This is a genomic window from Sphingomonas sp. PEI4, from assembly GCF_056679955.1.
Genome location: NZ_JBWXPI010000003.1, coordinates 112,196 through 227,538, shown reverse-complemented (window position 1 = coordinate 227,538; position 115,343 = coordinate 112,196). Strand labels below are relative to the sequence as shown.

Sequence of the window (115,343 nt, the reverse complement as noted above, 5' to 3'; positions counted from 1 at the left end):
GCGTGTTGTCAGTCGGTGCCTCTACCGCTCGGGGCAATCTGAACACGAGCATGGCACGTGATTGAGAAAGTGGACCGGATGTACGTCGCGGTAATGGGCAGAGATCAGCAATTAGTGGTCGTGACTGGCCTGCATCGCGACAGGTGAGCGAGACGGCGCCATGCCAATGAGTGGAGTCGAGTGTCATCATCGCAAATGCGCGCGCCAGCTCAACCTCCGCGCGATGGCACGTTGGAACAAGGCGGCCACGGATCATGCGCAGGTGACCGCCGCCACGGAGCAAGGTCTCCATAACCGCTTACAAGGCAACGATTCCCATGTCCGCCCCAAGCATCACAGCCGCCCCCACAAGGTTTTCGGCGGTCACCAAGCTCGCTTGGTCGATAGTTGATCCGAGCACGATGGAAGCCTTGACGACTGCGCTTATCGCGGGCGCGAGCGCAGTGATGAAGCGCATCTCGACAGGATCGACAGACCGCGCACAGCAGGCCGATGAATGCTTAGGGTTGCACACAAATCATCGGTAGTATCGAGCCGCAGCATGGCGCATATCGGCACGTCGTATTCTCGGAAAAGTCCCGTGTAAATGCTGATCTTCCCAGCATCTCGGGCGAGATAAAGTCGTTGTCGGTAATGCAGTGAAGAGGCCGCGCATTGGTAAGCGCACGGGTACGAGGATTCTGTGCGGGATCAGGCCCACCGGCCTTGTAATAGGCGACCTGCTCATCCTCGCTGCAGTCAACTACCATGTTGAACAACAGGTCGCCGCTGGCATTGAGAGCGGCGAGTTGCCCGATACGGCCCTTCGTGATCGACCTCACAGCGGTCAACGCGTCCGACCACTCTAACATACCCATTGCCGCCGAGCGAAATCGCTCGATGACGTCATTCCCATCATCGTCGGTCATCTTGTCCGCCCCCCCCCCCAAAGAATGCTTGCCTAATTTATCACTAAAGAAATGCCTTAATGCAAGGGTATCACCTGTTTGGGGGATGCGAACGCCCGGGCACTTAGGCATCTATTTCGGCGTCCAAAAGGGAAAACGGTAACGCTTGAACTGATCCGTCACGCGATAGCGCTGCCGTTGATTAAACGGGGGATTTCTATGTTAATCTTGAAGTTTGCATGCACGATGCCGCTAGCGTTCGCTATGATGTTCCCGGAGGCGGCAGCTGCTCAGGATGCATCTCAAGATGATGAACGCTCGGGAATCTCGGTCGGCTTAACGGCAGGTACGCTAGGCATAGGTCCCGAGGTGGGCTTCCGCATTTCCGATCATGTTGGTTTTCGCGGCAGTGCAACCTTCATTGGCATTAATGGCCACTACGACTCAGATGACATTGAATATGACGGAAAGATCAAGCTGAAGTCGTTTGGCGCGATGTTTGATGTCTATCCGATGGGAGGGCATTTTCGTATCTCCGGCGGCGCTCGCATCAACAAGAGCTATGTCCGGCTCGACGCGATGCCGACGCAGGATGTGGAGGTCGGAGATAGCCTTTACACACCAACCCAAATTGGGACGTTGAAAGGGCGAGCCGAGGTAAAGAATTTTGCTCCCGCCCTTACGTTAGGTTGGAGCGGTAGCAATCGTAAGGGCTTCACCCTCGGCTTCGACGCGGGTGTTTTATTCCAGGGTGCGGTCAAAGTGCGACAGTTCACCGCGACAGGCGGACTGGCAGTCGATGCCGCGTTCCGAGACGATCTGGAGCGAGAGCGGCTCAGTCTGCAAGATGACGTAAACGACTATAAGGTTTACCCGATTGTTCAACTGTCCGCTGGCTACCGTTTTTGAGTTCTCAGGTTTATGCCTGATGAATAGACATTAGCTATATCAAGTAAGTAACTAGAATACTACTCAACCAGAGAGAAGTGCTTCCGCTACCCTTATAAGGAGTATTTAGTCATGTCTTTGTCAACAAACTATACATTTGTAGGTAAGGGTAACTGGTCGCTTGACGGGGTTGGGGGGCAGGCAACAGGTGGCGGCGTCATCTCGACGATTGTGCCCGAAGGATCGCGAGTAGAAGCTGCGTTTCTTTATAGCACAAGTTACGGCAACGGAAACGTGTCGTCCGTCAACTTAGCTGGTGGTGGCGGCGACATCACGGTTGGTGGTTTTGTAGCTCTTGGTGTGACGGCTGGCGGTGAAGGGCTTCAGGCATTGCGGGCCGACATCACCACGTTCGTTCGGGAAGCGGTCGGAGACGGCGATGAAACGCCGTTCGACTTCAGTCTCTCCGGCATTGTCGGATCTGGTGTGGACGGCTTTACGCTAGTCGTGGTCTATTCCAATCCAGACGAGAGCACCCGCACGATCAGCCTGCTTGACGGGTTTAGTAATCCCAGCGGAGACGCATTTACTCTCGATTTTGCTGATCCGGTTGATACTACGCAGTCTGGATTTCAAGCGCTCATGTCGCTCGGTATCGGCTTTGGCTTTCAAGGCACCGCTCAGTTTTCAACCGTCACTGTCGGCGGGCGTCAACTGACGACATCGGCAGGCGGGGCGGATGACGGTGCCGAGGCGAATGGCGGTTTGGTGACGATCGGCGGCATTGGCGATAGCGCAGCCAACCCCAACCCGACCGCTCTCCCAGACGGCGACGACCGGATCGATGACGAACTTTATGATCTGGCACAGGGCAACTCGGCGGATGCGGCACCGTTCTTGGCCAACGGCGCGAGCGGACTTAACGTAACAACGGCAAATCCGTCCAATAACGACAATATCTTTTTCGCCGGACTCAACATCACGGCGATCGTAGCAGTAGGCACAGACGGAAATGATGCTCCTGTAGCAGTTGGCGATGATGTGAGGGTCGACGAGAACGCTGTGATATCATTCAACGTGCTCGGTAATGATTTCGATCCCGACGATGACGATGCCTTCACGATTACCGCCGTAAATACCGCGGGTCTGAAAGGTACGCTAACCGATAACGGCAAGGGAAACTTCTCGTATAATCCAGAAGGCGCCTTCGGTAGTGACTTAGGCGAGGGGGATAACGAGACAACGTCCTTCACATATACCATTTTTGATGGAGAAGAGACTGCGTCTGCAACCGTGACCATTACCGTTGATGGCGTCGATGAAGACGGGCCTCCAGACCTCGATCCACAGATTCCCGACTGCTACACGCTTACTCGGTTCGGCACGCAGAATGGCGCACTTGAACCTGATCAATTTTTAACCGGACCTGTAGGAGCGAATACCTTTTATTTTGCCCCCTCGGCAGACACAGGTGATGATAGGGTAACTAATTTTGAAAGTGCAGACATCCTCGTCACAGACTCGTTGTTGCGTGACGGCAACGGTGACGGGATCATTGCGTTCGGGGCAAACGGCGTGCTTGATCTCGATGCGTTGGCAAGAAATAATACAGTTTCCATTGACGGCGTGTCGGCCCTCCGGTTCCTCGGCGAAGCCTGTGAAGGTGTCTTCGTCTATGCTGATGCAATGGTTAGACCTCTCGGTGCCATCGAGAGTAAGCTGAGCAATGACGTCTTGGTTGGCTTAATTCAGAACACGAAAAGCGAGATATTTTTCTTCGACACGGCGCTGGGGCTGAACCTCGGCAATGATACTATTACAGGTTTTGGGACGGCCGATGTTCTAGTGACTACGACGAAGATCCGAGACGGCAACGGCGACGATATTATCGGTTTTGGAAGCGACCTAGCGCTCGATCTGCCGGGTACCGAGGGTGGCGACGTCGCGTTAAAAAATGACACGGGTGCTAATATCCGTTCCCTTGAATATGACGGGGCGGTCGAGCGGGATGGAGTAACATACTACGTTTACAGCGGCGTGGGATCGTCCGCAGGTGTCGACGTCTTTGGCTGACCTCAATAGTTCTGAAGAGTTTGAGATACAGTGGCAGCCAGCTTCAGTGCGAGATAGAGGAGGGGCCGGAGGAGGCCGACATTTACCAGTCCGGGAAACCCACGATCGAGATGGACGTAAAGGGTTGCGTTTACCTGCGGGACTGGGCCAGTCCGCAGGTATGGCGCAGGTCGGCTTCTCGGCTTTTCCCAAGCCAAAGCGCTTTCGCAAGGAAACGGCTGATCGGCGATCTCACCACAAACTGGGAAGCGGCTGGGTGCCGCCGCCGTGAAGTAGGCTACTGGCCTATAAGTATATGTAAACGCCCGGCTAATCCCCGTGCGTCACTAGCCTTCGTAATGCGGGGGTCACAGGTTCGAGTCCTGTAAGCGGCATCACCCTTCAAAAATCGTCGGTAAATCAATCGTTTAAATCACGGTCCCGAGCGGATCGTCGCACAACGGTGTCGCACACACCTGCCCCCGAACCGTAACTGCTCACCGGGTTGGCAGGAAAGGGTTGCGGAGTGCGCGTGTATCTGATTCATCCTGCCATGCCGCTTCCACCTCGCTTCAGGCTGAGTGACGCTGACAAGGATGCGCTGCTGGCGCAGCAGCAGGATATGATCGAGCGGCTGGTCGCTCGGATCACAGAGCTCGAAGCACTCGTAGGCAAGCCTCGCAAGACGTCGGTCAACTCGCATATTCCGCCGTCGAAGGACGGAATTGGCCGTGACAGGAAGAGGCGCAAGCTATCTGGTGGGCCGCGGCCGGCTCGAGAAGGCAAGGCGCGGCCGCTGACGGAGACGCCGGACAAGACCGAGCGCCGGATTACAGATGCCTGCGGTCATTGCGGGACGGATGTGTCGAGCACCTCCCAGCGCTGCCGGCATCGCTACGGTCATATCGACCTGCCCCCCGATCCGACCGGTCGTGACGCGGGTAGAGCTGTTCGGTGGTCGCTGCGGGGGCTGTGGCCGACGCTATCGCGCCGAGGCTGCGGCGGGCATGCAGCCGGGTACGCCGTTTGGACCCGGCATCCGCTCGCTGCTCGCCTACCTGCACCACAGCCATCATGTCGGGTTCCAGCGTCTGTCGCGGCTTGCGGCCGAGATGTTCGGCCTGACCATCTCCGAAGGCGCTATCGCCAACATCTTCAGGCGCATGGGTCAGGACATGGCCACCGCGACGAGCGCAATCGGTGAGAAGCTGCGCAGCGCGCGGATCATCGCCTCGGACGAAACGACGACGCGGACCAACGGCATGATCCAGTGGCAGTGGGTGTTCATCTCGGACCAGGCGGTGCTGCACAAGGTCGCGCCAAGCCGGGCACGCCGTGTCGCCGCAGAAGTGCTCGGAGATCACCGGCCCGACGTCTGGGTGTCCGACCGCTATGCCGGCCAGCAGGATCTGGCCGGAGCGCATCAGGTCTGCCTCGCTCATGTTCTGCGTGACGTTCAGTACGCCATCGATTGGGGCGATACGATCTTCGCCCCCACGATCCGCAAACATCTGCGATGGGCGATGGGCGATCGGGGTCGGCAGGCGACGACACACTCTCAAGGACAGCACCTTGGTGAGCTACGCCGCAAAAGCGGTTCTCAAACTGTCCAAGCTGATGCGCAAACCTGTCGCGCATCCTGCAGGGAGAGCGCTGCTCAAGCAGATCAAAGCCTGGCGGACGAAGTTCTTCGTCTTCCTCACCAACCGTGAAGTACCCGCCACCAACACCATCTCCGAACGCGAGATCCGCCCCTCGGTCGTGTTCCGAAAGGTCACCAACGGCTTCCGCTCAGACTGGGGTGCCCAGATCCGTGCCGGATACCGCTCCGTCACCGGGGCCGCCCGCCTCAGCGGAAAATCTGCGCTCGCGGCTGTGCGCGACCTTGTCGATGGTAAGTTCGCCCTCGCCTGATCAGGTCACCGCGCGCAACTCCGTGAGCAATTACCCTGAAGCGGCGCGAGGAATGGTTCGACGGCCAGCTCGATCTCGATCCCGAGCAGCTCATCTTCATCGATGAGACCTGGGCATCGACGAACATGGCACGTCGCTATGCAGAGCGCCATGCGGCGAACGGTTGCGGGCCGGCGTGCCGCACGGGCACTGGAAAACCACCACTTTCGTTGCGGGTCTGAGCCGTACGGGCATGATCGCATCCTGGGTTCTTGACGGGCCAATGAACGGTGATGCCTTCACCACCTACGTGACCCGCGTCCTGGTGCCCGAGCTCTCACCGGGCAATGTCGTCATCATGGACAACCTGTCGAGCCATAAGGCGCCAGCCGTGCGCGCCGCCATCGAAGCCGCAGGTGCCAGGCTCCTGTTCCTTCCGCCTTACAGCCCCAACTTGAGCCCCATCGAGGTGGCCTTCTCCAAGCTGAAGGCGCATCTCCGAAAAGCGGCCGAGCGGGCCATCCACGGCCTTTGGGATGTCATCGGCCGTATCGTCGACCTCTACTCGCCCCAGGAATGCTCAAACTATTTCGCAGCCGCTGCTTACGATGCAGACTGATCAGAAACCGCTCTAAGTCCGCAGAATGTGAGCGTTAAGGTGATACGCTGAGATTTGCGTACGGCAGAGGAACCCACCGGCGCAGCGCGTTAGTCGTGCACGCCGCCTTGTGCTATTTGCTAGGCCTGAGGATCGAGAGGAACGAAATGACCGAAATCGACGACGCTGCGGACTGACTGATCGGGAAGTCGACGGACGGGCTCTTACGAGGATGCGGTGTCTCCGCCCTTGTGCTGGGCAGCGTCGAACCTGTCGTCGTAATGGAGGCAAAGAGCGTCGGCCGCCTTATTGAGTTCCAAACGGCCGCAGGCGCAACCGTCTACATGCGCGAGGCGGCGCTGTTGGGGATTATCGTGACAGCCGAGTACCCTTCTGATGCGGAGGAAATGCCGTTTCAACTTGATGATGGCACTGAAATTGTCACTCATCCAGAGTGATGAGTCCCGTGGTTCTGCGCTTGCGCAGTAGCCGTATTCGTCGGGCTGCCGTGTCATAAGGCACGCTATCTACGCGCCTGAGCGTGATACTTGTAATGCTGAAGGCTTCCAGCTTCCGTATGCGAAGAGATGACTCAAAACGTTTTACAGACCTCGCGCTTGCCGTTTTGCTTGTTGTTAGCGCAGTTTGGAGCCGCTACACGTTTCAAGAGACCGAAAGTCGCCTTCAAATTGTTTCGCTATGGGTTATCGCTTTCGTTATCGAATGGCGTCTCAAGCCTACATATGGCACGCGACCAGACTGGCGCGTTTTCCTAGCGATCTGTTTTTTGACCGCCGGCGCAGTCATTGCAGTTCGGAGTAAATTTGAAGGTCTTTGCCCACATACTTGGCCAAATTGTTCATTTTCTCGACCTATGCCCTTGCTAAAGGCGATATTTGGTTGATTGGCTCCTTATAAAAGTGAGCGGCGGAGAATTCCTCCGTCGCGTCTGATGTTTCTAGCGCTCTAGGTAACGCAATACGGTCGCGAGCGGCGGAAAATCACCGTAGACTGTCATTGGTGCACTTTCCAGCCTCACTGGTATTGCGTCCCACTGGTGTTTAGGAACGAGCAAATCCGTTACGTGTTTAGGCAAAGACGGGGTGATTACATGAAGGAACTGGTTGCTTTCGATCTCGATGGCACATTGGCTGAGAGTAAGCAGGCGTTGCTGAAGCCGATGGGAGAAGCGTTGGCCGACTTGCTTGACGTGGCGCATGTCGCGGTGATCTCGGGAGGTGACTGGCCGCAGTTCGAAAAGCAAGTGGCAAGCCGGCTGCCCGAACGCGCGGATTGCACGAAACTATGGCTTATGCCTACCACCGGGACAAAACTTTACCGCTATGACGGCGGATGGCGGGTGGTCTATGCTGAACTGTTCGACCATGAGCAAAAGCAGGAAATTCTTCTGGCGTTCGATGCATCGCTTGAGGCAACCGGGTTTGTGCCCGAACAAACTTGGGGAGAGCGGATCGAAGATCGAGGAAGCCAGATTACCTTTTCCGCGCTGGCCAACAGGCCCCGATCGAGGCAAAGGAGCATTGGGATCCTGACTTCGCCAAGCGCAAGATCATTCAGGCCGAGTTGAAGCGCCGGCTGCCGGGACTGTCCATCAATATGGGTGGAGCGACCTCGATCGACATTACCCGCGAAGGCGTCGACAAAGCGTATGGTTTGAAGAAATTAAGCGATGCCAGCGGGATTCCGCTTGAAGCAATGATGTTCATAGGCGACGCTATATTCCCTGGCGGGAATGACTATCCGGCGGAGCAGCTTGGGCTCGACGTCGTGAAGGTAAAAAACCCGGAGGATACGTTGGCAGCGATCGCCGGAATCGTGGGCTGCCTAAAATGAGCTCGCCTGCGGCGGAGGAGACTCCGCCGCAATGGCGCTTTTCCTTGAGTTTTAGCAACGGACTGAAGCCCGAGCCTAGCCGCTCGGTCATACTTTCTTGCTTTTCGGTTTTTGGAACGGGCAGCGCCCCAGAGAGCGAGGAACTTTTAAGAGGAACCGGTTCGAAATAAGGCCTTTAATCCGGCGGATGTAACGGCCCGCCCCCACGGGTGGCAAGTGCAGGCCGGTCTTCGTCGGCAGACGACGTCGATGGACCAACACTGCCCTCGGCCAAACGGTTTAACAAGAGAGTAACGGCCCGCCTGAACGTCAAGAGCGCCAAGCGAGACGACCGGTAGCCCCTGTCATGATGTTCCCAGTGAGAGCTAGGGCAATTTTCGATCAGAAGGCGTCATATCCGCAGTGCGCGAAGTAGTTTTGGCATTCTGCGGGTGTGAATGCGTCCATGCAGTCGCCGATGACGCGCCAGGTCGTCGACCGTTCTGGCCGTCCTGTTGCGGCTTGCCCGGCCCGATGTACTGCCACTTGATTCCTGCGTCTTAACACTGGGCAAGGACGGTGTGGCTGGTCAGTTCGGTGGCATTGTTGCTTGCTACCATGCAAGGCAGTCCGCGTTGCTCAGCAACAGCTCGCAACTCGCGGACGACACGCCGGCCTGACAGCGAGGTCTCGACGATGCACGTCAGGCATTACCTCCCCCAAAGCTCATCTCCCGCATCAGCCGTCCCACGGTGCGGGGCGCGACCGCAAAGCCCTTCCGCATCACCTGCTGTCAGACTTTGCGCACGCCGTAGATCGCGAAGTTCTTAGCGAAGACGCGGCCGATCCCGGGCTTGAAGATCAGGTCCTCGCGCGCTCGTACCGACCGATACTATGAAATCCTGTCGCTGTGCGACGTGCTGGTAGTAGGTGGATGAGGCGATCAGCAGAACGCGGTAGATCGACTCGCCCCATAGATACTGCGGTTATTGTCAATGAACGCAATCATCGCTTAAACCGGCTTCCCAAGAGTCAGAGCCTCGGACAACCCGGGGGCGGTTCAGCCGTTGAATTTACCCGTTTAAGTAAGGTATGTAAGGATCGCCGCGAGGATCAGCCAGATCGCAATGCCTCCAAGAGTTCCAAACATCAGACCTACCACCGTCGCAAACGTCGTTGGTGCGGCAGGGTCATCAGGATCGTAGTCTTCTTGCCGAAACATTGCTCGCTCTCAAAATCCGCCCGGCAGCTCAGTACGACGCTTCACCGATTTCTAATTTTGGTTGGCAACGCTCGCAAACCCTCTTTTGAGGACAGATTGGTGCAACAATCCTGTTTTGGGACAGTCGGTTTCTAGAGCGTCAACCTGTCTACCCTACGGTAGCGGATATCATGACGTCGGCGGTTGTTCATGCCGCTGTAGTCGCCGCTGGCAATCCCGCCGAGACTGGCGCACTGTCTGAAGGCAGGGCGCTTAATCCGACCGTGCTGACCGATGTGGTGCTCTGCTCTGTAGCGGCGGCTGTACGCGCCGACGTGCTAGTTACGTCGGAAAGCCAATGCTTGTAACGTCACTCCGACACCTAGTTCAAAGCCAACACCAAGGCTTGGACTGCAAAAATTCGCATATGATCCCGATGCTAATAACGTGTTCACTTGCTGGACGGCACCGGGCTACACGCCGACGAACCGGGCCACGGGTCTTAACTTACCTATCTATCGATAGCGTTGCGATTACAGGCGCGAAAGGTAAGTGTGATCGGAGCGCCATGGACTTCCTCCATTAACTCTGACATCGTCAACGGCTAGCAATTTTCTCCTTCCATCTTGTTCCCTGAATTCGCTGCCTGCTGTACTGCCGCAAAAAGATAGTCTTATTAAGGGCGCCCTGTTGAGCCATCAAGGTAAAGGCAAACTCGTACCCTTGCTGTTTCGTCGGTCCCGCCGGCAGATTGTCGATGATCGGATCAACATGGCAGCCGTTTGCATCGGTTGCTGTTGGAAGCGTCGATGTTTGTTAATCCAAACACTAATGATTGCGTCAGTACAAAAATGGCCTAGGTGCAATGAACGGCAGTCAAAGCGTATCCAATAAATTGTTAACGCTTGGCCGCTCCGCTGTAGCTTAGCACCATCAGGAGGATGAATGACCGCACGTAGGATTGTCCCCGTTATTCTTTCAGGCGGATCGGGCACCCGCCTTTGGCCAATGTCGCGGCCGGAAATGCCTAAGCAGATGCTCGCGCTGACAGCGGACGAGACAATGCTGCAGCTCACCGCGGGTCGTGCGCTGGGCGAACGCTATGCCGCGCCGATTGTCGTTGCGAACGCGCGTCATGCCGATCTGATCGAGCAACAGTTGAATGATACAGGCGCCGCTCTCCAGGCGTTGATCCTTGAACCCGCCGGCCGCAACACCGCCCCCGCGATTGCGCTGGCCGCGATCGCTGCGGGCGGAGGCGGCGATGCGCTGTTGGTTATGCCGTCGGATCATGTGATCGGTGACGTTGCTGCGTTCCATGAGGCGATCGAGGCGGCGATGCCGCTGGTCACGGAGGGCTGGCTAGTTACTTTTGGCATTACGCCTGACGCGCCCGAGACTGGCTATGGCTGGATTCAAACTGGCGATGAGTTGCAACCCGGCGTGAACCGCGTTGCGCGCTTCGTGGAGAAGCCCCCGCTCGATAAGGCGCAAGCGATGCTAGCAAGCGGCGACCACACCTGGAATGGCGGGATCTTCCTGTTCCTCGCGGACGCCTATCTCGAGGCGCTTGCACAGTTCGATCCAGCCATCCTGATCGCGACGCGCGAGGCGATGGACAAAGCGCACACCGAGGGCACCCGGATCTATCCTGACGCCATGGCCTTTGCCGCCTCGCCCGACAATTCGATCGACTACGCAGTCATGGAAAAGGCCGACCGGGTCGCAGTTGTGCCGGTCGACATGGGGTGGAACGACGTCGGCAGTTGGGATGCGCTTCACGCGATCAGCGATCTAAACGACGCGGGCAACGCACACCGAAGCGACAGCGACAGCGACGTGCTGGCGATCGACACGAAAACCTGCTTCGTCCGTAGCGACGGCATCCGCGTCTCGCTGGTCGGTGTCGCGGACCTTATTGTCGTCGCCAACGGCAACGACGTCCTAGTTATGCCGCGCGGTCGCAGCCAAGAGATCAAGAAACTAATCGAGGCGATGAAATTGCGGGATAAGGCCTGAAGCCTTCACCATTGAAAGCTGGGCGTAAGGGTGGTTCGTTGCGACGAGTCTGAACAACGATATTATGTAGCAGCCTCCTGGTTCCATACGGAAGGCTATCGAGGGGGAGCGAAAGTCAGCCTCGATCAGCATCGCGGAGCAGTAAATCAGGCCACTCGCGCAGCGTCAATTTGCAGTTGGAGCGTATGCATTCGGTGAGCGCCTGGAGGTTGGCGCAGATGATGCTACGAGTCGTGGAGCCTAGTTTCGTCTATGATGTAGCGGAGGTTCTCGAGACCTCCATTAGTAAAGGCGGACGTCATGGCTTAATCCCCATTACCAAGATTGTCGTGGATGATCTGGATGGCGCCATCCTCGGAAAACATGCTGATTGCCGCGTCGGAGACGGTGTCCTCGGTTTCGCCCAACAGTTTGGCAGTGTTCGCAGGGTGTAGACGCGGCTTGTCGCAGGCACGGTTAAGCGGCTTGCGCGATGGCTTCGGGCCGCTGCTGTCGAGCTTTCCATTCCCTTGGCAATAGCTCGTGAAGCCGTGTCTGCGGATGGTCCGAAATCTGCGCGATGACATCGCGGAGCCAGGCATGCGGGTCGACGTCGTTGAGGCGGCAGGTCTGGATCAGCGTATACATGGCGGCCGCACGGCCACCCCCACGTCTGCATCCGGTGAGGGGCATCTGGCGGGTAACGGTCTGAGCTGAGATGTTAGCCACAGTGCAAACACCGTGGTTTGCACCGTGGCTAGAGACGTGGCGATGACCCAGATCACTGTACTTTCCGGCGTTGAGCGGCGTCGCCATTGGAGCGACGGGCGCAAGCTTGCCCTGGTGGAGGCAGCCATTGTGCCTGGCGCGTCGGTTGCCGCCATCGCGCGCGATGCCGACGTCTCGCCCTCTTCGATCTACCGTTGGCGCCGTACCCTGTGCAGCAAGCTTACGCAGCCGACCGGCTTTGCGGCCGTGGCTGTTCATGCGGATCCGCCCGAGATCGACCACGTCGCGTCCGACATGCTGGTCATCGAGCTCAGCGGTGTGACCATCCGTGCGGCTGGCGGCGTATCTGCGAGCTTGCTGGTAGCATCGAGGCCCTTCCCGATGATATCGAAGCGCTCAAAGCGCTGCTGATCGCCGAGCGCCACACCGTTGTCATCGCTCGTGCAGCTCAACTCGAGGCCGAGGCCCTCGCCGCCATCGCCCAGGCTCAGGTCGCCGATGCGCACGCCATCATCGAAGATCTGAAGCTACGGATTATCGAGTTCCGGCACAGGCAGGAGCAGTATGATATTATACTTGCGAATTCTGCCCGAGGCCGGATAAACGGGAGTGTGAGAAGGCGACGACTCGAATGCGCAAAACGATTGAACAGACTGGATCAGAAAAACCAGTTCAGGACTCGGAGCGTTGCAGCTCGCCAATGAGATTTGGATCTGATCTGCGGATCACCATACCGGCCAGCGGCTTCTGAATTCCGAGGCAAATGACCAAATCCACAAAAAGCGCCAGCGTAGACCGCTAGATCGACGCCGGTAGATAGGGAAAGCGTTACTTGTTCTTTGAGGCGCGATACCGGCGCTCAGCTGCTTCTCGCTGCCACCGAGCCTTCTGCTCCGCAGTCGGGCCTACAGCCACCCTGCGCTTACGATCTGCGTTCGCCGCATTGCGATCACGCTCATCTTCCCAGCGTTCACGCTGCTGCACGGTAGGACCTGCTTTAATTCGCTGCTGACGATCGGCGTTCGCCTCGCGCCGCTCACGGGCTTGCTCGTAACACTGCTGTTTGGCCTGCGTTGACTCCTGAGCGTTGACCACGCCGATCGGCGTTGAACCGCCCCGGGTCTGCCAGAGGCCTTGGGTTGTGAGTTACGCTGCCATATCAAGATTGCTTGTGGCAGCATAATATCGATCTTCGGCCTCTGCGGGCGGCACGTGTGCTCGCTGGTCGCAACAATGGGCTGACGTGGACTGGTAGCAATGCTGGCTTCACGATCCGTCAGACAATCTCTGCTGCCACCGCCGATCGCTTGTGCGTAACAGTTCAACTGAGGGACACCGGCATCGTGCCGATCGCGCGCTACGACTGGTTCGGAGACTTCAACCCAAGTGAGATTAAGAACGCGGCATCGTCGGTCACTTCGACCGGCATGGTGCAGGGTGACATCGACATCACGTCGAGCGACCCCGCGTGCCATCTTTTACCTTGCGCCGGTGATCGATCCGCGCCCGACGACGGTCATGCCGGTTCGCACAATCACGTCAGCACCAAAGGCGCGCGACGGCTCGATTGGGGTCGGTTTCTGTTGTTGCCCCCTAAAGGCCTGACAGAGCCTCGCAGGTTTGCGCGATGAAGTCGCGTGGTGATCGATAGCGCAAAGCGCGGTGCGGATGCACCTCGTTATAATGGGCGAACCAGCTGGGCAGCTGGTCGATGACACTATGAGCATCATTGCGAACTCATCACCACCTAAACGGGCCGCTACATCTCCTGGTCGAAGCGCAACGCCACCAAGTGCCGCAGCTACGGCTCGTAGCCAAATATCGCCTGCAGCGTGGCCTATGTGTCGTTACGCAACTTCAGGCCGTCAATGTCGATCGCTAACAGTGATAACGGCTGCCCTCGTGTATCATCCAACGATGTTCGCGGCTCAATGCCCGATCAAAACCCCGGCGATTGGCCAAGCTGGTGAGAGGATCGGTCAATGCCAAGCGGTTCAAGCAAGCAAGGTTGCGGGAATGCGCAGTCACGTCATGCAGTGTCAGCAGTTGGTACCAGCGTCACCGATTGATACGGAGCGCACATCGAACCGCTGTCGCCCGGCCTGCCGTTACTCGGACTGTCGTACGATATGCTTGAAAGCTGCCGGCTGGCAGCTTTGCTCCAGCCGTAAGCAGATCGTCGATTGAGCAGCCGATCAGCGTTTCTGCCTGCCAAAGGTCATGCGCCGCGCGTGATGCACAAAAATATAATTCAAGCTGTCGATGACGAGTTATGGAATCGGGCAAGCCGCCAGCAGGATTGCCCGATCATATGGCTCGTCCATCATCGTGCGAACCCAAATTCGATCATGGACTTATCCAATAGCATAGCCGCCGCCGCGAAGGAAAGAGCTTGCGCCGTCTGACGCTCTGCGCGACATGATGGCCGGGTGAATTGGGGTATTTTGACGTTGAAACCGGGGCGAACGGAACCACTCAATGGCGGCGAATTTGATTGCGCCTGTCCGCTAGTTATGGCCGCAGCCTTGTCTATACTGGCAGCAAGCCCAGCCATAGCTCAAGTGTCTGGTCCGTTCATCGGTATCGCGTCGCGCTCATCTGCGGCGCAAGGACCAGCGCAGAAGGGCCTGGCGAATCAGTTCCAACTGACGCCGGCGATCAACACGATATATGATAGTAATCCGTTGAGACAGAATGATACTCGCGGCAGTTCGGGTCCACGCAGCGACGTGCGCGTGACGCCGGCATTGGCGTTCGACGTGCGCCAGAATTTTGCACGCAACTCGATCTCGATCAACGGCGCGGTCGGGTATGATTTCTACCGACGATTCAAAGGCCTCGAGCGTCTTCGTACCGATGTACGAGTAGCCGGGGTCGTTCCTTTTGGGGGACGCTGCCGGGTAGCACCTGAGGCAAATTTTCAGGTCCAGCAGGCCGACATCGAAGATCTAGGCGTGCCTGTTGGTCGGACCGTCAGGATTTTCGATGCTCAGATGAATGCGCAGTGCCGGCGATCATCCGGGTTCTATCCTGTTGCCAGTGCTGGCGTACTGCGCCTGACCAACAATGGCAGCGATGTCCGCCAGAACCGCAGGAACTGGAACGCTACAGGCGGTCTGGTCTACGCGAAGCCGAGTTTGGGAGAGGTTCAGTTGTTCGTCAACGCCGCACAGTTCAGTCGTCCGGGCGGCGAAGCGGGTGTGGACACGGGTGCTGATCTTGTAAGCGCCGGCCTGCAGTTCGACCGGTCAATCACCTCTCGTTTTGCGATACGGACGTCGGTGTCAGCCGTGGAAGTAAGCCCCAAACGTTTGGCGACGACCGGTTTCCGCGGGATCAATTACGTAGCAAACATCCGAGTTGCGCCGATCCCCTCGGTCATTTTGTCACCCTTTATGTCGCGGCAAATCGCGGCCAACATCAATACCGGCGCCGATTACGCGCTTACGCGGGATGTTGGTATGGGCATCGACTGGTCGCTTGGGGTGCGTAGCGGCATCGTTGCACAGATAGGGCGGACCCGTCGCCGCTACTTTGGTGAGGAACCGTTAATCCGCACTGAGCTACGTATTGCCGACGTCACCGATGCGGCAAGTGCAGCATTCCGTTATTCGGTGCGATCGCTCCAGCTCCGTCTTGGGGTTCAACAGCGAGAACGAGTTAGTAGGAACGCTTTTTACGATTTCTCCAGTACGCGGGTTGAATTCAGTGCGCGGGCCGGTTTTTGATGAGGTTTACCATGGCATGTCGAGTGCTGATCATATTGGCGATGCAGTCGATGACGGCAGCATGCGTTGCCGCTGCGCAGTCGAGCGCCCCAATTGCGCCAAGCGTCGCACCTGCACCAGCCGCGCCGGTAGCGACGACACCGGCCTATGAACTGGGTGTCGGTGACGAAGTGCAGGTCACGTTGTTTGGGCAACCGGATATGACGGTGCGCACACGCGTACGTGAGGACGATACCATCGCATATCCGTTGTTGGGCAACGTTCAGGTTGCCGGGCTTCATGCAGGAGACCTGGCAGCCATGATCGCCTCGCGGCTGCGGGCCGGAGGCTATTATGCCAAGCCTATCGTCAACGTTGATGTTACCTCATATGTTAGCAAGTCGTTCACGTTGTTCGGCAGTTTTGGAACTCCAGGCATCTATCCGATCGATCGCCCAACGACGCTGGCTACGGCGATCGCACGAGGTGGCGGTGTTAGGACCGACGCGGCGGACTTTGCCTTGCTACGCCGAAGCGGCGAAGCCGGTGAACGCAGGATCGATTTTTCCGATCTGTCGGATACAGGCGGCATCAACACATTGCTTGAGGCCGGAGATACGGTTGTCGTTCCGACCGCGCCGCAGGTCTTCGTATACGGACAGGTCGGCGCACCTGGAAGCTATCCTATCCGTGGCCATATGACATTGCGTCAGGCACTAATCCGTGCCGGTGGGCTGACGCTTGCAGGCAACGAGAAGAGCGTGACGCTGCGCCGCAACGGGCAGTTGGTGAAACGGATCGACCTCAATGAGGAGGTGCGTGCCGATGACGTTCTGTTCGTTAATGAACGGTTTTTCTAGAATGCAACGCATTGTCTCACGTTCAATCAATGGACCTGCCCAATGAGTGGCCTGTTCAATCGGATGTATCATTGGCTGGGCATCCGGTCTCGATCCAAGCGCGTGCTATTACTTTCCACCGAGGTGCCGGCGAAGCCTGTTGCGGCGAATCCTTCTGTCGTACCCAAGGTCGCAACGGCGCCAGCGGTTGTGGCAGTCCATCCTAATACCGAGGACAAACGCAAAGCGCTGCACGCTGCGTTCAACTCGTCACGTCCGGTCGATGCAGCTACCGAACTTGCCGGCCGTGAACAAGAAATCGCGACGCTGGTTTCAACCGTGTTCGACGAGGAGGCCCATGCGCTGATCCACGGCGCGCGCGGGTCAGGCAAGACCTCGCTTGTCCGCGTATTTGGCACGCAGGCCGATCAGCGCGGGATCGTAACGATCTATTTCGCATGCGATGCGATCGACAGCTTCGCGGCACTGCTTGGCCCCTATCTGCCTTTCATTCCGGGCATGGCAATCGCTCGCGAAGAACAGGCCGGCTTCAGCCAGCGGTTGAATACGTTGGGTAGCGATTTTGGCCCCCGCGAACTGGTATCGGTTCTTGCGGAGGTAACGTCCGCACGACTGCTCTTCATTCTGGACGAGTTCGACCGGATTACCGATCGCGCTCTTCAGGAAGACGTCGCCACCTTCATGAAGTTGCTGTCAGATGCCCGCGTTCCGTTGCAACTGATTGTCGTCGGCATCGCGGGTAACGTGAACGACCTGATTGCGCTACATCCCTCGCTGCGTCGCCATCTGGTTGCTATAGGACTGCGCCGGATCGGCGATGACAGTGTTCGCAGCCTCATCGCCGGGGGTAGCCAGCGAAGTGGAATCGTCTTTGATCTTGATGCTACCCGTCTGATCGAGAAGGCATCTGCCGGCTCGCCCTATCATGTACGCCTGTTCTGCCATCAGGCTGGGCTGGCGGCGCTGGCTCGTTCCAGTACTGTGGTGGATGAAGCAGCGGCCTTGCAAGGCCTTGCAGCTGCAACCCGCCGATGGGCCTCGCTCAACGAAGAGGATAGCGCTCTGTTCGACCATCTTGCCCGCGAGCCGGCAGCGTGGCCCATACTCGCGCAGATCGCCCTGCAAGCTGCGATCGATGATGGTTTGACCCAGCAGACGACCGATGCCGTGTCACACGGCCTCGACGCTGCCCTCATCGCCGATGGCCGCCAACTCGGCCGCACGATGTTTCGCGACTCTCTTGCGCCGCAATTTCTGATCGCCAAGCTTATTCTCGCCGAACGACGCCAAGGCGAAGGCCCTTTTGCCGCGGGAGACCATTTGTGAACTTGCCGGATCTAATCGCCGCCCTCCGGGCACGCTGGCGGCTGGAACTTGCCATTGCCGCCGTCGTGTTAGCACTTGTTATAGCATGGACGATCGTATCACCGCGCGAATATGTTGCGACGGCGACTCTGTTATTTGATGATCGTCAAACCCAGACAGTCGATGCGGACGGCGCCCAGCCCAAAATCGATGCTAATGTCATGGGAACGCAAGCAGATATCATTGCTAGCGCCGCCACTGCCACGGATATGGTCAAACGCCTTCATCTGGCGGATCAACCCGACGTAGGAGCGCGCTGGGTGGCTGCGGGGAGACCGGGTACGATAGAAAGCTGGATCGGTCGTTCTCTGCTTGGCAACCTGACAGTCGAGCCTGAACGCAACACCAACGTTCTGTCGGTGCGCTACAAGGCGCGCGATCCCGATGTTGCTGCGCAGATGGCAAACGGTTTTGCAGCGACGTTCATCGATACACGCCTGCGCCTCGAAACGGATCCGGCGCGTGCTTATACCAAGTGGTTTCAGGCACGTACCGGCGAGGTCCGCGCCAGTCTCGAACAGGCGCAGCGGCGGCTCGTCGATTATCAGAGCCGAACCGGGGTTATCAGTATCGGGACGGCGGATGTGGAAACTGCGCGGTTGAAGCAGTTGGAGACGCAACTTGCGGATGCGCAAGCCGCTCGTGCGCAGGCTCAGGCCCAGGCTGAAAGCGGTCCTTCGGCGTCAAGTGAGGTCCAGTCGAGCGGCGTAGTGCAAGGCCTGCGAACGCAGATTGCAGGCAAGTCCGCCGAGATCAGCCAAATGCGTACCGTTTATGGTCCGAACCATCCGGTCATCCGCGCCGCGGAAGCCGAACTCAATACGCTGCGGACGAAGCTTAATACCGAGATCGGAACCGGCACACGGTCGGTCGGCGTCGCGAGCAACGCGGCAAGCGGCCGTGAGGCGGAACTGCGTGCGCTTGTCAATCAGCAGCGCAACCACGTGCTGGGCCTAGGTAGCGACCGGAGTCAGCTCGACGTTCTGCAAAGAGACGTCGACTCAGCGCGAGCGGCTTATGACAATGTCATGAGCCGCCTCAGCACGATGCGGTTGCAGGCCGAACTACCGAGCACCAACGTTCGTCAGCTTGACGAGGCACGTCCGCCGGTACTGCCGACCACTCCTAACATTCCGGTTCGTATCCTGCTCGGGCTGGTGTTGGGCGCGATGCTCGCGGTGGGGGTAGCTGGACTGCTCGAGTTGTTGCTGCCCCGCGTACGGACGCTATCCGGCCTGTCTTCTGCCACTGACGCGCCGGTATTGGGGTCTATCGAATTCGGCAGATCTGGTATCGCCCGGCGCCTGTCGGCCGAAGGGGGCAGCATATGAGACTTCGAGCCAATCCGAAAAGCCGGGGAGCCGATGGCTTCCAGGAACAGGCGCGCGCGGAAGACTGGCAGCGGATTGGCAAGGTCCTGCTCGAAACCGGCGTCCTGTCCGACACAGATGTGCAGCGCGCCCTGCAACGACAGGACGAGACAGGCGAATTGTTCGGTCAGGCGGCGGTAGCACTAAATCTGATATCAGATACGGAACTGCGAAGCGCAATCGAGCAACAGCAGAAGTTCTTTGTCCTGCCGGAAGGCTCGGACATGGTCGATCCCCTTGTTGTTGCCGCGTTCGATCCCAACGATCCCTTGTCACTCGAGGTTCGACGCCTGCGCCGCGAGATCACGCGCCGTGCGACTGAAAGCGATCGCACGATCCGTACGCTCTCGCTGCTGGGTTTCGACGCAAGCTCGGAACGCAGCTTGGTTGCCGCCAATCTGGCCGTTACCTTCGCGCAGGCCGGCTATCGGACATTGGTAGTAGATGCGGTGCTCGACGCACCCCAATTGCACGCCTTATTCAGACTCCCGAACCGAATTGGCGTTTCCACCTTTCTTGCAAGTGACGTTGATCTCGACGGCGTGGGGCAGGCGACCTCGGTACCGGGACTGACACTAATGGCTGCCGGTCCGACCGTACCCAATGCCAGCGAACTGTTTGATCGCCAGCGTCTGATCCGACGTCTACAGCCCCTGACCGATATTTACGACATGATCATCCTGGAGGTCGGCGGAGAAGTTGCACTGGCAGCCAGCGACGGCAGCGATGCAATGGTGATGCTGACCCGCAGGGGTGCGAGCGACATGCGTGAGGTACGCCGCGTCGCGGATACGCTGACGACATCGCGGACTATGTTGCTCGGATCGGTCCTGATGGATTGATGACGGGCGGTCCGGTAGTGCCTTACGGACAACTGCGCATACTTATCCGTAAGGCTCACGGTCGGTCGGCGTCACCCAGCAAATTTGAGGCAAGACAACGCAGAGTCGATGTCGTCTCGCGCTAGTCGAAGGTCCTGTCATAGGCCTGATCCTGCCCCCCATCGGCGCGAGCTAACGCAAGCAATCCTCCAACGTATGGCGCGCTTCTGAGCCGTTTTTAAAAAACGTAGGAAGTGCTAACCAATTGCGCCCGACTGTCGTGACGCAAGCCGTTGATTGCCATACATTCGTCTCTTGTACGCGGCTTGGAAAAAAAAGTGCGGTGCTAGCCAATAGTAACCAACATCCGCCACTACGAATCGTAATGGACGACCGCCGTTTTGCACTGCATCATAGATCTGATAACAAGCACAAAACTGTTGGGGCAATGATCGATGGCCGTACAGGAGCCGAAACAAGGTATATGGGAGGGCCACGGCACCGCACGTATCGATACGCGTGCCATAGGCCCCGTTATCGTCACCGGAAGCCCTATTGACGAAGCGGTCAGAACGATTTTGGCGGCGGTGGAAGCACAGCAACCGGCGATGTTCGCCTTTTGCAACGCGCACAGTGTCAATGTAGCGAGGGCTAATCCTGCCTTTGTCGCGGCGTTGCGACGGATGACGGTGTTTAACGACGGGATCGGGTTGGAGATAGCCAGCCGCATGGTCTATGGACGCAGCTTTCCCGCCAATCTGAATGGGACGGATCTGATGCCATGTTTGCTGGCGTCACTGCCACAGGCGACACGGTTATTTCTTGTGGGTAGCCCCCCTGGCATCGCCGAACAGGCTGGTCGCGTAATCGCTGACCGCTATCGCCATGTTGTAGTAGTCGGGACCCAACACGGATTCTTTGGCGCACAAGATGCTTCTGCGCTTGCCGATCGTATCCGTGACAGCGGAGCACAAGTCGTATTCGTCGGCATGGGTCAGCCGCGCCAGGAATTATGGGCGGACGAATGGGCCGACAGAATTGGGGTGGTCACCTGCTGCATCGGCGCATTCCTCGATTTTACTGCCGGCGCTGTGACGCGAGCGCCTGAATGGGCGCAGCGCTACGGCATGGAATGGGTATACCGACTGGGACAGGAGCCACGCCGGTTGCTCCGGCGCTACGTCGTGGGCAACCCTAGCTTTCTCTTGTCTATGACTGCCGTCGCGATACGTTATCGACTGGGAAAAAGGTAAACCTTAAAGGTTTTCACAATGTTGGCTCTAGGCTTGATGGTACATCGTTTACAAGCGGGTGGACGGATGCGCTATATGACAAGTTCTACACGGAAGCACCTGAACGACAGATGCAGTCCGTCGAGCGATACAGCATAGTGAAGAAAGGCTGGACAATGGAATGGTGTCAAAGTCGACCAGTCACGACACTCTAGTGCACTGACCCACTCGGGTGATTCACAATTGGGCTGCGGCGTGCGAGACTGGGCGGATGTCGCAGACTGTATGCGTGATCGTGAATCCTGAAGACGTGGCTCGGTTGGAGGCGATCGTCGCCGATCGGAACCGGGCGCTAAAGCACGCCCAGCGCGCCAGGATCGTTTTAGCCTCGTCCCAGAGGTTGACCGTGCAGGCGGTGGCGCGGCGGACCGGTGCCAGTCGACCAGCAGTCTGGCGCTGGCAGGCCCGCTTTGCCGAACAAGGTGTGGATGGGTTGCTGCGCGACAAGACACGCCCGCCCGGCACAGCGCCGCTTTCCACAACTGTGGTTGCCAAGGTTCTGGCACTGACCTGTGCTGAGCCGCCAGGGGAGGCCACGCATTGGACCGGACGGGCCATGGCGAAGGTGATGAGCGTGTCCCTGAGCACGATCCAGCGGATCTGGGCTGCCAACCGGTTTCAGCCGCACCGCATCCGGACATTCAAGCGCTCGAGGGATCCGGCTTTTGCCGCCAAGGTAGAAGACGTCGTGGGCCTATACATGCACCCGCCGGCCCACGCCCTGGTGCTGTCGATCGACGAGAAGTCCCAAATCCAGGCGCTCGATCGCACCCAGCCGGGTCTGCCGCTCAAGCCCGGCAAATGCGGCACCATGACCCACGACTACAAGCGACATGGGACCACGACCCTGTTTGCCGCCCTCAACATCCTCGATGGCGCGGTGATCGGCCGCTGCATGCAGCAGCACCGCCATCAGGAGTTCATTCGCTTCCTCAACACCATCGAACGTGAAGTTCCCGCCGGGAAGGACATCCACGCTATCATGGACAATTACGGCACCCACAAGCACCCCAAGGTCAAAGCCTGGCTCGGTCGCCATCCGCGGTGGACCTTCCACTTCACACCGACATCGGCCTCCTGGCTCAATGCCGTTGAAGGCTTCTTCTCAATCCTCACTCGACAGCGGCTGCGGCGCGGCGCCTTCAGCGGCATCGTTGATCTTCAGGCTGCCATCAAACGCTACCTCAAGGAACACAACGCCGACCCCAAGCCTTTCGTCTGGACCAAGCCCGCTGCTGAAATCTTCGATAAACTCGCCAGGCTGCCTGCACCTTCTGTCTGACTCGGTGCACTAGCAGAGACTTGCTGTTCCACGTACTAAAAGCGATCTTATCACAGGCATCCGAACACAATTTCAGGCTCGTCCCATCGAACCCTTTAACAGACACACGTCAATGCCATTTTCACTTGGGGCATACCTCAACGCGGGCTCTTTAAAGATTGCTGGATCGAGCTTCTCGATCATGACTCGTTCAAGGTTTCTGAGCCTGAAATCGTCCGGCATTGCGAGCTTGGCAGCTTTGATTATAGATTAATAGGTACCACAGGCGTCGAATAGGGTGCTAGCAATGCCTGCGTGCCAATGCCTGATGTCGCTTTCGTAAGACAGCGGCATCGACCGCGTGTTCATGCTACCCAAGGAATCTCGCGTGACCGGAATGACGATCGATGTTACCAGGCGAAACAACGCGTCCTTGGCGAATAACTCGAGCTACCAAGCTGGGACGGTAGTGGTCACCACCCTTGCCGTCTGCTACAATGCGATTTTGGCGATCATAAATTGTCATGGTCTTGTTCTTAATTTTGGTATCGTCGCCGCTGCCGAGTTGCTGATCCTGATGACGGCAGCTGGGCTGGTCGCCGCCAGTGGTATCCAGAAATGGGATTATCCATCTTTGGCGCTGCTCTATCTCAACGTTACACTGGCGCTCGTAATTTCCTTGTTCTCAGAGCGTATGTTCGTTGATGGGCTGCGTGTCGCGATGATCGTAGGCATCTTCACGATGTTGGGCAGCAGGCTTACCTTAGGTAGCCTTCGGGCGACGTTCAACATATGCACTGCCATCGCGCTTACCGTGCTACTTATGGAAATGTTCGCACTGCCGACATATGCTCTTCTGTTCCGTCCGCTCGATTATTTTGCCGCGACACGGGGCTATCCTTTGCCCGAGTGGCAACTGGAATCCGGCTTGTCGGTAGGCACTGGCAATTATGCAGGGCGCTTCTCGCTAGGCTTGTGGAACGGTCCGCGCACCTCCACCATCTTCCTCGAACAGACGGGCATCAACGCCTTTGGCATCGTCCTGATGATCTACTTGATTACGATGTTCAATCGGATCAGTAAGGCAGAAAGCTGCCTGATTGCCGTCACTACGCTGGCCATTATCTTTACCAACAATGCCCGTATGGCAACGCTGATGATGTTCGTATTCATCGGAGGTTATTTTGCCTTTCCACGGGTCACCAACAAACTGGCGATAATACTATGCTTTTTCAGTCTGTGCGGGACGCTTATGTTATTCCAATTTCATGCAGAGGAGCGCGGCGATACGTTAGTTGGGCGGCTCTGGGTTACTTATAATTACCTAGTCCAAACGAACATTGGCGAGTTCTTACTTGGAAACCCTAATCGGCGATTTAAAGCAATGGATACTGGCTATGGATATTTGATCTCATCCATGTCATTATTAGGGGCTGCTATATATTGTGTATATATTAGCCTTATCGTCCCCGACCGTAGCTCAGATCACCGTCGGCTGGGCTGGGGTCTCGCCTTTTACCTGTACCTGTGGCTGCTGGTTGGCGGGACCAGCTCCAGCTCGATCAAAACGGCGGCATTGCTATGGATCATGGTCGGCTATTTCGTAAAGGAAGGTCGTAGCAATCCTGCCGCTCGCGCGGTACGTAACGCGTCGCCGTCTGCAACCGGCAAACGCCCTCGATACGCCTGACCCGTTATAGCCTATCACTTTAAAAAAAGCGGTGTTGTAAACAAGTTAAAGAGCAACAGTGGGATCAATTCTGTTGATCGCCTTCTCTGCCTGACTAATTACCGTTTCTAGGTAGGAGCATCGAGTTATCCCGCGGCAATTTTTTCCAATCCTGATGATAGTAGGGGCGTTCTTAACTGCAGGTGCAAGCCTGGTAGCGTTGGCAGCGTCATCGACCCAGCAGGCTGATGATAGAAAGGCGACAAGCACTACGCAGATTCGGCCATTGCGGTACACTGGGGTCAACCTCGGTGCGGGTAGTTTCGCTTCCAAGCAGAAATCCGCCATCTACGGCAAGCATTATGCCTATCCCAATGCGCGCGAGGCGGCGCCGTTCGTCGCGGCGGGGATGAACATCGTGCGCGTGCCGGTGCTATGGGGTAGACTTCAGCCCCGGCCTCTGGTGCCGCTTGACGCGACCGAGATGCGGCGGATCGACGCGTCCTTGGCCACCTTGTCGGGGTTCGAGCGGATCATTCTGGATGTCCATAATTATGCCCGTTATCAGGGCACGACGATCGCCGATCCGCAAAGCGGGGCATTGCTGACCGATCTGTGGGTGCGTCTTGCCCAACGCTACAGCAATGACTCGCGCATCGTGTTCGGGCTGATGAACGAGCCGCATGACATTGACGCTCAAGCCTGGCGAAGCGTCGTTGATCAGGTGGTCAAGGCGATCCGCATGACAGGCGCCCGTAACCTGGTACTGGTCCCTGGGGTACGGTGGACCGGTGCGCATAGCTGGACCGCCGGCAGCGACAAATCAAACGCAGTCGCTTTCACCGGCTTCCGGGATCCCGGCAATAATTTTGCTTACGAACTGCATCAATATGCCGATAGCGACTCGTCCGGCACTCATAACGATTGCATTGAGGCCGATGCCGCTGCTCGACGGCTCGACGGTGTCACTACCTGGCTCAGGGAGCAGCATGCCCGAGGGATCCTAAGCGAGTTCGGCGTCGCTGCAAGTCCGCCGTGCTTAGCTGCACTGGAGGCGATGCTGACGCGAATAGAACGTGCACCGGATGCGTGGCTTGGCTGGACCTATTGGGCCGGTGGCGGTTGGTGGGGTTCCTATCCTTTCAGTATCCAGCCAGACAGCCATGGCGAAAAACCACAGATGAGCGTATTGCGCCGCCATATTCACGTTACAAAACCATAGATATCGGAGGCTGGCGCGCGCCAAACGATGAAGACCATCGAAGTAAAAGGCATCAACTTTGACAACCACGGCGCTGCCATGATGCTGCTTGCGGCACGTGAGCGCGTCGGCCGAGGTAACCGCCTTGCTGCCGTGGCAGCGAGTGACTATGACGTCCGCGCCCCTTATGGCTTGTACCAGATCATCCGCCGTGCTGGACCGCTCAATATCAATCCATTGATCGAGCGCATGCCGAGTCGGCTCCGGTGCCGTATCGGGTTAGTTACCGACGGGGAAATCGATGCCGTACTCGATGCCTCGGGTTTCGCTTATGGCGATGACTGGGGCGCAGAGAAAATCCGTGATCGTCTGTATCCCGCGTTGAACCGGCGCAAACGGACGGGAATGCCCGTCATTCTTTTGCCGCAGGCCATGGGCCCGTTCGACAAGGATGATGTGCGTACCGCTTTTGCCCGCGTCATCGATGAAGCAAGTCTGGTGTTCGTGCGCGACGCCAGCACCCAGGCCTTTGTTGAAGGTACGTTCGGCGTCCGGCCGAATGTGCGCCGTTGCCCCGATTTCACTATCGGCCTGCAGGGCTTGCGTGACCCGCGTCATGCGCAGTTCGTAGGCAGACCCGCGATTGTGCCCAACCACATGATGGTGCGCAATTCCGATGCCGCAACCCGCACGCTCTATGTTGATCTTCTTGCCGCATCGGCTGCGGCCGCCCGTGAGGCATTCGGTGAGCCATTCGTGGCTCTGCACGATACCCGCCAGGATGCCACGCTGGCCGCGGAATTGTCGGAACGGCTCGGAAAGATCGATCAACTTACCGAAGACCGTCCACAAGTTATGAAGGGCGTATTGGCAGATTCGGCGGTCGTCATCGGTTCGCGCTTTCATGCGCTGGTCGGCGCGCTGTCGCATGGCACTCCGGTGGTGGCATTTGGCTGGTCGCACAAATATGCCGAGTTACTGGCCGATTTCGGCTGTCCGGAGGCGTTGGTTACTGTAACCCCCGGTGCGGAAGCGAAGGTTTGTGCGCTGATTCAGTCGATCATTGCCGACCGGCCGGGGTATAGCGCGCGACTGCAGGAGCGCGCCGCTGGATTGAAAGCGCAAGTTGCAAACATGTGGGATCAGGTTGACGACACCCTGCGAGGAGCATCTGCATGACGTCGCCTACCGTATCTGTCATCATTCCTACCTATAATGACAACGATCGCCTGTTCCGGTGCCTTGAGGCACTGGAACAGCAGGATTATGCTGGGGACTTTGAAATACTAGTGGTGGACAACGGATCAGACATCCTGCCTGCCATCTCCGGCCCGGCGCGGCTGTTGCGCGAAGAAAAGCCAGGATCCTACAACGCCCGTAACAAGGCGTTGGAAGAAGCAACCGGTACGGTTTTGGCCTTTACAGATGCCGATTGCCGCCCACATCCAGGCTGGCTTTCCGCCGGTGTCGCGGCAATCTGGACAGCTCCTGACATCGGGCTGGCTGGAGGTCGCGTTCTTGTGACCTCCATGTCTGGCAACAAACCGACATTAGTCGAGTTGTTTGAGATGGCCATCGCTTTCCCGCAGGAAACCTATGTCAAAGAGGGGCATTACGCCGCGACCGCAAACATGTTCACCACCCGGACGGTGATGAACAAGGTGGGACCGTTTAACGGTCAGCTACGGTCGGGCGGCGACGCCGACTGGGGGCAGCGAGTTGCCGCTGCGGGATACAAGCTCGTTTATGCGCCCAATGCGACGATCGATCATCCTGCCCGTGTTTCGCATCAGGAAATTGCCAGCAAATTACGCCGTACTGTAGGCGGGGAACGCGATCGCCGGCCCGGTTGGAAAAACGGGCTACGGTTCGCTGCACGTCATGCGCTACCACCCCGGTCGCGAATTCGTCGCGCGTTGAAGCTGGAAAGCATTTCATTACTAAAACGCGCGATGGTGGTCGGTTACTGTGTGTTTGTAAATTGGAACTACGCAACCTATCGCCTAAAACTCCAGCTTAGTAGCACCGCCTCACATCGCTGAGCGTCAATTGTACACACGCAAATCTTCGACGGCACGCTTGGTCGAATAGGCGACCTGTCCCTCCGGATCTGGCCAGCCGAACGCAATGAGCATGATGACGCGCTCGTCATCGGCAAGGTTGAGTGCATTACGCATATGGCTTTCATGCGGCTCCTGATCCGGCCAGTTGATCGGGCAGGAAGCAAGTCCGATCGATTCTAGACCGAACATGAAGCTCATCGCGGCTAATGAGCCATCGATATAGATGACGTGACGATCGCGTTCGTAAGGATAGGCGCGAAGCTGGCCAACAACGACCGCAACGGCTGGAACCTGTTGCGAAAAGCCTTTCGTGCCCATTGGAATCGACGCAATCTTCTGGGCTGCTTCCGGTACGTCGAAGATTCTGAAGTGAAAAGGCTGCCGGTTGCAGGCGCTGGGCGATTGCGCGGCCGCTTGGAGCGCACGATCGACCAAAGTTCGATCGATCGGCTTGTCCAGAAACCAGCGTACCGACCTGCGACGACGGGTCAACGACATGAACGCCTCAAAGTCGACGGGCGGCGGCACGGAAAGATCACGCGCATAAGGCACCAGACGCGCGGCATTGGTGGGCGCCCGCACAGATTTCTCGACTCCTTGGAATCGAGCGTATGCGGTCGCCACTTTCGGCGCACTGGTATCGACGGCCGCAAAATAATCGGACAGGACGTCGTCCGCCCAGATCAGTTCGCTATTCCATTCGCCCTGCGAGGCGGTAATCGCATGCGTAAAGATTTCGACGGTTTCACCAATGAAGTCCGTTGCGAATACCGGACGCCGGGGCCGCATGATCAACCCTTTTTCCAACCGATGGATATTGCGGCGAAGTAAATAATAGCTGGCCGCTGCACTCCGGTTGTCAGCGGCATATTGCAGCTGCCCGGCTGCCACGGCCCGTGCCTCACGTAGCATTTCGTGATTTGCCACAGCGTAATAAGCGGCTGCCGCAAACCGATTGCGCACGGCCTGTCGCAGGAAGAAGTCCCGGATGGATCGTTGCGTGCTACGCACGCTACCACGGATTGCTTCGCGTTGGCGGACGGGAATGATCTTGGCGGCCTTCCTAATCGCGTTCATCGAAGCTGTCCTTCATTGGTTTCGGCAGTGGGGCCCGGTGTTCCCGACGAGAAGGCGGGCCATGCAGCGCTATCCACCTGTCGCAGTGCAAGCAATAGCCCTGCATATGCGACAAGTCCCAGGATGATCGCAACGATGGCGCGCGCAGGCTGTGCCAGCGGCAGAGTGTGCATCACGATCAACCAGACAGCGATAATCGGCAATTGGGCTAGTAGCGCCCCGGCAGTCGCCTTCATCATCAGCACCGCAGTAGATCCGACTAAACGATCGAGCACAATCTGACGGATAATGACGCTGATCAGCACCTTGAACGCGATGGCCCCGGCAGCGCCAGCAATCCCGGCCAAACGGACGCCTATAATAAGCGCGGGAGCGAGAAGAACGGTGGAGGTCAGTACAGCAATAACCAGTTCTACACCAGGACGCCCCAGCGCCTTGAACACCGTCGACGTCGTGCCGCCGACGGCGCCCAGCATGACAGAAAAGGCCAAAAGCTGCAGGGTCGGCCCCATGTCGCGCCAACCATCGCCCAACATCACCGGCAGGAGGATCGGACCGGCAACTATTAATACGATCATCATGGGAAGCAAGACTAGTGCATTGCACGACATGGTCCGGATCACGTAATAACGAACCCCCGCCATGTCGCTTTGCAAAGCAGAATATTGCGTAAACATAACTCTATTTAATATAGAAGCTATATTCATGCGTACTACATCGGTGATGTAGAACGCAAGCGAATACAGACCAACCTGGTTCTGGGTCAGCATTCTACCAAGCACAATAACGTCAAGATTTTTTGCTAATGCTGTAAATGCGTCATTGGCAAACACGAGGCCGCTATATCCGATCATTTCACGAAACGCGGCACGGCTCAGACGGAAGTGTGGGCGCCAGTCACCGACACGATACATAAGGACGGCAAGGAATATCTGAGCAGAAACGATCTGCACGACGAGCGCCCAGACATTGCGAAACATAGCAAGGACTATGCCTGCCGCCAGTAGGCTAAGCAAGGTTGCGATAATACGCACTATTGTCACTGCACGATAATCGCGCTGCCGAAAGAGCAGGGCACGTGAAATGCTTACGGTTGGTGTAAACAGGAACGAGATGCCGATTACAGCCGTGACGATCCCGACCCGCTCGCTGCCGTATATCCATGCCGACAAAGGTGCGATAACGACAAGATTGACCAGAAACAGTCCTGTCGAGACCAGGGTCGAGGCCGCATAGGCGGTATTAACGACTTCATCGGTCAAGCGATCCGCCGGTCGCTGGATCAGGGTTGCCGCCATGCCAAATTCGTTGATGACTTGCACGATCGCGAAGGTTGTCAGCGCAAGTGCAAAAACGCCAAACTCGGCTGGCGCCACGAACCGAGCGATGGTCAACCGAAACAGGAACGTAAGACCTGCCGACACCAATGTATCGACCGCCGTCCACGCAGCATCCCGTTTCAATGACGGCAAGGCGGGTACGGAAGCCCCTGTTCCCGGGGTAGCCAGGTTAATCATGCAGCACCAGATGATTGCTCCCTCAACGGCCTTCTCGGCCAGAACAGCGGATTGACCTTACAAGCGAAGCGCCCGTCCATAAGTTAGGACAGGAGAACGCACGTTGTGCCTAAACCAGATAGCCGTTATCGCAAGCCATACATTGGGCGCCTCAAGATCACCCAAGCGGCTTGGTTTATCTTAGCCAACGAGCTTTGCCCGCTGGAAAAGAGTTGGTTATAGGGTCGGGACTCGTTGATCAAAGCGAGAAGATGACGATGGCAGCAAGGGCGATGGCGGACAAGAAAACCGTCGGGTACCTATCGTAGCGGGTCGCAACGCGGCGCTAGTCCTGCAGCCGTCCGAACATGATTTCGCCACGGCTACGGCGCCTGTAGCAGCGCTTGGCATATTTGATGGGCTCACGCCGGAACCTCCGGCCTGGGATGCACGGCTGGATGCCCTTGGCTTGCAAGGCATTCCCGAACCAGTCAGCGTCGTAGCCGCGGTCGCCGACCAGCCACTGTGCCTTGAGCGCGGCTGCACCGGTGTAGTCGCTGACATGTCCAGCGCGGGCATGAAGAAGCTGAGCGGGCAGCCGAGTGCATCAGTCACGGCATGAAGTTTAACATTTCTACCGCCTTTGGTGCGACCGATCAGGCGTCCGAGATCTCCCTTTTTACCGGCGGGCTCGATGCCGTGCGGTGCGCCTTCAGATACGTCACGTCGATCATGACGGTCTTTGGATCGGCAGCAGCAGCCAGCCCCTCCATTATGCGGAGGAACACACCATCTTGCTCCACCGGTTCTAGCGATTGTAGAGCGTCTTGTGAGGACCGTAGACGATAGGCGCATCACGCCAGCGCAGCCTATTGCGGTTCACGAAAACGATGACGCTAAATACCCGCCGGCCGTCGGCTCGCGGCTTGCCATGGCTCATGGGGAATATGGTCGCAGGCGCGCCATCTGCTCGTCCGTCAGCCAGTACGGGTCAATCATCCCAAGTCTCCTCATAGAGCCTGAATCAGATCGCGCCTCCCACATCAATGCGTCCTGACCCTAGAATCATTTAGAGCATGAAGTCGGCAATTTTCAATGCGTTGCTGAACTGGTCTAGGATTAGAGCAAAATCCGCGACACCGTTGCCATCGACGTCACCCTGCACCGTCGTAATACCGTGCCCGTCCGCCACGCCGGATTGATACCGCAACTCGCCGGCACAGCCAGAGAAAGCGGCGCTGCCAATGAAGGCAAAGGCTTGGTTGCCACTCTTGTTGGTGCGGGCATCGATCGCCGACAGGTCGACCCGGTCGAGACCTTGTACAAAATCGGTGATCACGTCCGGTGCGCCCGTGACGCTGTCGGCGAGTGCGAACTTAAAGACGTCCTTGCCCATGCCGCCGGTCAGTCGGTCGGCACCCGCACCGCCGGTTAGTGCATCCTCGCCATCGTCGCCGAACAACTGGTCGTTCCCTGCGCCGCCATTAATCTTGTCGACACCGCCCCCACCGTGCAGCAGGTTGGCTCCGGCATTGCCGGTCAGTACGTTGTCAAGCGCATTGCCACTGCCGGCAAGATCGCCCGTTCCGGTCAGGATCAGCTTTTCGACGTTCGCGGCGAGTATATAACCCGAGATGCTGGTGCGGACCGTGTCGGTACCTTCGCCGGCGCGCTCGACGATGGTGTCGCCAAGATCGTCGAGCGTGAAGACGTCATTGCCCGTGTTGCCTTCCATCCAATCGGCGCCCTTGCCGCCGTCGATCGTGTCGTCACCACCACCACCGGCCAGTACGTCATTGCCGACGCTGCCAGTCAGCGCGTTGGCAAGGCCGTTGCCGATACCGCTCTGGCCACCGGTTCCGGTCAGGATCAGCTTTTCGACATTGGCGCCGAGGGTAAAGGTGGCAATGCCCAACTTTACGGTATCGGTGCCGCTATTGGCCTGTTCGACCACAATATCGCGGGCATCGTCGACAACGTAGATATCATTGCCTGCCCCGCCGCTCATGATATCCGCGCCAGTGCCACCGTCCAGCACGTCATTGCCGTCGCCACCATCCAGGACGTCGTTTCCGTCCTTGCCATAGAGACTGTCGTTGCCAGCCAAGCCCCACAAATGATTGATACCAGCGTTGCCGGTCAGGCTGTTGGCGAGCGCGTTACCGCGTCCCGTCTGGTCGCCGACCCCTTCCAGCTCCAGCTTTTCCAGATTGGTGCCTAGCGTATAGCTTGTCAGCGTCGTACGTACGGTGTCGATGCCTTCGCCGAGTTCCTCGACCACTACATCGCCAACGTTATCGACGGCATAGGTATCGTTGCCTGTTCCGCCAATCAGCCGGTCAGCGCCCGCACCTCCGTCCAATGTGTCGGTACCTCCATTGCCGACGAGCGTGTTCGCTTTTGCATCGCCCGTGATCCGGTCGGCAGCGCTGCTGCCGATGACGTTTTCGATATCACGCATCGTGACGCTGCCATCGCTGACGGTAACGGTCCCGGTGACGAGGTTCGCCGTAATCCTCGATGGTGCCGCTGAAAAGTCCGCGGTGTCTATACCGTCGCCACCATCCATCGTGTCGCGACCCCCACTCGACACCAGCTGGTCGTCACCGGCTCCGCCACGAAGCAGATTGGCGCCCGTATCACCCTTCAGCACGTCGGCGAAGGCAGATCCGATGACGTTCTCGATGCCTGTCAGCGTATCTCCTGCAGCATCGCCGCCCTGTTGCGAGGCTACGGCCAGATCGATCCGAACGCCCGCAGACGATCCGGCGTAGCTGGCGGTATCGATTCCGGTTCCGCCGTCGATCTGGTCGGCGCCGGCGGCGCCCTCGATCACGTCATTGCCTTGATGCCCGTTCAGCACGTTGCCACGCGCATCGCCGGCCAGCGAATCGCTGATCGCGGTGCCGTCGATCACCGAATTGCCGCCAATGACGGTACTGCCTTGAGGAACGATGGGCGGCACGGCCGAGTCTTCGGACGCCAGCGCGATATGCTTCTCGAGCACGTCGAGCTGCGCGCTTTCGCTGCCGTCCTTGTTGCGCAGCGCCAGGACATAGTCTCCCCACCACGGCCCAGCACCCCAATAGGTCGCCTCCAACCCGGCATCGCGCACCGCCGTCAGAAAATTGTCGAGCACGGCCAGCCAGCGCGGATCATTGTCCGGCACTGCGAATTCGCCGATCATCCCCTCGGCACCGCGCTCCGCGAGCCACGCGACGAAGCCCTGGATCGCCTTCGCACCCATTTCCGGCGTCGCGCCCTGCTGGTCGTACGTCTCGCCATAGGTGCCCGACGACCAGCGATCGAAATAGATATGCGCTTGATAAACGATCAGGCCTGCCGGATCCTGGATGTCAAGGCTGGCATTGTTCGCCGCCCAGTTCTTGACTGCGGCGAAGGCATTGCCTTCAACGTAAATCTTTGTGTCCATGTCGACGGTGCGAATCGCATCGACTGCGGCTTGTGCCGCTTGCGGCCAGACATCCGCACCGCCCATCTTGTTCGGCTCGTTCATCAGGTCATAACCGTAGACGGACTTTACGTCGCCGATCTCGCTCGCTAGCTTTTTCCAAAAGTCGGCAAACTGCTCGTTAGGGACCTCGCCAGAGCCCACCTTGTCGCCCTTGTAAGTGCCAAAATTATGGACATCGACGATGACCTTGACGCCAGCGGCATCGGCGGCGTCCAAAAACTTTTTCAGTCGGCCGAGCTCGGCCGCGTCGAGCTCGCCATTGGCGGTCGGCTGCAACCGCTCCCATTTCACAGGCAGGCGAAACAGTTCGACGCCGCGATCGGTATAATATTTGATGTCAGCTGCTGATGGATAAATGTACGAATATCCGTAGGCACCACCGACCTTACCGAATTCCGCGCCCGATAAATTGACCCCGATCATGCCCCGAACTTCCTTTCCGCTGTTGACGGAGGATTAGCTCAGAGATTCACTGCGAATGGTCAGTAAACCGGGTAAATATACAGTTAGTCAAAACTTTAGCCGAAATCAGCCGATCGCGATGGCCGGGTAACGGCGTGGCTCAACCACGCGGTCGGCAACCTCCTGCCAGGTCAGGAAGGTGCGGGGGGTGATCGTTCCCGCAGCTGCGAGGGCCTCCGTCATAGCGGCGCCGATCGATACGGCATCCCCGGGCGCATAGCCGAACCGGCTGACAACGTCTCCGACGGCAAACGACGGGCAGACTGCCGGCAGGGCGAAATATTCGTATTGCGCCATCTTCAGGCTCGACTCCGCTAGATAGTCGACGCCGGGGGCAGGGCGGTACGGTGCGATACCAACGGTGGCATGCTTCACGTAGGGCAGCGTATCGACAAACTTCATCTCGGCATGGACATGAACGTTGGTCGGCGCCTCGAACGTCGTGCCGCAACCTATGACGTGGAAGTCGACATCGGGAAATTGCGTAGCGGCAAGCTGGAAGACGCTGGCGTCGAACAGCATCGAGCCAACCGACACAGCCGTTTGCCTGCCTGGCACATACGGGCTGACGCCTATGCCGGCAAAATCGTTTGGCTCGATGCCAAATTCTGCACGGTACAGCTTGCCCTTCGCCCATTGGAAATCCGATGCCATCTTCGGGGAGCGCAGACACACGTGGTGGATCAACGCAGCATCGGCCTCCAGCCGCTCGCGGATGAAGGGATGCGCGCCCACCGTATCCAGCCGATCGGTGGCATAATAAATGATCTTCGCATCGGGATTGAGCCGCTTGATCCGACGCATGAAGATCGCAGCAACACTTGATTCCAAAACGACATAATCGGCGTCGCGGACGAAGGCATCGAACTGCCGGTCGGGCATTTCCGCATACAGCGGGTACAGCCGTGCCATCGCCGCATTAAGCAATGTATTGCCCGACTGGAACGGATGCACCGCTGTCCGCCACAGATAGCAGCGGATACCGTTGACCGTTTCGACTTGGTTTGCCTTGTCCCACAAGAACATGCGAGAATCGCCCGTGATCTTCGACAGGCGGCTGAACCGGGTTGAGACGAACGACACGTCGTAGCCGGCCGCGACTAGGCCGTCAGCAACCTGTTGAATGCTGGCGCGCTTCGCCGTCCGATAGTCGTGATAGGCGGACAGGAAGACGACGTTGCGTCCGCCCGCGCTCACGCTCCCTGCTTCCCATTCAGTCCGGCGCGGTAAAGCGACAAGATTTCGTCCGCACGATATTCCCAGGTGAAGGCGTGCCGCAACGCATCGACGGCACCTGCATCGATGCTGGCATCCACCGAGGCGGCGAGCAGGCGGGCAAGAGCCGGCACGTCGCCGACGTCATAGGTACTTTCGACCTTGCCGACACTGGCGATCGCCAGATTGCCGGGGATGCGCGAACAGACGATCGGCATCCCGGCCATTAGGGATTCGAGCAGCACGGTCGGCAGGCCCTCCTGTTCTGATGCAAGTACGAAGACATGCCCGCCCGCCATCATAGCCGCAACGCCATCGTCATCGACGAAGCCGTGAAAGGTCACGCGACTGGCAACGCCCTTGTCCTTGGCAAGCGCTTCGAGCGCATCGCGTTCCTGCCCCTTGCCCACGATGTGCAGTTGGCCTTGCTCCAGCGCTGGCTCAGCGAGCGCACGGATAACGTCGTCGATTCGCTTCACCTTATCGAGCCGACCAATCGACAGGATCGCCGGATGGCCTGCGATCTTGGCAGGTGCGGTCGGTGTGATGAGATCAGTGGCCGTAATACAATTGGGGATAATCGAAGTCTTGGCAGCGGAGATACTGCGGTCCTTCAACCAGCCAAACCAAGCATCGGTCAGCAGGATCGTCTGCGATCCCTTTTCCAGCAAGAATTTCTCCGCAGTCCGGTCCCACATGGCCTTGGTAAGCGCGTTTACCTTATTATGCGGGGTATAAAATGCGTGGGGAGTGTAGAAGAACGGCTTGCCGCGCCGCGCCGCGCCGATTGCGCCGCGTACCGCATAGCCCGATCGAGCCCCATGAACATGAACGACGTCCGCCCAGGCAAGATGCGGTCCTAGTTCGCCCGCGGTCGCCCGCGCGGTCGTATAGGGCACCTGGATATCCTCAGCATCAGGTGCGACCACACGCACCTCACATCCCTTCGCCGCGAGCGCGCGGGCAAGGCCATGGATATGGCGCGCGGTGCCACCGCCACCCAATAGCGGCTGAAAGTCTTTGTGGACCTGCAGAACCTTCATCGATCAGGCGCCTGATCGGTATCAATGACCTTATAGCCTAGATCTCGCATGATCCGGGCAACGGCACGGCGCGCAGTCCATTGCGGCGTCCAGTTGCGGCGCGTCTTCAGCTTGGTCGGGTTACCCAGTTGCTGGAGGCGATCGATCTTGCGAAAACGCGTCGGATCGCTTTCGATGTGTACATCGACACCCATCAGCTCGCCCATCATGGCGACGAGGTCGCCGACCGACATTTCGTCGCCCGTACACAGGTTAAAATACTCGACCGGTTCGCCCTCCGGCAACCCTTCCAGTAGGGCAACGAAGCCTGCCGCGCTGTCCTCGACGAAGATATAATCGCGCTTGGGTTTAGTGTTGCCGAGCTTTACCACTGGACTGGCTGTGCCGGTGCCGATCTGTTCCAGGATGTCGGGAATCAGATGACCGTTGGGATCTCCGGTGCCGATCGTGTTGAACAGACGGGCAATATGTACCCGTCCGCCCGTCCGCGCTGCCCAGCCGGCAAGCTGGTATTCGTTCGACAATTTGGTGATCGAATACACGTCGGTCGCGCCGGTTAGCGTCTCGGCCTCGTCGAGAGGGCCATCATCCCAGCGATAGACCGCGCCCGACGATGCAAAGACGAGGTTCTTGATGCCTGCTGCGAGTGCCCCGTCGAGCAATGCCTGCGTGCCGAGCACGTTGACGTCGAAGGCAAGATGCGGTTCGCGCTCGCAGGTCGGGATATGATGCACGGCGGCCAGATGAAGGATCGCATCGGGCCGGTGTTCGGCGAGCACTGCGGCTATCGCCTGCTGATCGCGGATATCGACATTGACGGGCACAATTCCGTCCGACGCCTCGGGTAGCGGCAAGCCGACATATCCGTTGTCGGCGACGATGACCCGAACGCCCTTCTCACGCAGAATCGAAACGGCGCGCGACCCGATAAAACCGGCGCCTCCAGTGATGAGCACCGTTTGAAACGGAAAGGTGTCAGTCATCGTAGAACCCCATTATCTTATTGATCGTGCGGTTCTGGAAACCGCATTGTTGAAATACCTACAGGCACACACCGCAGCGCACAAGATTAAGGACGCGTCGACTTCGGCCAATAGTCGTTGTCAGGCTGGATGGCGTAGGCATGACGCCTGAGTCCATGGCAACAAATTTTGGTGTTCGCTGCGCAATGTTGGCTTATGTCCGACATTGCCGTGTCATCGCTGTCGTCTACGTAAGGAATACCAGCGTTGAGCCGCAGCTCCGCGGATTGTGATCGCAAGTTGACGACCGATCGTCCCTAACAACAGAGAAGGTGCCGTCACCACCAGCACCGTGATCCAAGCTAGCAGCGCCAGTCCCACCAATAGCAGCACGAGCACCGCCGGCAAATCCGACACCCGTGCGAGCCTGACCACCGGCACACAGATCGCTATGACGGTCAGCGCCAGTAACAAGCCCGCGCAATGGACCCGTAATAATGCGACCATGGTGACACCCACCCGGCGACAACAGGCAAGGGTGATCGCGATATATGCAACGATCACGCTCATGCTGACCGCAAATGCAACAAGTGTGATACCGCCGGGCATGGCGACAAGGCAGCCGCCAATGACCAACACTGCATAGAGGGCCTGCGTCCAGATCATCTGCCGGGTCGCCCCGGAAGCTCGCTGTACCGAACCGCTGATCTTCATTCCAAGCCGGAAAAAGGTGGCGATCGCAAGTATCGAGAATGGCAGAATGACGTCGTGCCATTTCGGGCCGAGGATCACCCCGATGACCTCAGGCGCTAATATGTAGAGCAAGGCGGAAACCGGCAGGCCGAACAGCGCAGTGAGTTCCAGCCCCTGCAAATAGGCCCGCCGTAGCCGTTCCGGCTCGCCCTGGACCGAGGCGAGTGCGGGAAAGACGAGGCGTTCCGCAATTGTGCCATACAGATCTGCGGGCATGTTCATCAAATTGTAGGCGCGGGCGTAAAGACCGAGTGCGGCAGCGTCGAGATAATGACCAACCAGCGCATTGTCGCCGCGCAACGCCGCAAAGTTCAGCAGCCGCGACGCAGAAAAGCCAGATCCTCGCTTCAACAAGCGGGCCATCACCAACCGATCGAACAGCGGACGCATGGGCGGACGGACAATGGCCCAAAGCCACAGCGCGGCGCCCCCTGTTTCTACCAGCGTTGCGGCGACCAGCGCCCAATAGCCAAAGCCTGCCATCGCCAAGCCGACACCGACCAGTCCGGTGCCAGCGAGTTTTGCGGCAAACCGTGCGATCACCACCCGGCGTGCCTCAAGCCGGCGGACGAGCAAAGCCTCGGGAACGACGCCAATTGCCTGGATCAGGAACATCAATCCAAGGATTCGCAAAACCTTGGTTAGGGCGTCCATGTCAAGCAGCGTCGCAGCTACGGGGGCCAACAGGACGGTCGCCACCGCATAGACCACGGCATTAAGCCCGACCACAGTTACTCCAGCTCGCACGTCGCGTTCCGACAGGTCCGGCAGTTGTACCAGCGTAGCGCCGACGCCCAACTCGACAAGCAATTGCGCCAGCTGAATGACAATCATCGCTGCTGCGACCACGCCGAAGTCGGCAGGCTCGAGCAGTCGGGCCAAGGCCGCGGTAAAGCATAGTTCTAAGACCCGCTGACCCAGTTGGATGGCACTGATCCAGCCCGCGTTGACGGCCAGCATACGTTTCATGACGTGACACTCATCGACAAGAGCATGGAAATCCGCTGAGTTGCCCAGGCCGTATCGCTCGACACGCCGCGGGAATTTGGTTCGGTGAGACCGTAATGGTATCGCAAGCGCTTGTGGTACACGATCAGAGGATCGACGGGGACAACATCGAACGTGCAAGAACCATCACTGACGGTACCTTTGGTATCGATCGTCACCATATTCTACAATCGTGCGGCGTCGGTAACTGAATCGATTGCTAGCCTGCTGATGCAGGAAGGCGCTGATTTCGAGATCATCGCAATCGACGACGGTTCAACCGATGACACACTTGTTCGACTGCGCGCCATTGCCGATCCCCGACTCGTTGTGGTGGCACAGGCCAACGGCGGCTTCACCCGCGCTATTAATGCCGCGATCGCCCGGGCGCGGGGACGCTATATTGCCGTTCATGGCGCCGGCGATATTTCGCTGCCGACGCGAATCGCTCGTCAAGCTCACATTCTTGATTCCCGGGCAGAAGTGGGCGTGGTCGGCTGCCACGTCAGAAACGATGCCAAAATCGGTCCTAACAGCTATGTGGTCAAGCCGCAGGACGGTCTGCCATTCTTCCGCACTTTGCTTGATCGCAACCTGTTCACGCATGGGGAGGTGATGTTTCGACGCGATGTATTTGACCATGTGGGCGGTTATCGAGAGATGTTCACCTTCGCACAAGATCGCGACTTGTGGCTGCGGATTAGCCGGCATGCTGACTATGCGATCGTACCGGAAGTACTCTACATCCGCCGACGCTTTGCAGATGGTGTAAGCAGCGATCCGAACAAGCTATTGCTACAGGCCTATGCTTCCGATTTTGCCGTACAACTTGCCAGCCACGTCGAAGGGCACGATCCGTTGACGCTGTACGGCCCGTTGGCGGCGTTCCTCCGCAAAAAATCCCCGAAGCTTGCTCGTACCATTGCTTGGACCGGGGCAAGACGCATGGTGTTAGGCGATGTTAGGGCCGGCTGGGCCTTGGTGACGACTGCTCGCGCCGAATGTCTGACGCGTCATGTCGCTTTGATATGGCTGCTGGGGGCCACTCATCGGATACCTGCTATCTGGCAGATCACCCGGTCAATATTGCAGCGCCGCCTGCTCGCCTTTGATCGCGGACAATAAGAATTACAAGATCTCCCTCATTTCCCCACCGCCAAATTCGAAAGGAGCGTTTGAGGAATGCCGAGCCAGTTTGAGACAGGTTGCAGACCACTGTATCACTTTGGTGAGGTTCGCGTGCACTGCAAGGTACGTTTCCACCAACAAGGCTGAGCTTGGTTCCTTGATGAGTTTAACTTTTCTCGTTGTGTACTAATATTGGACACTAACCTCCAGAGCTCCTTCGACCTGCCTAATTTCGTTGACAGAATTTTAACGGTCCGTCACTGGGGAACTAACCGGTTAACGCGTCGTTAACCGACTGATTCTAACAAAAGGGACCGCTCGCATGGCTTCAAATTCGACACTCGTTAAGGGCGCAACGTTTACGACCTTTGCCCAAGACACGAGCCCGGATGGCACGGGCGACATCGGTGATGTGCAAGAAGGCACTGTCGGTGCTGATGCTTACTACTTCGATAACACCCGTGGGGGTTCATCGGTTGGTGACAAGACGTTCAACAATTTTGGGCTTAGTGACTCGCTGCTCGCCAGCGCAGAGATTTTCGACGGTAACAATGACGGTTATATTGTCCTTGGTGGCAACGCACGTCTCGATGTCGAGCGCTCCAGTTCCAGGAACGGCGGTACCGCGCAGTTCAACATGATTAACGAAGATGGTCAGGCGATCTATGCGATGCGTGAGCTTGGCAGCAAAGGCGGCACGGATGCTAACGGTGCATTCGTATATGCCGACGCTGCGACGCGCGTTGATCTGTATAACTCACTCAACATGTCTAACCAGCTGACGCCGGATCATGCGGTAGGGAATGAGTTCCTGTATGCAGGCGCCCAGGCAAATGTCGTCGAAGGTACCGTCGGCAACAATACGTTGACCGGGACCGACGGTGCGGATTACTTCCTGTTCGACACAGCGCTCGGCCTAAATCTTGGGCGCGATACCATCACCAATTTCGGTGCCGGTGACGTGATCGTGACGACCAGCGAAATCTGGAATCAGAACGACAACGGTGCGATCACCTACGGTGGGAACCGTATTCTCGACCTCCCAGGTTCGGAAGGCGGTATTTCGACGGACCCGTCGCAGAACCCTGGTGGTCAGATCGTATTCGGTAGCGCTGGCTCGCCAACCCCGAGCTCGCTTACCATCCTAGGTCAGCAGACCATTGATGATCATACCTACTATTTCTATGGTTTTCCGACCGCCGGCTGATCTGCCGACAGACAAATTGAAAACCGAAGGGGCGTACTCGCAAGAGTGCGCCCTTTTTGTTTTGAATTGCGGCAAGCCAGTAAAAGCATTACCAAGCTTTTCTTGGAATCTCTTTGTAGACCGGCAACAGCATGTTGGCCAGCATAGTAGTGTAGACCATTCCCGGTCCATCAGGATACTTACCGAAACCTCGGTCTACACACACCATTTCCTATTTTAGTAATGGTGCCATCTTTTGCCAGCCCTCAGGCGAATAGCGTCGTGAATCAGATAAACTGAAATAACCGCGGTAGATAGATCAGTACGGTAGTGTTGATCCCCGAAGCCCAAGCTCACCGACTATCTCATACGCAGGTCATCGATTACTACACGCTTTATTACCTTGGCTCCCGACCACAACAGCTTGCGTCCGATCCAAGGGGGGACAGTCTGGAATTTTCTTGATTTTAAACTACCGCAGACTCGCCAAATATAGGAGGCCGGGATGTACGCCCGGCCTGCCAAGTCAGAAGCCGAGGGCCGCTAAGCCGCCGGTCGAGCCTTCGAGGCTGTAGACATAATAGGTGACGCCATCGCGGATTACTGAACCATCGAACTCGAGTGTGTTAACGGCAGCGTCGGCGGTGTTGAAGATGCCGACATGGCCGGCCTCACCTGCAACCTGATGCAGGCCCACCAGATCAAGCTGTGAGTCAGTGCCGAACCGGACGATGCCATCACGATCGCCATCGCTCAAAGCCGTGGTGGTGACGACGATGTCCTTCTTACCCATGTTTACGATCGTGTCGTCGCCCAAGTCGAAGCCGAGCCCGGTGTCAAAGAAGAATTTTTGCACCGTGCGATCGCCGCTATCACCCGACAAGCGATCGTCACCCAACAAGCTTTCGAGTGCATCCTGCGGCGTTATAGCACCATCAGCATAGACGTGTGCCCCTTCGATTGCGACGCCCATATATCGGAGCGAGGTTAAGCCGGGCAGGCTCAGTATGTCTCCACCATTGGTGCCATCGATCCGCAAGCTATTGTCACGAAAGGTGATGAGGCCATCGCCGTTGCCGTCGTTTAACGCGCGGCTGAAAATCAAGGCATCGCTGCCCTGAAGATTGATAGTGTCATTGCCGGAGTTCGCATCCACATCGAAGTAGAAGGCGTTGGGACCGTTCACCCCCTTCAATACATCACTGGAGGAATTCGAACCGTCTACAGCCCGATGTGCGGCGAGAAACTTGTCAAACGCTGACGACACGGGAGCGGTCACATGGATAGAGACGACAGCGGTATCGGCGGATTTGCCGTCGGACGCGCTGTATGTGAAACTGTCTGCGCCGCTGTAGCCATCGGCTGCTGCGTAGGCAAAGCTGCCGTCGGCACGCAGTTTGAGCGTGCCATGCGCCGGACCTTCGACAAGCTTTGCCATCAGCGCATCGCCGTCGGCGTCCTTGTCGTTGGCCAGCACGTTGCCGGTCAGCACTGCTCCAGCTTCAACAGTGCCGGCATTGTCCGCCTTGGCGACCGGTGCGATGTTGGGCTTGGCGGCGACGGCAATAGTCACCTTCGCACTGTCGGACGCTGAACCGTCGGAGGCCGAATAGATGAAGCTGTCCGTCCCGGTGAAATCGGCGTCGGCGACATAGGTAAAGCTGCCGTTGCTGGCCAGCTTGACTGTACCATGTGCAGGCCCTGTCGACAGAATGCTCGTCAGAGCGGCGCCGGTGCCGCTCTTGTCGTTGCTCAGCACGTTGCCGGTGACCGCAGCGCCGGCAACCACCGAAACCGCATCGCCGAGCGCAACTGGTGCAGAGCCCGAGGGCGGTGCGGTGACCTTCAGGGTCACCCTGGCGTTGCTCGACGCATTACCGTCACTGGCGGCATAGGTGAATGCGTCGGTGCCGACAAAGCCGTCCTTGGCGGTGTAGACGAAGCTGCCGTCCGCCAAGAGCTTCAGCGTGCCATTGGCCGGGCCGGTGACCAGCGAGGCTGACAGCGCCTTGCCTTCTGGGTCCTTGTCGTTGGCCAAGACATTGCCCGACACACTCTCCGTGTTGAGCGTCGAGGCTACGTCGGCAATCGCGATCGGTGCAAGATCGATGACGGGGGGCGGCGTGGTTGTCGTCCCTTCGCTCTTGATTTGCGCGATCGTCGCGGCGAGATTGTCGGTCAACCCCATGTAGAAGACCAGCTTGGTCGAGGCCCCCGATGCCAGCGTGCCGGCTGCGAAGTTGATGTTGATTGCCTGGTCGGCAGTGACCGAGAAGCCCTCAGCCTGCGCCGAGGCATAGGCCTTGTCGGCATAGGGATCGCGGTTGATCATGTTGTAGGTCGACACCTTGGCGCGGTCGTCGGCCGTGTAATAGAAGAACGGGTTGTCGCCGTTGGGCTGGTAGGCGGCGATCAGCGCGCCGTTCTTGCCGTCGCCACCCTGCTCGACCACCTTGATGAGGTTCTTGTACGAAGTATCCTGATCGGGATCGACCGAGCGCATGTAGCGCAGATCAGCCATCGCGCTGGCCGACTGGTTGGTCAGCGTGATCTCGACCTTTACATATTTGGCATCGTCGGTCAGCGTCATGACCTGATCGACCTTCAGCTTGTCCGCCGTCGTACCGGTCCAGCCAGCGCGCGCCGCGGTCGCATCGGACAGGTCAGTCGAATCACTGTTCAGAATTGTCGATCTGCCGAATTCGGTGTTGCCCTCGACATGATTGATGCCGTTGATGCTGTAGCCGATGTTAAAGCGCTCGATGACCGCACCCATCGCCACTGCATCTTGCAACGTCGAGGCCTTACCCGTCCCGAAGCCGTCAAGATCGACGTACATGCCAAGGTTCGTCACCTCGCCCTTGTTGTAGGAATTGAAACCCGCAGGCGTCGCTGTCTTCGTTCCAAGCGTACCCGAGCTGCCCACCGCCATGCTGATGAACTTGCCCTGCAGAAAAACCGTATCATCACTCGCGATTTTGTCGAAAAGCATGATCTTAAATTCCCCCGGTCACGCCGGCATCCGGGTGGATACCAGCCCATGAACCCCAAAAAAAGGCCTCCCGTCAAACCCGAGGTATGAGACTCAGTCCTGCGTTATAACCGCAAGATATGAAACTTTTTACCGGGAGGCGCGTTAACCATTTCGCGGTGGTATATGCCTTGACTGGAGTCAATTAGGGTACGCCGATTTGACGTCTCGATGAGACTAGCCGACAGCCTCCTGCGTTAAATTGCATATCAGCAAGTTTTAGTAGGCATAAAATGCTCATTGTCGAATGCAGCATTTTTCCTGTCCTCTTAAAACTTAATAGCTAAATTCAATATTTTAACCGTTCGTTTTGGTTAGGTTAATATTGGCTTTTGAGATATTTTGTTGCGATCCTGTTACGAAAAACTTTCGCTACCGCGTCTTCTTATCACGGACGAGTGACAGTACGGGTCGACAGCAAGATAGGCGCGCTCTTACGAGCGCACCTATCTTGTAGTTGGCGGTAGGTACGTCCACGCCGTACCTGTTGACTCGTCAGAACGTGAGTGCGGCAAGACCGCCGGTCGAGCCTTCAAGGCTGTAGACGTAATAGGTAACGCCATCGCGGACCACCGAGCCGTCGAACTCAAGCGCGTTCACAGCAGCGCCGGCGGTGTTGAAGATGCCGAGATGGCCGGCGCCACCCGCCACCTGATCCAGGCCCATCAGATCGAACTGCGAGTCAGTGCCGAACCGGACGATGCCATCATGATCGCCATCGCTCAGGGCCGTAGTGGTAACGACGATGTCCTTCTTGCCCATGTTGACGATCGTGTCATGACCCAAGTCAAAGCCGAGCCCAGTGTCGAAAAAGAACTTCTGCACCTTCTTATCGGTCAGGTCACCCGACAACCGGTTGTCACCGAACACACTCTCTAGCGCGCCCTTGGGCTTCACCGCGGCATCGGCATAGACATGTGCGCCGTCCATCGCGGCACCGAGATAACGCAGTGACTTTACGTCGGTCAGGGTGAGGATGTCACCCTTGCTGGTACCATCAACCCTCAGCTTGTTACCACTGAAGGTGATGAGTCCATCGCCATTGTTATCCTGAAGCGCACGGCTAAAGATCAGGACGTCGTTACCCTCCAGGTTGGCAACGGCGTCGTTACCTGACTTGACGTCCATATCGAAGTAGAAGGCATTATGTCCGACCGCACCACTCAGCACGTTGGCAGTGGTTGCCGAACCATCGATCGCATTGTGATCGGCTAGCAGCTTGTCCAGAGCTGACACGACCGGCGGTACCGGGCGGACAGGCGGTGCGGTGACGTCGATAGAGACGATGGCGGTATCGGCGGATTTACCGTCGGACGCGCTGTATGTGAAACTGTCTGTGCCGCTGTAGCCATCGGCTGCGGTGTAGGTAAAGCTGCCGTCGGCATGCAGTTTGAGGGTGCCATGCGCCGGACCATCGACAAGCTTTGCCATCAGCGCATCGCCGTCGGCGTCCTTGTCGTTGGCCAGCACGTTGCCAGTCAGCGCGGCACCAGCTTCAACAGTGCCGGCATTGTCCGCCTTGGCGACCGGTGCGCTGTTGGGCTTGGCAGCAACGGCAATCGTCACCTTCGCACTGTCGGACGCTGAACCGTCGGAGGCCGAATAGATGAAGCTGTCCGTCCCGGTGAAATCGGCGTCAGCGACATAGGTGAAACTGCCGTTGCTGGCCAGCTTGACCGTACCATGCGCAGGCCCTGTCGACAGAATGCTGGTCAAGGCGGCGCCGGTGCCGCTCTTGTCGTTGCTCAGCACGTTGCCAGTGACCGCAGCGCCGGCAACCACCGAAACCGCATCGCCCAGCGCAACTGGTGCAGGGGCAGGGGCAGGGGCAGGGGCCGGTGCGGTGACCTTCAGGGTCACCTTGGCGTTGCTCGATGCGTTACCATCACTGGCGGCATAGGTGAATGCGTCGGTGCCGACAAAACCGTCCTTGGCGGTGTAGACGAAGCTGCCGTCCGCCAAGAGCTTCAGCGTGCCGTTGGCCGGGCCGCTGACCAGCGAGGCTGACAGCGCCTTGCCTTCTGGGTCCTTGTCGTTGGCCAAGACATTGCCCGACACACTCTCCGTGTTGAGCGTCGAGGCTTCGTCGGCGATTGCAATCGGTGCAAGATCGATGACGGGGGGCGGTGTGGTTGTCGCCCCTTCGCTCTTGATTTGCGCGATCGTCGCGGCGAGATTGTCGGTCAACCCCATGTAGAAGACCAGCTTGGTCGAGGCCCCCGATGCCAGCGTGCCGGCTGCGAAGTTGATGTTGATTGCTTGGTCGGCAGTGACCGAGAAGCCCTCAGCTTGCGCCGAGGCATAGGCCTTGTCGGCATAGGGATCGCGGTTGATCATGTTGTAGGTCGACACCTTGGCGCGGTCGTCGGCCGTGTAATAGAAGAACGGGTTGTTGCCGTTCGGCTGGTAGGCGGCGATCAGCGCGCCGTCCTTGCCGTCGCCGCCCTGCTCGACCACCTTGATGAGGTTCTTGTACGAAGTATCCTGATCGGGATCGACCGAGCGCATGTAGCGCAGATCAGCCATCGCGCTGGCCGACTGGTTGGTCAGCGTGATCTCGACCTTTACATATTTGGCATCGTCGGTCAGTGTCATGACCTGATCGACCTTCAGCTTGTCCGCCGTCGTGCCGGTCCAGCCCGCGCGCGCCGCGGTCGCATCGGACAGGTTGGTCGAATCGCCGTTCAGAATCGTCGATACGCCGAATTCGGTGTTGCCCTCGACATGCTTGGTGCCGTTGATGCTGTAGCCGATGTTAAAGCGCTCAATGACCGCACCCATCGCCACTGCATCCTGCAACGTCGAGGCCTTGCCCGTGCCAAAGCCGTCAAGATCGACGTACATGCCAAGGTTCGTCACCTCGCCCTTGTTGTAGGAATTGAAACCCAAAGGCGTCGCTGTCTTCGTTCCAAGCGTACCCGAGCTGCCCACCGCCATGCTGATGAACTTGCCCTGCAGAAAAACCGTCTCATCACTCGCAATCTTGTCGAGAAGCATGATTTGTATCCCCCACTCCATCGGCAGTTAGCCGATCGCTTCGAAAGACAAGCTAGAGATACCCGGTTTGGCATCCCCCGCTTTGCCTTGAGCCTGAGTTTCGGGTATTCGCATTCACAAACAGTGAATTTTCCCGGTAGTCTATACGTTAACCACAGTAGAGCTGAAGAACGACCGGTTCTAATTTTGTGCCAGTGTATGCCTTGCGTTATGCTTGCAAGATATGTTGGATATTTGTTATGGCAGCGTAAGGCCTGACCGTACGACAGAACTCATTGATTGATCCCCGACTATAGTTTTACCCGCAAGCAGGTCACTGCGCGGTGGCGATTCTTCAGAGTATTTAGATCATGCGTTATGTGCCGTCAGCCATCACATTGAGGCATTCAGCGATCGTGGGCACCCAACCGAGTGGGCTGGTAGATTCGGAGGAACGTCATCCAATCGGACTTCAATGCTCCTCCAACCATCATGATCGGACGATTATTTCCCGGCCTTGATCTGACCATAGGACTTGCGGGCGGGATCGGGCAGCGGCGGGCGGGGGTTGGGGCTGACTGGCACCGTGGTACCAAGCGTTCCCGACGGTGGGGCGACTTCCGCCGGACGAACGCTAGCATCGGTCGCGGGTGCCAACACCGGAGCGCTACGCGCCACGCCGCTGGGCTTGCTTAGTCGGTCGATCGGCGCCAGAATCGTCTGGAAGGGGCCAAACTGCCGCGCCCGCGTACGACGCAAGTTCGCCGTCTCATCATATACGGGTACGGCCTGATCCATGACCGACGCCTGCAAACGGCCAAGTACCGACAAGAGCCTTACCTGGCTACTATACCGCGAATACCGTGCATTCGCGACGAGAATCTGGGCGTTAAGCAGGCGCTGTTCCGAATCGAGCACCTCGAAGTTCGAGCGGAACCCCTCACCAAAACCACGTCGAACGCCTTCAAGTGCGGAATTTGCCGCACGTACGGCTGTATCGCCCAATTCGAGCTGGTCGCGAGACGCGATGGACTGGTTCCATGCGCCCTGAACGTTGACTTGGACGTTACGGCGCGTCGCTTCGACCAAAAATTCCTGCTGCTGTTGATTGGCGATGGCCGTACGGACACGCGAACCGATCAACCCCGCAGATAGCAATGGAATTGTAAGCGTTGCTCCACCGACGATGTTACGTCCCAAGTCCCGCGTCTGGTAGCTGGTCGGAGTGTTATAACCGAAGGCACCATTGACGGACAGCACGGGTGCCCGTTCAGCGCGGGCGGCAGAGATCTGTGACTTGGCCGAGCGCTCGTTGAGAATGGCTTGCCATAGGGCAGGGCTTTCTTTTTCGGCGACGACAAAAGCCGAATCAAGCGAGGCCGGCAGTCCTGGCAATGCCGGTTCGACGGCCAGCGTAGTCGGATTGCGGCCGACGACGGCAGTGAAGCGCGCTCGGCTAGATTGCAGGTTGGCCTGGGCCTGCGCGAGCTGCGCACGCACCAAGTCGAGCTGTGCCTGTGCCTGCGCGATATCGGTACGGGTCAGATCGCCGCCCCGTTCGCGCGCCTCGGCCTGACGGACCTGCCGCGAATAAGAGTCGACGGACCGCTGCTGGATTGCGACGATTTCTGTATCCCGGCGTACGGAGACATAGGAATCTACCACTTCCTGCAGGATGAGATTCTCGACTTCGCGCAGCCGCTCGCGTGCCGACAGCACGTTCGCCTCGGCCGCCGATACCTGCGCTGCCGTCCGTCCACCGTTCAGAAGGATCTGCGATGCTGAGATCGATGCCCCCATCGAGCGGGCGTTGGTCGGTACGAATTCCCCGAAGAAATTACGCTGTTGCTGTTCGCGGTAGTTGAAATTGCCGATAAGGCTAGCGTTCAGGCGATAAGGTGACGCGGCCTGAATGACCTGCTCGTCCTGCGCTCGCAACTGGGCGCGCTGCGCTTCCAGCTCAGGGTTAGCCCTATAGGCATCGGCGATCGCCACGCCCAGCGTTTCCATTCCATCGACCGGCACCGGCGAGGCGACGGGCGTCGGAGGAATGGATATCTGCTGGGGGGATGTCTTGGCGAACCCAGGCAGCGCGCAAGACAACAGGGCCACCCCGGCCAGCAGCCGACCGTATGTATACATTGAATTCTTCCCCCTTATCCCATGCATTTTCTATCATAGAACGATTCACCGACCAAGCGGCTGCGTAGCCGCCGAGCTGTCGTTGCCGACCGGTTTATCGTTCGTGCAGTGACCGCGCGAATGCCTCGGTCAAGGGATCGAGGAAATATTGCAACGCGGTACGAGCCCGCAGCTTCACCAAGGTCTGAACTGGAACGCCTGGCCGGATGCCGGTGTCATTACCGCGAACTGCGGTGATCTTGGCGATCTCAGAAGGCGGCACGACGATCTCGGCGGTATAATAAGACCGGCCGCTCTGCTCGTCGCGTAGGCTGTCGGCGGACACATTGCGTACCGTACCCAGCAGGATCGGCAGATCGCGTTCGTGCAGCGACAGGAACTTGTCCTCGGCCTGACGCCCTTCGAACACGCCGTCAATATCCGTCGGCTGGAAATTAGCCTTGACGATCAGCGGCACCTTATCCGGTACGATGTCGAGAATCGGCTGGCCTGCCTGAATGACCCCGCCGACCGAGAAGAAGCGCAGGCCGACGACACTGCCTGTGACCGGCGCACGAATGACGGTCCGTTCGAGCTGCTCCTTCGCTGCGAGCCATTTCGGCACCGCTTCGTTGAGCTGGAACTGGGTGTCGCGCAGCAGCATCGCGCTATCCTCAACATATTTGCGCGACGTCTGGATCACCTGTTCGCGGGTCTGACCGATCTGCTCACGCGCGGCCGCTGCGCGCGAGGCATATTCGGCATCCGACCCCTGCAATTGCTGGATCGACCGCTCGATCGCACGAACCGAGTTGCGTGAGACATAGCCTTCGTCGGCCAGCTTTTGTGTGCTGGCAAGTTGTTGCTGGAGCGAAGCGCGCTGTTGCGCGCTTGCGTTCGCCTGCGCTGAATAGCCGGTCGATTGGCGTGCGACTTCAGCCTGCTGCTGACGCAATACCGCAGTATTGGACGCGAGCGAGTTGGATCGCGCGGATCGTTGCGCCAATTGCAATTGCTTGGAATGTTCGACGAGCGCGCGATCGTCACCGGTCGCGGTTGCGAACGACGCCGGCCAGACGATCGGCGTACCGCGAATATCGGATTCGAGCCGCGCCCGCTGTGCCTGAAGATCAATGACGGTACCCGCCAGTGCCCGCTCGGAGGCTGCGACTTCGGCGCCCTTTAATTGGAACAGCACCTGCCCGGCTTTGACATGTTGTCCGTCATGGACGTTCACCGCGTCCACGATGCCGCCGTCACGGTGCTGTACGGTCTGGCGATTTCCCGAAACCGCTACCTGGCCATCACCCATCGCTGCAGCATCCAGACGCGCGAAAGACGCCCAACCCAACAGGACGACGAAGAACAACACGCTGATGACGACGCCGATCCACATCGAACGGCGCGGGGAATCGTCCAGTTCAAGCCGTTCCGCCAAGCCGCGCGGTGCCGGGATCACCTCTTGCAAGCCTTCGGTCGATAGAGCCATTCTGTTCATTATCTTACCCTTCTGCCCGCGGCTGGCCTGAACCGTGCTGATCGGATTGATGCTCGTCGCCCAGTCGCTCAGTCTGCGGGGGTGCCTCGGGCGGAGCGTCTACCGAGGCCGGACGGACTATCTTGCTGCGGTCGTCGAACACCTGGATGACACCGTCGCGCAATAGCATGACTTTATCCACTGCCTGCAACAATCCGGTCCGGTGCGACGATACGAACACGGTCGCACCTTGTTGACGCAATTCGCCTAGCGTCGCCATCAGGCGGGCTTCGCCAGCCATGTCGAGATGGGCGTTGGGCTCGTCGAGAATCAGTATCTTTGGACTACCGAACAAAGCGCGCGCCAGCGCCACGACCTGCCGCTGGCCGGCGGAAAGGCCGCCGCCTTCGCGCACCACCAACTGCGTGTCATACCCATTGGCGAAGCGCAGGATAAGCTCATGGGCGCCCGCCATCTGCGCCGCCATCACGACCTTGCGGTCCAATTCATCGCCTGCTTGCTCTTCGAAGCCACGGAATCGTGAGATGTTGCCGTGAACTGACGCCGGAAACAATGTGGGCGTCTGCGGCATGTAGCCTAGGTGACGTCCCAGTTCCTCTCGGTTCCAATCCGCCAGTCGGGCATCGTCGATCCGCACCTCGCCCTCATCCGGCTCCAGGCCGCCAGCCAGTACGCGTAGCAGCGTCGATTTCCCGGCACCGCTCGGTCCGACAAGCGCAACGATCTCGCCGGGGTTGATCGTAAAATTGAGGTTTGACAGCAGTTCCCGATCACTGCCGGGGGCTCGAACCGTTAGATTGCGTACGTCGATCTTGCCAACGGGGGTTGGCAAGCTGATCGGCGGCACGGTCACATCAGGCAATTGGCAGAAGGCATTGAGCCCCTTGTAGGCATTCTGCGCATTCAGGACGTTCTTCATCGCTGCCAGGATTTGCTCAACCGGTTGCAAGGCACGGCCAAGAATCAGCGACGCCGCGAAAATCGATCCAGCCGAGATGCTTTGATTAATCGCCAGATAGGCGCCGAGCCCGAGCGCCGCGGACTGGAGCAGCATGCGGAGGAACTTGGTCAACGCCAGGAACATACCTGACGTCGAAGCGACGTCGCCTTGCCGACGGACGATGTCCGCACGTTCTACCAAATGGCGGGTAACCAAGGCGTTGCGCATGCCGAGTGCCCGCGCGACTTCGGATGCCTGGATAGAATAATCTTGACTGCGATAGGAGGCGGTCGAGCGCTGCGCTGCTTCGCCCAACTCTCGGCGTGTTACCAGGTCGCTGATGACAGCGAGCCCGATAAGGATGATCGAGCTGACCAAGGCCAGAAGCCCGATCAGCGGGTGTAGAAGATATGAGATGATGATGTAGATCGGTGCCCAAGGCGCATCGAACAGCGCGACGATTGCGGGTCCGGTCAGAACTCCGCGCAACGTGTCGAAATCGCGCATCGCCTGGGCGCGCTGCATCGGCGATGCCGCGTTGGAACCAAGGATGCGATGCAGGATGTTTGATGCCGCTAGTCGCTCGAGCCGGATGCTCGCCCGCATCAACAGACGCATCCGAACCGCGTCGAGCAGCGCAAACACGACCAGCGACACCGCCAAGATCAGCGACAACATCAGCAACGTTGCCGTACCACGCGTCGGCACCACCCGGTCGTAAACCTGAAGCATGTATATCGACGGTACGAGATACAGGATATTGATCAGGCCGGAGAACGCGCCTGCAAAGATAAAATGTTTCCGGCAGGCACGCAGCGCGGCCCGCAACGGATTGGTATCGTAAAGCTGGTCGATCACAGTGTGTTGATCCCGATCGTTCGATATGACGATATTGAAAGACAGCTAATCGCTATACGTTAGATTGGCATTAAGCGAGCGCGCCTTTGCCACGAACTTGTCATAGCCGCGCTCGATCTGCCAAGAATCGGTGATCCGTGTTTCACCGTCAGCCACCAGACCCAGCAGCGCCAGCGCGGCACCGGCTCTGAGATCGAGTGCGCAGACCGTCGCGCCGTAAATGTTCCCAGTACCATGAATGTGAGCCGCACCGTCGCGGATTCGACTGCCGATCCCCATTTTAGCGAATTCGTCGAGATACCCATAACGGCCTGCGAAGCGAAGATCGACTATCCTTGATTCGCCGCGAGCACAGGCGCCCATAGCCGCGAACAACGGCTGCATGTCGGAGTTGATGCCGGGGTAGGGGCCCGTGCTGATCTCGACCGGATAGGGGCGACCAGGAAGGACGGTGGCGATGTCGCCGTCGATAAACAGCTTGGCACCGCTTTCTCGCAGGAAGATCAGCGGTACCTCCAGGTCGCGCGCTGGAAAGTCGTGGATTTCGATCTCGCCACCGGTGATGACCGATCCGATCAGCCAAGTCATCGCCTCCATGTTGTCCGGCATGACCCGATGGGTGATGCCGGCAAGCTGTTCGACACCCTCGATCTCGATGCTTTCTTGGCCGTAGACAATGATCGTTGCGCCCATTTTCTGCAGAAATTTACACAAATCAAGAATTTCTGGACGGATATGCGGGTTCCACAATCGCGTTTTGCCCTTGGCCAGACTAGCGGCGATCAACGCATTCTCAGTCGCACCGGTCGAGCGCATCGGCAGTACGATCTCGGCACCAACAAGGCCGTTCGGTGCCTCGGCAAACAGGCGTTCGCCCTCATACCATACTTTCGCGCCGAGCTGCGTCAGCACCATCTCGTGCAGGTCGGTCTTGCGTTCGCCCAGGTCGCAGCCCCCCGGGATCGGCACACTGCCGGCACCCGTCCGCGCGACCAACGCACCAAGGATAAGCAGCGTGTTGCGGATCGACCGCCCTCCCCAGACAAGGTTGTTCACCGGCGCCGTCGCCTCTTCGATGCAAAGGGCGCCATCGGTCAGCGTGCAGCGTTTGCCGAGTGCCTCAAGCATGCCGACGTGGACGATCGCATCGAGCAGCGCATCGGGATAATTGTCGAGGACGATCCGCTCGGCGGTCAGCAGCGATGCAGCGAGCAGGCGCAACACGCTGTTCTTCGCACCGCTGACGCGTACCTGGCCGCTGAGGCGCGAGCGCGTCACATTAAGGAAACGAGTGCGCGGCGCAGCGGTGTTTCCATCGGTTGAGAGGTCGGATGGATTGGCAAAAACAGCCGTCATGGTCGTGTGTCCTGCCCGAAAACGTCGGAGAAGAGAGGCGGCCCGACAATCTCGTGTGCGGGGCACAATGTGCCGTTGCTCGCCAGATGGCGGACCTCAGCGTCCATCGCGATGCCGGTTAGGTCGTGGACCCGGCGCCGTGCGAGACCGATCAAAGCCAACACATCGGCCGAACGGGCATGGCCCGTGTTGACGATGAAATTAGCATGATCGGTGGAAATCTGTGCATCGCCGATCGCAAAGCCTTTGAGGCCGACCCGCTCGATCGCCGCTCCCGGCGGGCCGATCAGATCGTAGAGCGCCGGATCACTGACGAAGACCGAGCCGCAATTAGCCCGTATTCTCGGAAATTTGGCGCGCCGCAATGCGAGGATGACGAGCGCTTCGCGTCGCAATGCTGCGGGATCGCCCGTCGGAAAACGAAAGCGTGCCGACACGGCGATCGCGCCGTTCGTCTGCAGGATTGACGTACGATAGGCATAGCCGAGTTCGCTTGCCATAAACCGACGAGGGTTACCGCCTCGCTCGACGACATCGACCGACTCGACGTGTTCGCCAATGCCGCACCGCTGGCTGCCGCCGTTCATCGTGACCAGACCGCCCAGCGTGCCGGGAATGCCTATGGCATGGGTTGCCCCAGCCATGCCGTGCGCTATTACCCGCCGGACAAAGCTTGGTACCCACAGACCGGCGCCAGCGGTGACGATGCCATCGTCGTCAACCGAGAATTCATCGAAGGCGCGTCCGATCCGGATGACGACACCGCGAAATCCCGCGTCGTCGAACAACAGGTTCGACCCGTCGCCGATCACCACATAGGGTACGCCCGTCTCGACGACGGCAGCGAGGATAGCGCCAAGCGCTGCACTGCTTGCGGGGGTGATGACCAGATCGGCGGGTCCGCCGATGCGCCAGCGACCGAGCGTCGCCAGCGACACGTCGCGCTGCCATGATCCGGACGCTGCTCGCGCAATCGTGGCAAGCGCGGTGCGATGGGACGACCGCCGGACAGGCGGTGCTTCCGCTACAATATCATCTAACATGCCTTGCCGTCATCCTGCAGAACTGTCCGGGTAGGGGGCATGACCCTGTGGCGCGTTACGCTCGATCTGCCAAACGCATGGATACCGGAAGAATGTGTGGAACCCATAATAGAACCGTAATTGATAAAGCGCTCGTGCAGCGCTGGGAGGATCACTTTGGCGGGGACGGCGTTAACCCTCCGAGAAAAAAACTTAAATCATGCCCGAGGTGCACTTTACAGAACAATCCTTATTTGCAATGTATCAATTTGGGACATCGGCGTAGACCGATAATCGCTACGAGAGGATTTTTGTCGGATGGCCGCTGCCAAGATAGATCGCAAGCACGAAGATATCATTTCCGTCAAGTCCGCCTACGCGCTGGTCGGCTCGCTACTCGTCGGGTTGGTACTATGGGGCGGCGCGATCGCTTTGGTGATCTGACGTCCGGGCGGACGGCACCAGCTTTCGGTTTGCTTTTTAACCATCGTCGTATTTTGCGAATGCGGCGTCGTCAATCAGCCGTGAGCATCGTGTGGCGTTATGTTTCTCAACACTTCCTATACGTACTAGCCCTAGTCGGGCGTGATAGCCTATGGCAGACGTCTTTACGCTGCCATGCGCTTGTCATCGCGCGGATTAGGAGGATATGCTGTGAAATCAGGACGCGAGATCGGAAAGGACTTCGCCGTCTTGCATCATCAGCCCACGCCAAGGCGTCGCGACGAAACCCGCCTTTTGCTCTATGTTGTACTGGTCATATTGGACGTGATCGCGGTGATCGGCGCGTTCGAACTTGGCGCTTTCATACGCTACGGCCATTTTGGCTGGTATTCGGCGATGGATGCGGTTGTCGTGACGCTGCCGGTCTATGTCATCGCCGCGTTCAACAACGGCGCTTATTCTATCGATGTGCTGCGCCGCGCGCGCGTCGGGATCATGCGATCCACATGGGCGCTGCTATTTGCGTTCGGCAGTTTTCTATTCGTCTCCTATTATTTCCGGTTGGCGCAATTCGAACCGCGAAGCGCCAGCAGCATCGGCATGGCAGGCAGCTTCCTGCTGCTCGTGGCGTTCCGATCGCTGCTTGGCCGGATAATCGGAAGGGTTCTCGGGCATAGCCTGACGTCCGATCTGATCCTAATGGATGATGTCATCGTAACAGTCCCGCCCCATTATCACATTCTGCACACAACCACTGCCGATCTGCGCCCTAACATTCAGGATCCCATGATGCTCGACCGGCTGGCTCGGCATCTGCGCGGGATCGATCGCGTTGTCGTCGCCTGCCGCCCCGAAAAGGAGCGCGAATGGGCAATGTTGCTCAAAGGCATCGGCATTCCTGGTGAAATTCTGTCGAACGAATTCGATGAGGTCGGTGCGATCGGCGTTGGCACTTTCGACGGCCGCTCCACCTTGCTCGTTGCTACCGGACCCCTTAGCGCCCGCAACCGAATTATCAAACGCACCTTCGATCTGGTCATCGCCGTACCTGCCCTAGTTATCATGCTGCCAATTTTTCTTGTCGCGGCGATTGCCATCAAGCTCGACAGCCCCGGTCCCATCTTTTTCCGTCAAAAGCGGGTCGGCCGTGGCAATGCTCTGTTCGAGGTTTTCAAGTTCCGGTCGATGCGAACAGAGCAAAGTGACGCCAGCGGCAGCGTGTCCGCTTCGCGTGACGACAATCGCATCACTCGGGTCGGACGCATCATCCGCGCGACGAGCATCGACGAACTGCCGCAATTGCTCAACGTCCTATTCGGCTCGATGAGCATCGTCGGCCCGCGGCCCCATGCGCTCGGCTCGCTTGCCGGTCAGCAATTGTTTTGGGAAGTCGATGAGCGCTATTGGCATCGCCACACGCTCAAGCCAGGCATCACCGGCTTGGCACAGGTGCGGGGCTTCCGTGGCGCCACACATCAACGCGATGACCTGACGCTCCGATTACAGGCGGATTTGGAATATATTCTGGGCTGGTCGGTAGTGCGCGATTTCGCGATCCTGATATCTACCGCGCGTGTAGTCATCCACCGCAACGCTTTTTGACATCCACGCACATGCCTCCGGGCTAATTGTCAGTTAACGACGCTTTAGCCAATTCTCCGCACGCTGCTTTAATCATGCCGGCTTCATGGATTGGGTATGGCACAACTGGCATCTCTTCCGCAGGCGGTCGAACCGCTATCCCTCGACGGCGATTCTCTCACCGGTGATCACATCGGCTTTGACGCTTGGTTGCTGCCGCCAGAAAGCCCGAGCCGCCTAGAGCGCGCGATCCACGCTGGCTCTGTTGCCGCCGGCCCGGTGGCCTTTGTCGTAGCACTTGTCTGCGTCCTACGCTGGATCGTCTGAGGCCCATTATGCAATCGGCAACTGTCATAGATCCCTTGCGCTGCCGGCGTGGGGAGGCAAGAGCAGAGGTCGCCCGCCCGAGCACCGTTCGGGCTGGCAACGCGCTGCCGCGTGACGTGACCGTAGAAGATTTGTCGCAAGCCGGCTTTTCGTTCACTAGTTGCGTACTGATCCCGGTCGGCACTTCCATTCGAATCGGCCTGGCCGGTGCGGGAAGAGCGTGCGCACAGGTCGCTTGGCACAAGGGCAAGCGTCATGGCTGCCGCTTTTACACACCCCTGACCGCCGCGCAGGTGGACGCCGCATTTAGCCAGTCTCTCGAAGCTTCGATCACGCGGCTTGGGTCTGCTGTGATGTCCGACGTCGTGCAAGAGACCCCAGCGAACCTTTCACCGGCTGCCCGGTTCGCAGTGATGATGGGATCAGGCCTTCTCGGCTGGACGATATTCGCGCTAGCGATTCGAAGCTTATTCTTTTTCTGACTATCCCATACCCGCCTCGCCTCCATCATTTCCCGTTCCCCAGTACACAGGCCCGGCTTGAATGTGTCAGTAACTGACAAACCTTCTTGTCAGTGCGGGTCGCCTTCCTCTAGTCACGCTCCATCGGCGCATTTCGTCCGCCGTTCTATTGGAGATACTGGCTTTGCGCATCACCATGATCGGATCGGGCTATGTCGGCCTAGTGTCGGGCGCCTGCTTTGCGGATTTTGGCCATGACGTCGTCTGCATCGACAAAGACCAGCGCAAGATCGACGCGCTGCATCAGGGCAAGATGCCGATCTTCGAACCGGGTCTCGACGATCTCGTCGCGACGAACGTAAAGGCGGGACGACTGACGTTCGGTACCGACCTAGCCCAGGGTGTGGAAGGTGCGGATGCGATCTTTATCGGCGTCGGCACGCCATCGCGTCGAGGCGACGGCCATGCCGACCTCAGTTACGTCTATGCCGCAGCCGAGGAAATTGGCCGTGCAATCAACACCTATACGGTGATTGTCACTAAATCGACCGTCCCGGTTGGCACCGGTGACGAGGTTGAGCGCATCATTCGCGCCGCCAATCCGGAAGCCGAGTTCGGCGTCGTCTCAAACCCCGAATTTCTGCGCGAAGGCGCAGCGATCGACGATTTCAAACGGCCCGACCGTATTGTTATCGGCTCGGAGGACGAGCGCGCAACCGAGGTCATGCGTCAGGTCTATCGGCCGCTGTCCATTAATGCCGCACCGATTCTCGTCACCGGGCGCCGTACCGCCGAGCTTATCAAATATGCTGGCAACGCGTTCCTCGCGACCAAGATCACCTTCATCAACGAGATCGCCGATCTGTGCGAGAAGGTCGGTGCAGATGTTCAGGACGTCGCGCGGGGCATCGGCCTCGACAAGCGTATCGGAGCAAAATTCCTTCACGCCGGCCCGGGTTATGGTGGCTCTTGCTTTCCCAAGGACACGCTGGCACTGCTCAAGACAAGCCAGGATTACGACGCGCCGCAGCGCATCGTTGAGGCGGTGGTTGCAGTCAACGACAACCGCAAGCGCGCTATGGGCCGCAAGATTATCGCTGCAATGGGCGGCGATGTGCGTGGCAAGACAGTCGCGGTGCTCGGTCTGACCTTCAAGCCCAACACCGATGATATGCGCGACAGCCCGGCGATCGCGGTCATCCAGGCGTTGCAGGATGCCGGTGCCAAGGTGCAGGCGCATGATCCTGAGGGCGTCGAGCAGGCCAAGCTCGTACTCCAGAACGTCGACTATCGCGACGGTCCGTATGAGGCGATCGAGGGCGCAGATGCGGTTGCCATCCTGACCGAATGGAACGCCTATCGTGCACTCGATCTTAAGCGTGTGAAGTCGTTGCTTAGCGCGCCGATCATGATCGACCTGCGCAATGTCTATAATCCCAAAGAAATCGAGGCTGCCGGCTTCTCCTACATAGGTATCGGCCGTTAAACGATGTCCACCCCCGTCACTGGCGTGGCGGGGGCATCGGACATACAAATCTTTACGATCTACTCACCTAAGGTGAGCAGATAACCGATCATTCCTTACATGCAATTGAGCGATGCAACCCGAGCCAAATGGACTTCCTTCCTGATTGACAGACTGGATCTGCGGGATGTACGCGCTGCACGATTCAGGTGGCTTCGGTCTGGTTTCATATCACCACGGTCCGCGTCTTAATCTTCTCATGCGTTCGCATTGTAGGATCGACACCATGACGAATCTTGATGAAGATCAGATCTTTAAACCCAGCTGTTGAATACGATTACCGTAATTACGGATCAGGCCATCGCGCGACCAGTACTAATCGCTCGCTCTTCAGCGCGTAATCAATGAAATCAGATGGCAAGGCGTTTAGCACCTCTGCATGATGAGGCAGCACTTTTCTAGCATGCTAGTCGGATCGAATTCTGTGTTGCGTTGAATATTCTACGCTTATGCACCGCGAGCTTGCCATAAACTATGTCGGCGCGAACGTAAAAGCAAAATCGGGGCAGGAATCGGTCCTGCCCCGATCATAGATCAGAAATGTAATGCACTGGTGCCTATAGCAGACCCAACATTGCTGTAGACGTAATATTCGATACCGTTGTTAGTGACTACACCATCATATTCTAGCGCGGTAGTGCCATTAAACGCCACGCTACCGCCTGCACCTGGCAAGCCCAGGCGGCCGTCGCTGCCGAAGGTGATCCTGCCGTCGTTATTGCCGTCTTCTAGCTTGGTTGTCGTCACCAGCACATCGTTGCTGGTAAAGCTGACAATGTCGCGTCCCAGCCCAGCAACCGGATTGGCGGTATCAAAGAAGAATACATCGGTGGCGCTGACGGTGGACCGCCCACGGATCACGTCATCACCCAAGGTGCTTTCATACACCTTCTGACCGCTGGATGCGACCGGACGGACACGCAAATCCCCATAATAGAATATGCTATCGATGTTGCCCATGAGCCGTAGACCGGTGCCGCCCTGCGCACCGACCAGTTCCACACGGTCACTGTCCGTGCCATCGAGCGAAAGCGTACTTTTGCTCCACGTGATGATGCCGTCGCGATTGGAGTCGTTTATCGCCTTGGTCGTAGCTAGCACGTCACCGCGTTGCCAGTCAGTGACACGATCTGATCCCGATTTGCCGCCCGAACGCAACTCGAACACGTCGCGCCCCGCCCCACCGGTCAGCACGTTGGCAACCTCGTTGCCAATGATGCGGTCGTTGCCGCCCCCGCCGATCGCATTTTCAATCACCGCGCCATAAGCAATCGAGACGTTATCAGTGAATAGGCCGTCCTTCAGTCCGAGTTGGTCTTTAAGATCTTCGTAAAAAGCGTAGGTTGCCTGGGTCCGAGGCGCGAAGCCCAAGGCAGCCCGATTGGCGTTGACCTGCTCCAGCGTCAAGAATTCTTGAATCCCACCGCCCGACGAGAATGCACCTTGGTTCAGATCAATCACTGACGGCGTATTCCATCCGGAAAAGTCGAGCGTGTCGGTGCCGTCTGCATCCCAGATCGCGACGATCGGGCGGGTGTTGAGCGAAAAGTCGTAAACCGCGTTGCCCGCTGTGGCATTGAAGCCGTAGACGGTGTTGCCGGTCCGCGTGGTCTGGTCGACCCCATAGATCTTCTGGATCGCGACGATATCGTGAATCAGCGGCGTCGCTGCATAGGCAAAGTTGAGCAGCGAGAAATCGATATGCTGCGCGCCCGTCTCATAGGCGTCGAAATAGCTCATGATGCTGTATTGACGCGAATCCTGCGCATAGAAGGCATCGTTGGCATAGGTGATCGGATCGGGCTCGCCGTCACCGTCATTGTCGTCGAGCGCATCATAATCGCCGGGATGGCTGAGGCCGATCGCATGACCAATCTCGTGTATCATCGTCGTCTGCGCATAGTAGCTGGCGAGCAGCGGCGAGAAATTCGACGCGACGCCGCCATCGATCCAGACGTCACCACCCAACCGGCCAGTGTCTTCATATCCGTCCGCTAGGCTTTCGGTATCATAGATGTCGCCGAACGGTAGATAGGCATAGGCCTGTGCACCGCCGGTCGCGGTATTGCCGAAGGTGATGTCCGCCGAACCCGACTTAGTCTGCTGGAACGAGATCGCGACGAGGTCATCCCACAGCGCCATGGAACGCTGGGCGAGCTCGGTCTGACCGGCGTTGAAGGCACCGAAGCTGAAATATTCGCTGTAGGCCGCGGTGCCAGCGATATTGACGTAATAGCTATTGGCGAGCTCGTCCTGGTTCAGCCAGAAGCCATAGTTGAGCACACCATCGTTCAGTTCGCCGTAATTGTTAGTGTACCAGTCATAACCGCTGCGGTTGAGATATTCGCCAACCTGCGTAGCGCTCCAGATCGGCTTGTCGGCGAAGGTGCTGCCTGCCTTGGGGTCGAGCGATGCGGCAACGGGGTTGGGACCGTTATCGTCTTGGTGTTGAGTCAAACCAGCCGCGCACGATGCGCATGCACAGCCATAAGTGCCTACAGCGTCGAAAGATCCGTCCATGCTTATTCTCCCTGTTGTCATGGTAACCCACCCGGCGTTATGGATTTTCAGCCGCCACGCTCGGGCAGATTTTATTTCGACCGCCGGCCTTCTTCGAACCGATGCGGCAGAATACGGGTGAGAAGGTCGTCCACGGCCGCCCCGGGTGCGGTAGCATCCCAGGCAACAGCGTAGCGGGCGGGTCCTTCGGCCTCGTCGATCTCGACCGCGCGGTGCGCCAAAGCGACTAGGCTGCGACCGTCATTGGCGGGCGTAATAGTAAGAATGACGGTAGCGCGATCAGTTGGCGCCGCACCGGTGGCCGGCTCTACCGGGATCGCGGTATGCACGCGCGCGGCATTCCGGATGGCATTGCACAGCTTGGCATCCAAGCCGGCCGAGCAGCTGAGGACAATCCTCGACACACCACGCCAGAGCGGGGACGGCATGCCTTGCGCCATCGCGCCTGTCGAAGATATGGCTATCGTCACCCCGGACATCATAACCGAACCCAGCACGTATTTGCCGCTCCTAGCTTGTGGTTAACGATGCTGACACCATCGCCGGCCAAGTCAACATCATGAGGGTACTCTATTGGCGTGATGACGGAATTTTTATGTTTTTACTGGATCGATCCTGTCAATTGCAGGTGGGCTGGGTTGAAAACCGGTCTTGCCGATCCGCACGTGTTGCCATGTCGATCATGGCAGCTTCTGGCGATCGGCGCTTGGACGCCGATTTGGCACCTATTCTTGCCCTGTGTCTGGTGACGACATATCTGGACGCCTGAATCCTCCCGTTGTCGCGCGATCATTCAGAAGGTTGGCTCCCGTCTTTGCAGCGGTTACGACGGCCCTGATCTTCATTGCGATCGCGACGACAAGAACCGAGCGACATAGCCCGACAGCCGCCAAGCTTCGAAACATGTCCAGCGGCCCGTAAGGATCGTCGGACATACGCTACCTGCGCAACAGGCACCGCTTGACGTACCAGCACCAGGTCTATCGGCCACCACATCCATACTGCCATCCGGCCCAACGGGCACGGGTCCCGATAACGTTATGCGATCGCAAGTTCCGAACACCGCACGCAAGGCGAGGCGGGTTCGGGAATCACGCCCTCGCGCCCTGCGGTACCAAGGGCGTTCGCCGTCATACCGCACGCGACGCCGAGAGCCACGGCCCTTGCATCAACTGAAACTGGTGAGCCGTCATCAACGCCAGTCAAACCTCGTAAGGGCGCCCAACCGGAGTTCGCGCTCGCGTCGACACGTATGGCGGATGCGCGAGCTCTACCGACACCCCGAAAATCACACCTTTGTCCCTACGGCGCGCCCGCCTGGACGGCATATACGATCGCCGCGGCGGCAATGATGCGAACAGGCCGTGTATCGATCATTGATGCAGTCAATCGACCATCTATCGCAACATTAGATCGCCGGGGCCTCCTGCCCCATCGCCAAGGCGCCGCTTATGGCAGCAATCCCAGGATTAAACGTCCAACCTCCAATATTTGGCACCGCGAAGGCATTTCCCCACACCTGTAATTGCCGACAAACCGGTCTAATATCGCCGTCACGCAACGTGTCGACATGTCTATTTGTCGATATGTCTCACGGTCGACATGTCGATGATAAGGACAGGTTGCGCGTGGAAGCTGCAACTAAAAGGGCGGCCATCGCCTTGATGATATAATACGTGTATAGTCAGTCTCTTACAAAAAGCGTTGGCCCGCATGATCTTTGAATAACTCCGCATTGCGAACATAGTCGGCCAGCACTTGCACCGACTTATGACGGCTGACTTCCTGAAGCTTAAAGATCGTCGCGCCTTGCGACGCGCCCTCGGTGAGAAACCCCGCGCGTAAAGAATGCCCCGCGAATTGTGTCGGATCATAGCCGGCAGCGGCTGCATGATGCTGGACCAAGCGGGCGATCGCACGGTCGGACATAGCGGTAGCGGTCAAAGCGTCGAGCCGCGACAATCGGCGGAAAAGCGGTCCCTTGGCATGTCCCGCCGCAGCCATCCAGGCAAGAAGAAGCGCTTTTGGCCGAATACGCGACCCCTCAGGGATGGCAATAACGATACCTTGACGCGTCTGATCGGTCTTCGAGTGCGCAATGGTTACCCTCAACCCTTCGGGTACGATCCCGATATGCTCGACCTGAAGCGCAACGATTTCAGAGCGCCGCAAGGCCGCGGCCATGCCGATCGAGAGGATGGCGCGATCGCGCAGCGCCCTCAAACCTTCGCCTTCAATCGCGGCCAGCATATTGCGTAGCGCGGCCGCATCGGCGGGACGTTTCTGGTGTTTGGCACCGCCGTGTTCCATGCGGATGCCGGCGAGCACTTCGGCCAGACGTCCCGCGGTCGGCATCGCAGTTGGCGCCGGATGCCCGCCGGCGCGATGATGATGCCCGATCGCCGCAACACGCCGGTTGATCGTCGACGGATTGAGCCCGGCGGTTGCCTGGTCGCTGGCAAAGACCGCGACGATGTCGGGCGTTGCTGGCAGCGACACTAGGCCGTGTTGCGCGCACCATGCCGTGAAGATCGCCCAATCAGACGCATACGCGCGGCGCGTGGCGATTGAGCGGGCCGCTTTGGCGTAGGCGGCCGCGCGCTCGATCTTTTCCTGAAGGATCGCCGGCAACATCGGTTGATCGGAATTCACGGTGATGAGCGCGGTTGGCGACTGTGCGAGGTCCGGATCGAGCGGCATCGGCTCGGAGGTGTGTGAAGCGACCATATAAGAGCGTGTGCCACGCTCGGTTTCAGCGCGCCACCCCTGTGTCCGAGAATGACACTTATCGGACACACCCCCCAATAGCTTCGGTTTTCGATCATTCTTAGTTTAAGTAATCCCACTGACCCAAATAGACAACGGGCTAAATGGCTAGATCCATACATGGTATTGTATCGTGTGATCCATGTAGGATCACATATAACAGTCGCGCTATGCATGTGTGGCTTAGACCAGGACTTGGATAATTCAACGGTCTGCACGCTATCATGCCGTTATACGTTGGCTTACCGTGCACTCTAGCAAGACTATGGGTTCTCTCGGCTATATAGAAAGCAGTGCATTAGTCTCTTTATATCTCTCGTTTAAATTATAGGGTTTGAGTCAAATGTTATATCATTTTTGCTATGATTTACGAAAACCCGACCCACGCCATGCAGAGCAGCTCCTTACCTACCCCACCGCCTATAAGTCAGCCAGCTTATGTATTACTTGCTCGGAACTGACCCCCGCACGAGTTCCGGCTGGTATCCTTATTCCGTTATCTCAACCGTGTGCATATAGAGTATGCGAAAAGAAAGGAGGAAATCAGCACGACGCAAGCGCGGCGAAGCGACTCGCCGCCATCTTTGTTCTGAACAGATTATAACCCGCCAGCCGCCCCTTCCAAATACCCTTTAAACATCTCGCAATGCATGATCTGGTTCTTATCACCTGGAGGTCAGATTATTCAAGATACGGAAAGTAGTATATTACAACAGCGCCAATAGTGCCATTGTCACCCTTGGCCTGTTTGGTTATTCTTAGTCGTAGCTTTCCGTCACGTAATGTTAACTCTTGTTTGCTTAATGGTATTTTCCCACGGGCCTGTCCATCCACAAGTGCGGCGTCGTGTATTACAGAGAATGCAGCGTCGTAAAACCACTCTATTTTTGTAGACGAGTTCGAATCGTTGCTCTTGATGTATAGTGCTAGGCCCTCGATGGTAATAAGAGGAGGAAGAGCCAATTCTGCAAGATCAATTGTAAAATCACTTCCATACCGCAAACTGCCGTCAGCCTGCCGAAACGGCGTTGCCGCGACTCCGGTGTTGACGATGCAATTACTGGTGTGCCGCCACAACAATGCTGTGCCGGTCCTGATCGATCGTAAGCCTGACTGGCCGCCGCGGTACTGATCAGCAACCCCCTCATTTCCCCACCATTCCATCAACGGGTGCGTACCCGCCCCTACGAGCTGGAGCCGCGAAGGCTTAGGAGCGCCCCGCATCCGGCCAAACAGCCATCGTGCCTGATTTTCTAGGAAGTTGGACGAATAGCGGATTGTACCGCGCAAATAGCCACCCCACGCATGAACGCGATGCCGCCCCCCGGCTAAATCGATAATCGTATGATCATCGTATGCAGGCCCCACAGGGGGGCCTGGCGGATTATCGCCTAGTACCAAAGTCGTATCGCGGAGGATAGTTACGGTGTCGGCCCCGCCCTGATCTGGGGAAAGGGCGCATTGTCTGCCGTCGATCAGAAGCCTTTCGGCTCCGCTTGTTCTCGTGCCGCTGTATTCTAGTTTAACGTGATCAATCGCAACCGACTGTGGGTAGACCCCATTAATCCCAGCCCCCTCAGCATATTCGACCAAAGACCTATGAAGGTTCGCGCCTCCGCCCCTCATTGTAACTTCACCACTGCCGCCTAAAAGAAAGGCCGAACCAGCGCACCCGAACGAGCAGCCATCAAAGCCAGCACTTACCGCATTCTTATTGCTTTTATTGCTATAGCCTACGTTAGTTCCAAATTCACAGCTTACGACATGTGTGAAGTCGCCATTTGTTTCACCAGAGATTACTATACCAAATGAAAAGCCGCCAAATACAATACGAGAGAACATGGTCATATGACCACCGTTGGTACCGAGTATATTAAACGCGGCGTCATCTCTTTTAGAATCGTCTGTGGGCGTTTCGTTTACTATCGTAAAGTCAGAGAAGTGACAGTAACTGGACGGGTTCAGTAGGAATGCTTCCCCTGTATTGACTCTTTTGGTAAATACTGTTGCGAACCGGCCCGCCCCCACTATTCCAAAGCCGACTTGGCTTTCCGAGAATCGGAACGGGCGGTCGATTGGCAAAACCCCCCTCTCAGCGTGCAATATGCCGACACCCCACCGTGGATAGCCCGGGTAAGCGGTCCGGGTAGACGAGAGTGCATCGAAGGCTCTGCTCAAGGTTGGCTGCCAGTCGCGCCCATCAGACTGTAGGCGATACGCCGCAAGATTGGACTTGATATGCCCTGACCCGCCGGCGCCGGACTCGACAGTTGAAGATCCTCCCCCCCCCTGCGCGTCAGCTGCAAGTGTGGTCGTGATTGTAGAGGTAGCCAATAAACCTAGAACGTGGCGCCTGGTCGTCGGTTCTTCTGACATTGACGGCAATCCCTCGTGAGCATCCGAGTTCCGTGCCTAGCCTTTCATGTGGATCATTCAACGCCCACTGCTCGTTACTGAAAAAAATGGTGTATCGCCGACCGCCTCGCGCAGCGACAAGACCGTCACGGAGATACTCGATCGAGATGCATCGCACAGACGTGGTTCTGACGGGCTGATCAGGCTGACAGGATGAATAGTAGGTTACGTCAGGTCAATCGTGACGCTGCGGAACCAGCCTATCGAACTTATATTGTCCTGCTCTCTAGCATAAGGACTAGTTATAGCCTGACGGCGTTATAAAAGACCAGAGTCTGAAACAGCTCGCTATTGTCAAGAGTAATGCTTCAACTTTAAGGTGTTTATTCATACTAACGGCGCCGTACTGGGTTTCGGCAGAGTACTGCCTTTTACTCGGACCTCGGCAAGGCCTCGCGGTATTTTAGAAAAATAACATAAATAACCAAAGGAATAACCGTAAACCAAGCCCGGGCGGCAAATGAGGCCATCCCACCCCAAAACAGTGTTACTAGCCACACATCGTATATCACGACAGATGAGTAGTAGGGCTGAGCCAGTCGCCCTATTAATGCCCGCACGGCCAATGCCATAGCTATGGCAATCGGCACGGTCAAAAGCCAGAAGGCCGGTGCAAGGTAGATTTGCTCACCAAAAAAGCCCAGCGCAGTAGAGTGCTCTTCAGAATATCCGGCGCGACCAAGATAGCTATCTACAAAAAGACTGTTGATATTAATTGGCTTACCCGGCCAGATACTGCGAGGCGCCCAGTTTAAGAAAAATAGCTCGAACTGCTGAAGCAGGGTAGTTCCACTAGTATTGCGGGCGTGGTTCGCTAATAGTTCACTGGAAAGAATTATGTGTGTCGCACCGGAGTCTTCAGAGATACCGGCAATTCCCTCACTAAACCCGAATCTCAGCACTCGTCCGATAAATACCATAGCTCCTCCAGCCCCCGCCAATACTAGGGGGCTTAGGTGGAACAACCTGTACCGCACGGAAACAATGATAGGCAGCAACAGAAGAGAAATAATCACGATTCGCCCGAAGCCGTCCCAGAAAAGCGCCGCATAGATGCAGATGGCAACGGCATATATTACCAAACAGACCCATCGTGTTATTTTGCTTCCCTGCCCCCAGTGCGCCCGTTCCAAATGAACAAGTGCTACCGCCGCAAACCCGGTGAAAAGGGGTTGGCCAAAGTCTCCAACAAAAGGCGTGGCAACTAAACCTAGCACCAAGAGTGCGACCATAATTAGCAGGTTTCGCTCACTGCTATAACTTGGATCGAATGGCGGAGAATGTCGCTCGACACTCTGTCCAACATTGACCATAACGTACGCTGTCATTGAGAATAAAGCAAAAACAGCAAGCGTGACCGGCAGATCGACGTATATGAGGGAGACGAACGGCACTACGTATAGCGTCATCGCGGAGAATATTAGGACGATTCCCAAGCTTTGTTGCGAATGCCGCCATAGTATCAGCATGACGCAGAAGGTTATTATCGCCAGGACGCTGTAGCCACCGCGAACGCCGAAGAATGCTGTCAAAATGAAGATTGCTATACAACTGATCAATGCGATGAGGCGCCCAATGGAGCCACCACTGATCTCTGGCGCACCGTGTAACAAGTCTTCGCTGTATGCACTCATCGTCAAACTCCACCGAGGGTCCTTAGCTTGGCGAGCGACGCTAGGCTAGGCTCGGGCGTGCCTGCCTTTCGCGATCTGGCAGCATAATGGCCATTCTCGTTTTTTTGAGTGTTCCCGTCTGCAGGAAATGTGCTCCTGCAATCATACCATTGGTAAGTAAGCTCGGGAAATATGTACGGCCTTACGACCTATTACCGTGAGATTGGAAGGGCGGTGCGCAGCAACCGAAAACGATCACCAAGCCGCGTAGCACTCGTTTCGCCAGTCCAGTGGGCGCTCATGAGTTCATACAATACGCATAGCTAAGGCCCGCCAGGTTGAAGGGCCTAATATGCACTGCCTACGGATGTGTCACTTCGGCGTGAAGTGTCCTGCCACGCGGGCTTGATCCTGTGCGAACGTAAACGGCGATGCCGCATTGGCCTGCGGGCTGTAGAAGCGGTCGATCCGGTTGCGGATACGTGACTGAATACGACTTGGAATACGACCGTCGATACGTCCGGTCGGAACGACGATGGATGCCGCCGCGTCGCGGGTCTGCCGTTGCCCAACTTTACCTACCGCGGAATCCGCAACTCGACCGCCTTGGATTTGCTGGGCCGCGGTTGGAGATGCACCGGCGACCAGCGCGGCAATCAGCGTCACATGGCGTTTACTTCGATACGCCCCGTTTAGCATTGACTAGCTCCTTCCTCGATACGGTTATCGAACCGGATATAGCTGAACCCGATCGATCTGCCCACTGATGCCAGACACTTTATAGGACGGTCTCGCAACGAGCGTCAAAGTCTGCACTGGGCATCCTGCAGGCACACGGAAGCTCCCCATGAATTTCCCATGACTTTGAGTAGAATTCGACAGCGCAATACGACCAAGTTCATGATCGCTCGAACAGGCCAGTACCCAATATGGCTGCGCTTCCTCCGACTGATCAATCCCACTGGCATGGCCGTCGAGCCTATATTCGCCAGGAGGAAGGATTTGCCGCTGCTGGAGCATTGGGCCACCAACACTAGCCGGAACCGAGAAGTCGAAAATACCACCATTCTCACCCCGCTGGATCGAGGAACTGATGCCAGCATCGTTGATCGGAATCCAGTCAAACGGTGACGTGCTTACACCGCCATCGGCAAACCTCGGATCACGTGATCGGCGCCGATCAGCGCCTGGATGGACTGTCGAATAATAAGCCCAAGCGTCGTCAACAAAGCCGCCAAAGATCAAAAGATTCATGATTTCGCCGCTTGCCACACCCGATATAGGAACACCTGCATGTCGCAGGTCGATTAGCAGGCGTGAAGTCGCACGAGCATCCGGCCCCTTTACCGCGGCATAAATAATGAAGGCGTCACGCCATGCAGGTTTCTTGACAAGCGTTCTGGTTAGCGATTTGCGAATCGCTGGGTCGTAGATCGCCGCCGCTAGAACAGGAAACAGCAAATCGGCCGCGGTACTCGATGTCCGCAGCGCGATGTCGTAATGCAACAGTGCATCGTCCACCTCGCCGCGGCCGACTGCGTCTTCAATTGCCCAGAGTTGTGTCTTGACATCCCGTCGCGACAAAGTCTCGGCGTACGTGAATAACCGACGGGAATGTTTAGTATCGCCTCGCACCTGCGCGATCAACCCGAGAGAAAAGACTGCAGCCACGACAGTTGGATCCTGCCTTAAGGCAGATCGAGCTAATTGCTTTACTCGCCCTTGACCAGCAAACGTCGTGTTATTTTCGATGAGCGTTTGGGCCAGCAGCCCAGTGATGCGACCGTCACCTGGTGACAGGGCATGAGCTATTTCGATGTTTCCCTTGCGCAGCGTATAGGCGATTGTTCGCGTGACTTCGACATAGCAAGTTATCGCTGCCAAGACCGCCAGCAGCGCTCGTACGATCCACTCTTTCGCAGAGCGCCGCGGCAAACCCGTTTGCCTCGGCATTAGGAAATCGGGTCCTTGGCTCCGCTATCTTGTCTACCATAACCGTAACCGTATTCATAGCCGTAACCATAATGCGACTTGCGCGCTTCGAACTTGGTGAGGACGCCACCAATGACCCGAGCGTTCGCGCTGGAGAGCCGCCGCAGAGCGGTTTTAACCAAACTCGACCGGATGCCGTGAGATTCCACCGCATATATCACGCCCTCAACCCGGCTTGCGATCAGCGGCGCGTCGGCAAGACCCATTACTGGCGGTGAATCCACTACGACATGGTCATAGGTTTCTAACAGACGCTCAATCAAAAGCGACAGGCGATGACCGGTCAGAAGTTCCGCCGCGTTGGGCGGGATCGGCCCTGCGGTCATGGCAGTAAAGCCAAGATCGATCATCTGAAAAACCAACGCATCGATATCGTCTTGGCCAGACAGGAAGTTGCTAAGGCCGTGATCGTGAGAGACGCCTCCCAGGTGATGAATAGAAGGCGAACGCATATCGCCGTCGACAAGGATGACCTTGCGGTGCGCGCGTGCAAGCGTTGTCGCCAGGGCCAAGGCAGTTGTTGACTTTCCTTCTGCCGGTCGTGTCGATGTGACCGCGAATGATCGCGGCACCCCGTGTTCGGTCGTGAAGGCAAGGTTCGTCTGCACTGCCAAATAGGCATCAAAAAGCTCTGACTTGCGATCAAGCAGCGCCTCCTTAGGCGTTCCACTCATGATCTTCGGCACTGAACCGAGCAACGGCAGCCCCAGTCTGCGCTCGACCTCCGCCGGGTCGGCGATCGCTTCGTCGATCTGCTCCAGCGCGAAAGCAGCGAGGGCGCCTATAGCCAGACCTGCTAACAGCGACAGTGCTAGGTTAATCAGCAATCGTGGGCTGGACGGTCCTTGTGGTACGTCCGCAGGATCGACGACGGCAACGTTGTTGATGCCCACCCCGCCGGCGACACCGATCTCCTTAAAGCGCTGAAGCAAACCATCGTAGAGTGCACGGTTAGTGTCTACCTCTTGCTGGAAGATATTATACTGGATGCTCCGGCGGCGCAGGTCAAGGTAACTGTCCTTGAGCTGGTCAACTCGACTCTTCAGCGCGCTCTCGCGCTCTTGGGCTTCGCGATAGTCAGCCTGCAGGGAGCCGGACACCCGACCTTCCTCGCGCGAAATTGAGCGGTCAAGCTGATCAAGTTGTGATTTGATTGCCTTAGCGGCAGGGTATTCCGGTTCGAATTGCGTCAGCACTTTGCTATAATCGCCGGCAAGTTCCGCACGCCGCTGGCGTAGGTTGTTGATAGCTGGATTGCGTAATGCCTCGGTCGATGCGCCGGCAGCACCAGCCTGCCGATAACGTGCCTCGACCTGAATACGATCGGCGGTTGCCTGAGTCAGCGCTGCGTTGAGTGCGGCAAGATCGTCAGCAACAATTGATCGCTCGGTCGTGGTCTTGCCGTCACCCGACTGAGACGGCAGATTAATAATTCGCTGAGCAGATGCATAGCCGACCAATTGTCGCTGGCTCTCATCCAGCTTTCCCTTGAACTGTGCTAGCTGACGCTGCAGCAGGTTACGGCCGTAAGAAGTCGCCTGGATTTTGCGCTCTAAGTTGGTCTGGATGAAATTGTCGGCCCAGGCGTTGGCCACCTGCGCTGAAAAGGCGGGATCGGGACTGGTAAACTTGATGTCCACCAGACGCGACAATCGGGTCGGGGCAACGTCAAGGTTAGCGCGCAAAACCTCCCCTGCCACACGTTGCCGAGCCGCCCTACCCGAAGCAGGATAGCGGCCGTTAACGAGTTGAAATGCTGGATCTTTAGCGGACACGCCAAAACGCTCGAAAAATGTTTGATCGTCGACCAACCTCAACTGCATCGCTACGCGCTCAGACAGCGCTCGCGAATCCAGGAGACCGTACTGAGTCTGATAAAACTCCTGGTCTGCGCTACCTGATTCCTGTCCGACACCGCGAAAGTTGGTGACGTTGTCAGACTCGCGAGAAATCTCAACCGTTGTGACGGCTGTGTATTTGGGCGTCATCAACAACGTAACAATAAGGCCAAGCAGCACGCATGACGCGATCGCACCGAGAATAACATAGCGCCAGCGCAAGGCAACGCGCAGATATTGGCGAATGAGCGGCAGGCGATCAGCCTCTACCACACGCTGATCAATCAGCAGGGGATTCGGAGTGCCCAAGCCGCCTCGCAGATTGGGGGGAACCAAGTTCATGACGAGACGGACCTTACTGCAGGATCGCGATGAGTGGGGCCGCAAGTAGCGGGGAGAGCGCCACGAAGTCACGGAATAGGCGCCTCTGCGGCGAGTCGCCAACGATGATGACGTCGTTTGCGTAGATGGGGGGATCGTCGTAGAGTCCCCGCCGGATCGCGGCGTAATTGTACAATCCCGCCATCTTCTGGTTATTGACCGTACGCAGGATCACAACATCGTCCCCGCTGGCAAATTCAGCAAGGCCGCGCGCTGAAGCGATAGCTCGCATCAGCGTCATTTGATTGGTGACCGGATACAGACCTGGCTCGCCAACCTGACCATCGATCGTCACCACTTGGCTCACTGAACTCTTAATGTTTATGGTGACCTCAGGATTTCTGACGTAGTGCGCGCGCAGCGCGGCCTCGATCGCGTCCGCCAGCTCTGAGGCGGTTTTGCCACGGGCATCGATTGTACCGGCGAGCGGCATTGAAATGCGTCCGCTAGCGTCGACCTGCATCTCGCGGCTAAAGTCTGGTATGTTGAATACATCGACCTGAATCGTGTCGAGCGGCCCGATCAATGCCGGGCGGTCGGCAGCAGTAAGATCGGTGCGGTTTGGCGCGGGCAGCGCCTTGCTGTCCTGCACGACCGTAAGGCGTTCAGTGGATTGGAGCGGAATTTTGCCTCCACAACCCGCAAGTGCGGTTGCGACGAACAAGGCGATACAGATCTTACGCATGCACCGAAGCGTTTCCAGAATAACGAGAGGAGGCCTCGGCTATAGGTGCGGGTGTTTCGTTGGTAAAGCCGTGCTCGCTGCGAAGCGGCTTTCCGCTGCTCAGCCACATCGCAGCGATAATTCCCATCGCCATCATAATCGGGGTCCGAGCGGGATAATCAAAGGCGCTGGCGACAAGGATCAAAAGCAACATCGCTGAACCCAGCTTGGGAAGCGCAAGTTGCATGCTTGCTCCTGCTTGCCAAGCACGCGCGCTAGCCCACAGCCACCACAGCAGCCCTACGCTCAACAAAAGAAGCCCAGGAAGTCCGGCGTCGAGCACAATTTCCAGCAGGTCGTTATGGGCATGGTTGAAATAGGTGGGCTTCAGGAGGTTGAAAGGCTCATGTATCCGGAATATTGGATCAAAGCCGCCAAAACCAGACCCTGCCGGGAAGTAGTTTCTGATCATCGCCAGTACGGTTGGAAGACCACGGCTGCGCATGTCTTGGCCCTCGTCGGCCCAGAACAGCCGGTCAATGGAAACCGCTCGATCCGCCGCGACGCTAACAAGAACTAAAATCGCGATGCCGCTTACGACGCCGGCGATCAGTGCCGGAAATGCCCAGCGTGGATACTCGCTGAGAGCATTACGGATACCGCGTTGCGCTATTACCGGTCCTAAAACCAAAGAAAGGAGTCCTAGCACCAAGCCCGCACGTGACCCGCTAGCCAGAATCGTTAGCACGAATAGAAGTACCAGACCAAACGCCGCAGGTCCCCGCCATCCCGGCCGACGCCCGTTTAACGTCGCCCAAATGGGCGCTACTAGGCAGCCGAACGCCAGGAAGACGGCAAAATGGTTACGATTTGCAAAGTTGCCGCTCACTTGCGCCGCACTCTCGTTAATCAAGGGATTATCTAGAGCAACGCCAGAAAATTGCAGCAATCCGACTATCGTAGACGCCGCTGCCAGGCATAGAATTAGGGGGAGGAGCAACGCTCGCTCCGATGCTCTTAACCCGGCAACAAAGACAAGCACCGCCGTCGGCACGATCAGCGACGATAGCGCATTGAGCGTGGCGCCCGGGACAATCGACCACGGTCGCCAAGGCTGCGCCTGCCCGCTGGCTGTAGCGGCTTCAGCAAGCACCCGGCGTCCCGGCAATGACTGCCACACGTCAGGCGGGAGTGGTACCAACTGCAGTAGCACTAGCGCCGTAGCCGCCAGCAGGATCAGGGCCACAGGGCGCGCGGTACCAACCGCCGGACGCTCGCCAAACAGGATGACGACAATTATCAGTAGCCAAGCGCTGGCCCTCACCACCGTCTGTCCAAGCGCATCCGCTCGCGAAGCACCACCGGCAATCCAGAGGACGATTAATAAGGCGACCAGCAGGATCAGGGACAGACTTGGCCGAAACCGCTGGACGAGACGATTGTGAGTACGCATGCGTCCGATGCCTATGCGATCCTGGACGTAGACGAAACCTTTATCGCGCCGTCACCCGCCCGTGATACGTCGGTGCCGTTCAGTGGGCTACGGTGTATGAAGAGCGATCGATTGTATTCTGCGCTGTGCCCGCTAACTCCTTCGCCATGGTTGAATGACGCATCTCGACCCAGTCGACGATCTTGCTGGCGGGTCGAAACTCGGCGACTAGTTCGGAAAGCAGCGAACGCGCTGGCGCTACCTGCCCCGCATCAATGAGTGTTTCCATATAATCCAAACCCTTACGCAGCTGATCCCACGGCAGATGGTGCTCGTTTGCCATCATAATGCGCGGATGTGTTGTAGCCCTGGGATCGTTGCCGATTAGCAGTTCTTCATACAGCTTCTCGCCTGGACGCATTCCGACAATCGCGATCTCAATATCACCGTCAGGATTATCGTGTGACCTGACGGTTAGGCCGCACAGCTCAATCATGTTGCGGGCTAAATCAACAATCCGAACCGGCTCACCCATGTCGAGAACGAAGACTTCGCCGCCTCCCGCCATCGCACTTGCCTGCACCACTAGCTGGGCGGCTTCCGGTATGGTCATAAAATAGCGGGTGATGTCGGCATGCGTGATGGTGATCGGGCCGCCCTGCCGAATTTGTTCGCGAAACAGCGGTACTACTGACCCGCTGGAACCCAGCACGTTGCCAAAGCGCACCATCGAGAAGCAGGTGCCCCCCCCTTCCGCGGCCAGCCCTTGAAGGACAAGCTCGGCCAAACGCTTAGTCGCGCCCATAACGTTGGTAGGCCGGACTGCCTTATCAGTGCTGATCAGAACGAAATCTTTAACTCCAAGGCGCACCGCTAGTTCTGCCACACGCAAGGTGCCGATGACATTGTTGCGCAAACCTTCCAGCGGATTATGCTCGACCAGCGGCACATGTTTGTAGGCAGCGGCGTGGAATATCATATCAGGCGACCACGCGCGCAGGATTTCTGACACCCGCCGCCCGTCGGTCACCGATCCGAGCAACGGCACAATTTCGATATCCGATATCCCGGTTAGATCGCGATGAATCGCGTAGAGCGCGAACTCACTGGCCTCTAACAAAAGGATCCTTGCCGGTTCCGCCGCTAAAATCTGCCGACAGAGTTCGCTGCCGATCGATCCACCTCCGCCGGTCACCAGCACCGTGCGTCCTGCAATCTTGCCGCGAACGGTATCAGCTTCAGGCTCGACCGGGTCCCGGCTGAGTAAATCCTCAATGGTCAGTTCACGTAAATCGCTTGCCTGGACGCGGCCATGTGCGAGGTCCATCAGTCCTGGAAGGGTCCGCACCACCACGGGCAGCCCGCGCAATCCCTGGATGATCTGATGGCGACGCTGGCGCGGGGCGGACGGCAACGCCAGCAGTACGTCCGTCGCCTTCTTGCGCTCGATCAGGTCAGGCAGACGGTCAGGCCTATACACCGGAAGCCCGTTGACCCGCGTCCCTTGAAGCGAACGATCGTCATCCAAGAAACCAATCACGCTGAACTCTCGGCTAGTACCTATTGCTGCGGCGAGTTGCCGACCCGACGATCCGGCGCCATAAACGAGCACGCGCCCACGTGGTCGCGTCTCGATCCGCGTTGCCATCTGCCCGCCTAATACATAGCCCACTGCGATGCGCACTGAACACACGGTTAGAAACAGCAGAATTGGCTGTATGATGCCGACGGTGCGCGGCACGTTGTCGAACGCATACGCAGCAATGATTGTAACGTAGCACAGTGCGTAAGCCATGCATGCCACTGCCACTGCCGGAATGATGTCCATGCTCGCCCGGCGAAAAGCTACGCGATAGAGCCCCGCCACGTAAAAGGCAGGCAACGCAAGAACCACTGATAGCGCAACAGCGACGCTTGGCCGCCCACTCAATGAGACGAAATGTCCAAGCCTGAGGTAAAAGGCAATCCACACCGTGAGTGCGCATAATGCACAATCGATACCTGCTGCCATGAGGCGTTTGAAACCCCTAGGAAGTGCCAGCAGGGGAGTCGAAACTTTACGGACGGGCATCACAACTCCACTTGTCGCACAGCAACACGAGGCGCACGAAATCACCCCCCCTGCCCGCTGGGCAGTGGAATCATCCCGCCGCAGTTACTCAACTTGGCGCGGTACAGAGGCCTTGCGTGACAAGATACCTTGCGGTTGATTGCTTTCTCGATAGCACGTAGGGCGTCGGCGTCCAACTCGCGTCGGCATCTAATCGCGTCGGCGCTTGGATGGTCCGCCAGCGTGCGACGGGTAGGAATCTGCATGTTTGACAATAGGGTATTGCTGATCACCGGCGGGACCGGCTCGTTTGGATCAACCGTGCTCAACCGTTTCATCCATGAGCCATTCAAGGAAATTCGCATTTTCTCGCGCGACGAGAAGAAGCAGGAGGACCAGCGCCTCCACTACCGCGATCCACGATTGCGCTATTACATCGGTGATGTCCGCGACCTGCGATCGATCGCAGGCGCCGTAAAAGATGTCGACTACATTTTCCATGCTGCAGCGCTAAAGCAAGTGCCATCGTGCGAATTCCACCCAATGGAAGCGGTAAAGACTAACGTCATCGGCACCGACAACTTGCTGGAGGCCGCAATTTCGGCGGGAGTATCACGCGTCGTGTGCCTGTCGACCGACAAGGCGGTCTACCCGATTAACGCCATGGGCATCTCTAAAGCGTTGATGGAAAAGGTGATGGTTGCCAAGTCGCGGCTTGCGCTTGGCACTAAAACAATCATTACTGGCACACGTTATGGCAACGTACTTGCCTCGCGCGGCTCGGTCATTCCGCTATTCGTCGACCAAGTGCGCAAAGGTTTGCCGCTAACCCTCACCGATCCCGCCATGACGCGCTTCGTCATGACGCTGGAGGAGGCGGTTGATCTTGTCCTCTACGCCTTCGAGAACGGCGAAAATGGCGATCTGTTTGTGCAGAAGGCTCCGGCGGCGACGATCAACGTGCTCGCTCATTCGGTGCTAGAGATCTTAGGCGCAGACGGGCACCCGATGAAGGTGATTGGTACTCGTCATGGCGAGAAGCTCTATGAGGCGTTACTCAGCCGCGAAGAGATGGCAATTGCCGAAGATCGTGGTACCTATTACCGTGTGCCGCCCGACAACCGGGATCTTAATTATGCACAGTTCGTTGACGAGGGCGAGAAAGAGATCAGCCAAGCGCATGATTTCAATTCTCATAATACTCGCCTGCTGAACCAGGAAGAGATGACTGCGATCTTGCGCAAGCTTAACTACATGCAAGCTGTGCTACGTAATCAGGATGGAAAGAATTGATGACGCGGCGTGTCGCAGTCACGGGCGTAGACGGCTTTGTAGGTCGCAACTTAGCGGTACGTTTGGGAGAACTAGGCGACGTCGTACTGCCCCTGACCCGAGCGAGTAGGGCGGACGACTGGCACAGGGCGATCGCAGAAGCCGACGCGGTGGTTCACTTGGCCGGTGCGAACCGGCCCGCTGACCCGACCGATTTCATGGCCATCAACGCCGGTACGGCCGAGCTGCTGGCGGCATCCGTCATCGCTGCGAAGCGCGCTATTCCGGTGATCTATGCCTCGTCCGCCAAGGCTTTGGACAACACAGACTACGGACGCTCCAAACGCGCCGGCGAAGATCGCTTGCTCGCGCTTACCGAGCAGACCGGCTCGCCCGTTTACGTCTTTCGCTTGCCCAATGTCTTCGGCAAATGGGCGCGACCTAATTACAATTCAGCGATAGCGACGTTCTGCCACAACATCGCGCGTGAGATGCCGATCCGGATCGACGATCCCGCCGCTCCGCTCTCGCTCGTTTACGTCGACGACGTGATACAAGCGTTCCTTGACGTTCTCGACGGTAAAATATTGACCGGCTTTGTTGCTGCATCACCGGTCTATTCAACAACACTGGGTGCGGTTGTCGAGATCCTTCGAGGCTTTCGCAGCGACCGCGACGACAATTTAATCGATCAGGTTGGCACCGGACTAACGCGTGCCCTGTACGCTACCTATGTAGCAGCGCTGCCGCCATCCGCGTTTAGCTATCCAATCGCAAGCCACCGGGACCCACGCGGAGCGTTTTCCGAAATGCTTAAGACCCGGACTTCGGGCCAATTCTCCTATTTTACTGCCCATCCTGGGGTGACTCGGGGCGGTCATTACCATCACACCAAAACCGAGAAGTTCCTTATCGTCCATGGAAATGCCCTGTTCCGCTTTCGCCATATCGTGAGCGGCGAGACCCACGAGATCCGCACCTCGGGCTCCAAGCCAGTGATCGTGGAAACAGTACCAGGCTGGACGCACGATGTTACAAACGTTGGCGAGAATATGATGATCTCAATGCTGTGGGCTAACGAGATTTTCGACCGCGACCGTCCCGACACCGTCGCTGCCAAGGTAGACTGACATGAAACGCATCAAGGTTATGACCGTGGTCGGCACACGGCCCGAGATCATTCGGCTGTCGCGGGTGATGGCGACACTAGACGTAAACGTTGATCACGTGCTGGTTCATACAGGCCAAAACTACGACTATGAACTCAACCAGGTGTTTTTTGATGACTTAGGACTGCGCAAGCCTGACCACTTCCTGGGCGTTGCAGGCGGCACCGCAGCAGAGACGATCGGCAAGGTCATCATTGAGGTCGATAGGGTGCTCGAGACTGTTCGCCCAGACGCGATGCTAATTTTGGGCGATACTAATTCTTGTCTGTCGGTAATACCCGCGAAGCGGCGTCGCATCCCTGTCTTCCACATGGAAGCGGGAAACCGCTGCTTCGACGACCGCGTGCCTGAGGAGATCAACCGGCGCATCGTGGATCATTCGGCTGACATAAACATGCCGTATTCTACTATCGCACGCGATTACCTACTTGCCGAGGGCCTGCCGCCCGATCGTGTTGTCAAAACCGGCAGCCCGATGTTCGAGGTGCTCTCGCATTATCGTCCTGCCATTGAGGCGTCACGCGTCCGGGATGAGCTCGGCGTCGAGCTCGGCCGCTATTTTGTTATTAGCGCGCATCGTGAGGAGAACGTCGATTCGGAGCGAAACCTACGCCGCTTACACGAGACGCTGAATGCAATCGCGACCACGTACGGCGAGCCGATTTTGGTCAGCACCCATCCGCGTACCCGCAACCGGATCGAGGCTCACGGGCTGAAGTTCGCGCCTGAGGTTCGCCTGCTGAAACCGTTCGGCTTTCTTGATTACAATGCATTGCAGATGCATGCACGCGCCGTGCTTTCCGACAGTGGCACGATCAGCGAAGAGAGTTCCATCCTTAATTTTCCGGCGCTTAATATTCGCGAGGCACATGAACGTCCTGAGGCGATGGAGGAAGCATCGGTAATGATGGTCGGCTTGGACCATACACGCGTACTTCAAGCATTAGAGATACTTGCAACGCAGGGCCGTGGCGACCTCCGCACGCTACGCCTGGTTGCTGACTATTCTATGCCTAACGTATCTGCCAAGGTCTTGCGCATTATTCTAAGTTATACTGATTACGTAAATCAAACGGTGTGGAAGGCGTACTAATTACTTCATCTGATCCGCGCCTGACTAGTCGGCTGCTCACCTGCGGCCAGCGGGACGCGCCGCTACTGCTGTGCATTCACGGAGGCGGCTGCAACAGCGACTATTTCGACATACGCGGCTTTTCCGTCGCGCGAGCGGCAATGGCCAGCGGCTTCGACGTACTGCTCGTTGACCGGCCGGGCCACGGCGGCAGTGCGCCCCCCCGGACGGCTCACCCGATCGACGAGGCTGCGGATCTGCTGCCCAGGCATCTGGCACCGATCATGGCGCCACGAGTATCGCGTGATCTTGTCGTAATCGGCCACTCGATTGGCGGGGCAGTCGCGCTGACCCTGGCAGCTGAAGCGCGATTGGCTATCCGTAGTGTGGCGGTGTCTGGCATCGGCAGGACACCCAGCGATGCAGCCTGGGCTTGGCTGGCCACGCAGGCTAAGCTAAAAGGGTCCAACTTAGAGCCGCCTTCGGAATTCTTCTTCGGCCCCGAAGGAAGCTATGATTGGCGCGGGCCTATCGCATTGCGCAAAGTGGTCGAAACCTGGCGCCCCGACGAACTACAAGACGTTCGCATCGATTGGCCGACACGGTTTGACGCCGTTGCTGGCAAAATTGACATACCTGTAGCGTTCCACCTTGCTGAGTACGAACGGATTTGGCGCGCCGGCACGCAGGACGTGGCGGACGCGGCCGCCCGCTTTACTCGCGCGTCGTACGTTAAATCGGGTGTGCTGCCCGATGGCGGGCATTTGTACGAAATCCACAAACGCGGAGCAGAGCTTGTAGCATTACAGCTCAATTTCTTGAAAACTAGCTGCCAAAGCTAAACAATTATGCAAAGGTGGTCATCTTCGTGTGCCGAGTGCGCTGGCCAATACGTATAAACGTGATCGCGCAACACGCAGTAACACAGTAACCTGCGGTCACCCCCAACAAGCCCGCCTCCGGCGTGATTTTACGCAATATAAATACTATCAGTAGGTTGGTCGACGTCCCTAACGCAATAAAGATTGACCAGCGGCGAAATTGTCCCGATGCAACATAAAGACTAACCAAGAAAGCATTAAGTGTACCAGCAGTAATTGCAAAAGCGGCAATTATTGGCTGCATTGGTCCATAAGAAATCACGTTGCGGAAGATCGGAATCCAAGGCGCAGCGACATAAACCAGTGCGAGGCTTCCTAGACCAAAGGCGCCACCACATACGGCTACCAGGAAGGTGAGCCTCCAAGTTTTGGCAGGCTGCCCGGAATTTGCATAGCGCACCAGAGTCTGGAAAAAATAGCCGCTGATCTGGGTTGGTACGAACAGGAAGATGTTGACCATTTGCAGCATGACGCTGAACAGCCCGATCGCACCAATCCCGGTTGGGCTGTCTTTGAGCAACGCGAGGCTAAGAAATTGGCCAGCAGTTAGGATCGTACCTGCAGTCGACGCGGCAAACCAGTCGGGTCCAATTGCACGCAATGAGAATGTATGGGGCCGCGTCCGCAGGCAACGTCTACGTCCAAAATCTCGCCAAATACCCCAACACCCAATTGCGGTCTGCGTCATAGCAGCGAGCCCCATCCCAAGAACCGCAAGTTCTGCAGATCGCCATTTTACCGCAACAACGCATGCCAGCAGCACTAGCGCTCCGAATGCCATGTTGGCGATAGTCAAGTAGCGGAAGCGTCGGCTGGCAAGCAGAATTCCACTTGATACTGCCGCAACGTGGTTCGCAAATACGCTTGCCGCGGCAAGGGCGAACAGCCTCCAGAACGCGCCGTCACCCAAGCTCAGCCGCGAAGCCGGATAAGCGAGCAACACAGCCAGCGCGACGCTGCCTAAGGCAGTCAGGAGAGTGCAATAGGCGAGCCAACGCACGAGTGCGCGAAATTCGCCAGCGGAACGCAGGTAGGCGACGGAGGCGTTGCGCAGGGCCACAGTGCCTAATCCACTGCCTATAAACGCACTAAATAGGGTGACGAAGCTGATAGTTGCGGCCACGGGTGCGAACCCAGCAAAGCCTAGCGAAGTAGCCACCAGCAGTAGCCCGACAGTATTACCCCCACGCGCACCAACAACACCAGTGAAATAGAGCGCGCTGGGAAGCAGCGCTCGCACACGTAGAAATGCGTTTCGGAAAAATAAAGCATTAGCCATTAACTGTCACCGATAAAAGTCGCGCCAATGAGTACCACCTTAACGATGGAAGCGCCTTTTTCTCGCTAACCTTCAATACTTTTGCTTTATTTATTCGGTAATGACTCCCGATTGTCAATCCTCTTGATTTCTGATTTATAGATATGACTGAAACAACCGGCATTGTTACTGGGCCAACGCCTGTGCATAGGCGTAAGCGCTGGCATAGCGTTGCGCCACAGATTGCGGACTAAATTCAGCAGCGACGTGTGCACGGCCGCGTGTACCCATCGCCTTCCGCTCCCCTGCGTCCGCGGCGATCGCACGCGTCAGCATAATCGCCAGTCCGTCGGGTGTACCTGGGCCGCGCCAGCCCAACGACAACGTTTCGATCTCTGGCCAAGGCACGCCCAGCGTGGTCAACACGGGCGTTTGTAGCGCTAGCGCCTCGGCAACCACGTAGCAGAAATTTTCTGACCGACTAGGTACGGCCACGACATCGGCGTCGGCGAGAAAACGCCAACGATCGTTACCGAACAAGGCAGGTACAAACACGATACTGGCACATCCCGCGGCAGCGGCGCGAACTTCGGCAGCATAGGCCGGGTCTTCGGCCGGGCCCGCAATGTGTAAGCTCCAGCCTGCCGCTGACTCGCCCAGCAAGCGCCAACTCTGTACCAGTTCTAACACGCCCTTGATCGGATGGATCCGGCCAAGGAACGCAACCGTCCGTCCCTCGCCACTGGGGGGAAGGGGGGGCTCGGGGATCGTCATAGGGTGGGGCACGTGCACTACCGGACGTCGCAACCCCATTGCCTCGACCTCCGCCTGCTCCGCAACCGAGTTGACGATGAAAAGATCGTTGCGCCGGATCGCATGACCAAACAGCAGCGTCCATGCAGCTCGCTTGCGGGCACGATGAACGGCCAGGGCGGGAGCGGCGAAACTGCCATGAGGCGAGTGTACGAATGCACGCGCCTTCCGGCGGATCAGCAACGGCGCCAGCGCAGGCAGCCGCCAAGGCACATGGCTGTGCACTATCGCACAGTCGCCTGCCAAACTGCCAAGTTGCCCCGGCAGCGCACGCGCTTCGCACGTGACTAGGCGGACACGCGGATCGACGTCACCCGGCCACCCGCCATTTACCACCAAGCAGACGTCCATGCCCTCCTCGGCCTGCGCAGCGACGATCTCTCGCAGTGACGTGGTCACACCCATGGAGTCATGGACGCTGGTTGCGATGACGTGAATGATCTGCAAAGACAAGGACCTCGTGTCATCTGGCGCAAGACGTGCACCAAATAGGCCGCCTCCGTATCAGTGCGCCTCATCAAAGCAAAGCACGTGGCAAATTGTGCATGGACGGATCGCAGCCCGGCTCTTAAGAGCTGCTGCAGCGGACCGATTGATTGAGCATGCCCCCCCCCCCATCGCTCCTAAAAGGACGCGCCATCCCCGCGCATATCGCTGGAATAGCAACCTACCTGCCCGAACAGATCCTGTCGAACGACGCTCTCGCCGCGCTTTATCCGTCGTGGCCCGCCGCTAAGATTTTGGAAAAGACTGGCATCCACGAGCGTCATATTGCAGCTGACGACGAGACTGCGACGGACCTTGCTTTCGCCGCGGCGTGTCGGCTGTTCGATAGCGGGGCGGTCGAGCGCGCAGACGTCGATTTCCTGATCCTGTGCACCCAAGCCCCTGATTATTTGCTGCCCACATCGGCGTGCATCCTCCAGCATCGGCTAGGACTGTCGACACAGATTGGTGCGCTGGATATCAACCTCGGCTGTTCGGGTTTCGTCTACGGCTTGTCCCTAGCCGCCGGGTTGATTGCGAGCGGCGCCGCATCGACTATCCTCCTGCTGACCGCCGATACTTATTCCAAGTTCATTCATCCGCAGGACAAGAGCGTGCGCACGCTGTTCGGCGACGGAGCGGCTGCGACCTTGATCTGCGCTGGCGAGCCCGATGATATAGCGAGAATTGGGCCGTTCGTGTTTGGAACCGACGGCTCAGGCGCCCGCGACCTGATCGTCGAGGCAGGCGGTGCCCGATGCCCGCGCAGTACGCTAACCGCAGAAGAAACGACCGACGCGACCGGTAACGTCCGTAGCCGTGACAATCTCTACATGAACGGTGGCGCGGTGCTCAACTTTACGTTGCGCGAAGTGCCGCGGGCCGTTTTGGCGCTGCTCGACAAGACGCAAACGACAGCCGAGGACTATGACCGGTTCGTCTTGCACCAAGCCAACAAGTTCATGCTCGACGCACTCCAGAAGAAGCTGGCGGTGCCGCCAAAGCGCGTCAGCCGGCATTTTGAGCGGATTGGCAACACGGTTTCGTCGACCATTCCCTTCGTCTTGGAGCGTGAAATGGCTGATGGGGGCTGTTCCCCCGGCACCCGCATGATGCTAGTAGGCTTTGGTGTCGGCCTGTCGTGGGCCGCTGCGTCCATAGTTTTTTGAACGATTTTACAGCGGAGAAGCACGTGAGCGAGTTCTACGAAGGCCTGGCGGAAATTCTTGAGGTCGATACCGCGGAAGTGAAACCCGAGCTCACACTGGGCGAAAGCTGGGATTCACTGGCCATCGTCTCCACCATCGCGCTGATCGACGACGTGTACGACATCCAGGTGCGTCCAGAGAAGCTGGCGGATTGCGAGACGGTCGGCGATGTCGAAAAGCTGGTTGCGGCTGAGCAGGGCGCCTGATCGCATGCACGGGAAGACCGGCCAACAAGCACAGACGCGCGGCGCACGTATTGCGGGGGTGGTGTCTGCACTCCCCCCAAAAGTGATCGAGAACGATTCGTTCGTTGAGCGTTTCGGCGATGGCGTTGCCGAGGTAACAAAGATGACTGGCGTCAAGTCCCGGCATGTTGCCGAGGATGGCGTGGCGACATCGGACCTGTGTTTCGCGGCCGGTCAGCGGTTGCTAGAGGGTCTTGGCTGGGAGCCGGAATCGGTCGACGGGATCATCTTTATCTCGCAGTCGCCCGATTATCCATTGCCTGCAACCGCCTGCCTGTTGCAGCAGCGTTTTGGCATGCGCACCACTACGGTGGCGTTTGACGTGAACTTGGGTTGTTCCGCCTATCCCTATGGTCTGTGGCTCGCGATGAGCTTGATTCAAACCGGTGCACTGAACCGCGTACTGATAGCCGTCGGCGATATCAATACCCGCGCCAATGACCCACTCGATCGATCGGTGGCGATGTTGTTCGGCGATTGCGGCGCAGTGACAGCACTGGAGGCGGGTGACGAGAATGACGTTGCACACTTCCTTCTTGGCACGGACGGCCGCGGCGGCGATAATCTGATTGTACCTGCCAGCCGTCATCGCGACCGAACCGGCGACGAACGTTTTGCCGGGCGCAACCTGGACATGGTCTACATGGACGGTGCCGAGATCTTTAATTTTACGTTGAAAGCTGTTCCAGCGCTGGTGCGCGAAACGATCGAGTTAGCTGGCGTGCCGCAAGAGGACTATGCGAGCTTTCTGTTCCATCAGGCCAATACCTTCATGCTCAATCACTTGGCCAAAAAGGCAAAGTTGCCTAAGGACAAGGTCCCGATCAACATGGACCGCTACGGCAACACATCGAGCGCGACCATTCCGTTGGTCATGACGACCGACGTCGCCGACCTGCTGAAAAGCGGACGCCAGCGCATCGCTATGTTTGGCTTCGGCGTCGGCTACAGTTGGGGGTCAGCGTCGCTTGAGATCGGGCCGCTCAAGGTTTGCGAAACGGTGATTGCCTCTTGACCGCCTTTGCCCCCAATTGTCTTGCCGGACGCCATGTGCTGGTGACCGGTGCATCCTCCGGCATTGGCCGGGCAGCAGCCGAACATCTGGCGGCACATGGTGCACGCCTATCATTGGTCGCACGCAATCTTGAGCGGCTAGATGCTGTACGCATCGGCCTCCCCGGCAATGACCATTCGATCCATCAGATCGACTTAGAGGGCGCAGACTCGACTGCCGACGCGATCGCCGAGATCGTTAAAGATCGGGGGGCGTTTGACGGTGCGTTCTATTCGGCCGGTGCTACCCTAGTGCTGCCGATCCGTCTGCTTAAGGACAAGCACCTTGACGAGGTGTTTGGTGCGGGCGTTTATGGCGCGTTCGGCATGGTTAGAGCTCTGTCAAAAAAGGGTGCGATGACCGACGGCGGTTCTATCGTCGTCATGTCGTCGGCCGCTGCACTGCGTGGTCGCCCAGCGCTGGGCGCATATTGCGCGGCGAAGGCAGCGGTGGACGCGATGGTCCGCTGTGCCGCCCTGGAACTGGCTGGACGCAAGATCAGGGTCAATTCATTGCGTGCCGCGGCGGTAGAGACACCACTGCACCACGATTACATGGCTTCCATCGGACCTGAGGCTACGCGCGATTATGACGAGCGGCACCCGCTTGGCTACGGCCAGCCGGTCGACGTCGCCAATGCGGTGCTGTTTCTGTTAAGCGACGCATCGCCCTGGATCAGCGGCACAAACTGGGCGGTTGATGGCGCCGCGGCGGCGAAGTAGCCAATGACGGTGCTCGGCAGCCGCGCTCCGGTGGAGCCCTCTCACTCCTCACGTCCAGTATTCCGGCACGACTGCCTTGAGGGGCGCAAGGTGTTCGTCACCGGCGCGTCCTCGGGGATCGGCCGTGCCGTATCCATTGCGCTCAGCCGATGCGGCGCGCGCGTTGTTCTGAACGGACGCGACGCGGCTCGGCTGCAAGAAACGAAGATGCTGCTCGAGGGCGATGACCATGCGATCGCACCTGGAGCGTTGAGCGATGCTGACGCGACCGCTGCGCTTCTGAAGAGCGCAGCAAAGGACGGTGCGTTCGATGGGATTTTTCACGCCGCCGGTTTCTTCCAAGTGTTGCCCGCCAAGATCACCAAGCAGGCGCAACTCGATGCCACCTTCAATGCCAGTGTATTTGGTGCCTATGGCATTGCGCGTGCCGCATCTGCCAAAGCGGTGCTCGCCAATGGGGGATCGATCGTGTTCATGTCTTCGATCGCAGGCGAGCATGGCAGCGCTGGGCTTACAGCGTATGCGGGGGCCAAGGCCGCGATATTGGGCCTTACCCGCGCGCTCGCTATGGAGCTTGCGCCCCGTCTGATCCGCGTCAATGCGCTTCTGGCGTCAACGATTGAGACCGAGATGCACGAGCGTACGATGAAGAACGCTCAGATGGATTATGTTGCCATGAACTTGGCGCGTCATCCGCTCGGCTTCGGCAAACCGGCCGCGATCAACGATGCAGTGACATTCCTGTTGTCTGATGCATCAACTTGGGTGACCGGCGCGACAATGGCGGTCGATGGCGGCTATTCGGCAGGATGACTATGACTGGACGGACGATCATCGTAGGTGGGGGCGGGTTCGCACGGGAGCTGTACTTCTGGTTGCGTGACTGTACTGATGCGGGAACATTGCCGCCACTGACTGGCTATCTTGATGATGCCGGTGACGTACTGCACAACCGTGGTGCCTACGACATGGCGTTCCTTGGCTCGGTCGAGGATGTCTCCCCACGCGAAGGTGACCGTTTTGTGCTTGCTATTGGGAGCCCTTCCACCAAACGGCGTATCGTCGGCAAACTCGCGCCCCGTGGTGCGGTGTTTCCCACGATGATTCATCCGACCTGCACTGTCACCGGTACTGCTACGGTCGGCGAAGGCGTGGTGTTGTGCCCGGGATGCATTCTCGGTCCGGATTCTACGCTGGAGCGCTTCGTCACGTTCAATACCGGATCGGGTACCGGCCATGACTCGAGCGTCGGTGAATTCTCGGTGCTTGCTTCGCGCGTAGCGATCAGCGGCTATGTCCGGATCGAGTCGGATGTTGGCATAGGATCGGGCGTGGTGCTGCTGCCGAACGTCAAGGTTGGTCGCGGCGCGGTGATCGGCCCCGGATGCGTCGTCTATCGTTCAGTAAGGTCCGGAACGACGCTGTACACCCCGCCCCCCAAGCAGCTGCGGCTTAATAAGGACTAGCTCCTATGATTGCCAAAAATGCTTTCCTAGACGAGGACGTGCTCAGCCAGGAATCGACGGCGCTGTTTATGAGTGGCTTCGTGTTTGCAGGGCTCGCCACAGAGCTTGCAGCCGACCGCGACTTCGTGACAGTCGACATGGCTGGTGCCGCGATCGTCGTGCAAAACTTCAAGGGCGAACTCCGCGCCTTTCAGAACGTCTGCGCACATCAGTTCGCAAAGGTGCAGTTCGACGTTCGCGGTAACCGCCCGCTGATGTGCCGTTACCACGGATGGAACTATGATGCCTCCGGCTACCCTTTCGGAATTCCCAAGCGTTCGGAATACAAGCTGGACGACGTCGATACCAAATGCCTCTCGCTGAAAGCCTACCGGGTCGAAAGGTGCGGTATCTTTGTCTTCATATGCGAGGTGGACTGTGCGTTCGACCTTCCAACGTGGCTTGGCAGCTTCAACCAGACGCTGGCGGACCTGAGCCAGCATATCGGACCAGAGTACAAGTTTGCGGAAATCCCCCATCGCGCGAACTGGAAACTGTTGGTCGAGAATGTGCTCGACAACTATCATTGTGCAACTTTGCATCCGACAACCTTCCTAGCCGACGGGTTTTGCAAAAACCCGCCCGAGCAGGTGGTCATCGACGGCCCGCACAGCAGCTTCCACGTACCGCGCACGCCCGTCGCGCGTGAGGAACAGGAGCGCCTGCGTCGGCGGTTCCTATCGCACCTCAGTGGCCGCACGCTGACCCATGATAGTTATTTCCACATATTTATCTTTCCCAATCTGTTCGTGGCGTCAACGGAAGGAACGACCTTTTTTGTCGGCCAAGCGCTTCCGGCCACCGCAGGGCTGACCAATTTACGCCTGCGATACCTAGAGCCCGCCGGCCTACCCGCACGCAGCCGCGGACGTCAGGACATGGTAAATCAGACCTATAGCGAAAACGGCCTCAAGATTATCGTTGAAGAGGATCTCCCGGTACTAGAAACCGTACAACAGGGACTAGCGATCAGCGATCGCCCGGGGTTCATCGGCGACGGCGAAGTACGCATCCGCGCTTGGCGCGAAAGCTATACGCTGAGCATGACGGCAGGTTTGAATGCGGTTCTGCCTGTCGCCAAGGCCGCAGCGATCACTGACGTGGCCTCAGAAAACGCCCATGTCCATCATACTGCAACATGACGCCCTAGACATGAAACAGATCGCTATACGAATGCGCCGTCTGCCCATGTTCTATGCACTGGAACAACGGGTCGTGTGGTTCCATGAAGCGGTCGGCGTGTACACGCCGCGGCCCTCCCAGCGCTGAGCAGCTTCGTTGCGCATTCTTTTACTGACTCAGTGGTTCCAGCCTGAGCCGACCTTCAAAGGCTTGGCCTTCGCTAAGGCGCTTCAGGCGCGCGGGCATGAAGTGGAGGTCCTGACGGGCTTTCCTAATTATCCGGGTGGCACGGTCTATGATGGCTACCGCGTGCGCGCGATGCAGCGCGAGGTGATGGATGGCATCCGCGTAACCCGCGGCGCTCTGTACCCTAGTCACGACCAATCGGCATTCCGCCGCATTCTTAATTATTGCTCGTTTGCGGCCTCGACCACGCTGCTCGCGCTTTCGTTGAAACGACCGGACGTGGTCTATGTCTACACGCCGCCAATGACGGCGGCGGCTGGCGCCGTCGCACTGCGGCTGCTGCGCCGTGTGCCGTTCGTCACAGACGTGCAGGATCTGTGGCCGGACACGCTTGCCGCGACCGGCATGGTCCACCACAAGTGGATGATGAAGGCAGTCGGTGCGTGGACGAGTTTCGTCTTTCGCCGAGCAGCGCGCGTGGTGGTCCTTTCGCCAGGATTCAAGCGCGCACTAGAAGCGCGCGGCGTCAAGACGCCGATCATGGTCATACCTAATTGGGCACCGCAGGAGATCGTCGAGCAGGCAAAGGCCATTCCCGCGCAGCCTTCCGTCCCGCGTTCGGCAGGGTTCAACATCCTGTTCGCCGGCAACATGGGCCATGCCCAGGCATTAGGCGTCGTGATCGAGGCAGCAAAGCAGTTGCATGATCGCGCACCCGACGTTCGCTTTACGCTGATCGGTGGCGGGGTCGAGCGCAGCGTACTACACGCAGCAAGTAGGGCGGCAGGGCTAAAAACGGTCACCTTCCTGGAACCACGCCACCCGAAGGATATGGGCCCGGTGTTCGCCGACGCAGATGCCTTGCTCGTCCACCTGCGCGACGATCCGCTGTTCGCAATTACCATCCCCTCCAAGACCCAGGCATATCTGGTGGTTGGCAAGCCGATCCTAATGGGCGTGCGTGGTGACGCGGCGACGGTCGTTGAGGAAGCCAGGGCGGGCATGACTTTTGCACCCCAAGACGCCGATGCGCTAGTCTCTGCTATCCTGAGCCTACGTGCGATGCCTGTCGAAGCGCGAGAGACAATGGGCCGCGCCGGCGCTGCATATTACCGTGATCATATGTCGTTCGAGGCCGGCGTGGCAGCGATGGACAAGGTGCTTCGCGCTGCCGCCAACCAGTGAACACCTAAAAGCCGCTAAGCAAAAACCGAGCGGCCCGGTACCTGCCGGGTTGATCTTGGGGAAGTGCGAAACCTAATATTGTCTCTGCTTCCTGATGAGAGACATCGACGCCCCAGAAATCACGGGTCTCTGCAAGATTGCGCGCGCTGATCATGGGAGCGAGGCGCATATACCATTTAGGCACTTCGCGACGGGTCAACGCCTGACGGACAAGATGCCCGTCGAGTAATGCCTCTCGCGCGATCTTGGGGTCCAACGACTGATTTTGACCCAGCCGCATGCTGGCAAGCGTCTGGCGACTCTGTTCGAGCCGCAACAGCGCGGCAAATCGGATGTAGAACCAACAATCTGACGGCCAGTCTTCCCTGTAAAAGCCTCCAATTTCCAGCGCCGCCTCGCGTCGGAAGATGAATCCAACCATGTTGCCGAGAAGCGGAGTCCAGAAGAAATGACTTGGTCGGATTTGCCTACTAGGACGCGTGCGGTAGCGGTAGAAGGTCAAGGCGCCATATGCTGTACGATGAAGGACTGAGCGCCGCTGCTCAACGGGCGCCGCGCCGTCTACGAAAGACCGTTTGCGGCACGCCAATCCGTCAATCTCTGGATTGGCATCGAGATCGATGAACATGCGCTGGAGGAAATTGGCGTCAAGCAAGTCGTCGTCGTTGAGGATAGTCAGCCACGGCGCGCGAGACAGTTCAATGCCGCGATTGAAATTTCCTATCCAACCCATGTTTTCGGCGTGAACGAAATAACGGTAGTTCGCTGCTGCCAGAGCGGGGATCTCATCGAGCAGTTGCTGATGACGTATGGACTCAGGATCGTTATCAACAATTACAATCTCGAAGGCGTTAGTCCAGTTCTGCGCGAGAACGGTCCGCAGCGCGTCGACCAACAATTGTCCGCGCTTGAAAGTCGGTACGATGACCGACACCACAGGCTCCCGCATATCGGCCCCGCGTCCGACCAACTTGCTTTCAACGCCGCACCATTGTGCAAAGCCATCACGATATTCTAGCCCAGTCGTCCGGTGCCATTCATCGAACTTGCTCATACGACGCCTCCCCTGCCATGCGCCCACGCCGGGCCGCCACGGCGGCTACAACGCCCTCACGGATCGAATATTTCGGGCGGAATCCGACCTCATTCGTCAGCCGCGTTACCGCCGCGCGCATGACCTGTGGCTCACCCGCCTGGAGCGGCCGGTCACCAAAATGCAGAAGCGCTGCGTCCCCCGCCTGCGCTGCGGCGATCAGCGTCAGATCGCGAACCGAAATCGTCTCGTCCAGCGCGATATTAACGGGCCCCTCGACCGCGCTGTCTAGCAGACCCACTAGCGCGGCGGCGGCGTCGTCAACGTGAATGAAGGGGCGCACCTGCCGCCCGGAACTCAATGCCACTGGTAGTCCCGCTGCCACTCCATCGACAACTTGGCTCAGCAGGCGATCAGGTTTGTCGTGCGGCCCGAAGGGAAAAAAGATCCGTGCCCAACCAATCGACAGCGGCGCCAGTGCTGGAGTATTTGATAGCATCTCGTAAATCGCACGTTTAGCAATGCCGTAACCGCTGTGTGGCCGCAGCGGCGTCGCCAATTCGTCGAGCAATTCGTATGACCAGTCATACTCCGCGGATGAACCGGCGACGACCGCTCGCACCCCGCCGACCTCTTGAAACGCGAGCACGAGTTTGAGAGTGGCGGCTACCCACGCAAGGTTTTCGACGCCATTCCACAACGTCGCGCGGTCCGGGTTCCAGGCAAGATGGACGAGGCGACTAGGCGCGAGAGCGTGCAACAGCGGACGGGGATCGTCGTGAAGCAGGTCGAGCGGACGAAACCCTAAACCCTTGATCGGAGTACGGCCGATCACGACTACATCGTCGCCGCGAGCTTGCAACACCTTGGCCACGCCTGCGCCAATGAACCCACTTGCACCGGTCAAGATCGTCGTCACGTCGCGCGTCTTTGCATCAAAAGACCCGAACTTCGGGAATTGCAGTGATGAACTGCCCACCCCAATCGCGAATATGCGCCATTTGACCTGCGATTTCGTGACTGAGATTCCACGGCAAAATGACGAGATAGTCTGGACGCCGTTCGTCGATCGCATCTGGCGTCAGGATCGGTATGCCACTGCCCGGCATGAACCTACCCGCCTTAGCCAAACTACGATCGGCGATGAAGGCCAGCGTGTTGGGCCCTGCCTCGCAATAGTTGAGGAACGTATTTCCCTTGGCGGCCGCACCATAGCCTGCCACGGTCTTACCCTGCGCATCTGCAGTAGCGAGCAAGTCGAGAAAGTCCCGACGGATCCGCGCAACCCGGTCGTTGTAGCCGGCATAGCCCTCTGCCCGGTCCAAGCCCGATGCGCTCTCCGCGCTTAGGATACGCCCGACCGCCTCAGTCGTCACATGCTCGGCTCCGTCGTGACAGATAAAAACACGCAATGACCCGCCATGCGTCTCGACCTGTTCAACGTCGAACACCCGCATGCCTTTGTCAGCGAAAATACGCTTTACCGCGACCAGTGAGAGATAGGTGAAGTGCTCATGATAGATCTGGTCGAACTGCAGCCGCTGCATGGTCTCTAACAGGTGCGGGAACTCGACAGTAAAAACGGCTTCGGGCTTCAGCAGGATCGCCACTCCGTGAGCAAAATCGCCAATGTCGGGTACATGCGCCATTACATTCTTAGCGCTGAGATGGTCGGCACGGACGCCGCGCTCTACCAAACGCTGAGCAAGCGATGCGCCAAAAAAGTCGACTTCGGTTGGAATGCCCGCATTAATCGCCACTTGCGCTACGTTGGCGGCGGGATCGATTCCTAGCACTTGAATATCGCTTTGCGCAAAATAGTTTAGCTGATAGCCGTCGTTACTAGCAACTTCGATGACTAAGTCGTCGCTCGTCAAGGCAAAGCGATCAATCATTGCTACCGCATAGTCACGGCAATGTGATAGCCAACTTTCCGAATAGGAAGAGAAGTAAGCATAATCGGAAAAGATGTCCTCAGCTGGCACGACCCGATCAACCTGCACCAGCCAGCAGCTCGGGCAGGCGCGTGCATGTAGGGGATAGTGCGGTGCAGCAAGCGCATCCTTGCCGGTTGCACCGTAGTTGTTCGACAGTGGTTGCTGGCCCAAATCTATCCAGCTGATGACTAGGGGGGTTGCGCAGTATTGACATGCCGGCGTTGTCTCGGCCTGCGTGCTTGCGTTACCATTTCCGGTGAGTTGCTCGCCGATCATGCATGTATCCCAACAGGTTGCGTCGCCGGACCGTCTTCAGTTGCCGGGTCTGCGGCGCTATAGTCGTCAATCTGCTGCAGGCAAAGCGCTCGCATGTCCTCGCCGTGGCGCCATGCTTTGTGCCAAGCGACAATTCGCTCCAGCGCGGTATCGAGCGACCAACGCGGTTGCCATCGCAGTGCTTCGTAGGCCTTGGAAATGTCCAGCTTGAGGAAACGTGCCTCGTGCGGATGGAAACCAGCGTCGCGTTCCCACAGCGCACCTTTACCCCATTTAGCGATCATCTTCTCAACGATCCATTTTACAGGCTTTGCATCCTCGTCGCGGGGACCAAAGTTCCAGCCCTCGGCGTGGACATGACCATCCTCGTACAGTCGCTGCGCAAGTGTCAGATAGCCTGACAGCGGCTCAAGTACGTGTTGCCACGGTCGCGTCGACAGCGGGTTACGGATCCGCACCGCCTCGTTCGTATCAAACGCGCGCAGAATGTCGGGCACTAGCCGGTTCTGTGCTCCATCGCCGCCGCCAATGACATTGCCCGCCCGCGCCGACGCGACCGCGGCGCCTTGCTCATCATGAAAGAATGATCGACGATAAGCCGACGTCACCAGCTCGGCGCAGCCCTTGCTGTTACTATACGGGTCGTGTCCGCCCATCGGCTCGTTCTCGCGGTAGCCCCACGGCCATTCGCGATTTTCATAACATTTGTCGGTTGTTACTACGACCAATGCCCTGAGGGCTGGGATGCTGCGTGCCGCCTCAAGCACGTGTACCGTGCCCATCACGTTGGTCGCATAAGTGCCTACAGGATCGCGATAGGACAGCTGTACCAACGGCTGCGCCGCCATGTGGATAACGATTGCAGGATCGAAAGCCTCCATGCTGGCCGCTAGTAATGGGAGATCGCGGATATCGCCGATCTCAGATTCCATCCCCTCGCTAACGCGCGCGATGGTGAATAGGTCAGGATCAGTGTCGGGGGCCAGCGCGAATCCCTTCACCACCGCGCCCATCGCCTGCAGCCAAAGCGACAACCAGCTGCCCTTGAACCCAGTATGGCCGGTCAAGAATACGCGCTTGCCCGCCCAGAAGGTGGGATCGACCATCAGCGCCATACCTTCCACGGCGCCTGCCGGCCTGCCCACAGCTGCTCAAGATGAATTTTGTCGCGTAACGTATCCATGGGTTGCCAGAAACCAGAATGACGGAATGCCATCAATTCTCCATCCGCTGCCAACTTGGCCAGCGGTTCTCTTTCCCAGATCGTCGTATCATCCGCGACCTGGTCGAGCACCTTGGGCGACAGGACGAAATAGCCGGCGTTGATCGAACCGCCGTCGCCCTCGGGCTTTTCCAGAAAGCTGGCGACCCGATCGCCGTGCATATCAAGCGCGCCAAATCGTCCTGGCGGGACTGCAGCTGTCAGCGTTGCCTGCCGACCGTGCGCCTTGTGAAAAGCAATCAACGCGGTGATGTCGATATCCCCGACGCCATCGCCATATGTCATGCAAAAGACCTCTTCGTCGCGCAAGTGATCAGCAATTCTGCGCAACCGGCCGCCGGTCATGGTCTCGTCGCCGGTATCAACTAGCGTCACGTTCCACGGCTCGACCCGACGCTGATGCACCTCCATCCGATTTTCGTCCATGCGAAAAGTGACGTCAGACATGTGCAGGAAGTAATTAGCAAAATACTCCTTAATAACATAACCTTTATAACCGCAGCACACAATGAAATCATTCACTCCGTGGGCCGAGTATATTTTCATAATATGCCATAGTATTGGCTTTCCGCCAATCTCAATCATTGGCTTAGGGCGAAGCGAAGTCTCTTCGCTAAGCCTCGTACCAAGGCCTCCAGCGAGAATGACGGCTTTCATGTAAGTTTCCTACTCATCATGGCCAACCGCTTAGGCGGGCAGGTTTGCTAATTTAAGAAAGCCGAAAAAGCCCAAATGTTATAGACCTTATGAGTTTTTTCTTTCAGTTCCAAAAAACTCAGTCATTGTCCTGACATTATCGACATTGATATCCTGCCGTTTTAATACCCGCAACACTGTTAGCCATAGAATTTTTATGTCAAGCCACAACGTCTTGTGATCGACATACCAAACATCAAGAACAAACTTGTCTTCCCAAGAAATTGCGTTGCGACCGTTGACCTGAGCCCAACCGGTGACGCCAGGCTTCACTTCGTGGCGGCGCATCTGTTCGAGCGTATAACGAGGTAGGTAGCGCATTAGCAGCGGCCGTGGCCCAACCAAGCTCATGTCACCCTTGAGGACGTTCCACAATCCCGGCAACTCGTCGAGACTAGTCGAGCGCAGGAAGCGTCCGACCCGCGTTAGACGAAACTCATCCATCAGCATAACCCCATGCTCATCCCTCCGGTCGGACATAGTTCGAAATTTTATCATGCCGAACGGACGACAGTCGAGGCCGGGCCGCTGCTGACGGAACAGCAAGGGGCGCCCCATGCTAATCCACACCGCGACGGCAGTACCAAGGATGAACGGCGAGAGCAGCAGCAACCCCGCCAAGGCACCGATCACGTCTATAAGGCGCTTCGACACGTCTCAGCGCTCCACAAGTCTGTGAATGAGCCCACATACCCGTTCAACGTCGTCATCAGTCATCGCAGATCCCGACGGTAGGCAAAGCCCGTCGGCAAATGCCCGCGCGGCCACCTCGCCACCCCGGTACGGTGCATCAGCAAATACCGGCTGCATGTGCATTGGCTTCCATAGCGGGCGGCTCTCAATGTTTTCGGACTCTAGCTCGAGCCGTATCGCCTCGCGGTCAAAACCGGTCAAACTAGCATCGATCCTCACTGTAGTAAGCCACCGGTTAGCGCGCATGTCCGTTACCTCCGGACTAAACGCGAAACCCGGCAAGTGACCTAAGTGCTTACGGTAGCGCGCATTAATCCGTCGGCGCTGCTGTACCCGGATCTCTAACACGCGCAGCTGGCCTACACCGATCGCCGCACACACATTGCTTAGTCGGTAGTTGTAGCCATAGGTGGTATGCTCGTAGTGAGGCGCCGGATCGCGCGCCTGCGTCGACAGGAAACGCGCGCGTTCGATCATTGCACCGTTATCACTCGCCAAGGCCCCACCGCCTGACGTGGTGATGATTTTATTGCCGTTGAACGACATGATCACAAAATCTGCACCCTTACCCGCGTGCCGACCAGCCCGATATGCGCCGACTGCTTCGGCCGTGTCACTGATCCAAACAAAGCCGTATTCATCCCGCAGCAGCGCCATACGCCTACTATCAATGACATGCCCGTAAAGGTCAGTGGTTATAACTGCTTTAGGGTTCCTGCCCCGCGCTTTAGCAGCCTTAAGCTCCGTTTCTAGAAGATCGAGGTCGAGCAAGAAATCATCCCCATCGACGTCCAGAAAGACAGGAATGGCACCGACGTACATGATCGGCGCTACCCCGCCGATGAAGGTCATAGTCGCACCCCACACCTCGTCCCCTGGGCCGATATCGCAAAGCCGCAGAGCGAGATGGAGCGCGGCGGTACCGCTTGAGAGTGCTGCAACATGAGCAATACCGGTCAATTCGGCCAGCTTTTCCTCAAAGAGAGTAACCATTGGCCCGGTCGGCGCGATCCAATTGCTGGTGAACACGTCCTCTACTAGACCACGCTCATCTCCCCCCATGTGGGGAGACGAGAGGAACAACCGATCAGGTCCGCTCTGCTTCACGCTTGAACTCCAGCGACGATATGCCGCGCATGCAGGCCATGGATGGCTCCCGAGTACATTTCAACTAGGCATGCACGCTTTGAAAGCTGTATGCCGCCACTCCTCCTTGGCGATTGCGGCCTTTCGAGGCCCGGAGGGCAACCGCAGCTACGTTGGTGACGGAGCATTATGTCATCGGCATGCTTTCGGCGCGGCCGGTCTATTTTCAACGTTGGGATGCACAAATCGGACGCGAGAGCGAAGGGATGGTCAACGCCATCATGCCTCGTCGTTCTTATCCTAAGCAGCGCTTCCGAACCGACATGGGCGCGCACCCGCAGTAACATTGCGCCAACAACCTGTAGGCTATGCAGTCGCAGGGGCGGGCTGATTTTACGAGCGCCATCTCTGTCTTTTCCACAACCTTCATTCGGTGTCCGTGAATGTGACAGCGTCGACGACCACATCGTGCGCAGCCTCAAGTCAGCTTCATCCTTAAGCTTGGATCATGCGACTGGATTTGCGAACCTTCTGGGTTGAGCGAGATGGCCTATCTTGCGACTTATACCAATTGAAATTATTAGCCTTCGCCAATGCGCAACCTTGAGCCCATGCAACGTGCCGTCGAACTTCATGCCCAAGGAGTATCTACAGCAGCTATCGCCAGCCGTTTAGGCGTATCTCCGAGGCAGGCCGCCAGATTTCTTAAATATGCTCGTGAAACTATATACACGAATTCAAATAAAGAGACAATTGATATCAATTTTACTGAATAATAGATTCATCACTTTGGCTGTTAAAGCGTAGGTAGCATAAGACTGTTATTTGGTTGGACTCATACCTGGTATATCCGGTATTGGATGATTATTTACTATAAGTCATATCCCTCTAGTGGGAGCACGAAGGAATGGTCGCTGACCGCACCGTACCTGCGTCCTTACGGGCTCGAGGCGCGATTTCCTTGTCTAGTGCCGCCATTCGTTTTTCGAGTCGGCCAGCATGTCATTGACCATCTGCTACGTATCTCGACGCCAACCAACGTTGCTTTTGCTGGTACACGGCGCCTAGGGCGGCGGGCCGTTCAGCATCCACCGCCACGGCACCCTCGTCTTTTTGATGTAAAGAGAAAAGTTGAGCAGTTCGAGAAGGCATGCGTGAGTTACCCTGCGTCTCCGCGTTGCCGCCCGCCCGGCACAACGCCGCTCGCCATAGCTAAAACCGTTCATTATCAATTCGATTCACCCGATACCAAGACAACCACTTAAGGTTTCGAGACCGGTATGCTCCTTGCTTTTGCGATCGATCCCGGCTTTGGCCGCGATCATGGACATTCCCGCGCAGTATCACTCGCTCATCATCTGGATTGGGGACGGCACCGGTCTCCCGGACTCCATCCTTCATATCCATGCTGGTATGACAGTGTTAATGATGGTTCGCCTGATAAGCCGAAAATCACTGGGGACGTTCGTGCCGTTCGCCTTTGTCGTACTTGCCGAGGGAGCAAACGAGACAATGGATTATCTAAACTACGGCATGCGATGGACTGACACCCTCTTTGATGTCGGCAACACATTGTTCTGGCCCTTAGCAGTCAGTTTTGGCGTAAGGCTACGGCCGATGGCAAGGCAGGCTACACCAGACTTGAATAGTGCTACCCCAAGCCTTACGACGACTTAGAGGTGTTGTCATTATAGATAAGTCTAGTCAGTTTTATGGACACGAATAACAAACCGAAGATTGATTACAAATTTAGTTCTGTCACTCAAAGATTGTAAATATTGAAATGACTTGCGATCAGTGGGAGTTATCCGCAGCATGATTGAATGTCATTTCACGATATAGGGTCGATTGCCCTCTCCCGCTCTCTCCTGAGAGCACTAGGGGCTGCGTCATACGTCTGGCAGAGGGCGCCATGCTCTGCACCCAAATTTACAAGACGGGGCTGGACGTTGCTCGCTTCCGCCGCCTACGGTCTACGTATGAAAATTTTGTACCTTTTTTTCTTGCCGTCGCTGGCAGTGCTTACGGCGTGTTCAACTGACCCTCGTCTACCGGTAGACTATATGGGGAGAATCAAAACGCAGGCAGCTGTGCCAGACATGGCGGCCTGTATCGGACGGTCCGTAGCAGTCACTCCGGTGCCCTCTGAGGACGGGTTAGTGATCGATGCTCCCAATGCGCAACCGCCCCGCCGCTACATCGTGATGCAAGCGAAAGAAGAAACAGTCGTGATAATTCAGGGTCATTATACGTCTGATTTAGCCGCATCTGACACCGCTGCAGTCAAGTGCGCGATGCCAGTTCGCTAACGACCGAAATACATATAGACGCTGTCCCGTCGCCTCAGAGCATTCTCACGGATCATCGGTACCGGCTGGTCAAAGCATGTTCCGCTGGCTAACTTGCCCCCGATCGTGCCAGCACATGTCCACGCAAAGCGTCCGCAACCTATCTGGTGGCGCGTAATGTGACTTGCGCGCGCTACACTTGATGCTTGCGCATCGCCGGTACGTTGACCTGACGCCGCTCAAGACGTAACCGTAGGACGTGGCAAACTTCCTCGCTTTCGAAAAACCAATTGCCGAACTTCAAGGTCGGATCGATGATCTTCGAAATACTGCCGCTGAGGGCAGCATTGATCTCGCCACCGAGATTACCCGTTTGCAGGTGAAATCTGACAATCTTCTAAAAGACATTTTTACCAACCTGACGCCGTGGCAGAAGACGCAGGTCGCTCGACATCCTGAACGTCCACATTTTAAAGACTACGTCGCAGCACTTTTTACCGAGTTTGTCCCGTTAGCCGGCGACCGCGCATTCGGCGATGACCAAGCTATCATTGGCGGTTTCGCTACGTTCAGGAACCGCAAGATCATGGTGCTCGGTCATGAAAAGGGCGACGATATTGCCAGCCGCCTTCGTCACAATTTTGGCATGGGCAAGCCTGAGGGTTACCGCAAGGCGATCCGCCTCATAGATCTCGCAAGCCGGTTCGGCCTGCCAATTATCACGTTGGTTGACACGTCCGGCGCATTCCCTGGTATTCAGGCGGAAGAGCGCGGCCAAGCCGAAGCAATTGCACGCTCAACGGAGACCTGCCTCAACGCCGGTGTCCCAATCGTTTCAGCAATTGTGGGCGAAGGCGGCTCGGGCGGCGCTGTCGCACTCGCCGCTGGCAATCGTGTGATAATGTTCGAACATGCAGTTTATTCTGTCATCAGCCCCGAAGGCTGCGCTTCTATTTTGTGGCGCGCAGCTGATAAGGCGCCCGAAGCTGCCGAAGCAATGCGCATTACTGCGCAAGATTTAAAATCGTTCGGTGTCATCGACAATATTGTTCCGGAGCCGCTTGGTGGCGCGCATCGCGACCGTGCAGCCGCAATCGGCGCGCTCGCTGATGCACTTTCCTTCGCGCTGACAGACCTGATACCGCTGACACCAATGGAATTACGAAAAGATCGTCAGGCCAAGTTTTTAAAAATGGGTCGCATCTAAAGGTTTAATGGCAATTAATGCGGGCGTACGATTGCTTGGCAATGCTACGTCAAGATTATGGAATTTACTGCGCAATAATGCCATTCTAGGCGTCACCTTTGGTAACTATTACAAAACTTTAGAACATTCTATTTATTCTGTATGGAGCTATATTAATGGTAATATTAATGAGTTATATTTTTTACATACCTAGCTAATTTGCATTTGTTACATATTGTATATGAGATTTTCGTTTATAGCTAAATGTCTTTCTTCTCGTTTCTTACTAGATCGATCAGATATCTCGTTAGCTGCATTTACAATTGCCTTTCCATAAGCAGTATTACTGAAGCGTTTGCCGGCTTCCCTTGCCCTTTCTACAGTAATGAAACCCTTATGTAATGCTATTTCCTCTAAACACGCAACTTGAATGCCTTGGCGGTGTTGAATTGTACGGATGAATTCAGCAGCTTCAAGCAAGCTGTCGTGCGTCCCAGTGTCAAGCCAGGCGTATCCACGGCCCATCTGTTCAACGAACAGATCTCCCGCTTCCATATACAGGCGATTGAGGTCAGTAATTTCGAACTCGCCGCGCGGCGACGGCTTGAGGTTGCGGGCGAATTGCACGACCCGGTTGTCGTAGAAATACAGGCCCGTGACCGCATGGTGCGACTTGGGCTTTGCCGGCTTTTCCTCGAGGCTGACCGCCTTGCCGCCTTCGCCGAACTCGACCACGCCGTAGCGCTCGGGATCCTCGACACGGTAGGAGAACACCGTCGCGCCGCCCTTGCGCGCGACCGCCCTCGCCAGCAGATCGGTCAGATGTGCGCCGAAAAAGATGTTGTCGCCGAGCACGAGCGCGACATCGTCGTCGCCGATGAAGTCCGCGCCGATCGTGAACGCCTGGGCGAGGCCCTCAGGGCGGGGCTGTTCGGCATAGGAGATCGCCAGGCCGAATGCCGACCCGTCGTCGAACAGGCAACGGTAATTGTCGATATATTCGGGGCTCGAGATGATCAGGATGTCGCGGATTTCCGCGAGCATCAGCACTGACAGCGGATAATAAATCATCGGCTTGTCGTAGACCGGCAGCAGCTGCTTGTTCACGGCAAGCGTTGCCGGATGGAGCCGCGTGCCGGATCCGCCGGCGAGAATGATGCCCTTCATTGGGGAATGTCCTTCTTGGGGGCCCCGAGCAGTTCGTCGAGGATGTTGCCGAGCGCGGTCTGCCACGCGAGCGGATGGATGCCATAGTCGCGCGTGATCGCGTCATGGCTGAGCAACGAGTTTGCCGGTCGCGTCGCAGGCGTCGGGTATTCGCTGGTCGGGATGCCGTCGACCTCGGCGCTCGCCCCGCCGCGCGCGGCGCTCTGCGCGAAGATCTCACGCGCGAAGCCGGCCCAAGTGACCGCGCCGGCGTTGCTGAAATGATAGATGCCGGTGGGGGCGGCGAGATCCTCGACGAGCCGCATCGCGATCGTCGCGAGCGCAGCGGCGAGATCGGCCGCGGACGTCGGGCTGCCATGCTGGTCGTCGACCACGCGCAGACGCGGATTGGTCGCGCCGACGCGCAGCATCGTCTTCACAAAATTGTTGCCGTGCGCGCTGACCACCCAGGCCGTCCGGACGATCGCGTGGCGTGCGCCCGAAGTCCGTACCGCGAGCTCGCCGCCAAGCTTGGAGGCGCCGTATACGCCGAGCGGCGCGACCGGATCGTTGACGTCCCATGCGCCTTCGCGCGCGCCGTCGAAGACGTAATCGGTCGAGACCTGGACGATCGGGATCGCCGCCTTCGCGCATGCCTCGGCAAACGCCGCGGGCGCCATCGCGTTGACCGCCCAGGCGGTGACGATGTCGCTCTCGGCCTTATCGACCGCGGTATAGGCCCCCGCGGAGATCACCGCGGCCCAGGGCGCGCCGTCATGGCCGCCCGCGACCATCGCGGCGATCGCCGCGGTATCGCGCAGGTCGAGCTCGTCGATGTTGATCGCGGTGACCGCCCAGCCCTCGGGCCAGGCATAGCGCTTGAGCTCGGTACCGAGCTGCCCGTTCCCGCCGGTGACGAGGACGTGCTTCATACCCCCAGCTGCGGAAGCATCGCTCATACCGACAGCCCACGACGCTGGTCCGCCTTGTGCTCGGCGACGATCGCCTGCCACCAGTCCTGATTGTCGAGATACCAGGCGACGGTTTTCTCGATGCCCGTCTCGAACGTCTCGGCAGGCTCCCAGCCGAGCTCGTCCTTGATCCGGGTCGCGTCGATCGCATAGCGCTTGTCGTGGCCGGGGCGGTCGGCGACATAGGTGATCTGTGTCGCGTAGGACTGGCCATCGGCGCGCGGGCGGAGACGATCGAGGATTATGCAGACGGTCTTCACGACCTCGAGATTCTGCCTCTCGTTGTTTCCGCCGACATTGTAGGTCCGGCCGGGCTCGCCCTTTTCGAACACCGCGTGCAGCGCGCGGACATGATCCTCGACATACAGCCAGTCGCGGACCTGATCGCCCTTGCCGTAGACGGGCAGGTCGGCGCCCGCGAGCGCCTTGACGATCATCAGCGGGATCAGCTTTTCGGGAAAGTGATACGGCCCGTAATTGTTCGAGCAGTTGGTGATCAGCACGGGCAGACCAAAGGTGTGGCCCCACGCGCTGACGAGATGGTCCGACCCAGCCTTTGACGCCGAATAGGGCGAACGCGGATCATAGGGCGTCTCTTCGGTGAACAGCCCGGTGTCGCCAAGCGAGCCATACACCTCGTCGGTCGAGATGTGGTGGAAGCGGAACGCCGCCTTCGCTGCGTTGCCGAGCGACAGCCAATAGGCACGCGCCTGGCTCAGCATCGTGAAGGTGCCGATGACGTTTGTCTGGACGAACACGCCGGGGCCGTCGATCGAGCGATCAACATGGCTCTCAGCTGCAAGATGCGTGACGATCTCGGGCTTGAATTCGGCGATCGCCGCCTTGACCGTCTCGGCATCGCAGATGTCGCCTTTGACGAAGTGATAGCGGTTCGAGCTTGCGACGCGTTCGACCGTCGACAGCGTGCCGGCATAGGTGAGCTTGTCGAAGTTGAGGACTTCATGCTCGGTGTTCTCAATCAGGTAACGGACGAGGGCCGAACCGATGAAGCCGCCCCCCCCGGTGACGAAAATGCGCATGTGTTATCCTCAGGCCAGTGGCGCTAGCGGGCGGTCGTTATAGGGGAAAGGGCTGTCAAAATCGGCAAGTAGCGGCTGGGCCGCGTCCTTGACGCTCAGCTCGGGAATAGTAGTGGCCAGCATAGGCCAATCGATGCCGATTGCCGGGTCATCCCAGCGAATGCCGCCATCGCTTTCGGGTGCGTAGGTGTCTGAGCATTTGTATATGACTTCGCAATTACCCTCGAGCGTTACGAAGCCGTGTGCGAAACCGATCGGAATAAAAAGCTGCTGGCCGTTCTCGGCTGAGAGCTCGGCGCCGACCCAATGCCCATAGGTAGGCGATCCCTTACGAATGTCGACTGCAACATCAAAAATTCGCCCCCGGATGCATCGCACCAACTTATCCTGCCCGCGTGGCGGTGTCTGGAAATGCAAGCCGCGTAAAGTGAATGGGGGTACCGACAGTGAATGGTTGTCTTGAACGAAGCTGCAATCAATGCCGAACTTTGCGAACGTAGGCTTGGCATAGGCCTCCATGAACCACCCTCGATCGTCACCGAAGCGCTTGGGCAGAATTAACCGGACCGGAGAATATGCATTATCCATAGTGAGAGCTAACCTGCCTTACCAAATTCAACAACGCGAAGTTTCTTCACTTCGATGGGTTAGCATCGGCAACCGTGACTGGTGGGTCGACACGTTTTTAGGCTATCTTTAACAGCCGCTAGCGGATCAGTGCCCTTGGCGCTGCAACCAGTTTAGACGATCACGCCTGATGGGCAGCGCGACCGTGTTGTCACTGCAACAGATGTTCGAGCAAGCGCTCGCTACGTTTCTTGGACTGCGCTGGCACAGTCAGGTTCCAGATGCAGGGCACAATCTGGCCACAAGAAGCGCCTGCCGCCTTCGCACAGGTCGCCATTCACTTGCGACCGTCAGCTGCCGGGTGGCACAATCCCCTTCTAGGTCTTCCGGTTCATGCCATTTGAACTAACCGCGTACCTTGGGACCGCACGACCGTCGCGAAAATGCTAAGTTTCTGACGTTGCGAATGTCGCCGCTTTTGCGACAGCGGAATGTCGCATCTTGGTGGAAAGCGGACCGTTGGCTAACAGGCTAGCGCTCATCAACCGGACAATTAGTCGGACACGACCACGCTATCATCGGGCAATATGATGGAACTATCGCCAGACGCGATTGCTGATAGGAGCCGGTGATTATCTGGGGGCAATGGAAAGCTGTGAGAACGTGACCTTTGGAAAGCGACATATCGCGATCATTGCGCCGCCGACCGCCGGGCATATCAATCCTTTGGTAGCTCTGGGTACCACGCTCGCATCGACCGGGTCCCGGATCACCGTGGTTCACATGGCTGAGGCGGCATCGCTCGTATCTAGTTCGGCAGTGCGCTTCGCCGCGATCGACCATCCTGCGGACCACGAAGGTTCGCTGGCGAAACATATGTACACGTTGGCAAACCCTTCAGGGTTTATCGGACTCCCCAGGATGATCCGCAGCACTGCCACGATGACCCGCCTGCTTCTCGAGACCTTGCCATCAGCTTTGACCAGGCTTGACATCGACGCGGTAATTGCGGACTCTGTGGAACCGGCTGGCGCGCTGGTGGCTCGGCATCTTCGTTTGCCGTTTATCACCGCGGTTACAGGGTTGCCCCTCCTTAGGGAGGAAATGGTCCCACCGCCGTTTCTTGGGTGGGCGTATCGTCCGGATGCGGTCGGCATCAACCGGAACAAGGGCGGTTACGCAGTAAGCGATCTGCTCATGAGACCGATCACCGGCACCGTCTCGACCTACGCCCGTCGTTGGGGTCTTGATCCAGACCCGAAATATCAGTGGTCGGAACGCTTGCAGATCGCCCAATGTCCAGCAAGCCTCGACTTCCCCCGCGCCGCACTTCCAGCAAGTTTTCGATATGGTTCACCATGGCGGCTTGGTGAACTGGCAGAAACTCTTCCGGTGGACGAGCGGCCATTGATATTCTGTTCGCTCGGATCCTTGCAGGGTGCGCGACGAGCGCTGTTTGCAGCGATGACGAGCGCATGCGCCGCTGTTGGGGCTCGTGCGGTGGTAGCGCATGGCGGCGGGCTGAGCGACAGCGAAGCCGCCTCGCTTCCCGGTGATCCGTTGGTCCGGGCGTTCCTGCCGCAGACCCAGATCCTGCACCAATGCTCGGCCGCGATACTGCACGGCGGCTTCAACACCGTGCTGGACGCTTTGGCTGCCGGGATCCCGATCGTGGCCGTGCCACTGGCGTTTGAACAACCAGCGACGGCCGCACGTCTTGTGCGGATCGGCGCCGCTTGCGTTGTGTCTCCGGCGGACGCACGCCGGGGCGGCCTCGAACCGGCGTTGCGACGCCTGCTGACCATCCCGACTTATCGCCGAGTCGCACGCCAGTTCGCCGCGGATATTGCCGCCGGCGGAGGCGTGACCGAAGCAGCGGCGCTAGTTAATGCCGCCCTTGGCGATCAAGAGGACCTAATGCCGACAAGGCGGAGGTCAGCGGACGAGGAGACGGCCTGCGCCGCGTGAGGCGCTGGGCAAAGATGATCGCAGGTGGGGCCAGGATCAGGCCCATGATGACGTCCGCCCCATAATGGCCACCGAAAACTGGCGTCGCAAGAATGGTAAGTACCGCCCATGCCGCGCCTGGGACCGTCAGCCGGGGTATGGCTCGGAACGACCAGATGAAGATCGCGGCGAGCGTTGCATGGAAGCTCGGGAAGCTGACTATTCCCATAAGCATCGTGAGATCCAGTACCTTGCGCGATCCATCGCGAAGGCCAGTGATCAATCCTTGCTCGAGCCATGCCACGGACGGCCAAAGATGCTGGTAGTGTGAAGGATCAAACAGGTTGCCCATTGCGGGCGTCAGCCCCGAGATCAGGATCGTGACGAACCCGGAAAGGATCGCTGCGCACACGGTAGTCCTGAGCACGTCGAACTTTGACCGGCTGCTCAGCGCCACGATCACGACAATCATCTGAACCGTTAGACTGTGATAGGCCAATCCTAGCACCCAGATCGCGGTCGGAAACTTGTCGAGGAGAGCCAGTATCACTGGCCAGTTGAACCCGATCATGCGGTCTGCCGCTGCCAGACGGTCGTCCCACAGCACTCCCGACTTCGCGGCCAGCGCATAAGCCAAAACTACGCCCAGTAACGTAAAGAGTGTCATTTGAAGGAAGGCGATTGCGCCAGCAGCGAGGCGAGGTCGAGCGGTGCGCCGGCCGATGATGATAGCCACGCTGAGTGCGACTAACGCCAAGACAGCAGGCACCGCGCGGACCCAATCAATTGAAAATGCATGGGGATATTCTGCAGCGATGAAGCTCAGCAGCATCGCCGCAATCAACCCCCATGACGGTATATCTCGGCGGTCAGCGAGTGATGTCGGCGCAGTCATTGCGGTCGAACGCAGATTGTACGCATGCAGTGCCATCGACGTTGCAATCCGGTATAACAGCTTGCGGCCCCTTCCCTCGTTGCCACGTTAGCCCTGTAGCCAGATGAACGGATGGTCGACGTTGAGAAGCGTGCAAAACCGGCTGAGTGTCTGAAATTGGGTGTTTCCAGTCCATCCGCTCCGACGGCTGAAAGCTCCCGGTCGGCTTCGGGGAATAGCGACCGCGTTCATAACGGTTAAACGTCGCGACCTGACACAGAACAGACGTCCCGCGTTCACTCGGCCGGCATCTGATGTCCCGCCGTCATCGCGACTGGCGCACGTCACCCATGATGTTACCTCGAACATCCGCCTGAGCGTTGCCTTCAAGAATGATGTCACCCATCAGGTTGCCGCGCAGTTCAAGCTGACAGCCGGATCTTACAATCACGTCGCCCGAGACGTTGCCGCGTAGAACGGTATCTGTCTCGATGGTAAGAGGCCCTTCCATATTGCCTCGTAGCGTCTGCATAATTGGGACCTCGCGCTTGTATGCTACTCATACGTAGCACCACCCCGCCTCAAAGATGCAAGACGCGATTTGTTTCCCGGCTAACCGACTGACGTCCGTAACTGGGCGTAAGCGGAGTGGCCAGTTTGGAAACACAAGCGATCGTTGACTAGTCCGCGGCGGACAACCATCCTGACGCCGATGGAAGGATGGTTGGAGCTTCGTCTTAAGCTGTTGGTCGTTCCCGTTCTCATCGGGGGGGCAGTCTTTGCGGCGATTCTTTTGGCAATGCGGTGGCTGATCCCTGACCATCGAACCCATCTCAAGCGCAGAGTGGCCCTGTGCTGGCTTGTCGCCTTATCTGCGGCGTTATGGATCGGGTTCGAGTTGGAAGACGCCAAGGCAGCCGCCATCCACAATCGCAACATCGGCATTCCTGTCGTATTCATCTGGGCATGGGTCACGATGGTGCTGCCCGCACCGTTCGTCGGGATGGCCATGCTGTCGCTCGGCGGTGACTGGTTAGGTACGCTCGGCAATCATAGAGACGAGTGACTGCGCCTGGGCGTTTTCGGACGTTCGCGGCGAGTTGTGGTAACGCACAACCCGCCTCTGCAAATGAGACAGCGCCTCGTACGGCGCGGTTTCACCTTACCTAAGGCGCGGCCGGAACGTCTGCTTTGGGAAGGAAAGCGGACATTCGCGCGATCGCAAAATCCGGGTCCGCTAGGGTCAAAAGCGGACCCGTGCCGGACAGATCAGGCAGGGAAATGAATTCCGCATAGTTTGTTGCCGTCTGGGTCGCGAAAATAGGCAAGTTCGACTGTCCCCAGCGATGCCGTATTACGCGGGCCGGGCGGGGCTTCGATCGAGGTGCCACCGTTGGCGACCGCGGTATCATGAAGCTGCTTCACTTGTTCAAGCGAGTTGCACGAAAAGGCGACGGTGCTGCCGTTGGCGACGCTTGCCGGTTCGTCGTTAATCGGCTGGCTGACGATGAAATTGGTTCCGTTGCCATTATTATAGATCAGCCGTGTATGGCCGCTGTCGGCAATGTTCCGCGTCCCTTCGCCTGCCCCCAAAGTGGCGAGCACCGTGTCGTAGAAGCGCTTCGACCGTTCAATATCGTTCGATCCGACCATGGTGTGAAAAAGCATGCGGGCTCTCCTTGCGGCTGATCGACTTCCGATCGCCACTAGCCTTCTCACCTAACCGGCCGTTAGGACGCGGTCACCCCCGGGTCGTCGAAATGTCCGCGATTGGGCGAAAGCGGACATAGGCTTGTTGCGTAAGTGCTAAGTTTCGAACGTCTCGTATGTCCCGCCTTTTGCGACAGCAGACTGCCTGCTTTGGGTTAGGAGTCGGCGCGGCCGCGTTGCGGTAGCAAGGTGGCTACCTTGCCGCTCGTTGACGTGCGATCCCTTACCAAACTCGAACGTCAGCCACCGTCATCGTTTGGTCGACACCTGCTTGGCAGGCACCACGACCCGGCCGATCATCCGCGCGCCTTTTTCGTCACGCTTCAACTCGATATCGACGCTGTCGACAGTTTCGTTCTTACGACCGAAGTTGCGGAACAGGTGCGCGGTCAGGATGGTCGCGCCATTGGGGTCGATCCGGTCGGGCGCAAACACATTGGCCTGTGCGGTGTAGGTGCCCGCTGGCGCGATGTGGAGCATATATTCCTCCGGCCCGTACCCACGCGTCATGTCGTTCGACAACCGTCCGCCGATCACGGTGCGATTGTTGTTGTAGATCGCCCGTTCGCGGGTCGGTTCGTCGACCCACAAGTCCATGTCCGACCCGTCGCTGGTCCAGTCGATGACAACGCGCACATCGACGTCGAGCAGCCCGACCAGACGCGGGTCCATGTCGATGGTGCCACCCAGCCTGCGCAGGCGCGGCAGCATGGCATTGGCCTCGTTTAGTGAGATCAGCGCGATCCCCTCCCAAAGTTCCGACTGTGGCGTGATGGCGACATCGTACAGGAGCGTGATCGCACGGGTCAGATCGGCGCGCGCCGTGGCGGGCTGCGCCTTGGCCCGGCGGGCGAGAGTTAGCGCCAGCAGGCGGCGCGGCTGCGGTCGATCCGGATCGAGCGCCGCCTGTCGCTCGCGCAACTCCACCGCGGGGTCCCAGGCGCCGTAGCGCTCGAGCCGGTCAGCGACCATGCCCAGCGTCGTGTCATCGGCGGTGGGCAGTTCGAGCGCCGACAGAACCATTTCCTGCGCCTCCGCCATCTGCCCGCGCTTCGCCAGCCAGGCGGCGGTGTCGAGGTAGAAGATGGGCAGCGTCCCATGCCGCGCCTCGGCCTCGCGGAAGCGTTCGACGAAATCGGCGGGCTTGCCGTCATACAGTTCCAGATAGGGGCGGTCGGGTTGCCAGGCATCGATCTGGACCGACGGCGCGGCGGGGCCGGACTCGGCACCCGCCCTGCTGGCGCTCACCACGATGTCGCCCGCCGCAGGGCTGCCCCGAGGGGCCGGGGGTGCGGGCGGCGCAGTGGGTGCATAGACGGCCGGTGGTGACGTCGCCGTTCCCACGGGGGCCGGTGGCGGAGGAGGAGGAGGAGGAGGAGGTGGTGGCGCCTCGCCCGGTGCCGTCCGATCGAAGCTGCGCGAGGTAGCGATCCGTTTGGGCACCGCCGCCGGATCGAACTTCGTCTTCCACCAGGCGACCTGATCCCGCCATTCGTTCACGAGGGTTTCGCGGTGACGCTGTGCTTGCGAGGCGTCGTTGCTGTCCGCCGCCTTGCGGGCCCGCTCATAATCGTCGCGCCACCCGGCGGGTAGCGTGGCGGGCGGGTCGATCTTGGCCGCCAGATAATCGTTCACGCCTTCCAGGACGAGGAAGGACAGGCTGGGACTAGCGATGCCGTAACGGCGGCTGAGCGCGACATAGGCCTCACGCTGGTCGGTGCCGCCCAGCTCGGCCAACTGGTCCTGCGCCAGCAGCGCACCGGGACCGTCAAAGACGACACCATTGCCCTCGACCACACGGACGATTGCCTGCCCACCGTTCAGTCGCACCATAACCGGCCCGAACGCGGGCGCACGGGTCAGGATTGACCAGCGCCCGGCGGGGGCGGGCAGCGGTATGAAGGGGACCGGGCGTCCATCGCGGTCGATCACCGCCGCCACGCCCGTGGCCGGCGCGCGCAATTGCGCCAACGCCGCAGCCAGTTCGCCGTCCAGTAGGATCAGACGCCCGCCTTGCGCTCGGGCCAGATGCCCAGCCCAGGCCCGGTCGTCACCGCTCGCGCTGCTGACTACGTCGATCGGGCAGGATGCACCTATCTTGGCACCTCGATTAATCGTCGCTCGGCCATCGGTGAACATCAGGCAGCGATCGGCCGGGCCGTCGCGGCTGATCGGCGCAAAGCTTGTCGCACCGCGATAGGACAGCGTGGCCAGCCACGCAGCGGCCTGTTCGGCGGTGCCGACTGTTTGGCGAAGCGCCCCGCTGCTGTTGAACGCCACCAACTCGATCGTAGCCGGCCGCCAGTCGCTGATCGCCGCCTTGACCAGCGCGATCTCGCGCGCAGTGTCGGCATTCAGCCGAGAGCGCGAACGATCCCAATAGATGCGCAGCCGTGCTGGGGCCACCGCACTGACGGCTGAGGCCGGAAGGTCGCCGCCGAGCTGGACGTCGCGCTCGCCATTGCGATGAGTGCTTTCTACCAGATCGGCGATGCGCGTGGAGGCGATCGCCAAGGTACCGGGCGGCAGTGCGCCCTTACCCGCGCGTTCGGCCAGGAAGCCATCGCCCTGCGCCGTCATCGCCATTGCCGTATCACCCAGCGTCACGACTGGCGCACCCGCCATGCCTGTCGCATGCACACGCATCGACCACCCCTCGGCCGGTGCATCGAAGCTCACCGGCAGGCGCCAACCCTTGGCACCGACGGGGGCGACAAAGGTCACGCGGATCGTCCGCCCGGATCCCGGCCAAATCGGAAAGACACGAGTCGAAAAGACATTATCCGCACTAACCTCAGCAAGGCCAGGGTCGACGCGCTGGCGGACCCGCGCTTCGTACACCGCCTTGGCGCGGGGCCGGTCGACCAGCACACCGTCGACCATCCGGCCACCGATATCCAGCGCATAGCCGGTGACGACCGCTCCCTCGGGCAGGGTCAGGCGGAAGTCGCCTTCCATCTGTTCGCGCTCTGGATTGGCGAAGGCGGCGGTGACGGTCGTCTCGACCACGCCACCGCGTTGCTCAACCGACAGGTCCAGCCGCCGTAATTGCAGCGGCCGGGCATGGGCCTCGTCCCGAATGCCGTTGGCCCGCGCGGTCAGCACCGGATTGGCGAGCTGCGCTGATGCCCCCTGACTCACGATCAGGGCAAAACCCAGCGTCACGATTCCTGTCCACCGTGCCAGCATATTCGCCCCCTTGTATCGCCCAGAGGCTAGCCCGCACCCATGCCTGGAGCAACCGCCTCGCCCGGTTATCCCAAGCAACGTTAGGCCGGCGTCACCGGCCGACCGGACGTCTGCGATTGAGTGAGGGTAGGCACAGCCTTGCCGCAGAATGCTGAGTTTCGGACGTCGCGCATGTCGCCGATTTTGCGACAGCGGGATGGCTGAGAGTGGGCGGAAACCTGCCGGTCCGCTTCAAAGCACATCGCAAAAGAAACAATTGTTCGCGCACGTATGCCCAGATTTTAGCTCGCGCCATATCGCCGCGGTCCGGGTCCCCTTCGGCAGGCAGCGGCTTTCGTCAGCGCAGTCCCTGCACAGCGAGATCATTGGCTATGATCCCGTTCCAATTCGTCGGTTGATAGTGTTCAATCGGGCTACCGACGGTGCGCTGATTACGCCATTGCCAATGCGTCGGCGAGGCCGTGTCGAATGAAAATCCCGGTACAAGCCAAAGTGGCGCGGTAAGGCGCGCGTACTGGACCTCCGTACGACGCATCAGCCGTGTCCAACCTTCCGGCGTGCGGCGGCGAAACACTTCGCGTCGCCGGAAGGGGGCGATGGGATGAAGCGAAAGACGCCAGCCTGACCCATCAAAGCGGAAGCCGCGAAAGGCGGGATCGTAGTTCCACCGATTTATCACTAGCACATCAGGCCGCGCATCGCGCACCGCGTCATCATGAAGGCACAATCCCTGCCGTGCTAGTTGGGGTAGTTTGTCCCACAGCAGCGGCGCCGGATGGATCCTCCCGACCTCCTTCTCGCTCGCATACGTCGCCTGCATGCGTGAGTTTTCACACCCTGTACCTATCGGCCCAAGCGAGAAGCGACGAACAGGCTTCGGCAACGAAGCGAGCAGCGGCACATGCTTCAAAGACACCTCTGCAAAGCTGGCCGCGGTCTGCGAGAACAACAGCCGCTGGCAGGTGTCCCAGCACTTGTCCGGAGATCCTAGTCCCCGATCGACAGCGTAGACGATCGACAGGCCGCGCGGCAGCATTGGTGGCTCGCCATGGTCCTGCGCCAGGATCGCACCGACGCGCTCCTCTGTTGCCCTGTTGGCAAGCAAGGGAACAAAGAAGCCGGCCGCAAGCGGCGGTATGGCTGCGACTACCAGCAGCAACAGCGGGCGGGCTCTCCTCCGCGACACTCGCAGCAGCCCGTATAGAGCGAGAGTGGGGGTAAGATATACCCAAACTCCAGGCAGGATGCCGAGCAGCATCGCCAGCGGTATGCCGATAATCGATAGAATGAGCAGTACTAGGATCGGCGCGAGGAAAATTGCGCACCCCGCTCCCGCGGTCACGGTTGCCCACAGCTGAAGAAAGCGGCGATCCAACGTGTGCATGGGCGGTAGCCCTCCCTCCAAATCGCCGCAGCAGTGCCCCTTTAGTACCTCACCGTAGTGAGAACGATAGGCGGCAACGGTTGCCTTCCAAACAGCGGCTGTGGCTGCGAACTGCCGCTCGTCGCGGAAGTGCTGAGTTTCGAACGTCTCGAATGTCGCTGCTTTTGCGACATTCAAGACCGATGACGGCCTGTGTCGCATCGCAAAAGCGGTCACTTTTGCAACGACGGGAACGCCCAACAGTGCGCATATGCTCCGTTATGAAAGCAACGGCACCTGAACGGTTGGGAGCAGTTCGATGGTGTTTGCCCGGATGGTTACCGGCAACATCATCGGCGAAGGATGACCACTCTCTCGTCCCACGTATACGACGTTAATCTGCGCATCGAGTGAGCCGGAACAACCCATCTGAACATAGAGCAGGTCGGTCGCCCTGGTTAGAGCCGCGACAAGCTTGCTGCTCTCCTTCTGCGGCAATGCTACGCCGTTGCGCTTGACCAGGGCATTCACCACACCCTGTCGGAAGCGCCATCGCAGATTGACCGAAAAGTTGCCGTTCGGCTTGCATGAGATTGAATTTGTGAGCGCCTGGTCCGTCTTGGTCGCGGGAAACTCGTTCACCAGCACTGGAAGAGAT

At 58.1% G+C, this 115,343-nt stretch carries 86 protein-coding genes and 8 pseudogenes (1 of these 94 cut by a window edge); 44 read left to right on the top strand and 50 right to left on the bottom strand.

What is annotated here, in order from left to right; all coding sequences use genetic code 11:
• Positions 1-500: 500 nt before the first annotated feature.
• Complete coding sequence (locus AC1MLZ_RS22200) at positions 501-908, bottom strand: hypothetical protein (RefSeq protein ID WP_480962114.1); 408 nt, start codon at positions 906-908, stop codon at positions 501-503.
• A 198-nt stretch (positions 909-1,106) separates the two neighbouring features.
• Between AC1MLZ_RS22200 and AC1MLZ_RS22195 the strand changes: the two genes are divergently transcribed.
• The 7 genes and pseudogenes from AC1MLZ_RS22195 to AC1MLZ_RS22165 all read left to right on the top strand — a co-directional run bounded on the left by AC1MLZ_RS22195 (position 1,107) and on the right by AC1MLZ_RS22165 (position 11,371).
• Positions 1,107-1,796, top strand: a complete 690-nt coding sequence (locus tag AC1MLZ_RS22195; RefSeq protein ID WP_480962113.1) for a hypothetical protein — start codon at positions 1,107-1,109, stop codon at positions 1,794-1,796.
• 111 nt (positions 1,797-1,907) lie between these two features.
• Positions 1,908-3,848: an Ig-like domain-containing protein gene (locus AC1MLZ_RS22190; protein WP_480962112.1), complete on the top strand. Its 1,941-nt coding sequence runs from the start codon at positions 1,908-1,910 to the stop codon at positions 3,846-3,848.
• 532 nt (positions 3,849-4,380) lie between these two features.
• Positions 4,381-5,741 (top strand): annotated as a pseudogene (gene tnpC, locus AC1MLZ_RS22185) (IS66 family transposase).
• Positions 5,742-5,776: 35 nt separating this feature from the next.
• Positions 5,777-6,339 (top strand): annotated as a pseudogene (locus tag AC1MLZ_RS22180) (IS630 family transposase); the annotation flags it as partial.
• 260 nt (positions 6,340-6,599) lie between these two features.
• Positions 6,600-6,776 (top strand): hypothetical protein, encoded by a 177-nt coding sequence (locus tag AC1MLZ_RS22175; RefSeq protein WP_480962111.1) that lies wholly within the window; start codon positions 6,600-6,602, stop codon positions 6,774-6,776.
• Positions 6,777-7,429: 653 nt separating this feature from the next.
• A pseudogene (locus tag AC1MLZ_RS22170) lies at positions 7,430-8,172 on the top strand (HAD-IIB family hydrolase).
• Positions 8,173-10,360: 2,188 nt separating this feature from the next.
• Positions 10,361-11,371, top strand: a complete 1,011-nt coding sequence (locus tag AC1MLZ_RS22165) for a mannose-1-phosphate guanylyltransferase (protein WP_480962129.1) — start codon at positions 10,361-10,363, stop codon at positions 11,369-11,371.
• A 456-nt stretch (positions 11,372-11,827) separates the two neighbouring features.
• On the opposite strand, the pseudogene AC1MLZ_RS22160 reads toward AC1MLZ_RS22165, so the two are convergent.
• A pseudogene (locus tag AC1MLZ_RS22160) lies at positions 11,828-12,031 on the bottom strand (transposase domain-containing protein); the annotation flags it as partial.
• A 90-nt stretch (positions 12,032-12,121) separates the two neighbouring features.
• On the opposite strand from AC1MLZ_RS22160, the pseudogene AC1MLZ_RS22155 reads away from it, so the two are divergent.
• Positions 12,122-12,289 (top strand): annotated as a pseudogene (locus tag AC1MLZ_RS22155) (transposase); the annotation flags it as partial.
• A 44-nt stretch (positions 12,290-12,333) separates the two neighbouring features.
• On the opposite strand, the gene AC1MLZ_RS22150 reads toward AC1MLZ_RS22155, so the two are convergent.
• The gene (locus tag AC1MLZ_RS22150) at positions 12,334-12,585 is read right to left on the bottom strand and encodes a hypothetical protein (RefSeq protein ID WP_480962130.1); all 252 of its coding nucleotides are present in this window, start codon (positions 12,583-12,585) and stop codon (positions 12,334-12,336) included.
• Between the two features lie 708 nt (positions 12,586-13,293).
• Here AC1MLZ_RS22150 and AC1MLZ_RS22145 point away from each other — a divergent pair.
• The gene (locus AC1MLZ_RS22145) at positions 13,294-13,710 is read left to right on the top strand and encodes a hypothetical protein (RefSeq protein WP_480962110.1); all 417 of its coding nucleotides are present in this window, start codon (positions 13,294-13,296) and stop codon (positions 13,708-13,710) included.
• On the opposite strand, the pseudogene AC1MLZ_RS22140 reads toward AC1MLZ_RS22145, so the two are convergent.
• Positions 13,673-13,807 (bottom strand): annotated as a pseudogene (locus tag AC1MLZ_RS22140) (integrase core domain-containing protein); the annotation flags it as partial. The gene AC1MLZ_RS22145 and the pseudogene AC1MLZ_RS22140 overlap by 38 nt on opposite strands.
• Positions 13,801-13,899, bottom strand: a pseudogene (locus tag AC1MLZ_RS22135) (hypothetical protein); the annotation flags it as partial. The pseudogenes AC1MLZ_RS22135 and AC1MLZ_RS22140, both read right to left, overlap by 7 nt.
• Positions 13,900-14,592: 693 nt before the next feature.
• On the opposite strand from AC1MLZ_RS22135, the gene AC1MLZ_RS22130 reads away from it, so the two are divergent.
• From AC1MLZ_RS22130 to AC1MLZ_RS22080, 11 genes are all read left to right on the top strand, one after another.
• Positions 14,593-15,807 (top strand): porin family protein, encoded by a 1,215-nt coding sequence (locus tag AC1MLZ_RS22130; protein WP_480962109.1) that lies wholly within the window; start codon positions 14,593-14,595, stop codon positions 15,805-15,807.
• Positions 15,807-16,646, top strand: coding sequence for a polysaccharide biosynthesis/export family protein (locus tag AC1MLZ_RS22125; RefSeq protein WP_480962108.1), 840 nt, complete (start codon positions 15,807-15,809; stop codon positions 16,644-16,646). Before AC1MLZ_RS22130 ends, AC1MLZ_RS22125 begins: the two co-directional genes overlap by 1 nt.
• A gap of 42 nt (positions 16,647-16,688) precedes the next feature.
• Positions 16,689-17,972 carry an ATP-binding protein gene (locus AC1MLZ_RS22120; protein WP_480962107.1) on the top strand — a complete coding sequence of 428 codons (1,284 nt, stop codon included), beginning with the start codon at positions 16,689-16,691 and terminating at the stop codon, positions 17,970-17,972.
• Entirely contained in the window at positions 17,969-19,342 is a 1,374-nt protein-coding gene (locus AC1MLZ_RS22115) for a GNVR domain-containing protein (protein WP_480962106.1), read from the top strand. The genes AC1MLZ_RS22120 and AC1MLZ_RS22115 overlap by 4 nt, the downstream gene beginning before the upstream one ends.
• Complete coding sequence (locus tag AC1MLZ_RS22110; protein ID WP_480962105.1) at positions 19,339-20,223, top strand: cyclic di-GMP-binding domain-containing protein, MshE-related; 885 nt, start codon at positions 19,339-19,341, stop codon at positions 20,221-20,223. The genes AC1MLZ_RS22115 and AC1MLZ_RS22110 overlap by 4 nt, the downstream gene beginning before the upstream one ends.
• Before the next feature lie 434 nt (positions 20,224-20,657).
• Positions 20,658-21,455 carry a WecB/TagA/CpsF family glycosyltransferase gene (locus AC1MLZ_RS22105; RefSeq protein ID WP_480962104.1) on the top strand — a complete coding sequence of 266 codons (798 nt, stop codon included), beginning with the start codon at positions 20,658-20,660 and terminating at the stop codon, positions 21,453-21,455.
• 250 nt (positions 21,456-21,705) lie between these two features.
• Positions 21,706-22,776, top strand: coding sequence for an IS630 family transposase (locus AC1MLZ_RS22100; protein ID WP_480962103.1), 1,071 nt, complete (start codon positions 21,706-21,708; stop codon positions 22,774-22,776).
• A 367-nt stretch (positions 22,777-23,143) separates the two neighbouring features.
• The gene (locus tag AC1MLZ_RS22095; RefSeq protein WP_480962102.1) at positions 23,144-24,445 is read left to right on the top strand and encodes a hypothetical protein; all 1,302 of its coding nucleotides are present in this window, start codon (positions 23,144-23,146) and stop codon (positions 24,443-24,445) included.
• A gap of 265 nt (positions 24,446-24,710) precedes the next feature.
• Complete coding sequence (locus AC1MLZ_RS22090; RefSeq protein ID WP_480962101.1) at positions 24,711-25,646, top strand: glycoside hydrolase family 5 protein; 936 nt, start codon at positions 24,711-24,713, stop codon at positions 25,644-25,646.
• 27 nt (positions 25,647-25,673) lie between these two features.
• The gene (locus AC1MLZ_RS22085; RefSeq protein ID WP_480962100.1) at positions 25,674-26,804 is read left to right on the top strand and encodes a polysaccharide pyruvyl transferase family protein; all 1,131 of its coding nucleotides are present in this window, start codon (positions 25,674-25,676) and stop codon (positions 26,802-26,804) included.
• Positions 26,801-27,667 carry a glycosyltransferase family 2 protein gene (locus tag AC1MLZ_RS22080; RefSeq protein WP_480962099.1) on the top strand — a complete coding sequence of 289 codons (867 nt, stop codon included), beginning with the start codon at positions 26,801-26,803 and terminating at the stop codon, positions 27,665-27,667. Before AC1MLZ_RS22085 ends, AC1MLZ_RS22080 begins: the two co-directional genes overlap by 4 nt.
• Before the next feature lie 3 nt (positions 27,668-27,670).
• On the opposite strand, the gene AC1MLZ_RS22075 is transcribed toward AC1MLZ_RS22080, so the two are convergent.
• The 8 genes and pseudogenes from AC1MLZ_RS22075 to AC1MLZ_RS22040 all read right to left on the bottom strand — a co-directional run bounded on the left by AC1MLZ_RS22075 (position 27,671) and on the right by AC1MLZ_RS22040 (position 39,140).
• Positions 27,671-28,765, bottom strand: a complete 1,095-nt coding sequence (locus AC1MLZ_RS22075; RefSeq protein ID WP_480962098.1) for a nitroreductase family protein — start codon at positions 28,763-28,765, stop codon at positions 27,671-27,673.
• A complete protein-coding gene (locus AC1MLZ_RS22070; RefSeq protein ID WP_480962097.1) occupies positions 28,762-30,282 on the bottom strand; it encodes an oligosaccharide flippase family protein in 1,521 nt (506 codons plus the stop codon). Before AC1MLZ_RS22070 ends, AC1MLZ_RS22075 begins: the two co-directional genes overlap by 4 nt.
• A gap of 238 nt (positions 30,283-30,520) precedes the next feature.
• Positions 30,521-31,260: pseudogene (locus tag AC1MLZ_RS22065) on the bottom strand (IS5 family transposase).
• A 70-nt stretch (positions 31,261-31,330) separates the two neighbouring features.
• Positions 31,331-34,159: a cellulase family glycosylhydrolase gene (locus AC1MLZ_RS22060; RefSeq protein WP_480962096.1), complete on the bottom strand. Its 2,829-nt coding sequence runs from the start codon at positions 34,157-34,159 to the stop codon at positions 31,331-31,333.
• Positions 34,160-34,264: 105 nt separating this feature from the next.
• Entirely contained in the window at positions 34,265-35,395 is a 1,131-nt protein-coding gene (locus tag AC1MLZ_RS22055) for a GumK N-terminal domain-containing glycosyltransferase (RefSeq protein ID WP_480962095.1), read from the bottom strand.
• Entirely contained in the window at positions 35,392-36,456 is a 1,065-nt protein-coding gene (locus AC1MLZ_RS22050; RefSeq protein ID WP_480962094.1) for a glycosyltransferase family 4 protein, read from the bottom strand. The genes AC1MLZ_RS22055 and AC1MLZ_RS22050 overlap by 4 nt, the downstream gene beginning before the upstream one ends.
• Complete coding sequence (locus tag AC1MLZ_RS22045) at positions 36,453-37,439, bottom strand: NAD-dependent epimerase/dehydratase family protein (protein ID WP_480962093.1); 987 nt, start codon at positions 37,437-37,439, stop codon at positions 36,453-36,455. Before AC1MLZ_RS22045 ends, AC1MLZ_RS22050 begins: the two co-directional genes overlap by 4 nt.
• A gap of 213 nt (positions 37,440-37,652) precedes the next feature.
• On the bottom strand, positions 37,653-39,140 hold the full coding sequence (locus AC1MLZ_RS22040) for a lipopolysaccharide biosynthesis protein (protein ID WP_480962092.1): 1,488 nt from the start codon (positions 39,138-39,140) through the stop codon (positions 37,653-37,655).
• A gap of 111 nt (positions 39,141-39,251) precedes the next feature.
• Here AC1MLZ_RS22040 and AC1MLZ_RS22035 point away from each other — a divergent pair, with 111 nt between their 5' ends.
• Together AC1MLZ_RS22035 and AC1MLZ_RS22030 are read left to right on the top strand one after the other, a co-directional pair.
• Positions 39,252-40,283: a glycosyltransferase gene (locus AC1MLZ_RS22035; RefSeq protein WP_480962091.1), complete on the top strand. Its 1,032-nt coding sequence runs from the start codon at positions 39,252-39,254 to the stop codon at positions 40,281-40,283.
• A 325-nt stretch (positions 40,284-40,608) separates the two neighbouring features.
• Positions 40,609-41,493: a hypothetical protein gene (locus tag AC1MLZ_RS22030; protein ID WP_480962090.1), complete on the top strand. Its 885-nt coding sequence runs from the start codon at positions 40,609-40,611 to the stop codon at positions 41,491-41,493.
• Positions 41,494-41,998: 505 nt separating this feature from the next.
• On the opposite strand, the gene AC1MLZ_RS22025 is transcribed toward AC1MLZ_RS22030, so the two are convergent.
• The 7 genes from AC1MLZ_RS22025 to murB all read right to left on the bottom strand — a co-directional run bounded on the left by AC1MLZ_RS22025 (position 41,999) and on the right by murB (position 55,295).
• Positions 41,999-44,464 carry an Ig-like domain-containing protein gene (locus tag AC1MLZ_RS22025; RefSeq protein WP_480962089.1) on the bottom strand — a complete coding sequence of 822 codons (2,466 nt, stop codon included), beginning with the start codon at positions 44,462-44,464 and terminating at the stop codon, positions 41,999-42,001.
• A 534-nt stretch (positions 44,465-44,998) separates the two neighbouring features.
• Positions 44,999-47,500 carry an Ig-like domain-containing protein gene (locus AC1MLZ_RS22020; RefSeq protein WP_480962088.1) on the bottom strand — a complete coding sequence of 834 codons (2,502 nt, stop codon included), beginning with the start codon at positions 47,498-47,500 and terminating at the stop codon, positions 44,999-45,001.
• Between the two features lie 483 nt (positions 47,501-47,983).
• Positions 47,984-49,621, bottom strand: coding sequence for a TolC family outer membrane protein (locus AC1MLZ_RS22015; protein WP_480962087.1), 1,638 nt, complete (start codon positions 49,619-49,621; stop codon positions 47,984-47,986).
• A 94-nt stretch (positions 49,622-49,715) separates the two neighbouring features.
• On the bottom strand, positions 49,716-51,098 hold the full coding sequence (locus AC1MLZ_RS22010; protein ID WP_480962086.1) for an HlyD family type I secretion periplasmic adaptor subunit: 1,383 nt from the start codon (positions 51,096-51,098) through the stop codon (positions 49,716-49,718).
• Positions 51,099-51,102: 4 nt separating this feature from the next.
• The gene (locus AC1MLZ_RS22005) at positions 51,103-52,896 is read right to left on the bottom strand and encodes a type I secretion system permease/ATPase (protein WP_480962085.1); all 1,794 of its coding nucleotides are present in this window, start codon (positions 52,894-52,896) and stop codon (positions 51,103-51,105) included.
• Between the two features lie 45 nt (positions 52,897-52,941).
• On the bottom strand, positions 52,942-54,318 hold the full coding sequence (locus tag AC1MLZ_RS22000; RefSeq protein WP_480962084.1) for a UDP-N-acetylglucosamine 1-carboxyvinyltransferase: 1,377 nt from the start codon (positions 54,316-54,318) through the stop codon (positions 52,942-52,944).
• Positions 54,249-55,295 carry a UDP-N-acetylmuramate dehydrogenase gene (gene murB / locus AC1MLZ_RS21995; protein WP_480962083.1) on the bottom strand — a complete coding sequence of 349 codons (1,047 nt, stop codon included), beginning with the start codon at positions 55,293-55,295 and terminating at the stop codon, positions 54,249-54,251. Before murB ends, AC1MLZ_RS22000 begins: the two co-directional genes overlap by 70 nt.
• A gap of 297 nt (positions 55,296-55,592) precedes the next feature.
• Here murB and AC1MLZ_RS21990 point away from each other — a divergent pair, with 297 nt between their 5' ends.
• From AC1MLZ_RS21990 to AC1MLZ_RS21970, 5 genes are all read left to right on the top strand, one after another.
• Positions 55,593-55,718: a hypothetical protein gene (locus AC1MLZ_RS21990; protein WP_480962082.1), complete on the top strand. Its 126-nt coding sequence runs from the start codon at positions 55,593-55,595 to the stop codon at positions 55,716-55,718.
• Between the two features lie 210 nt (positions 55,719-55,928).
• On the top strand, positions 55,929-57,320 hold the full coding sequence (locus AC1MLZ_RS21985; RefSeq protein WP_480962081.1) for a sugar transferase: 1,392 nt from the start codon (positions 55,929-55,931) through the stop codon (positions 57,318-57,320).
• 96 nt (positions 57,321-57,416) lie between these two features.
• Positions 57,417-57,626 (top strand): hypothetical protein, encoded by a 210-nt coding sequence (locus AC1MLZ_RS21980; protein ID WP_480962080.1) that lies wholly within the window; start codon positions 57,417-57,419, stop codon positions 57,624-57,626.
• Positions 57,627-57,742: 116 nt separating this feature from the next.
• Positions 57,743-58,108, top strand: coding sequence for a hypothetical protein (locus tag AC1MLZ_RS21975; RefSeq protein WP_480962079.1), 366 nt, complete (start codon positions 57,743-57,745; stop codon positions 58,106-58,108).
• A 163-nt stretch (positions 58,109-58,271) separates the two neighbouring features.
• Positions 58,272-59,573 (top strand): UDP-glucose dehydrogenase family protein, encoded by a 1,302-nt coding sequence (locus AC1MLZ_RS21970; protein ID WP_480962078.1) that lies wholly within the window; start codon positions 58,272-58,274, stop codon positions 59,571-59,573.
• Between the two features lie 573 nt (positions 59,574-60,146).
• Here AC1MLZ_RS21970 and AC1MLZ_RS21965 read toward each other — a convergent pair.
• From AC1MLZ_RS21965 to AC1MLZ_RS21915, 11 genes are all read right to left on the bottom strand, one after another.
• Complete coding sequence (locus AC1MLZ_RS21965) at positions 60,147-62,132, bottom strand: M10 family metallopeptidase C-terminal domain-containing protein (RefSeq protein WP_480962077.1); 1,986 nt, start codon at positions 62,130-62,132, stop codon at positions 60,147-60,149.
• Between the two features lie 71 nt (positions 62,133-62,203).
• Positions 62,204-62,560: a hypothetical protein gene (locus tag AC1MLZ_RS21960; protein WP_480962076.1), complete on the bottom strand. Its 357-nt coding sequence runs from the start codon at positions 62,558-62,560 to the stop codon at positions 62,204-62,206.
• 1,264 nt (positions 62,561-63,824) lie between these two features.
• Entirely contained in the window at positions 63,825-64,859 is a 1,035-nt protein-coding gene (locus AC1MLZ_RS21955; protein WP_480962075.1) for a site-specific integrase, read from the bottom strand.
• Positions 64,860-65,579: 720 nt separating this feature from the next.
• On the bottom strand, positions 65,580-66,746 hold the full coding sequence (locus AC1MLZ_RS21950; RefSeq protein ID WP_480962074.1) for a hypothetical protein: 1,167 nt from the start codon (positions 66,744-66,746) through the stop codon (positions 65,580-65,582).
• A 938-nt stretch (positions 66,747-67,684) separates the two neighbouring features.
• Entirely contained in the window at positions 67,685-68,947 is a 1,263-nt protein-coding gene (locus AC1MLZ_RS21945; protein WP_480962073.1) for a hypothetical protein, read from the bottom strand.
• 351 nt (positions 68,948-69,298) lie between these two features.
• On the bottom strand, positions 69,299-69,625 hold the full coding sequence (locus AC1MLZ_RS21940) for a hypothetical protein (RefSeq protein WP_480962072.1): 327 nt from the start codon (positions 69,623-69,625) through the stop codon (positions 69,299-69,301).
• Positions 69,626-69,649: 24 nt separating this feature from the next.
• Positions 69,650-70,810 (bottom strand): hypothetical protein, encoded by a 1,161-nt coding sequence (locus AC1MLZ_RS21935; RefSeq protein WP_480962071.1) that lies wholly within the window; start codon positions 70,808-70,810, stop codon positions 69,650-69,652.
• Between the two features lie 68 nt (positions 70,811-70,878).
• The gene (locus AC1MLZ_RS21930; protein WP_480962070.1) at positions 70,879-73,098 is read right to left on the bottom strand and encodes a GumC family protein; all 2,220 of its coding nucleotides are present in this window, start codon (positions 73,096-73,098) and stop codon (positions 70,879-70,881) included.
• Positions 73,099-73,111: 13 nt separating this feature from the next.
• On the bottom strand, positions 73,112-73,822 hold the full coding sequence (locus tag AC1MLZ_RS21925) for a polysaccharide biosynthesis/export family protein (RefSeq protein WP_480962069.1): 711 nt from the start codon (positions 73,820-73,822) through the stop codon (positions 73,112-73,114).
• Positions 73,815-75,254, bottom strand: coding sequence for an O-antigen ligase family protein (locus AC1MLZ_RS21920; protein ID WP_480962068.1), 1,440 nt, complete (start codon positions 75,252-75,254; stop codon positions 73,815-73,817). Before AC1MLZ_RS21920 ends, AC1MLZ_RS21925 begins: the two co-directional genes overlap by 8 nt.
• 79 nt (positions 75,255-75,333) lie before the next feature.
• Positions 75,334-77,244 carry a polysaccharide biosynthesis protein gene (locus AC1MLZ_RS21915; protein WP_480962067.1) on the bottom strand — a complete coding sequence of 637 codons (1,911 nt, stop codon included), beginning with the start codon at positions 77,242-77,244 and terminating at the stop codon, positions 75,334-75,336.
• A gap of 303 nt (positions 77,245-77,547) precedes the next feature.
• Here AC1MLZ_RS21915 and AC1MLZ_RS21910 point away from each other — a divergent pair, with 303 nt between their 5' ends.
• The 4 genes from AC1MLZ_RS21910 to AC1MLZ_RS21895 are packed head-to-tail and all read left to right on the top strand — an operon-like array spanning position 77,548 to position 81,638.
• On the top strand, positions 77,548-78,576 hold the full coding sequence (locus tag AC1MLZ_RS21910; RefSeq protein WP_480962066.1) for a polysaccharide biosynthesis protein: 1,029 nt from the start codon (positions 77,548-77,550) through the stop codon (positions 78,574-78,576).
• Complete coding sequence (gene wbjC / locus AC1MLZ_RS21905; protein ID WP_480962065.1) at positions 78,576-79,685, top strand: UDP-2-acetamido-2,6-beta-L-arabino-hexul-4-ose reductase; 1,110 nt, start codon at positions 78,576-78,578, stop codon at positions 79,683-79,685. The genes AC1MLZ_RS21910 and wbjC overlap by 1 nt, the downstream gene beginning before the upstream one ends.
• 1 nt (position 79,686) lies before the next feature.
• Positions 79,687-80,817 carry a non-hydrolyzing UDP-N-acetylglucosamine 2-epimerase gene (wecB, locus tag AC1MLZ_RS21900; protein ID WP_480962064.1) on the top strand — a complete coding sequence of 377 codons (1,131 nt, stop codon included), beginning with the start codon at positions 79,687-79,689 and terminating at the stop codon, positions 80,815-80,817.
• Entirely contained in the window at positions 80,802-81,638 is an 837-nt protein-coding gene (locus tag AC1MLZ_RS21895) for an alpha/beta fold hydrolase (RefSeq protein ID WP_480962063.1), read from the top strand. Before wecB ends, AC1MLZ_RS21895 begins: the two co-directional genes overlap by 16 nt.
• 4 nt (positions 81,639-81,642) lie before the next feature.
• On the opposite strand, the gene AC1MLZ_RS21890 is transcribed toward AC1MLZ_RS21895, so the two are convergent.
• Both AC1MLZ_RS21890 and AC1MLZ_RS21885 read right to left on the bottom strand, forming a co-directional pair.
• Complete coding sequence (locus tag AC1MLZ_RS21890) at positions 81,643-82,800, bottom strand: lipopolysaccharide biosynthesis protein (protein ID WP_480962062.1); 1,158 nt, start codon at positions 82,798-82,800, stop codon at positions 81,643-81,645.
• Between the two features lie 321 nt (positions 82,801-83,121).
• Positions 83,122-84,201 (bottom strand): glycosyltransferase, encoded by a 1,080-nt coding sequence (locus AC1MLZ_RS21885; RefSeq protein WP_480962061.1) that lies wholly within the window; start codon positions 84,199-84,201, stop codon positions 83,122-83,124.
• A 149-nt stretch (positions 84,202-84,350) separates the two neighbouring features.
• On the opposite strand from AC1MLZ_RS21885, the gene AC1MLZ_RS21880 reads away from it, so the two are divergent.
• The 8 genes from AC1MLZ_RS21880 (at position 84,351) to AC1MLZ_RS21845 (ending at position 91,461) form a co-directional block, all read left to right on the top strand.
• Positions 84,351-85,403, top strand: coding sequence for a 3-oxoacyl-ACP synthase III family protein (locus tag AC1MLZ_RS21880; protein ID WP_480962060.1), 1,053 nt, complete (start codon positions 84,351-84,353; stop codon positions 85,401-85,403).
• Positions 85,404-85,426: 23 nt separating this feature from the next.
• Positions 85,427-85,648, top strand: coding sequence for an acyl carrier protein (locus tag AC1MLZ_RS21875; protein WP_480962059.1), 222 nt, complete (start codon positions 85,427-85,429; stop codon positions 85,646-85,648).
• 4 nt (positions 85,649-85,652) lie between these two features.
• On the top strand, positions 85,653-86,702 hold the full coding sequence (locus AC1MLZ_RS21870; RefSeq protein ID WP_480962058.1) for a 3-oxoacyl-ACP synthase III family protein: 1,050 nt from the start codon (positions 85,653-85,655) through the stop codon (positions 86,700-86,702).
• On the top strand, positions 86,699-87,463 hold the full coding sequence (locus AC1MLZ_RS21865) for an SDR family NAD(P)-dependent oxidoreductase (RefSeq protein ID WP_480962057.1): 765 nt from the start codon (positions 86,699-86,701) through the stop codon (positions 87,461-87,463). The genes AC1MLZ_RS21870 and AC1MLZ_RS21865 overlap by 4 nt, the downstream gene beginning before the upstream one ends.
• Before the next feature lie 3 nt (positions 87,464-87,466).
• On the top strand, positions 87,467-88,276 hold the full coding sequence (locus AC1MLZ_RS21860) for an SDR family NAD(P)-dependent oxidoreductase (protein WP_480962056.1): 810 nt from the start codon (positions 87,467-87,469) through the stop codon (positions 88,274-88,276).
• 2 nt (positions 88,277-88,278) lie between these two features.
• Positions 88,279-88,929 carry an acetyltransferase gene (locus AC1MLZ_RS21855; protein WP_480962055.1) on the top strand — a complete coding sequence of 217 codons (651 nt, stop codon included), beginning with the start codon at positions 88,279-88,281 and terminating at the stop codon, positions 88,927-88,929.
• 5 nt (positions 88,930-88,934) lie between these two features.
• Complete coding sequence (locus tag AC1MLZ_RS21850; protein ID WP_480962054.1) at positions 88,935-90,110, top strand: aromatic ring-hydroxylating oxygenase subunit alpha; 1,176 nt, start codon at positions 88,935-88,937, stop codon at positions 90,108-90,110.
• A 136-nt stretch (positions 90,111-90,246) separates the two neighbouring features.
• The gene (locus AC1MLZ_RS21845; RefSeq protein ID WP_480962053.1) at positions 90,247-91,461 is read left to right on the top strand and encodes a glycosyltransferase family 4 protein; all 1,215 of its coding nucleotides are present in this window, start codon (positions 90,247-90,249) and stop codon (positions 91,459-91,461) included.
• Between the two features lie 4 nt (positions 91,462-91,465).
• On the opposite strand, the gene AC1MLZ_RS21840 is transcribed toward AC1MLZ_RS21845, so the two are convergent.
• The 7 genes from AC1MLZ_RS21840 to AC1MLZ_RS21810 form a co-directional block, all read right to left on the bottom strand.
• A complete protein-coding gene (locus AC1MLZ_RS21840; protein WP_480962052.1) occupies positions 91,466-92,515 on the bottom strand; it encodes a glycosyltransferase family 2 protein in 1,050 nt (349 codons plus the stop codon).
• Positions 92,499-93,413 (bottom strand): NAD-dependent epimerase/dehydratase family protein, encoded by a 915-nt coding sequence (locus AC1MLZ_RS21835; protein WP_480962051.1) that lies wholly within the window; start codon positions 93,411-93,413, stop codon positions 92,499-92,501. Before AC1MLZ_RS21835 ends, AC1MLZ_RS21840 begins: the two co-directional genes overlap by 17 nt.
• A gap of 16 nt (positions 93,414-93,429) precedes the next feature.
• Positions 93,430-94,707, bottom strand: coding sequence for a methyltransferase domain-containing protein (locus AC1MLZ_RS21830; protein WP_480962050.1), 1,278 nt, complete (start codon positions 94,705-94,707; stop codon positions 93,430-93,432).
• Positions 94,704-95,822 (bottom strand): CDP-glucose 4,6-dehydratase, encoded by a 1,119-nt coding sequence (gene rfbG, locus AC1MLZ_RS21825; RefSeq protein ID WP_480962049.1) that lies wholly within the window; start codon positions 95,820-95,822, stop codon positions 94,704-94,706. Before rfbG ends, AC1MLZ_RS21830 begins: the two co-directional genes overlap by 4 nt.
• Positions 95,813-96,586, bottom strand: coding sequence for a glucose-1-phosphate cytidylyltransferase (gene rfbF / locus AC1MLZ_RS21820; protein WP_480962048.1), 774 nt, complete (start codon positions 96,584-96,586; stop codon positions 95,813-95,815). The genes rfbG and rfbF overlap by 10 nt, the downstream gene beginning before the upstream one ends.
• 87 nt (positions 96,587-96,673) lie before the next feature.
• Positions 96,674-97,279 carry a sugar transferase gene (locus AC1MLZ_RS21815; RefSeq protein WP_480962047.1) on the bottom strand — a complete coding sequence of 202 codons (606 nt, stop codon included), beginning with the start codon at positions 97,277-97,279 and terminating at the stop codon, positions 96,674-96,676.
• Positions 97,280-97,282: 3 nt separating this feature from the next.
• Positions 97,283-98,425 carry a DegT/DnrJ/EryC1/StrS family aminotransferase gene (locus tag AC1MLZ_RS21810; RefSeq protein WP_480962046.1) on the bottom strand — a complete coding sequence of 381 codons (1,143 nt, stop codon included), beginning with the start codon at positions 98,423-98,425 and terminating at the stop codon, positions 97,283-97,285.
• A 572-nt stretch (positions 98,426-98,997) separates the two neighbouring features.
• On the opposite strand from AC1MLZ_RS21810, the gene AC1MLZ_RS21805 reads away from it, so the two are divergent.
• From AC1MLZ_RS21805 to AC1MLZ_RS21795, 3 genes are all read left to right on the top strand, one after another.
• Complete coding sequence (locus tag AC1MLZ_RS21805; protein WP_480962045.1) at positions 98,998-99,180, top strand: helix-turn-helix domain-containing protein; 183 nt, start codon at positions 98,998-99,000, stop codon at positions 99,178-99,180.
• A 535-nt stretch (positions 99,181-99,715) separates the two neighbouring features.
• Positions 99,716-100,081: a hypothetical protein gene (locus tag AC1MLZ_RS21800; RefSeq protein WP_480962044.1), complete on the top strand. Its 366-nt coding sequence runs from the start codon at positions 99,716-99,718 to the stop codon at positions 100,079-100,081.
• A gap of 870 nt (positions 100,082-100,951) precedes the next feature.
• Positions 100,952-101,899, top strand: a complete 948-nt coding sequence (locus AC1MLZ_RS21795) for an acetyl-CoA carboxylase carboxyltransferase subunit alpha (protein WP_480962043.1) — start codon at positions 100,952-100,954, stop codon at positions 101,897-101,899.
• A gap of 207 nt (positions 101,900-102,106) precedes the next feature.
• On the opposite strand, the gene rfbA is transcribed toward AC1MLZ_RS21795, so the two are convergent.
• Genes rfbA through rfbC form a run of 4 tightly spaced genes read right to left on the bottom strand, consistent with a single transcriptional unit; the run spans position 102,107 to position 105,623 of the window.
• Positions 102,107-103,045 (bottom strand): glucose-1-phosphate thymidylyltransferase RfbA, encoded by a 939-nt coding sequence (rfbA, locus tag AC1MLZ_RS21790; protein ID WP_480962042.1) that lies wholly within the window; start codon positions 103,043-103,045, stop codon positions 102,107-102,109.
• A complete protein-coding gene (gene rfbD, locus AC1MLZ_RS21785) occupies positions 103,042-103,983 on the bottom strand; it encodes a dTDP-4-dehydrorhamnose reductase (protein WP_480962041.1) in 942 nt (313 codons plus the stop codon). The genes rfbA and rfbD overlap by 4 nt, the downstream gene beginning before the upstream one ends.
• Positions 103,980-105,035, bottom strand: a complete 1,056-nt coding sequence (rfbB, locus tag AC1MLZ_RS21780; protein ID WP_480962040.1) for a dTDP-glucose 4,6-dehydratase — start codon at positions 105,033-105,035, stop codon at positions 103,980-103,982. The genes rfbD and rfbB overlap by 4 nt, the downstream gene beginning before the upstream one ends.
• Positions 105,036-105,044: 9 nt before the next feature.
• Positions 105,045-105,623 carry a dTDP-4-dehydrorhamnose 3,5-epimerase gene (gene rfbC / locus AC1MLZ_RS21775; protein ID WP_480962039.1) on the bottom strand — a complete coding sequence of 193 codons (579 nt, stop codon included), beginning with the start codon at positions 105,621-105,623 and terminating at the stop codon, positions 105,045-105,047.
• A 591-nt stretch (positions 105,624-106,214) separates the two neighbouring features.
• Here rfbC and AC1MLZ_RS21770 point away from each other — a divergent pair.
• A complete protein-coding gene (locus AC1MLZ_RS21770; protein WP_480962038.1) occupies positions 106,215-107,570 on the top strand; it encodes a glycosyltransferase in 1,356 nt (451 codons plus the stop codon).
• Here the strand turns inward: AC1MLZ_RS21770 and AC1MLZ_RS21765 are convergent.
• The gene (locus tag AC1MLZ_RS21765; RefSeq protein WP_480962037.1) at positions 107,488-108,480 is read right to left on the bottom strand and encodes a phosphatase PAP2 family protein; all 993 of its coding nucleotides are present in this window, start codon (positions 108,478-108,480) and stop codon (positions 107,488-107,490) included. The genes AC1MLZ_RS21770 and AC1MLZ_RS21765 overlap by 83 nt on opposite strands.
• A gap of 268 nt (positions 108,481-108,748) precedes the next feature.
• Positions 108,749-108,955, bottom strand: coding sequence for a hypothetical protein (locus AC1MLZ_RS21760; RefSeq protein ID WP_480962036.1), 207 nt, complete (start codon positions 108,953-108,955; stop codon positions 108,749-108,751).
• Positions 108,956-109,147: 192 nt separating this feature from the next.
• Between AC1MLZ_RS21760 and AC1MLZ_RS21755 the strand changes: the two genes are divergently transcribed.
• On the top strand, positions 109,148-109,489 hold the full coding sequence (locus AC1MLZ_RS21755) for a hypothetical protein (RefSeq protein WP_480962035.1): 342 nt from the start codon (positions 109,148-109,150) through the stop codon (positions 109,487-109,489).
• 203 nt (positions 109,490-109,692) lie between these two features.
• Here AC1MLZ_RS21755 and AC1MLZ_RS21750 read toward each other — a convergent pair whose 3' ends face one another.
• The 4 genes from AC1MLZ_RS21750 to AC1MLZ_RS21735 form a co-directional block, all read right to left on the bottom strand.
• The gene (locus tag AC1MLZ_RS21750; RefSeq protein WP_031439576.1) at positions 109,693-110,091 is read right to left on the bottom strand and encodes a VOC family protein; all 399 of its coding nucleotides are present in this window, start codon (positions 110,089-110,091) and stop codon (positions 109,693-109,695) included.
• 291 nt (positions 110,092-110,382) lie between these two features.
• A complete protein-coding gene (locus AC1MLZ_RS21745; RefSeq protein WP_480962034.1) occupies positions 110,383-113,322 on the bottom strand; it encodes a VIT domain-containing protein in 2,940 nt (979 codons plus the stop codon).
• A gap of 337 nt (positions 113,323-113,659) precedes the next feature.
• On the bottom strand, positions 113,660-114,922 hold the full coding sequence (locus tag AC1MLZ_RS21740) for a hypothetical protein (RefSeq protein WP_480962033.1): 1,263 nt from the start codon (positions 114,920-114,922) through the stop codon (positions 113,660-113,662).
• 42 nt (positions 114,923-114,964) lie between these two features.
• A protein-coding gene (locus AC1MLZ_RS21735) for a hypothetical protein (RefSeq protein WP_056409580.1) crosses the window boundary here: on the bottom strand, positions 114,965-115,343 show its 3' portion. It continues 44 nt past the right edge of the window; 379 of the gene's 423 nt are visible here — the last part of the coding sequence; its start codon lies off the right edge, out of view; the stop codon is at positions 114,965-114,967.

Bases quoted from the DNA above. Each gene is read 5' to 3' on its own strand.
- AC1MLZ_RS22200 (WP_480962114.1), bottom strand. From the start codon at position 908: ATGACCGACGATGATGGGAATGACGTCATCGAGCGATTTCGCTCGGCG.
- AC1MLZ_RS22195 (WP_480962113.1), top strand. From the start codon at position 1,107: ATGTTAATCTTGAAGTTTGCATGCACGATGCCGCTAGCGTTCGCTATG.
- AC1MLZ_RS22190 (WP_480962112.1), top strand. From the start codon at position 1,908: ATGTCTTTGTCAACAAACTATACATTTGTAGGTAAGGGTAACTGGTCG.
- AC1MLZ_RS22175 (WP_480962111.1), top strand. From the start codon at position 6,600: ATGGAGGCAAAGAGCGTCGGCCGCCTTATTGAGTTCCAAACGGCCGCA.
- AC1MLZ_RS22165 (WP_480962129.1), top strand. From the start codon at position 10,361: ATGTCGCGGCCGGAAATGCCTAAGCAGATGCTCGCGCTGACAGCGGAC.
- AC1MLZ_RS22130 (WP_480962109.1), top strand. From the start codon at position 14,593: ATGGCCGCAGCCTTGTCTATACTGGCAGCAAGCCCAGCCATAGCTCAA.
- AC1MLZ_RS22125 (WP_480962108.1), top strand. From the start codon at position 15,807: ATGAGGTTTACCATGGCATGTCGAGTGCTGATCATATTGGCGATGCAG.
- AC1MLZ_RS22120 (WP_480962107.1), top strand. From the start codon at position 16,689: ATGAGTGGCCTGTTCAATCGGATGTATCATTGGCTGGGCATCCGGTCT.
- AC1MLZ_RS22110 (WP_480962105.1), top strand. From the start codon at position 19,339: ATGAGACTTCGAGCCAATCCGAAAAGCCGGGGAGCCGATGGCTTCCAG.
- AC1MLZ_RS22105 (WP_480962104.1), top strand. From the start codon at position 20,658: ATGGCCGTACAGGAGCCGAAACAAGGTATATGGGAGGGCCACGGCACC.
- AC1MLZ_RS22100 (WP_480962103.1), top strand. From the start codon at position 21,706: ATGTCGCAGACTGTATGCGTGATCGTGAATCCTGAAGACGTGGCTCGG.
- AC1MLZ_RS22085 (WP_480962100.1), top strand. From the start codon at position 25,674: ATGAAGACCATCGAAGTAAAAGGCATCAACTTTGACAACCACGGCGCT.
- AC1MLZ_RS22080 (WP_480962099.1), top strand. From the start codon at position 26,801: ATGACGTCGCCTACCGTATCTGTCATCATTCCTACCTATAATGACAAC.
- AC1MLZ_RS22075 (WP_480962098.1), bottom strand. From the start codon at position 28,765: ATGAACGCGATTAGGAAGGCCGCCAAGATCATTCCCGTCCGCCAACGC.
- AC1MLZ_RS22070 (WP_480962097.1), bottom strand. From the start codon at position 30,282: ATGATTAACCTGGCTACCCCGGGAACAGGGGCTTCCGTACCCGCCTTG.
- AC1MLZ_RS22060 (WP_480962096.1), bottom strand. From the start codon at position 34,159: ATGATCGGGGTCAATTTATCGGGCGCGGAATTCGGTAAGGTCGGTGGT.
- AC1MLZ_RS22050 (WP_480962094.1), bottom strand. From the start codon at position 36,456: ATGAAGGTTCTGCAGGTCCACAAAGACTTTCAGCCGCTATTGGGTGGC.
- AC1MLZ_RS22045 (WP_480962093.1), bottom strand. From the start codon at position 37,439: ATGACTGACACCTTTCCGTTTCAAACGGTGCTCATCACTGGAGGCGCC.
- AC1MLZ_RS22040 (WP_480962092.1), bottom strand. From the start codon at position 39,140: ATGAAACGTATGCTGGCCGTCAACGCGGGCTGGATCAGTGCCATCCAA.
- AC1MLZ_RS22030 (WP_480962090.1), top strand. From the start codon at position 40,609: ATGGCTTCAAATTCGACACTCGTTAAGGGCGCAACGTTTACGACCTTT.
- AC1MLZ_RS22025 (WP_480962089.1), bottom strand. From the start codon at position 44,464: ATGCTTTTCGACAAAATCGCGAGTGATGATACGGTTTTTCTGCAGGGC.
- AC1MLZ_RS22020 (WP_480962088.1), bottom strand. From the start codon at position 47,500: ATGCTTCTCGACAAGATTGCGAGTGATGAGACGGTTTTTCTGCAGGGC.
- AC1MLZ_RS22015 (WP_480962087.1), bottom strand. From the start codon at position 49,621: ATGTATACATACGGTCGGCTGCTGGCCGGGGTGGCCCTGTTGTCTTGC.
- AC1MLZ_RS22010 (WP_480962086.1), bottom strand. From the start codon at position 51,098: ATGAACAGAATGGCTCTATCGACCGAAGGCTTGCAAGAGGTGATCCCG.
- murB (WP_480962083.1), bottom strand. From the start codon at position 55,295: ATGTTAGATGATATTGTAGCGGAAGCACCGCCTGTCCGGCGGTCGTCC.
- AC1MLZ_RS21990 (WP_480962082.1), top strand. From the start codon at position 55,593: ATGGCCGCTGCCAAGATAGATCGCAAGCACGAAGATATCATTTCCGTC.
- AC1MLZ_RS21980 (WP_480962080.1), top strand. From the start codon at position 57,417: ATGGCACAACTGGCATCTCTTCCGCAGGCGGTCGAACCGCTATCCCTC.
- AC1MLZ_RS21965 (WP_480962077.1), bottom strand. From the start codon at position 62,132: ATGGACGGATCTTTCGACGCTGTAGGCACTTATGGCTGTGCATGCGCA.
- AC1MLZ_RS21960 (WP_480962076.1), bottom strand. From the start codon at position 62,560: ATGCCGTCCCCGCTCTGGCGTGGTGTGTCGAGGATTGTCCTCAGCTGC.
- AC1MLZ_RS21955 (WP_480962075.1), bottom strand. From the start codon at position 64,859: ATGGTCGCTTCACACACCTCCGAGCCGATGCCGCTCGATCCGGACCTC.
- AC1MLZ_RS21950 (WP_480962074.1), bottom strand. From the start codon at position 66,746: ATGACCATGTTCTCTCGTATTGTATTTGGCGGCTTTTCATTTGGTATA.
- AC1MLZ_RS21945 (WP_480962073.1), bottom strand. From the start codon at position 68,947: ATGAGTGCATACAGCGAAGACTTGTTACACGGTGCGCCAGAGATCAGT.
- AC1MLZ_RS21940 (WP_480962072.1), bottom strand. From the start codon at position 69,625: ATGCTAAACGGGGCGTATCGAAGTAAACGCCATGTGACGCTGATTGCC.
- AC1MLZ_RS21930 (WP_480962070.1), bottom strand. From the start codon at position 73,098: ATGAACTTGGTTCCCCCCAATCTGCGAGGCGGCTTGGGCACTCCGAAT.
- AC1MLZ_RS21925 (WP_480962069.1), bottom strand. From the start codon at position 73,822: ATGCGTAAGATCTGTATCGCCTTGTTCGTCGCAACCGCACTTGCGGGT.
- AC1MLZ_RS21920 (WP_480962068.1), bottom strand. From the start codon at position 75,254: ATGCGTACTCACAATCGTCTCGTCCAGCGGTTTCGGCCAAGTCTGTCC.
- AC1MLZ_RS21915 (WP_480962067.1), bottom strand. From the start codon at position 77,244: ATGGCAGCAGGTATCGATTGTGCATTATGCGCACTCACGGTGTGGATT.
- AC1MLZ_RS21910 (WP_480962066.1), top strand. From the start codon at position 77,548: ATGTTTGACAATAGGGTATTGCTGATCACCGGCGGGACCGGCTCGTTT.
- wbjC (WP_480962065.1), top strand. From the start codon at position 78,576: ATGACGCGGCGTGTCGCAGTCACGGGCGTAGACGGCTTTGTAGGTCGC.
- wecB (WP_480962064.1), top strand. From the start codon at position 79,687: ATGAAACGCATCAAGGTTATGACCGTGGTCGGCACACGGCCCGAGATC.
- AC1MLZ_RS21880 (WP_480962060.1), top strand. From the start codon at position 84,351: ATGCCCCCCCCCCCATCGCTCCTAAAAGGACGCGCCATCCCCGCGCAT.
- AC1MLZ_RS21870 (WP_480962058.1), top strand. From the start codon at position 85,653: ATGCACGGGAAGACCGGCCAACAAGCACAGACGCGCGGCGCACGTATT.
- AC1MLZ_RS21860 (WP_480962056.1), top strand. From the start codon at position 87,467: ATGACGGTGCTCGGCAGCCGCGCTCCGGTGGAGCCCTCTCACTCCTCA.
- AC1MLZ_RS21855 (WP_480962055.1), top strand. From the start codon at position 88,279: ATGACTGGACGGACGATCATCGTAGGTGGGGGCGGGTTCGCACGGGAG.
- AC1MLZ_RS21850 (WP_480962054.1), top strand. From the start codon at position 88,935: ATGATTGCCAAAAATGCTTTCCTAGACGAGGACGTGCTCAGCCAGGAA.
- AC1MLZ_RS21840 (WP_480962052.1), bottom strand. From the start codon at position 92,515: ATGAGCAAGTTCGATGAATGGCACCGGACGACTGGGCTAGAATATCGT.
- AC1MLZ_RS21830 (WP_480962050.1), bottom strand. From the start codon at position 94,707: ATGATCGGCGAGCAACTCACCGGAAATGGTAACGCAAGCACGCAGGCC.
- rfbG (WP_480962049.1), bottom strand. From the start codon at position 95,822: ATGGCGCTGATGGTCGATCCCACCTTCTGGGCGGGCAAGCGCGTATTC.
- rfbF (WP_480962048.1), bottom strand. From the start codon at position 96,586: ATGAAAGCCGTCATTCTCGCTGGAGGCCTTGGTACGAGGCTTAGCGAA.
- AC1MLZ_RS21805 (WP_480962045.1), top strand. From the start codon at position 98,998: ATGCGCAACCTTGAGCCCATGCAACGTGCCGTCGAACTTCATGCCCAA.
- rfbA (WP_480962042.1), bottom strand. From the start codon at position 103,045: ATGAAGGGCATCATTCTCGCCGGCGGATCCGGCACGCGGCTCCATCCG.
- rfbD (WP_480962041.1), bottom strand. From the start codon at position 103,983: ATGAGCGATGCTTCCGCAGCTGGGGGTATGAAGCACGTCCTCGTCACC.
- rfbB (WP_480962040.1), bottom strand. From the start codon at position 105,035: ATGCGCATTTTCGTCACCGGGGGGGGCGGCTTCATCGGTTCGGCCCTC.
- rfbC (WP_480962039.1), bottom strand. From the start codon at position 105,623: ATGGATAATGCATATTCTCCGGTCCGGTTAATTCTGCCCAAGCGCTTC.
- AC1MLZ_RS21765 (WP_480962037.1), bottom strand. From the start codon at position 108,480: ATGGCACTGCATGCGTACAATCTGCGTTCGACCGCAATGACTGCGCCG.
- AC1MLZ_RS21760 (WP_480962036.1), bottom strand. From the start codon at position 108,955: ATGCAGACGCTACGAGGCAATATGGAAGGGCCTCTTACCATCGAGACA.
- AC1MLZ_RS21750 (WP_031439576.1), bottom strand. From the start codon at position 110,091: ATGCTTTTTCACACCATGGTCGGATCGAACGATATTGAACGGTCGAAG.
- AC1MLZ_RS21745 (WP_480962034.1), bottom strand. From the start codon at position 113,322: ATGCTGGCACGGTGGACAGGAATCGTGACGCTGGGTTTTGCCCTGATC.